Annotated in this window: 84 protein-coding genes, 2 tRNA genes, 1 pseudogene and 1 riboswitch; of the genes and pseudogenes, 41 read left to right on the forward strand and 46 right to left on the reverse strand. The window is 43.7% G+C overall.

Annotation, left to right across the window (positions count from 1 at the left end; translation table 11 throughout):
* A pseudogene (locus QL919_RS07315) lies at positions 1–133 on the forward strand (IS5/IS1182 family transposase); the annotation flags it as partial.
* A gap of 109 nt (positions 134–242) precedes the next feature.
* Here QL919_RS07315 and QL919_RS07320 read toward each other — a convergent pair.
* Entirely contained in the window at positions 243–797 is a 555-nt protein-coding gene (locus QL919_RS07320; protein WP_290188903.1) for a type IV secretion protein Rhs, read from the reverse strand.
* A gap of 262 nt (positions 798–1,059) precedes the next feature.
* Between QL919_RS07320 and QL919_RS07325 the strand changes: the two genes are divergently transcribed.
* Positions 1,060–2,349: a replication-associated recombination protein A gene (locus QL919_RS07325; protein ID WP_290188904.1), complete on the forward strand. Its 1,290-nt coding sequence runs from the start codon at positions 1,060–1,062 to the stop codon at positions 2,347–2,349.
* A 232-nt stretch (positions 2,350–2,581) separates the two neighbouring features.
* On the opposite strand, the gene tnpB is transcribed toward QL919_RS07325, so the two are convergent.
* Positions 2,582–3,733 (reverse strand): IS200/IS605 family element RNA-guided endonuclease TnpB, encoded by a 1,152-nt coding sequence (tnpB, locus tag QL919_RS07330; RefSeq protein ID WP_290188905.1) that lies wholly within the window; start codon positions 3,731–3,733, stop codon positions 2,582–2,584.
* Between the two features lie 261 nt (positions 3,734–3,994).
* Between tnpB and ribBA the strand changes: the two genes are divergently transcribed.
* Together ribBA and QL919_RS07340 are read left to right on the forward strand one after the other, a co-directional pair.
* Positions 3,995–5,116, forward strand: a complete 1,122-nt coding sequence (ribBA, locus tag QL919_RS07335; RefSeq protein WP_290188906.1) for a bifunctional 3,4-dihydroxy-2-butanone-4-phosphate synthase/GTP cyclohydrolase II — start codon at positions 3,995–3,997, stop codon at positions 5,114–5,116.
* Positions 5,117–5,278: 162 nt separating this feature from the next.
* Positions 5,279–6,474, forward strand: a protein-coding gene (locus QL919_RS07340) for an IS3 family transposase (RefSeq protein WP_290188907.1) whose coding sequence is annotated in 2 segments (ribosomal slippage) — positions 5,279–5,663 and positions 5,663–6,474 — 1,197 coding nt in all. Because the reading frame shifts where the segments join, the coding sequence is not laid out codon by codon here.
* A 205-nt stretch (positions 6,475–6,679) separates the two neighbouring features.
* Here QL919_RS07340 and QL919_RS07345 read toward each other — a convergent pair.
* The 6 genes from QL919_RS07345 to QL919_RS07370 all read right to left on the reverse strand — a co-directional run bounded on the left by QL919_RS07345 (position 6,680) and on the right by QL919_RS07370 (position 13,092).
* Entirely contained in the window at positions 6,680–7,171 is a 492-nt protein-coding gene (locus tag QL919_RS07345) for an acyl-CoA thioesterase (RefSeq protein WP_290188908.1), read from the reverse strand.
* A 145-nt stretch (positions 7,172–7,316) separates the two neighbouring features.
* Positions 7,317–8,339, reverse strand: coding sequence for a hypothetical protein (locus QL919_RS07350; RefSeq protein ID WP_290188909.1), 1,023 nt, complete (start codon positions 8,337–8,339; stop codon positions 7,317–7,319).
* Between the two features lie 79 nt (positions 8,340–8,418).
* On the reverse strand, positions 8,419–9,549 hold the full coding sequence (locus tag QL919_RS07355; protein WP_290188910.1) for a uroporphyrinogen-III synthase: 1,131 nt from the start codon (positions 9,547–9,549) through the stop codon (positions 8,419–8,421).
* Positions 9,550–9,603: 54 nt separating this feature from the next.
* Positions 9,604–10,638: a hydroxymethylbilane synthase gene (gene hemC / locus QL919_RS07360; RefSeq protein WP_290188911.1), complete on the reverse strand. Its 1,035-nt coding sequence runs from the start codon at positions 10,636–10,638 to the stop codon at positions 9,604–9,606.
* A gap of 233 nt (positions 10,639–10,871) precedes the next feature.
* On the reverse strand, positions 10,872–11,609 hold the full coding sequence (locus tag QL919_RS07365; RefSeq protein ID WP_290188912.1) for a LytTR family DNA-binding domain-containing protein: 738 nt from the start codon (positions 11,607–11,609) through the stop codon (positions 10,872–10,874).
* Between the two features lie 331 nt (positions 11,610–11,940).
* On the reverse strand, positions 11,941–13,092 hold the full coding sequence (locus tag QL919_RS07370; protein WP_290188913.1) for a sensor histidine kinase: 1,152 nt from the start codon (positions 13,090–13,092) through the stop codon (positions 11,941–11,943).
* 113 nt (positions 13,093–13,205) lie between these two features.
* Here QL919_RS07370 and argH point away from each other — a divergent pair, with 113 nt between their 5' ends.
* Positions 13,206–14,579: an argininosuccinate lyase gene (gene argH, locus QL919_RS07375; protein ID WP_290188978.1), complete on the forward strand. Its 1,374-nt coding sequence runs from the start codon at positions 13,206–13,208 to the stop codon at positions 14,577–14,579.
* Positions 14,580–14,805: 226 nt separating this feature from the next.
* Entirely contained in the window at positions 14,806–15,096 is a 291-nt protein-coding gene (locus QL919_RS07380) for an oxidative damage protection protein (RefSeq protein ID WP_290188914.1), read from the forward strand.
* A gap of 116 nt (positions 15,097–15,212) precedes the next feature.
* Here QL919_RS07380 and phoU read toward each other — a convergent pair whose 3' ends face one another.
* The 5 genes from phoU to pstS all read right to left on the reverse strand — a co-directional run bounded on the left by phoU (position 15,213) and on the right by pstS (position 20,585).
* Positions 15,213–16,007 (reverse strand): phosphate signaling complex protein PhoU, encoded by a 795-nt coding sequence (gene phoU / locus QL919_RS07385; RefSeq protein ID WP_290188915.1) that lies wholly within the window; start codon positions 16,005–16,007, stop codon positions 15,213–15,215.
* Positions 16,008–16,230: 223 nt separating this feature from the next.
* Positions 16,231–16,989, reverse strand: a complete 759-nt coding sequence (pstB, locus tag QL919_RS07390) for a phosphate ABC transporter ATP-binding protein PstB (protein WP_290188979.1) — start codon at positions 16,987–16,989, stop codon at positions 16,231–16,233.
* 251 nt (positions 16,990–17,240) lie between these two features.
* Positions 17,241–18,158, reverse strand: coding sequence for a phosphate ABC transporter permease PstA (pstA, locus tag QL919_RS07395; RefSeq protein WP_356650114.1), 918 nt, complete (start codon positions 18,156–18,158; stop codon positions 17,241–17,243).
* Positions 18,159–18,265: 107 nt separating this feature from the next.
* A complete protein-coding gene (pstC, locus tag QL919_RS07400; protein WP_290188916.1) occupies positions 18,266–19,219 on the reverse strand; it encodes a phosphate ABC transporter permease subunit PstC in 954 nt (317 codons plus the stop codon).
* A 202-nt stretch (positions 19,220–19,421) separates the two neighbouring features.
* Positions 19,422–20,585 (reverse strand): phosphate ABC transporter substrate-binding protein PstS, encoded by a 1,164-nt coding sequence (pstS, locus tag QL919_RS07405; protein ID WP_290188917.1) that lies wholly within the window; start codon positions 20,583–20,585, stop codon positions 19,422–19,424.
* A 378-nt stretch (positions 20,586–20,963) separates the two neighbouring features.
* A riboswitch (TPP riboswitch) is annotated at positions 20,964–21,108 on the forward strand.
* Between the two features lie 284 nt (positions 21,109–21,392).
* Between pstS and thiC the strand changes: the two genes are divergently transcribed.
* Entirely contained in the window at positions 21,393–23,312 is a 1,920-nt protein-coding gene (thiC, locus tag QL919_RS07410) for a phosphomethylpyrimidine synthase ThiC (RefSeq protein ID WP_290188918.1), read from the forward strand.
* A gap of 179 nt (positions 23,313–23,491) precedes the next feature.
* On the opposite strand, the gene QL919_RS07415 is transcribed toward thiC, so the two are convergent.
* From QL919_RS07415 to QL919_RS07425, 3 genes are all read right to left on the reverse strand, one after another.
* A complete protein-coding gene (locus QL919_RS07415; RefSeq protein WP_290188919.1) occupies positions 23,492–24,820 on the reverse strand; it encodes a hypothetical protein in 1,329 nt (442 codons plus the stop codon).
* Positions 24,821–25,008: 188 nt separating this feature from the next.
* A complete protein-coding gene (locus QL919_RS07420) occupies positions 25,009–25,899 on the reverse strand; it encodes a fructose bisphosphate aldolase (protein ID WP_290188920.1) in 891 nt (296 codons plus the stop codon).
* 295 nt (positions 25,900–26,194) lie between these two features.
* Positions 26,195–27,043, reverse strand: a complete 849-nt coding sequence (locus tag QL919_RS07425; protein WP_290188921.1) for an EamA/RhaT family transporter — start codon at positions 27,041–27,043, stop codon at positions 26,195–26,197.
* A gap of 385 nt (positions 27,044–27,428) precedes the next feature.
* On the opposite strand from QL919_RS07425, the gene QL919_RS07430 reads away from it, so the two are divergent.
* The 3 genes from QL919_RS07430 to QL919_RS07440 are packed head-to-tail and all read left to right on the forward strand — an operon-like array spanning position 27,429 to position 30,994.
* Complete coding sequence (locus tag QL919_RS07430) at positions 27,429–29,381, forward strand: ABC transporter ATP-binding protein (RefSeq protein ID WP_290188922.1); 1,953 nt, start codon at positions 27,429–27,431, stop codon at positions 29,379–29,381.
* A gap of 51 nt (positions 29,382–29,432) precedes the next feature.
* The gene (locus QL919_RS07435; RefSeq protein ID WP_290188923.1) at positions 29,433–30,323 is read left to right on the forward strand and encodes an alpha/beta hydrolase; all 891 of its coding nucleotides are present in this window, start codon (positions 29,433–29,435) and stop codon (positions 30,321–30,323) included.
* A gap of 53 nt (positions 30,324–30,376) precedes the next feature.
* Positions 30,377–30,994 (forward strand): alpha-ketoglutarate-dependent dioxygenase AlkB, encoded by a 618-nt coding sequence (locus tag QL919_RS07440; protein ID WP_290188924.1) that lies wholly within the window; start codon positions 30,377–30,379, stop codon positions 30,992–30,994.
* Positions 30,995–31,010: 16 nt separating this feature from the next.
* Here QL919_RS07440 and QL919_RS07445 read toward each other — a convergent pair whose 3' ends face one another.
* The 3 genes from QL919_RS07445 to QL919_RS07455 form a co-directional block, all read right to left on the reverse strand.
* Positions 31,011–32,018 (reverse strand): NADP-dependent oxidoreductase, encoded by a 1,008-nt coding sequence (locus QL919_RS07445; RefSeq protein ID WP_290188925.1) that lies wholly within the window; start codon positions 32,016–32,018, stop codon positions 31,011–31,013.
* 96 nt (positions 32,019–32,114) lie between these two features.
* Complete coding sequence (locus QL919_RS07450) at positions 32,115–32,870, reverse strand: endonuclease/exonuclease/phosphatase family protein (protein WP_290188981.1); 756 nt, start codon at positions 32,868–32,870, stop codon at positions 32,115–32,117.
* A 285-nt stretch (positions 32,871–33,155) separates the two neighbouring features.
* A complete protein-coding gene (locus QL919_RS07455; protein WP_290188926.1) occupies positions 33,156–34,268 on the reverse strand; it encodes a hypothetical protein in 1,113 nt (370 codons plus the stop codon).
* Positions 34,269–34,962: 694 nt separating this feature from the next.
* Here QL919_RS07455 and QL919_RS07460 point away from each other — a divergent pair.
* The 6 genes from QL919_RS07460 to QL919_RS07485 all read left to right on the forward strand — a co-directional run bounded on the left by QL919_RS07460 (position 34,963) and on the right by QL919_RS07485 (position 39,798).
* Entirely contained in the window at positions 34,963–37,128 is a 2,166-nt protein-coding gene (locus tag QL919_RS07460; RefSeq protein ID WP_290188927.1) for a M3 family metallopeptidase, read from the forward strand.
* Complete coding sequence (locus QL919_RS07465) at positions 37,129–37,386, forward strand: YheV family putative metal-binding protein (protein WP_290188928.1); 258 nt, start codon at positions 37,129–37,131, stop codon at positions 37,384–37,386.
* A gap of 131 nt (positions 37,387–37,517) precedes the next feature.
* Complete coding sequence (locus QL919_RS07470; RefSeq protein WP_290188929.1) at positions 37,518–38,126, forward strand: hypothetical protein; 609 nt, start codon at positions 37,518–37,520, stop codon at positions 38,124–38,126.
* A 28-nt stretch (positions 38,127–38,154) separates the two neighbouring features.
* Entirely contained in the window at positions 38,155–38,421 is a 267-nt protein-coding gene (locus QL919_RS07475) for a hypothetical protein (protein ID WP_290188930.1), read from the forward strand.
* The gene (locus QL919_RS07480; RefSeq protein WP_290188931.1) at positions 38,340–38,717 is read left to right on the forward strand and encodes a hypothetical protein; all 378 of its coding nucleotides are present in this window, start codon (positions 38,340–38,342) and stop codon (positions 38,715–38,717) included. The genes QL919_RS07475 and QL919_RS07480 overlap by 82 nt, the downstream gene beginning before the upstream one ends.
* Positions 38,718–38,871: 154 nt before the next feature.
* Positions 38,872–39,798 (forward strand): haloalkane dehalogenase, encoded by a 927-nt coding sequence (locus QL919_RS07485; RefSeq protein ID WP_290188932.1) that lies wholly within the window; start codon positions 38,872–38,874, stop codon positions 39,796–39,798.
* Between the two features lie 108 nt (positions 39,799–39,906).
* On the opposite strand, the gene pnp is transcribed toward QL919_RS07485, so the two are convergent.
* From pnp to tpiA, 14 genes are all read right to left on the reverse strand, one after another.
* Positions 39,907–42,027 (reverse strand): polyribonucleotide nucleotidyltransferase, encoded by a 2,121-nt coding sequence (pnp, locus tag QL919_RS07490; RefSeq protein WP_290188933.1) that lies wholly within the window; start codon positions 42,025–42,027, stop codon positions 39,907–39,909.
* Positions 42,028–42,884: 857 nt separating this feature from the next.
* Entirely contained in the window at positions 42,885–43,151 is a 267-nt protein-coding gene (gene rpsO / locus QL919_RS07495) for a 30S ribosomal protein S15 (RefSeq protein ID WP_147223548.1), read from the reverse strand.
* A gap of 374 nt (positions 43,152–43,525) precedes the next feature.
* A complete protein-coding gene (locus QL919_RS07500) occupies positions 43,526–43,702 on the reverse strand; it encodes a hypothetical protein (protein WP_290188934.1) in 177 nt (58 codons plus the stop codon).
* Between the two features lie 126 nt (positions 43,703–43,828).
* Positions 43,829–43,990 carry a hypothetical protein gene (locus tag QL919_RS07505; RefSeq protein ID WP_290188935.1) on the reverse strand — a complete coding sequence of 54 codons (162 nt, stop codon included), beginning with the start codon at positions 43,988–43,990 and terminating at the stop codon, positions 43,829–43,831.
* A gap of 74 nt (positions 43,991–44,064) precedes the next feature.
* Positions 44,065–44,589 carry a type 1 glutamine amidotransferase domain-containing protein gene (locus QL919_RS07510; RefSeq protein ID WP_025652582.1) on the reverse strand — a complete coding sequence of 175 codons (525 nt, stop codon included), beginning with the start codon at positions 44,587–44,589 and terminating at the stop codon, positions 44,065–44,067.
* Positions 44,590–44,974: 385 nt separating this feature from the next.
* Positions 44,975–46,039 (reverse strand): tRNA pseudouridine(55) synthase TruB, encoded by a 1,065-nt coding sequence (gene truB / locus QL919_RS07515; RefSeq protein ID WP_290188936.1) that lies wholly within the window; start codon positions 46,037–46,039, stop codon positions 44,975–44,977.
* Between the two features lie 9 nt (positions 46,040–46,048).
* Complete coding sequence (locus tag QL919_RS07520) at positions 46,049–46,438, reverse strand: ribosome-binding factor A (RefSeq protein ID WP_290188937.1); 390 nt, start codon at positions 46,436–46,438, stop codon at positions 46,049–46,051.
* Positions 46,439–46,654: 216 nt separating this feature from the next.
* Complete coding sequence (gene infB, locus QL919_RS07525) at positions 46,655–49,381, reverse strand: translation initiation factor IF-2 (protein WP_290188938.1); 2,727 nt, start codon at positions 49,379–49,381, stop codon at positions 46,655–46,657.
* Between the two features lie 168 nt (positions 49,382–49,549).
* A complete protein-coding gene (nusA, locus tag QL919_RS07530; protein ID WP_290188939.1) occupies positions 49,550–51,034 on the reverse strand; it encodes a transcription termination factor NusA in 1,485 nt (494 codons plus the stop codon).
* 199 nt (positions 51,035–51,233) lie between these two features.
* On the reverse strand, positions 51,234–51,734 hold the full coding sequence (gene rimP, locus QL919_RS07535; RefSeq protein WP_290188940.1) for a ribosome maturation factor RimP: 501 nt from the start codon (positions 51,732–51,734) through the stop codon (positions 51,234–51,236).
* A 454-nt stretch (positions 51,735–52,188) separates the two neighbouring features.
* Positions 52,189–52,265 (reverse strand) — tRNA-Met (locus QL919_RS07540).
* A gap of 123 nt (positions 52,266–52,388) precedes the next feature.
* Positions 52,389–52,473 (reverse strand) — tRNA-Leu (locus QL919_RS07545).
* Between the two features lie 184 nt (positions 52,474–52,657).
* Positions 52,658–52,966 (reverse strand): preprotein translocase subunit SecG, encoded by a 309-nt coding sequence (secG, locus tag QL919_RS07550; protein ID WP_025652589.1) that lies wholly within the window; start codon positions 52,964–52,966, stop codon positions 52,658–52,660.
* Positions 52,967–53,191: 225 nt separating this feature from the next.
* The gene (gene tpiA, locus QL919_RS07555) at positions 53,192–53,992 is read right to left on the reverse strand and encodes a triose-phosphate isomerase (protein WP_290188941.1); all 801 of its coding nucleotides are present in this window, start codon (positions 53,990–53,992) and stop codon (positions 53,192–53,194) included.
* Between the two features lie 431 nt (positions 53,993–54,423).
* Here tpiA and pilB point away from each other — a divergent pair, with 431 nt between their 5' ends.
* The 4 genes from pilB (at position 54,424) to coaE (ending at position 59,538) form a co-directional block, all read left to right on the forward strand.
* On the forward strand, positions 54,424–56,139 hold the full coding sequence (pilB, locus tag QL919_RS07560; protein WP_290188942.1) for a type IV-A pilus assembly ATPase PilB: 1,716 nt from the start codon (positions 54,424–54,426) through the stop codon (positions 56,137–56,139).
* Between the two features lie 250 nt (positions 56,140–56,389).
* Complete coding sequence (locus QL919_RS07565) at positions 56,390–57,613, forward strand: type II secretion system F family protein (RefSeq protein ID WP_290188943.1); 1,224 nt, start codon at positions 56,390–56,392, stop codon at positions 57,611–57,613.
* A 25-nt stretch (positions 57,614–57,638) separates the two neighbouring features.
* Positions 57,639–58,541 carry an A24 family peptidase gene (locus tag QL919_RS07570; protein ID WP_290188944.1) on the forward strand — a complete coding sequence of 301 codons (903 nt, stop codon included), beginning with the start codon at positions 57,639–57,641 and terminating at the stop codon, positions 58,539–58,541.
* A 310-nt stretch (positions 58,542–58,851) separates the two neighbouring features.
* Positions 58,852–59,538: a dephospho-CoA kinase gene (gene coaE / locus QL919_RS07575; protein WP_290188945.1), complete on the forward strand. Its 687-nt coding sequence runs from the start codon at positions 58,852–58,854 to the stop codon at positions 59,536–59,538.
* Here the strand turns inward: coaE and rlmB are convergent.
* The 3 genes from rlmB to QL919_RS07590 all read right to left on the reverse strand — a co-directional run bounded on the left by rlmB (position 59,501) and on the right by QL919_RS07590 (position 61,557).
* Positions 59,501–60,271, reverse strand: a complete 771-nt coding sequence (rlmB, locus tag QL919_RS07580) for a 23S rRNA (guanosine(2251)-2'-O)-methyltransferase RlmB (protein WP_290188946.1) — start codon at positions 60,269–60,271, stop codon at positions 59,501–59,503. The genes coaE and rlmB overlap by 38 nt on opposite strands.
* Positions 60,272–60,687: 416 nt before the next feature.
* Positions 60,688–61,023 carry a pyrimidine/purine nucleoside phosphorylase gene (locus tag QL919_RS07585; RefSeq protein ID WP_290188947.1) on the reverse strand — a complete coding sequence of 112 codons (336 nt, stop codon included), beginning with the start codon at positions 61,021–61,023 and terminating at the stop codon, positions 60,688–60,690.
* 381 nt (positions 61,024–61,404) lie between these two features.
* Positions 61,405–61,557 (reverse strand): hypothetical protein, encoded by a 153-nt coding sequence (locus QL919_RS07590; protein ID WP_290188948.1) that lies wholly within the window; start codon positions 61,555–61,557, stop codon positions 61,405–61,407.
* 200 nt (positions 61,558–61,757) lie between these two features.
* On the opposite strand from QL919_RS07590, the gene recN reads away from it, so the two are divergent.
* The 8 genes from recN (at position 61,758) to QL919_RS07630 (ending at position 68,373) form a co-directional block, all read left to right on the forward strand.
* On the forward strand, positions 61,758–63,437 hold the full coding sequence (recN, locus tag QL919_RS07595; RefSeq protein WP_290188949.1) for a DNA repair protein RecN: 1,680 nt from the start codon (positions 61,758–61,760) through the stop codon (positions 63,435–63,437).
* Between the two features lie 132 nt (positions 63,438–63,569).
* Positions 63,570–64,133 carry a YqgE/AlgH family protein gene (locus QL919_RS07600; protein ID WP_290188950.1) on the forward strand — a complete coding sequence of 188 codons (564 nt, stop codon included), beginning with the start codon at positions 63,570–63,572 and terminating at the stop codon, positions 64,131–64,133.
* A 95-nt stretch (positions 64,134–64,228) separates the two neighbouring features.
* On the forward strand, positions 64,229–64,777 hold the full coding sequence (gene ruvX / locus QL919_RS07605; protein ID WP_290188951.1) for a Holliday junction resolvase RuvX: 549 nt from the start codon (positions 64,229–64,231) through the stop codon (positions 64,775–64,777).
* Between the two features lie 70 nt (positions 64,778–64,847).
* Positions 64,848–65,327, forward strand: coding sequence for a hypothetical protein (locus tag QL919_RS07610; protein ID WP_290188952.1), 480 nt, complete (start codon positions 64,848–64,850; stop codon positions 65,325–65,327).
* 72 nt (positions 65,328–65,399) lie between these two features.
* Positions 65,400–65,726, forward strand: coding sequence for a sulfurtransferase TusA (gene tusA, locus QL919_RS07615; protein ID WP_290188953.1), 327 nt, complete (start codon positions 65,400–65,402; stop codon positions 65,724–65,726).
* 59 nt (positions 65,727–65,785) lie between these two features.
* Positions 65,786–67,027: a class I SAM-dependent methyltransferase gene (locus QL919_RS07620; RefSeq protein ID WP_290188954.1), complete on the forward strand. Its 1,242-nt coding sequence runs from the start codon at positions 65,786–65,788 to the stop codon at positions 67,025–67,027.
* 24 nt (positions 67,028–67,051) lie between these two features.
* A complete protein-coding gene (gene xerD, locus QL919_RS07625; RefSeq protein ID WP_290188955.1) occupies positions 67,052–67,990 on the forward strand; it encodes a site-specific tyrosine recombinase XerD in 939 nt (312 codons plus the stop codon).
* A 44-nt stretch (positions 67,991–68,034) separates the two neighbouring features.
* Positions 68,035–68,373, forward strand: coding sequence for a DUF3817 domain-containing protein (locus tag QL919_RS07630; RefSeq protein WP_290188956.1), 339 nt, complete (start codon positions 68,035–68,037; stop codon positions 68,371–68,373).
* Between the two features lie 124 nt (positions 68,374–68,497).
* On the opposite strand, the gene QL919_RS07635 is transcribed toward QL919_RS07630, so the two are convergent.
* A complete protein-coding gene (locus tag QL919_RS07635) occupies positions 68,498–68,932 on the reverse strand; it encodes a PH domain-containing protein (RefSeq protein WP_290188957.1) in 435 nt (144 codons plus the stop codon).
* 204 nt (positions 68,933–69,136) lie between these two features.
* On the opposite strand from QL919_RS07635, the gene QL919_RS07640 reads away from it, so the two are divergent.
* Positions 69,137–69,745, forward strand: coding sequence for a methyltransferase (locus QL919_RS07640; protein ID WP_290188958.1), 609 nt, complete (start codon positions 69,137–69,139; stop codon positions 69,743–69,745).
* A 176-nt stretch (positions 69,746–69,921) separates the two neighbouring features.
* On the opposite strand, the gene lptG is transcribed toward QL919_RS07640, so the two are convergent.
* Both lptG and lptF read right to left on the reverse strand, forming a co-directional pair.
* Complete coding sequence (gene lptG / locus QL919_RS07645; protein WP_290188959.1) at positions 69,922–71,127, reverse strand: LPS export ABC transporter permease LptG; 1,206 nt, start codon at positions 71,125–71,127, stop codon at positions 69,922–69,924.
* A complete protein-coding gene (gene lptF / locus QL919_RS07650) occupies positions 71,127–72,479 on the reverse strand; it encodes an LPS export ABC transporter permease LptF (RefSeq protein ID WP_290188960.1) in 1,353 nt (450 codons plus the stop codon). Before lptF ends, lptG begins: the two co-directional genes overlap by 1 nt.
* Positions 72,480–73,258: 779 nt before the next feature.
* On the opposite strand from lptF, the gene QL919_RS07655 reads away from it, so the two are divergent.
* The 3 genes from QL919_RS07655 (at position 73,259) to sstT (ending at position 76,935) form a co-directional block, all read left to right on the forward strand.
* On the forward strand, positions 73,259–74,920 hold the full coding sequence (locus QL919_RS07655; protein WP_290188961.1) for a leucyl aminopeptidase: 1,662 nt from the start codon (positions 73,259–73,261) through the stop codon (positions 74,918–74,920).
* A 7-nt stretch (positions 74,921–74,927) separates the two neighbouring features.
* The gene (locus QL919_RS07660) at positions 74,928–75,410 is read left to right on the forward strand and encodes a DNA polymerase III subunit chi (RefSeq protein ID WP_290188962.1); all 483 of its coding nucleotides are present in this window, start codon (positions 74,928–74,930) and stop codon (positions 75,408–75,410) included.
* Positions 75,411–75,732: 322 nt separating this feature from the next.
* Positions 75,733–76,935, forward strand: a complete 1,203-nt coding sequence (gene sstT / locus QL919_RS07665; protein WP_290188963.1) for a serine/threonine transporter SstT — start codon at positions 75,733–75,735, stop codon at positions 76,933–76,935.
* 102 nt (positions 76,936–77,037) lie between these two features.
* Here sstT and QL919_RS07670 read toward each other — a convergent pair whose 3' ends face one another.
* From QL919_RS07670 to QL919_RS07685, 4 genes are all read right to left on the reverse strand, one after another.
* Positions 77,038–77,361 carry a chaperone modulator CbpM gene (locus tag QL919_RS07670; protein WP_290188964.1) on the reverse strand — a complete coding sequence of 108 codons (324 nt, stop codon included), beginning with the start codon at positions 77,359–77,361 and terminating at the stop codon, positions 77,038–77,040.
* 61 nt (positions 77,362–77,422) lie between these two features.
* Complete coding sequence (locus QL919_RS07675) at positions 77,423–78,439, reverse strand: DnaJ C-terminal domain-containing protein (protein ID WP_290188965.1); 1,017 nt, start codon at positions 78,437–78,439, stop codon at positions 77,423–77,425.
* A 109-nt stretch (positions 78,440–78,548) separates the two neighbouring features.
* Entirely contained in the window at positions 78,549–80,519 is a 1,971-nt protein-coding gene (locus tag QL919_RS07680) for a DUF4105 domain-containing protein (RefSeq protein WP_290188966.1), read from the reverse strand.
* 209 nt (positions 80,520–80,728) lie between these two features.
* The gene (locus QL919_RS07685) at positions 80,729–81,220 is read right to left on the reverse strand and encodes a DUF3015 family protein (RefSeq protein ID WP_075101339.1); all 492 of its coding nucleotides are present in this window, start codon (positions 81,218–81,220) and stop codon (positions 80,729–80,731) included.
* A 605-nt stretch (positions 81,221–81,825) separates the two neighbouring features.
* Between QL919_RS07685 and QL919_RS07690 the strand changes: the two genes are divergently transcribed.
* The gene (locus tag QL919_RS07690; protein ID WP_290188967.1) at positions 81,826–82,188 is read left to right on the forward strand and encodes a septal ring lytic transglycosylase RlpA family protein; all 363 of its coding nucleotides are present in this window, start codon (positions 81,826–81,828) and stop codon (positions 82,186–82,188) included.
* Between the two features lie 120 nt (positions 82,189–82,308).
* Here the strand turns inward: QL919_RS07690 and QL919_RS07695 are convergent, their stop codons facing one another.
* Positions 82,309–84,333 carry an ATP-binding cassette domain-containing protein gene (locus QL919_RS07695; RefSeq protein ID WP_290188968.1) on the reverse strand — a complete coding sequence of 675 codons (2,025 nt, stop codon included), beginning with the start codon at positions 84,331–84,333 and terminating at the stop codon, positions 82,309–82,311.
* A 423-nt stretch (positions 84,334–84,756) separates the two neighbouring features.
* On the opposite strand from QL919_RS07695, the gene erpA reads away from it, so the two are divergent.
* The 8 genes from erpA to QL919_RS07735 all read left to right on the forward strand — a co-directional run bounded on the left by erpA (position 84,757) and on the right by QL919_RS07735 (position 93,745).
* The gene (gene erpA / locus QL919_RS07700) at positions 84,757–85,137 is read left to right on the forward strand and encodes an iron-sulfur cluster insertion protein ErpA (RefSeq protein ID WP_290188969.1); all 381 of its coding nucleotides are present in this window, start codon (positions 84,757–84,759) and stop codon (positions 85,135–85,137) included.
* A 429-nt stretch (positions 85,138–85,566) separates the two neighbouring features.
* Positions 85,567–87,141: a glutamate--cysteine ligase gene (gene gshA / locus QL919_RS07705; RefSeq protein WP_290188970.1), complete on the forward strand. Its 1,575-nt coding sequence runs from the start codon at positions 85,567–85,569 to the stop codon at positions 87,139–87,141.
* Positions 87,142–87,210: 69 nt separating this feature from the next.
* Complete coding sequence (locus QL919_RS07710) at positions 87,211–87,735, forward strand: disulfide bond formation protein B (protein WP_290188971.1); 525 nt, start codon at positions 87,211–87,213, stop codon at positions 87,733–87,735.
* Positions 87,736–88,326: 591 nt separating this feature from the next.
* Positions 88,327–88,971, forward strand: a complete 645-nt coding sequence (locus QL919_RS07715) for a copper resistance protein NlpE N-terminal domain-containing protein (protein ID WP_290188972.1) — start codon at positions 88,327–88,329, stop codon at positions 88,969–88,971.
* Positions 88,972–89,290: 319 nt separating this feature from the next.
* Positions 89,291–90,778, forward strand: coding sequence for a UDP-N-acetylmuramate:L-alanyl-gamma-D-glutamyl-meso-diaminopimelate ligase (mpl, locus tag QL919_RS07720; RefSeq protein WP_290188973.1), 1,488 nt, complete (start codon positions 89,291–89,293; stop codon positions 90,776–90,778).
* Between the two features lie 449 nt (positions 90,779–91,227).
* The gene (locus tag QL919_RS07725) at positions 91,228–91,482 is read left to right on the forward strand and encodes a GlsB/YeaQ/YmgE family stress response membrane protein (RefSeq protein WP_290188974.1); all 255 of its coding nucleotides are present in this window, start codon (positions 91,228–91,230) and stop codon (positions 91,480–91,482) included.
* A 360-nt stretch (positions 91,483–91,842) separates the two neighbouring features.
* Positions 91,843–92,397, forward strand: coding sequence for a peptide deformylase (def, locus tag QL919_RS07730; RefSeq protein WP_290188975.1), 555 nt, complete (start codon positions 91,843–91,845; stop codon positions 92,395–92,397).
* Between the two features lie 172 nt (positions 92,398–92,569).
* A complete protein-coding gene (locus QL919_RS07735; protein WP_290188982.1) occupies positions 92,570–93,745 on the forward strand; it encodes a type III PLP-dependent enzyme in 1,176 nt (391 codons plus the stop codon).
* A 215-nt stretch (positions 93,746–93,960) separates the two neighbouring features.
* Here the strand turns inward: QL919_RS07735 and QL919_RS07740 are convergent, their stop codons facing one another.
* Complete coding sequence (locus QL919_RS07740; RefSeq protein WP_290188976.1) at positions 93,961–94,896, reverse strand: hypothetical protein; 936 nt, start codon at positions 94,894–94,896, stop codon at positions 93,961–93,963.
* A gap of 55 nt (positions 94,897–94,951) precedes the next feature.
* Positions 94,952–95,222, reverse strand: a 271-nt coding sequence (locus QL919_RS07745; protein WP_290188977.1) for an IS1 family transposase, incomplete at its 5' end; no start/stop codon positions are given.

Genomic DNA, 95,222 nt, shown 5'->3' on the forward strand with positions numbered 1-95,222 from the left:
TGTGGTTGAGCACAAAATAGGCTTAATCAAGTTGTTTAAAATCGTGGCTCATAAATATCGCAACCGTCGTCAGCGCTATGATCTTAGAATGAAGCTGTTTGCTGGTATCATTAATTCCGAGCTTAAATTATGACTTTTGCAAGAGGTCTATTATTAATTAATAACATTGCTTAGCTGAGCTGCTTACTTGCTATATCTTAAGCGAGTTTTTATCATAGTGGCTATTGTTCACAATATGAAGACTAAACTGTGAACGAGCTGTCGACACTATTATTTGCGCTACTAGAATGGGGATCACTAGCCGACGCCACGGTTAAAAACGGGATACAGCTCTCAAAATCTCGGCAGTCATGACCACGATGACGACGGATAAAATAATCTTGTACCATGCGTGCCTGCTGTTCGATACCATACTTAAAAAAGGATTTTCCTGTTTTTAGCACATAATCATAACGACGATCGATAAGGGCACCGCGCACTACCTTTAGCCCTTGTTGCAATTGCCATACATGAGTCAGCTCATGTATCAGCCAACTTTGTTTACTCAATGATGATTGGCTAAAATCCGTTATCCAATCTGCTGGGTTAAAGTAGATATTGCCATTAGGACTAACGGCATAGTTTTTTAACACCCACCAAGCCGTCTTAAGCTGAACCGTATCCAAGTTAATACTGTCACCAAATACTGAGCGTCCCAGCGCTATCTCACCAGTCGTCAGCGCACGTGACTGCTGCTTAGTACGTTTAACGTCTAAGTACCGCTTAAATAAGCGCTTGAAAGTCGACTGCAACCTCATTACTGTCTTACCTTATATTCAAAAACTGAGCATTTATAGATGCTATTTGATAAGTACGATTCGTTATAGAACTATTAAGCCTTTAATAAGGGTAAAAAATTAAAAAATAAAGCCCTTAAGACATAAGCTGTACACTTAGCTGACTTTTATTAACGTAAATCTGCGTTAGCCTAGCTAGAGTATGTTTTTTTCATATCAAGCTTAAAATAAAGACTTTACCCCATAAAAATTAAAAGTTGTTTAATTGATAATAGAGACCTTTATGCCACCTAATTTTCATGCTGATACGCCACTTGCCCAGCGTATGCGTCCAACGTCACTTGATGCCATTATTGGACAAGAACATCTACTCGCAGCAGGTGCACCGCTACGGCGCTTGGTCGAGCAAGGACATTTGCCATCGATTATTTTGCATGGTGAAGCAGGTATTGGTAAAACCACCATCGCGATGTTATTGGCTGATGCGGTTGAACGACCTTTTCACGCGCTTTCTGCCTTGAATACTGGGGTCAAGCAGTTGCGCGAAGTGCTAGACACCAAGGATTCATTAAGCTTTGAGTCGCCTGTGGTGTTCATCGATGAGATTCATCGTTTTAATAAAGCCCAGCAGGATGCGTTACTGGGCGCAGTAGAGTCTGGTGATATCACGTTAATTGGGGCAACGACTGAAAACCCCTCTTTTAGCGTTAACAATGCGCTACTATCACGTTGCCAAGTATATCGTTTAGAGCCGCTGACACCTGAACAAATCAGTGCGGTATTACAGCGCGCAATCTCAGAAGACTCTGTATTGAAGCAGCTGACGATTGATCTGCAGGCACAACAGACGATTAGCCAATTGGCACATGGCGATGCGAGAAAGGCACTGAATTTATTAGAGCTTGCCATTCAAACGGCAGATACTAAGCAGTCATCGCTTGTCATTGATGATGAATTGGTTGCCCGTGTCGCTCAGACAGCTTTAGTCCGCTATGACAAAGATGGTGAGCAGCATTACGATATTATATCTGCCATGATAAAATCCGTACGCGGCTCAGACCCAGATGCGGCACTTTATTGGATGGCAAGGATGTTGGTTGGCGGTGAGCCTGCTGACTTCATTGCGCGGCGCTTGGTCATCTTGGCGAGCGAAGATATCGGAAATGCCAATCCTAATGCCCTACTCCTCGCGGATGCAGCATTACGTAGTGTGCAATCAATCGGCATGCCAGAAGCACGTATTATCTTGGGGCAAGTTGTGGTGTATCTAGCGACCAGTGCCAAAAGCAATAGCACCTATAAAGCCATCAATGCGGCGATGGCGTTGGCAGAAAAAGACGCCTCCCCTGTGCCGCTACATTTGCGTAATGGCGTGACCAAACTGATGCGCAATCAAGGCTATGGTCAAGGTTACGCTTATCCACACGATTACCCCAACCACTATTATCCGCAGCATTATTTACCAGACAATTTAATCGGTATGAGCTTTTATGAATTCGCTGACAATCAACGCGAACAACACAGCAAGCAGTTTATGGATTGGCTAAAAAGCCAAGCGGAGAGTAATGAATAACCATGCATAATATTGCTCATCCCATTGTGTAATATGCGCTTTAATGCATAAATGGTAGCAACCATTGATAATACTGATGACGATTTTCGACAGCCTGGCCCATATAGTTTTGAGATGAGTCAGCACATTGGGATGAAAAGCGATGAACTACCGACCACCTAAAGAGGTGGCGATTTCTTAGGTAGTACCCATACTTGATACGATGTTTTGTATCAGCGGTTAGGCAAATGGACTAAGCTAACCCCGTCGCACCGACGGTTTTGAGTGTTGCCAGCCTTAGTCCTTCGTTTAGGATGTTGCTACTGGCGTTGATGTCTCTATCATGCTTTTGCTGGCAACTCGGACAATTCCATGATCTCACCTGTAATGGTAGCTCAGACTTAGTCAGTAAGTGACCACAGCCTGAGCAGGTCTTAGAAGATGGATACCATCGGTCTATTTTGACAAGCGTTTTGCCGTACCATTCAGCCTTGTAGTTCAGCATGGTGGTGAAGGTTGACCATGAGCTGTCTGATATGGCTTTAGCAAGCTTTCTATTCTTAACCATGCCTTTGACGTTTAAGTCCTCAATCGCAATCACATCGTGGTTTTTGATGAGATTGAATGAGAGTTTGTGTAGAAAGTCTTTTCGGCAATTCGTGATACGCTCGTAGACTTTGGCGACTTTAACTTTTTGCTTTTGATAGTTGCGGCTCTCTGACAGCTTTCGTTGATCCGCTTTGGCCACTTCTCTACGCTTGGCCAGTATCTTTTGTTCTCGCGCAAGCTTATGTTGCAGCTTAGATAAAAAGGTAGGATTGGCAACTTTTGTACCGTCCGATAAGACGATAAAGTCAGTCAGTCCTAAATCAATGCCGATGTTAGAGTGGGTTTTTGGCAGTGTTGTAGCGATGGTTTCAACCAATAGACTGGCATAGTACTTGCCTGATGGGGTGCGGCTGATGGTGGCGCTCTTTATTAAGCCATTTACCTTGCTTGGAAATTTAGCGTTGATGTGACCTATTTTAGGCAGTTTGACAGTGCTGTCTGTGATCGCCACTGTGCCCTTTTGGTTGTTGGTCGTATAACTATCCTTAATTCCTTTTTTCTTGAATTTTGGGAAGCCTAAACCTTGCTTGAAAAACTTACTATAAGCCGTCCGAAGGTTTTGTTGTACGTTGGCTAGTGCCAGGCTATCGACTTCTTTAAGCCATTCAAATTCTTTTTTATAGTGAGCAGGAGTGTTTTTAAGCTCGGTCTTATGCTCGTTGTAATACTCAATCTTGTCACTAAGCATCCTATTCCAAATAAAGCGTGTGCAGCCAAATGATTTAGCAAAAAATATTTGCTGACCCTCATTAGGGTATAATCTTACTTTATGGGCTTTTAGGATTTGTTTTGGCATGAAGCTATTGTACCATATCAAAAGTCTGACGCATTCATCCCACTACTTTAGAAGTAGGGGAATTCTGCGCTGAAAATGTTAAAATGTCCTCATATTGATATATAAGCAATGATTCAATAGCGCCTACAGTCGATCCATTCGGTCGAGCTTACTTTGCTTAACCGCAACAGCGCTCTGTAGCGTCTACTGCTACAATAGTCAGACAACGCTTTATATTCCAAATCACACCTATCTATAAATAATAAAATATTGAGACTTACTATGAGTTTAAATACGATTCCTGAGATTATCAAAGACATTCGTGCTGGAAAAATGGTCATCTTGATGGATGATGAAGACCGCGAAAACGAAGGCGATATCATTATGGCAGCGACGCATGTGCGCCCTGAAGATATTAACTTTATGATTACCCATGCACGCGGCTTGGTGTGCTTGACCTTATCGCAAGCACGTTGCCAACAGTTGGCATTGCCACTGATGTCAGATCGTAACGAGGCAAAATTCAGTACCAACTTTACGGTGTCTATCGAAGCGGCTGAAGGTGTCACTACCGGTATCTCTGCTGCAGATCGCGCGCGTACTATTCAAGCGGCGGTATCATCGGCAGCGAAGCCAGAAGACATCGTTCAGCCTGGTCATATCTTTCCAATCATGGCACAAAATGGCGGTGTCCTACATCGTGCCGGTCATACAGAAGCGGGTTGTGATTTGGCGCGCCTAGCAGGTCTAGAGCCAGCAGCCGTCATCGTAGAAATCATCAATGCTGACGGTACGATGGCACGCCGTGATGATCTTGAGATATTTGCTAAAGAACATGGCATCAAGATGGGCACGATTGCTGACCTGATTAACTATCGCATTGCCAATGAGCAAACGGTAGAAGAAATTGAGTCGCGTCCTTTCGAAACAGAGCACGGCACCTTTACCCTACATCGTTTCCGTGAGTTTGGTGCAGATGAAACGCATATTGCCTTGGTAAAAGGTGATGTGAGCGAAGGCGTCAGCACCGTCCGTGTCCATGGTTTCCATCCGTTACGTGACTTGTTCGCGGCCAAAAACGATACCACAGGTCGTAGTGGCTGGAGTGTGCAGTCAGCGATGGAAGAGATTAGCGCTTCAGAGCGCGGTGTGTTGGTTTGGATTGGTAGCCATCAACCGATTGATTTGGGTGATGCCCTAGACAAGGCTGCAGACAATGAATCGCTATCGACGATTACCCAGCAGCCATATCGTAGCATAGGGGTGGGCGCGCAGATTTTACGTCATCTTGGCGTTCGTGATATGCGCCTGCTATCATCGCCAATGAAATTCTATGCGCTATCAGGCTTTGATTTAAATGTGGTAGATTTTGTGCATGCGCCAGCGCAAGGTCAAGACGACTAAGTGGCTTAAGTTGGGTTATTAAACTCATGATAAGCCCTTCGGAAAACTGCTCAAAACAAGTGCTGAGAAACGCACTCAAAAAAGGCACGCTAATCAGATTAGCGTGCCTTTTTATTGTTCATGTCCCGTCCTAGAATGAGTTGACACATTTTAGGCGGTATTATGTCAAACATAGAGAACAAAAGAGCTAAGCGTAGTCAAAAAGATTACACCTTAGGCTTTAAATTAAGCGTTGTAAGTAGTGTTGAAAAAGGCGACATGACCTATAAACAAGCGCAAGCTATTTATGGTATTCAGGGTCGTAGTACCGTATTGGTATGGCTACGAAAGCATGGTAAATTAGACTGGACAGGTTTTAACCAGCGGAGGCGTTGCCCTATGTCAGTCCATAACTCTAGTGTAGAAACACCCGCTCAGCGGATAAAACGCCTAGAGCGAGAGCTTGCAGATGAAAGAGATCGTAATCTTATTCTAAATACTATGATTGACGTTTACGACAAAGACTATGGAGTAAACCTGAGAAAAAAGTCTGTCACGACAGTCTCTGGCAACTCAAGCAAAACGGACAAGTGAGTTTAGCTGTACTGTCACAGTGGATTGGTTTTTATCGTCAGTTCATGCCAAAGCTTGGGGGACGTAAACTGTACTACCTGATCAAACCTAAGCTTATAGATGCGGGTATTAAACTAGGACGAGATGGCTTCTTTGATTACTTACGGACAAATGACTTACTGGTGAAACCCAAACGTAGCTATACTAAGACGACTAACAGTAAGCACTGGCTCAAGAAACATCCTAATTTGTTAAAGGATAATCAAAACCAACCTTTCATGCCAGAGCAAGTACTCGTGGCAGACATCACCTACGTAAAGTCTGGTGAGGGTACTCACTATTTATCACTGGTGACAGATGCTTATTCAAGACATATTATGGGCTATCATTTAAGTGAGGATATGAGAGCTTGCAGTGTGGTCAAAGCATTAAAGATGGTGCAGTCTAACCGCTGCTATGATCATACTGCTATTCATCATTCAGACAGAGGGCTACAGTACTGCTCCGAGCTATACCAAGAGGCGCTACAGGCCTATAAAATAGTTCCATCAATGACGGATGGCTATGATTGCTACCAAAATGCCTTGGCTGAAAGAATCAATGGCATACTAAAGTATGAGTTCCTGCTGTACGAGTGTAATACCTTTAACGAATTGAAAGTACTGATTAAAGAGTCTATTCATATCTATAATGAGAGGCGACCGCATTTGAGTTTAAATATGCTAACACCGAACCAAGTCCATAGAAATATAGGATATAACTCTCAAAGAAAAAGTCAGATACTTGCAGTATCTGACTTCTCATAAACTCTCAACCTATTCTAGGACGGGACATCAACTATTTTACCGCTTAGCTATAAATTGCAGTGACGTCAGTGATATAGTTAGTGAAAAGTAATATCGATACATTACGCACTGCTGATATCAATTTTTCTTGCTTGCTGTGCTTGCGCAGACAGAGGCTACAAAAAATTGATATCAGCAATACCGTAGCGTTTTTAGGGTTTGTTGACTATAGATTAGGCGTGTGACCGACTGTTTGTTCCAGCGCCAACAAGCGCTCACGCTCCTCGAGTGTCCATGGCAGCTTAGTTTTGCCATCACTCTCTAAGCGTACTATCACAGCTTCAGCAGTAGCAACCACAGCTTGCTGCGCAGTGCTATAGTAGCTATATTCTATAACAATACTGGTCGTGCCCAAGCGTTGGCAGCGTACGCCCAACAATAGAGTGTCAGGATATACGACTGGACGTAAATACTGACAGCTAGACTGAGCAAGGACGGTCACCATACTGCCATCAAACATACCCAAAATTTGTAAATAAGCGATGCGCGCTGATTCAGCATAACGATAGAACACCACATTATTCAAATGATTAAAGGCATCCATCTCGCCCCAATGAATGGGCTGATTGTGTATTACTGGATAGTTTGCCAACTCAGTAGGCGTCGTTTTTTCTGCTGTATTCGCTGTAGATTGAGCTGTTTTGTTAAAATCGGTCATAGTTTACCTTTATTATTCTATAGTCAATCCACTATAAAAAAGTTACATCGTTAACCTCGCTTGAAGTATTACATATACATCTGCACTCAGTTGCCTTGTACCTTTTTTAAATTGAATCACCTATATTATTTATCTAACATATCTATTAGCGCTGAGGTTTGTCCAAAATTTGCGTGGTTAATAATGGCGTTGGTTTTGGTGCGTTGGCAATCAGCTGATCCAACCAATCAATCACCTCTGGGATATCACTCGGTGCTTTCATCGTTTCCAAATTCTTGGCAAGGTCATTCTGCTTACTATTAACACTGCGACTATCACTATTAGTCTTCGTTGCCGCTGATGGCTGCTGAGTTTTGCTGACCGCTGATGTCGGTTGCAATGTTGCCAGCTGTTTGCGTGCCTGTCTCAGGTAGCGAATAAGTTGGTCATGCTCACGCATATTGCTGGCTTGGCTGGCTAAGTTTAACGTCATAATGACCTCATGAACCACTAACTGTCGGCGGGTCAAAGCAACTTCATTTTTTATGGTGCTGTTTTTTTGAGTCCCATTTTGCATACTGATAGTGCCTTTATTGGCATTGCTATTACTGGCACTACTATCAATGCGACCTGCAGTTTCATGGCTATGCAGAAACTGTTGAATATTCTGAATGGCAAGGTTTTGAATTTGCCAAGGGCTTGGTTGTGAGCTTTGTGCTTGCAAACGTTCAATGTCTTTTAGCAAGCTTTGCTTAATAACGACGGTTAGAGCAGGAGCAATCTCATTGCTGCTTTGGGAAAGCTGCCAGTGTAAACCTCGCAGCAAATCAATCGCTGCACTATCGTTGTTGTCTACCAATAACCTATCAGCGGCCTGTATTTGAATACGCAATAAATCTAGCTGATTTTGCGCTTGGCTACTGGCTGCCGTCCTAGGCTCCGGTAAAGTCTGCTGGCTCATGGCAAACAAGCGATCATCCATGTCGTTTAAACGGCTGACCACCTGCTCGTTGCTTTGCAAGCGTTCGTTGACACTGTTTTGAAAACGCTGCTGACTAATATATAACCAGAGTAATGCGGCGATAAGTAGTAAGATTACCACCCACTGCATGCGTATCAGTAACATATTTGCTTGCCGGCGCTGCTGGACAGCAGAGGGATCCTTTAAAGGCTCAGAATTCGTTGACATAGTGCAGCACCGTTAGTGATAGGTTGGAACATATTGGAAAAGGTGAAAGAAACAGCAGCATAAAGTGCCAAGCCAATTTTTAGCATGAATATTCTGTGGAATTAATAGCGGCAAGAATGGTTTCAGGCGCCAAATTTTCTACACGCCAATGGCTTAACTGCTGCTCAGCGACCATATTAGCCAAGCGCTCTCCCAGTACCACATAAACGAAGTCAGATAGCTTAAGCGACCAACGATGATTTGTCTCACTCACCAATTGAGGCTCTGATGGACGCTCTGATTTTCCTTCATCAGCCTCTCGCTCATCAGTTGCTGTTACTTCTGCAACGATACGACTCCAATGTTCAAAGGCTGTCCCACTACTGACGATAACGATGGGCTTTAGCTTGGACTCAACCTGCTCTGATAGCTCATCAGTCTGATTAAGATTATCAGCATAAAAACCTGTTAGCCATTGCTTATATTCTTCTTTAGCATTGAGAGGCATCTTACGCTCATACCACGCGATACTATCGATATGCACACCGCGCGCTTGTAGCGTATTGACCAATAATCGTCGTCCGCCAAGTCCGCGCCATACCAGTAACTTATCGCCCGCTTGTAGGCTTTCAACTTCAGGCATGGCTAGCATACCCTCGTTATTGGCCACGCCTGGCTGCAGTACTTGATAGCTTGCCGCATCAATTTTGGCATTATTCAATACTGCTGCTGTCGCATCACCAACAGCAATCAGATGACTGGGCGCTTTTAAATTTTGCAACGCTGCCTCATGGTCTTTATTGGCTTCGTTGCCACTGCCCTCATGCTCTCGGGCTTGGCGCTCAAGCACTTGCCAAACTGCTAGCCCTGACGCAGCAGCCGTTGGGCTAACAATCACCAGTGCCTGATAATCACCTGCCAGCCACTGGCGCATGAGTGCCATATCATCATCAGTCGTAGGACGCGACTGTAGTGCCAACATCGGCATCTCAACCACGCTTAGACCTGCTGACTGTAAATGCTGCGTCAACGGTGCGGCACGCTCTACAGGCCGAGTATTGATGACCACTCGCAGTTGTGATGATTGCTGATTTAGCTGCTGATTTGATTGCTTGCTTGGCGGCTCATTTGGCTGACTATTTGCTTGGTCGTTCGAATGAGGCTTGGCGTGATTGAGTGTTGATGACATAGACGTACCATGACAAAAGGCTGATGAAATGAGTGTAGTCATAGACTGATTCAAAAATGAGTAGTCTATGACTGAAGGGATGACAGTACTGATTGGTTATTGAGGATTATAAATCGCTGACAAAATATCACCAGCACCATCAGCAAGCAGCATCTCTGCCACATCGATACCGAGCTGATTGGCCTGCGCTTCTTGCTCATCTTGTGCGCCAGTTAATGTGACGCGTTTTTCTGCTTTTAACAGCTCGCTACCATCGGCTTGCCCTACTCGACCACGCAACCACAATACATTGCCATTGTCGTTATTGCCATTGTCACCGTTCGCATCATTATTGCTGCTGGTTTCATCTGCCATCTGCAACACGGCATAGGCGGCGATGGGTACTTGGCAACCGCCCTCTAGGTGACGGTTTAACGCGCGCTCAGCGATAAGGCGAATACGAGCTTTGTCATCATTTAGCGGCGCCAACAGCTTTAATACCTCATCATCACCTTCGCGGCACTCAATCGCCAATGCGCCTTGTCCAACCGCCGGTAAGCAAGCATCGATATCAAGCTCGCCGCGTATGCGCTCATCCAGCTCGATACGCTGTAGTCCACTGGTCGCTAAAATAATCGCATCGTATTCGCCAGCATCTAGCTTACCCAAACGGGTGCCAACGTTACCGCGCAGGGTTTTGATTTGTAAATCTGGGCGATAGGCTTTGATTTGACACTGACGGCGCAAACTTGACGTACCGACTACCGCGCCTTGTGGCAGCTCATCGATACTATTATAGGTATTGGACACGAAGGCATCGGTTGGTGAAGCGCGTTTGCAATAAACACCCAGCATCAACCCTTCAGGCAGCTGCATCGGCACGTCTTTTAGTGAATGCACGGCAATATCTGCTTCTTTATTATAAAGCGCTTGCTCAAGCTCTTTAACAAAGAGACCTTTACCGCCAATTTTGGCCAATGGTGTGTCCAAAATCTTGTCACCCTTTGTGACGATTTTGAGTAAGTTGATCGTCATCTGAGGATACATCTCTAATAAACGAGCGCGAATATGCTCAGCTTGCCATAGTGCTAAAGGGCTTTGGCGAGTGGCGATGTTTAAGGTGGTCAAAGCAGGTTGCTGCAGATTGCTCATAAAGGGCCTCAATAAGTTTGATACTATAATATCAGTGCTGTTCATATCAGTACTACATACTGTCAGTACATACATTCAGTCGTAATCAGTACTAGACGTTACTGATGATTTGCCACAAAGAAAGGGCGCTATAACAGATTGTTAGTGATTGCTGACGCAAAAAAATACCCCTATTTAAGCATAAATAAGGGTTTGATGATATGGGATGATTATTTCGCTGTTAAAACAGCAGGTTACATACTTTGGATTTTATCACGTAACGCTGGCAGGTGACGACGGCTAACCGCTAGTGTCTCATCAATACCTTTGAAACGTATTTGATACTGCCCTGCATCTAAGGTTTCTAGATAGTCCAAAAAGCTCAAATTGATAATGGCGTTGCGATGTACTCGAAAAAGACGATCCTCAAACTCCTGCTCAAGCTCTTTTAACGTCTCATCAATCAGCACAATACCACCTTTGTGACGAACTTTGACGTACTTTTGATCGGCCGTAAAATAATAGATGTCTTTTAGCTTAATCAGCTCCACACCGCGATGGGTACGGGCGGCGATATGCTCACGTAGTGGGCGTGCTGTAGGATCTTCAAGCTTACGAATCTCATTAAGCTGCGCGGCGTTTAAGCTTTTTGCTTTATTCAATGCTTCTAATAATTCGTCTTTGTTCGCCGGCTTTAATAAGTAGCCAATCGCATTGGCCTTTAAGGCGGCAATGGCGTAATGATCGTACGCGGTAACGAATATAATCGCTGGCGGATGTTCAAGTTTGTTGAGCTCTTGGGCACAGCGTACGCCATCCATTTCGGGCATACGTATGTCTAACAATATGATGTCTGGTTGCTCAGTCTGTACGGCAACGATGGCTTCTGCCCCTGTCGTTGCCTGAGCAACCACCTGATGACCTGACTCTTGTACGATTCTGACCAAACGCTCACGCGCTAATGGCTCATCATCGCAAACTACGATCCGCATGCAAACTCCTATTTTAGGGCATACTTAATATTTTTTTAAAAGGATTAAGACTATATTAGCATTTATTACCAAGTACTTAGAATAGAAACATTCAATTATCGAATAAAATGACCTGTAAATATATCGCTATTGAGACTCATTTTATTTTTGTGTATTTAGTAAAAATTAATCGTCTCAAGTTGAGCTTTTCCAAAGGTATATTTTGTGCAGACTTAACACAACTTCAGCACGATGGAAAAGCTATTTTTATTCATAACCATACAATAAAACTGCAATAAATATGCCACTCTAAATACTTACTAATTTTTCATAAGTAAGCTTAAGACAACCCTTATAAACCCACGTCTTGTAGCGGATAATCAATGAGCGTAATAATTTGCGTACTGGTAACGGTGCTTTTGATATCGGCACTTTGACCAAAATAAGCCCGCAAGCGCTCAGCCTGAATATAAAAATCCATATGCTGACGTAGGTCATGATTAATCATTAAGGTTTTTTTGGGCAGTCTTACACTGATAGTAATAGCGACGTGGTGCTGGTGCCAAGTGACTTCAATATTGATATAAATCGTTTCAGTGGTCATCTCAACCACATTGAGCAGCATTTTTTCCAATACACTTTGTAAGGTTAAGGCGGTAATAACCATGTCATACATGATGTCTTCGTCAGGCAGCTGCCATTTTACATCGAGCTTATCCGCTAGACGGCTGGCCTCAATCGCCAAATAATGCTCACAAAGGGCGATTTCTTCTTCGAAACTGATTTCGCGGGCACCACTAAAGCTGGCACGGAACAATGCTGAGACATGCTGTAGGAGATAGGATGCGCGTGTCGGGTTGGACTCGATAAGTGATACCAAGGTATTAATGGTATTAAAGAAAAAATGCGGGGTGATACGTGCTTTTATCACGTCATTTTGCGCACTTAGCTTATGCTCAAAAGATTGCTTAAGGGCATGCATCTCACGATAACGGCGCAAAAAGTACAACAAAAACACCAAGGTAAAACCGCCGGCAATCATAAGATCGAAGACCACTTCTAAGATGAAGTTCTGTAGGTCATATTCGTGCCAGCCCATATTAATCATAACGAGCAGCACTAAAGTCATGGAAATGGTCGAGGCAATCATGAGTATCGCTAGCACATACATGCTGACCTTGGGCACGCTCATGCTTTTAAAGATGGGACGTAGATAATCGATGATGAATAGAGAGGGAATAATACTGAGCGTATTTTGTATCACTCGGCTCATAAACTTAATCATAAAATCTGACCAAGTCGCCAAATCATGGCGGTCAATAACTGTCAAAAATAGTGACCAAAAAAAGATATAAACCAGCCACTGCCAAGGTCTCATGACCTCCATGAGCTTGGGGATAAAAAACTCTAAGCGCTCCGCTAGTAAGGCAACCTCATCATTTGCTATACTTGAGTTCTTATTCTCTTGACTTGTCTTGTACCGATATGAACGCCAACTCTTCAAATCCTAGTAATCCTGAATTAAATAAAAACGCATCTGCCTCTGATTCTAGCACAGATGACTCTATAACAAATAACGCGACGCAAAGCAGCCCTACCAGTGGTCAGGGCCAGCAAATGTGGGGCGGACGCTTTAGTGAAGCGACGGATAGCTTCGTTGCTGCATTTACCGCATCCGTGGGCTTTGACCAACGCTTTGCCCGTCACGATATTCAAGGCTCAATCGCCCATGCCACCATGCTAAAAGAATGTGACATTCTCACAGCTGACGAGGTGGCAACCATCATCGATGGTCTACAGCAGGTGCTGCGCGAGATTGAAGCGGGTGAATTTAACTGGTCTATTGCCCTTGAAGACGTACACATGAACGTTGAATCACGCCTGACTGATATCGTTGGCGCGGTGGGTAAAAAGCTGCATACGGGACGTAGCCGTAACGATCAGGTTGCCACTGATATCCGCCTATGGTTGCGTGAAGAAACGGACAATATCATTGCGCTATTGGTACGTTTGCAGAGCGGTTTACTAGATTTGGCTGAGCAGCATACTGACACGATTATGCCTGGCTTTACACATCTGCAAACGGCTCAGCCTGTGAGCTTTGGTCATCACGTCATGGCATGGTTTGAGATGTTATACCGCGATACCGAGCGTCTGGTTGATGCCCGTCGCCGTATTAATCAAATGCCGCTTGGTAGTGCTGCTCTCGCTGGTACCACCTTCCCCATCGATCGTACCATCACTGCTGAATTGCTAGGTTTTGAAGGCATTTGCCAGAACTCATTAGACGCGGTTTCAGACCGTGATTTTGCTATTGAGTTTACCTCAGCGGCCTCTATTTTAATGATGCATATGTCACGCATGAGTGAAGAGATTATCCTATGGATGTCAGCGCAATTTAACTTTGTGCAGATACCAGATCGCTTCTGTACTGGCTCCTCTATCATGCCGCAAAAGAAAAACCCTGATGTACCAGAATTGGTACGCGGTAAAGCAGCACGTGTCTTTGGTCAATTAATGACATTATTAAGCCTGATGAAGAGCCAGCCACTTGCTTATAATAAAGACAACCAAGAAGACAAAGAGCCGCTATTTGATTGCGTCGATACCTTAACTGGTTCGCTACTCGCCTTTGCTGATATGCTACCGAACATCACGCCAAATAAAGAAAATATGCGTGCAGCCACCATGAAAGGCTATGCAACGGCGACTGACCTAGCCGATTATTTGGTACGCCAAGGGGTGGCATTCCGTGATGCCCATGAAGTGGTCGGCAATGCCGTCGCTTTAGGCATTAAAGAAGGCGTTGATTTAAGTGACTTATCACTGGCACAGCTTCAGCAATTTAGCGACGCCATTGGTGATGATGTCTTTGACTTCTTAACGTTAGAAGGCTCATTAGCCGCGCGTGATCATTTGGGCGGCACTGCTCCCAATCAAGTTAAGCAGGCGGTCGTTACTGGTCGTGCACGCTTAAAAGCCTTTGCCTAAACGCTTGATTTAAACACGGCCTTAACGTTGTACATCTAACACTCGCTCCTAATATCTAATCGTTAGGGCGAGTGTTTTTATTTGTCATCACATCGCCAAAACTTGTATTAAGCAGGTTTGCTGTTACCTTCTATACACCTGATACCCTTTGCTAAATTAACCAAGACCGCTATCATAGGGTGATATCAATATTCGACTGAATAACTTACTTAATAAGGAGTATTTTATGACTGAGACTTTTAACCCGCAAGCACATACCGTGTTTTGCCGCAAATACCAGCAAGAATTGCCAAAAATGCCACATCCGCCTTTTCCTAACAAAAAAGGTCAAGAGCTGCAAGAGACTGTCTCTGAAAAGGCATGGCAGGAGTGGCTTGAGCAGCAAACCATGCTGATTAACGAAAATCATTTAAGCATGATGGACCCTGAAGCCAAGAAGTTTTTAACCGAGCAACGTGAGAAGTTTTTAGATAATGAAGATTATGAGCGTGCTCAAGGCTGGACGCCAGAAAAATAGTTGGTATAAATATATTGGAATATCTTGTTGTTCCTATGCTGTAAACAAAAACGCGCTATGTTGAAATAGCGCGTTTTTTATTGAAGATAAAATCACCGTTCAAAAAGATTCTCTTGTTATTCTTCATCAGTATCTGGCAACTCAAAGTCATTCGCTGACATGATGGCTGATGTTGTACTGACTTGGCGTGCCGCCATTCTATTATTGGCTTCTTGCACGGCTTTTTCTACCATTTTATAGTCTGAGTGGCGCACATCTTGCCCGCTAATATAGTTAATCACCAGTTCAGCGACGTTCTGTGCATGGTCGCCAACACGCTCAAGCGCGCGCAATACCCACATGATATTAATGACCTTTGAGACGTGCCGTGCGTCCTCCATGATATAAGTCATCAAAGCACGAATCGCCGATTGGTATTCATCATTGACCAAACCATCATTACGCATGACTTCAAATGCCTGCTCCGCATTGGACTGACTAAAGGCTTCTAGCGCATTATGTAGCATGATACGAACCTGATTGCTGAGATGCTGAACCTCAGCGTAACCATATGATGACTTGCCTTGTGCTGCGATTTTACTGGCCATTTGGGCGATTTTGACCGCTTCATCGCCGATGCGCTCTAAATCAACCACACCTTTGCTAATGGACATGACCAAGCGCAAATCACTGGCAGCTGGCTGGCGTTTGGCGACCAGTAATAAGATATGCTCATCGAGTTCAACTTCCATCCGATTGATATCGAAGTCCATATCGATGACTTCTTGTGCCAGTGCTTCATCTTTATCAATGAGGGCGTGGATGGCTTTGGCGACTTGGTTGGCAGCGCTATCACCCATGTATAAAAATAAGCGAATGGCTTCATCCAAATCTTGGTCAAAACTTTTAGAGATATGCTTGTCACTTTGCATGAGAGGTATTCCCTGAATATCCATATTTTAGTGTAGTCAGTTCAACATAAAAGAAGGGCACTGTTAATGGCGTGCTGCTGGGATAAATTTTCCTCGCTTGCTGTGCGCAGGCCAGACAGATGCTTCGCAAAATTCACACCAGCAGTACATGTAACTTTTAAAATCAAACAGCTATAGCGTGATATGTTTTGAGTTTACATAAATAGTTTTAATCTGCTCAACGTTAACCATAACGACCGGTAATGTAGTCTTCGGTCGCTTTTTGCGTAGGCGTGGTAAATACTTGATCCGTCTCGCCCATCTCAATCATATCGCCCAAATACATATAGACTGTATAGTCTGATACTCGCGCCGCCTGCTGCATATTATGGGTGACGATGGCAATGGTATAGTCATTTTTCAAATCTTCTATCAAATCTTCGATTGCACCCGTTGAGATAGGGTCTAGGGCTGAGGTTGGTTCATCAAGCAACAGCACTTCAGGTTTGGTAGCGACACTACGGGCGATACACAGTCGTTGCTGCTGTCCGCCTGATAAAGACAAGCCCGACGCTTTTAGCTTATCTTTCACTTCTGGCCACAATGCCGATTTTTTTAGCGCCCATTCCACGCGATTATCCAGCTCAGCTTTGCTTAGCTTTTCATAGAGACGCACACCAAAGGCGACATTGTCGTATATCGACATTGGAAACGGCGTCGGCTTCTGAAAGACCATGCCGACTTGCGCGCGTAGCAAGTTGACATCGACATCTTTACCTAAGATATTTTTGCCATCAAGATTGATATTGCCTTCTGCACGCATGCCTGGGTATAAGTCATACATACGATTGAAAGTACGTAGTAGGGTCGATTTTCCGCAACCTGATGGACCGATAAAGGCAGTCACTTTTTTATCAGGAATGTCGATATTGATGTTTTTTAGTGCCTGAAAATCCCCATAATAAAAACTCAAATCACGAATCTGCATTTTTGCTGCAGGCATGTTTTTGGGAATATCATGCAGTGTTTGCTTGGTTAAGTTTGCCGCATCTGGCTGCTGCATTTGCGCTGACGTTGACATCGGTCTGTTTAGTAGATTGCCTGTTGGCGTATCAAAGTTATTAGTATTAGTTGTTGTACGGGCTTTGCTTATGACGTCATTCATAATGTTATCCAACCTAGCTTAATGAATATAAATTTAAGTAAATGCTGTCTGTAGAGTGATTTGGCGACAGGCTTTATTGACTCTGACTGCTATTTGGTTTGACCTCGACTGCCAATGAATCTTGCCAAGACATTCAAGACCAATACCGACGTGGTAATGAGCAGTGCCGCTGCCCATGCGAGTGCATGCCAATTGTCATAAGGGCTCATAGCAAACTGATAAATGGTATTAGGCAAGTTAGCAATTGGCTGACTCATATCGGTACTAAAGTATTGATTATTCAATGCCGTAAATAGCAATGGCGCCGTCTCACCGGTGATTCTGGCAAAGGCCAACAATACGCCTGTGGTCAGCCCCGCTCGAGCTGCTTTGATAGTCACTTGCGTGACCATTTTCCACTTCGGTGTACCCAGTGCATAAGCCGCTTCACGAATACTGTTGGGCACTAAATTAAGCATGTTTTCAGTCGTACGCACAACCACAGGAATGACAATTAGTGCCAATGCCAGTGCGCCTGCCCAACCAGAAAAGCTTTGGCCTTTTACCATCAAGGCATAAATAAAGAGACCAATGACAATCGACGGTGCAGAGAGCAAAATATCGTTTAAGAAGCGCGTCACTTTGCCAAGCATGCTGCCATGAGAAAACTCAGACAAATAAATCCCTGTCATCAGGCCAATAGGAGCGCCGATAAACAATCCCGAAAATGCCAACATCACTGAGCCGACAATGGCGTTGCGTAAGCCACCTGCACTCATCGGTGGCGGGGTGTCGGCAGTAAAGATGGGCATTTGCACCATGCCTTGGAAGCCTTCAACGAAGAGCGTAAATAAAATCCAAAACAACCAAATTAGGCCAAAAATCATTGCTGACATGGCAAAGCCTAGACCAAGCTTATTGGCCCAGCGCCGTTTGTTATAAAGGCGCTTGTTATAACGATCTTCAAAGTTGCTCTTAGCAGGTAACGCTGAATTCATAGCATCAGTAGGCATAAAGCTCATTTCCATTTTTTATCAAGGTTTTTACCAAAGTCTTGTTTATCGCTGCTTGTTATCAATCACTATCTATCATGTTCTGTAGATATCTGCCGACATCTACCATGACCTCCTAAGAACTATCGATTACCTGCTTTTTGATCCATGCGCATTAGCATCAGCTTAGCGAGCGATAGCACAATGAAAGTAATGACAAATAGAATTAAGCCTAAATGTAATAACGACGCCAGATGTAGCTCACTAGAGGCTTCTGCAAATTCATTGGCAAGGGCTGAGGTAATGGTGACCCCAGAAGTAAATAGACTTGGACTGATATTAAAGGCGTTGCCGATGAGGAATGTCACAGCCATGGTCTCACCAAGGGCACGACCCAGTCCCAAGATGACACCACCAACGACGCCAGCTTTGGTATACGGTAAGATAATTTTAAACATCACTTCCCAAGTCGTCGCACCCATGCCGTAAGCCGATTCTTTTAATAAATCTGGTACCACGGAAAAGACATCGCGCATGGTGGCCGCGATAAAAGGAATAATCATAATGGCAAGTACGAGTGAAGCGGTAAACATGCCCAGTCCCATTGGCGCACCCGTAAACAGCTTACCGATGATGGGCAGTGGACCGACGTGTTCGATAAACCACGGCTGAATGTGATCGCCAAAAAAGGGCGCAAATACAAACAACCCCCACATACCGTAAATGATAGAGGGGATACCTGCCAGCAGCTCAATAGCGATACCGAGGGGCTTTTTTAAGAAATTCGGACACATCTCGGTCAGAAATATCGCAATACCAAAGCTGACTGGCACAGCGATTAAAATAGCGATAAACGAAGTGACCAGCGTGCCGTAAATAGGCGCTAGCGCACCGTACTCATTGGCAACCGTATCCCAGTTATTACTGGTATAAAAGCCGAGACCAAATGCTTGAATACTCGGCCAAGCGCCAATGATTAGAGAGACTAAAATGCCGCCCAAGGATAAGAGGACGAGGATGGCAAAAGCCTTGGTTGCATTGACGAATAAAGCGTCGTAACGTTTTTGTTTAGCCAGTTGGGACCTTAGGTCATTCATAAGTGTCTCAGCATTAAATAGGGTTAAATCAAAAGGTTCAAAAAGATTAATCAGGTCTTATCGCAGCAAACTAAATCAGTAGCGCTATCAATATGCATTATCGGCTCCACTTTTAAATTTGTTGTGATAAAACCTCTTAAACAACTACCGGAGAATAATTATTTAAGAGGGTAACTCGAGAATCACTACTGGTTTTTAGAAACTACTGAGCTGGGGTGTAGACTGGCTGACCATCGCTGCCTTTGACTTCATTCCACTGGGCTTTAAAGAGTGCAACAGCGGTATCAGAGAAAGGAACATAATCAAGGGCTAAGGCATCATCATCGCCTTGAGCGTAAGCCCAGTCGAAGAAATTCAACACGCCAGCCACTTGCTGCGGATTTTCTGGCTGCTTATGTACTAAGATAAAGGTCGCCGCTGCGATTGGCCACGCTTGTTCAGTCTCAGAGTTGGTAATGACTTTATAAAAGCCTGCTTGCTGTGACCAGTCGATATCACCTGCCGCTGCAAAGGTTTCAGCAGATGGCTGCACGAAGTTGCCAGCCGCATTTTTCAGTGCCGTATGTGACATGTTGTTTTGCTTGGCGTAAGCGTACTCAACGTAGCCGATAGAGTTTTTCATGCGATTGACGTAACTTGATACGCCCTCGTTACCTTTACCACCTGCGCCCGTGGCAGAGGTTGGCCACTTGACGGTTTTATCGACACCAACGCTGTCTTTCCAGTCAGTTGAAACTTTGGCCAGATAATCGGTGAAGTTAAAGGTCGTACCTGAACCGTCCGAACGAAATACGGTGGTAATGGCGGCATCAGGCAAGGTTAAGTCTGGGTTTAGGTTAGCAATAGCAGGATCGTTCCAGTTGCTAATTTTGCCTAAATAGATATCAGCTAAAGCCGCACCGTCCAATTTCAGCTGACCTGGCTCTACGCCATCGATGTTTACAATCGGTACGACGCCACCAATCACAGTCGGAAACTGAATAAGTCCTGCTGCATCCAGCTCTTCAGGGGTCATCGGTGCATCAGAAGCACCAAAGTCTACCGTTTTTGCTTCGATTTGTTTGATACCACCAGAAGAGCCGATTGATTGGTAGTTCACCTGACCGCCAGTCGCGGCATTGTAGTCATAAGACCATTTGGCATAAATAGGCTGCGGGAATGAAGCACCTGCACCGGTGATATTCATGGCGATGTTTTCAGCAGATTTAAAATCAGTCGCTGTAGTAGACGCTGTACTAGTGGTGGTTTCAGCCGCTGTTACGGCGCTACTGCTATCAGCAGCTGAGCTTGAAGGGTCGGTCGATTTATTACAAGCTGTGAGTACTAAGGTACAACTAACGGCGACTGCTAATAACGAATAACGCATGTAAGACTCCTAAAGTTTGACAACGATTCAAAAAAGCATTGTTTGTGACATGTGTGACATATTGACAAGTTTTTATGACAGTTTGATGACAACCACATGAATCTTTTATTCACTTTAGACGTTTTTTAAACCAGAGAAGTTTAGGACAATAATAATGACTCACCTTTTTAAACTTTATCTAGATGCTGCAACTGTCAAAAACTTCCTATCTAGCTATTTGGCACCGCTTAGCATAACTTAACCGCTCTCATTCCATTTACCTCACTAACGCTTGAACGAAAGGCATGCCTTAATCTATTAATCATTCTTTTGTTCAGATTGAGGACACGCTCTAGCCCTCATTGCAGAAGTTTGTTAGTATGAGACTGATTCACAACACTGACAGACTCGGGGTGCGGTGTATTAAAGGCTCGCTTGACCAATCTTGTTTTATTCAAGTAGTCGCCTTGATACATTCGCTGAGAGATCACCCGCCGAACCTGATGCGGTTAGTACCGACGCAGGGAAGTCTGAGCAAATGTTATTACCTAGCAAAAAGACGCGCAGAAATGCCTTGTTGTTTTTGACTGCTATTTTTAATGTTATTTGCTTGAAGCCAATAACGATAGCGACACCCAATTTAAAAAAAATTGAGTGTAGAAATAATAAGCGGCGTCTAATAGCCCTGCTCCGCCCAGTCATTGTATTTTTAATCCTATGACTGTCTCGGTATCGTAATAGTGCTAACTTTGCAGATATAACAAATGCTTACCCCGCAGCTACTGGCGGTGTTGATTTTATTCAAAAACCAACACGCTAGGACAGCATATGACTATTATACAAACCTCTTCTACCCGAACTCCTTCGAAACCGGCTGCTACTCGCTCTGACAAAAAAGTGGACCCCCTAAAAACGCCCGCCCACCGCACGTCTACCGATGCCCGTTTTGAAGAAGACGCCCGTGACTTACACCGTGTATTACCCGCTTCTAGAAAAATCTATATCGAAGGTTCAAGGCCCGATATTCAAGTACCGATGCGCGAGATTAGCTTGGCAGATACCCCGATTGGCGGTGCTGGTGCTAATGAAGGTGAACACAACCCTCCGTTTTATGTCTATGACACCTCAGGGGTTTATACTGATCCCGACGCCCAAATTGACCTAACCAAAGGTTTACCAAAACTACGCGAAGGTTGGATAGCAGAGCGCGGTGATACCGAACAGTTGGATGGTTTATCCAGCTCATATGGACAAGCACGCGCTCGTGATATCAGCACTGCTAACTTAAGATTCGCTCATATCGACAAACCGCGCCGTGCAAAAGAGGTTGATGGTAAAGTTGGCAATGTCACACAAATGTACTATGCGCGGCGTGGCATCATCACTCCTGAGATGGAATATATCGCCATTCGCGAAACGCAAAAACAGCACGAGTTGACCGATATGCGTCAGCACGATGGTGAGAGCTTCGGTGCCAATACACCAAAAATTATCACCCCTGAATTTGTCCGTGATGAAGTGGCCGCTGGACGCGCAATTATTCCCAATAACATCAATCATCCTGAATCCGAACCGATGATTATCGGCCGCAACTTCCTAGTCAAAATTAACGCCAATATCGGTAACTCAGCGCTCGGCTCATCTATCGACGAAGAAGTGTCAAAGATGACGTGGGCGACACGTTGGGGCGCGGATACTATTATGGATTTATCGACAGGTAACCATATTCATGAAACTCGTGAATGGTTGATTCGCAACTCGCCAGTGCCCATCGGTACCGTGCCGATTTATCAAGCATTAGAAAAAGTTGATGGTGTGGCAGAAGATCTCACTTGGGAGATATTTCGCGATACGCTTATTGAGCAAGCGGAACAAGGCGTTGATTATTTCACCATTCACGCAGGTGTATTACTACGCTACGTACCGCTAACCGCTGGACGCTTGACCGGTATCGTCTCACGCGGTGGTTCTATCATGGCACAGTGGTGCTTGGCTCATCATAAAGAAAGCTTTTTATACACGCATTTTGAAGATATCTGCGAAATTATGAAGCAATATGACGTGGCATTTAGCTTAGGCGATGGTCTGCGTCCCGGCTGCTTACAAGATGCCAATGACGAAGCGCAGTTTGGCGAGCTGCGCACGCTTGGTGAGTTGACACAAATCGCTTGGAAGCACGATGTGCAGGTAATGATTGAAGGTCCTGGGCACGTGGCGATGAACCGTATTAAAGAAAATATGGACTTGCAACTTGAACTGTGTGCGGATGCGCCTTTTTATACCTTAGGGCCGCTAACTACCGATATCGCACCCGGTTATGACCATATTACTAGTGCTATTGGCGCAGCAATGATTGGCTGGTTCGGCACCGCCATGCTCTGCTATGTAACACCAAAAGAGCATTTAGGCCTGCCTAATAAAAAAGACGTCAAAGACGGTATCATCACTTATAAGATTGCCGCTCATGCTGCCGATCTTGCCAAAGGCCATCCGGGTGCACAGGCACGTGATAATGCATTATCCAAAGCCCGTTTTGAGTTCCGCTGGGATGATCAGTTTAATCTAGCGCTTGATCCGGATACGGCACGTGAATATCATGACGAGACGTTGCCAAAAGATGCTCACAAATCGGCACACTTTTGCTCCATGTGTGGCCCAAAATTCTGCTCAATGAAGATCACTCAAAACGTGCGAGATTATGCGGCGGGACTGGATAAAGATGCCGCTAACCAAAAAGTTATTTCATAAATAGATGACTTAACGGATATTAATCATTTAATTAAAGTGGTAAACATAACAGCGAAGGACGTCAGTTATAGAGAGAGATGTAGGCAACCTATATAGCAGCGCATCAAAAAAGCTCGAACCTGATAATCAGGTTCGAGCTTTTTTTAAAATAACTCTTAACATTTTTAAAAATTAAATACTCAATTCAGTGGATATTTTTTCTCAATTTTTCGGATTTCATCAATACCTCCAGATTCTAGCTTGGAAACAATGTAAAACTCTTTGTCACCGCCAAAATTATCTAGGGCGTTATTGAGTCCTTTTATATACTCATAAAACTCCGCGTAAGAATAAACTTCCTCATTATAGCGAGTGTCGGGTTTATCTATATAGAGGTATACCGAACCTTCGCACTGTGTTACTTCACCTTTGATATTCGTCTCAGCCTCATAGGAGCTTGACGTCAATATTTTATTGCTGTTGTAACTCATACATACTTTCTGTCCACCTCTATTCATTGTTTCAAACTTATAACTATCCAGTTTTTGATTTAAGTTGGCCTTCAGTTCTGAAAAATCCGTCTCATCTGCTGAAACATCCAAATTACCCAAAACAACATCTACTTCTGTCAGAGAATTCAGCATAACTTTGTCGTTAGTGCCTCCCATCGCACTGAGTAAACCAATATGGTGAATACCTTTGCGAGATAGCTCATCAATAATTTGCTGTACTGAGTTCGTAGTGCCAAGGACGTCATCACTATAAGCCACGCCAATCCATGCCATTGTCTTCCCCCACGCTATTTCTTGAGTGAGATAGGGTTCAATAGTTACACCCAGAGCTTTCAAAGCATTACTTTTATCCTCAGATAAGTTGGCTGCCAGTACTGCTGTATCCTCTTTACAAAAAGGATTGTTGTTTAAATGATTGATAAAATTTGATAAATCCTGAGACTGTATTGATAGCTCTTGCTTACCAAGCGTTAACGCTCGAGAACACGTATAGCGAAGAAACTCAGCTTCACGTTTACCTTTATAGAGCTTGTAGCTACTACTACTGGTGTCTACAAGATTACCAGATAGCATGTTGAAAATATCAGGTAGACTTGGGTTTTTATCTTGTAGCAAATCTTCAAAAGAGGCCATGGTAGCAAGATTACCTTTGTTGACCGTCACATAGCTATCGCTTTCAGGGTAAAAAATCCTAGTAGTTTCAATACTGTCAGCATTATGTAGGTTTCCAAGGTGCGTTCCAGAAATTGGCAAAACCTTATACATTTTCCCAGTTTCGTTATTGAACCTAGCAGGTGCGCGAATGTACTGATCGACGTCCTCGCCCTCTTCAGCCGCCATTTCGTTAGAAAAGGTGACATCTGGTAACTGTGGTTCAATCTTATCTGGTTTAGTAGTTGGTATGACTGACGTCTCTGGCGTACCACCACTATTTTTATTACCGCCATCACTACCACCACCGCAGCCATAAAGTGCCAACATAGAAGCCAAAGCCAAACTTAGATAGCGTTTATTCATCAATACATATCCATTTAGGTTAACGGTAAATCAATATAGAAGTGAACTTAATTTCGCTAATAATAGATTGAAACTGATGCTAAATCAATACAAAAAAAACAAAAAAAATCCCAACAGATATTTTGTCTGTTGGGATTGTGGTTAGTATCAAATTATAGCTTTTAACTCTATTTGTTGAAATACAGTTGTTAAACCTTCGACGCCTCATAAATCTCTTCGATAGACGTGTTGATAGTATTAGCAAACTCTTCATCAGTTTGTTGCTTGCTCAGACCTTCTGTGAAAGCACGTGAGAAACTGGCAATCATCCCTGGGTTTTTCTTAAGCTTTTCGCAGGCATCATGACGACTATAACCACCAGACAATGCAACGACTTTTAACACTTTAGGATGATCAATCAATTCTTGATAAAATCCTTCTTCTTCTGGCAATGTTAGCTTGAGCATGACCTGATGGTCATCATTTAGACGCTCAAGATTACGTAAAATATCTGCCTTTAGTAGTAGCTCACAATCATGCTTTTTAGCGCTATCGATATTAACTTCTGGCTCAACAATTGGCATAAAGCCTTTTGAGATGATTTGCTTAGCCACATCAAATTGCTGTTGAACCACCAGCTCAATCCCATCAGCACTTGGCTCATAAATCACTGAGCGCATCTTGGTGCCAAATACTGGGTAATTTTTGGCTTTATCCAACAGTAAGTCTAGATTTGGTATAGGACGCATGACTTGCACCCCATTCATTTGTTCAGCCAAGCCTTTATCTACCTTTAGAAATGGTACGATATTTTTATCTTCCCAAAGATAGTTGGCTGTCGGCTTGCCATTGACGTCACGTTCCATGGTGTCTTCAAACAAAATCGCACCAAGGACGCGCTCATTATCAAACGAATCACAAGTCATGATACGAGCACGCATTTCGTGCACCAGATCAAACATCGCTTCATCGTTGTCATAAGCATCGCCGCTGATACCATAATTCTCTAACGCTTTTGGCGTGCTGCCACCACTTTGGTCAAGTGCTGCAATAAAACCTGAACCATTTTTTATGCGTTGTAATTGCTTTTCGTATTCCATTGAGAGTGCATCCTATTGTGATTAATAAATATTTAGCATTATTATAATAAGTCCGTCCGTTGGCTCATGATTTCACCACGTCGCGACCCATATTAGTTATGATTTATCTTATAACTTAGTGTTATTTATAACGCTGGCTGGCTTACAACTCAGCCTTGATTGCCAATAACTTTATCATAAGAAAGCCTAGGTGCCTGTGATAAAAAGTTAAATATAAAGGCAGAGGCGTGTCGATTGGTTCTTTTAAGTGAATGTTCAACAGGCCCCAGTTAACAATCGTTGGTTGTAATAAACCTTACGCTAAGAATAGCACAGCCACACAGCAAATCGCCAATACCAGACCCAACATATTGATGCGATTGAGCTGCTCCTTAAAGACGCCCACACCGATAATTGTTGCCACTGCAATGACACCGACATTCATACCCGTAAAGACAATGCTTGGTGAGTCTGACAATACTTGATGCGCACGCACATAAGCATAGATGTTGCCCATATTCAACGCGCCGAGTAGCAAGCCAGCCACGAGCGCATTACCCTGCCAGCGCACTCGTGTGATCAGCAAGTAAATAAACAACAATAAACCTGCCAAACCAAAGCTCACAAATAACGTCAGCGGAAATGCCGTACCTTGCTTAGCAACTTGCTTGAATAAGATATCAATGATGCCGTAACCTGTCCACACACCAAATAGCCAAAGTGGCGCACGCGTCACTTGTTTGCTGATAGCTGTCTGCTGTGGACGATAGACCAAAGCACCCAACGCCAAAAACCCTAATGCCAATCCAAGTACTCGGGTACCCGTCAGCACTTCACCAAACAATAAAAAGGCGGCAGCTATAGGAATAATCAATGATAAGCGCTGAGCGGCATCAGTTGCCACCATGCCAACAGACTCAATCGCGCGGCCAAGGATAACGAAGACAGCGGGTAACAATACCCCTAGCGCGATAATGATGCCCCACGCACTGCCAAGCGTATTCATCCCACTAACCTCTGGTTTTAATAAAAACCACGTGAGTAAAAAGGCCACTGGATAACCAGCAACGATGGTTTGGCAGATATCGACATCTTTTTGACGCAATACCTTTAGCAGCACTGAAACAGCGACACTACAAAGCACCGCTATTGTTAAATACATCATGAGTCTGACCCTTTTTAAACCGCATTCTTTGCGTGATTATTATTTGTATATCAACCATCAGATGCTAAGAAAAACCACCTCTGACCTATTAAACGTTCAATCATTAACGAACAAAAAGTAAAAGTTGACTGCTGAAGAAAACAAAACCATAGAATGTAACAAAATATGTTTTATACAGCAATCTATTTGTAGCAGCTATTACCAACCGCTAATAACCTTAGAGTAAAATCAGGCAGTTATTGACGGCCAACTTACAATTAGCATGCAGGTATTATGGTGAATTTTGCTAAAATAGCAGCCAACCCTAATAACAAAAGTAAAGATTCAAAATAACGAGTGCCGTCGTTGATTTTGGCGTACTGCTATTGACGTTTTATTACCGCCTATGAATGCTCTATTTCGTTTTTTCGAAAACCGCTTACCCGCCTTCCCTGATACCCCGATGCCACTGCCCTCCCCTCGTGATGGTATGCTAAAGTTCCTGTGGGCCTGTACCAACGGTCTGCGTGGCTGGCTGCTGCTGTTTATGATTTTGTCCGCAGGTATCGGGATATACGAGGCAATGCTGTTTGCTTGGATTGGCAATATCGTCGACTGGCTCGGTGTTTATACCCCGCAAAACCTATGGCTAGAAAAAGGCGACATGTTGCTCCTTATGCTGGCTGTCATGATACTGAGTCCTTTTTGGATTGCCTTGTCGTCGTTCATTCATTTCCAAACCCTGCAAGGCGTGTTCCCTATGCAAATGCGCTGGCGGTTCCATCAGCGCATGCTTGGGCAGTCGATGCAGTTTTATCAAGATGAATTTTCAGGTCGCGTCTCCGCCAAGGTCATGCAGACCGCACTAGCGGTGCGCGATACGGTCATGACAGTTACTGACATGTTTATGTATGTCACCGTCTACTTTATCACCACTGGTGTGATTCTCTTTAATTTAGACAGCCTGCTGTTGATACCTTTTATCGTTTGGTTCGTCCTAGTGGCACTGACCATGTGGTATTTCATTCCTAAGTTAAAACAAACCGCCATTGTACAAGCGGATGCTCGTGCACTGATGACTGGGCGCATTACGGATGCTTATGCCAATATCATGACTGTGAAGCTGTTTAGTCACTCGCGTCGTGAGCTGGGGTATGCCAAAAACGCCATGGGGCAGTTTTTGGGAACGGTTCATGCACAAATGCGCTGGGTCAGTTATTTAGAAGTATCAACCCATCTTATCAGTGTGATTTTGGTCAGTAGTACTGCGGGGATTGGTCTCTATCTCTGGCAACAAGGCGCTGTCGGTGTCGGCGCAATTGCCGCAGCAACGGCGATGGCTCTGCGTTTAAACGGTCTGACTCGCTGGATTATGTGGCAGACGGCCAGTCTGTTTGAGAGCATCGGTACGGTACAGGATGGTATGCGCACCTTATCAGCGCCGCAAACTATTATTGATGTGCCGAACGCCCCTGCTTTAACCGTCACTGATGGTCGTATCGTTTTTGACCATGTTGATTTCAGCTATGAAGGCGATGAAGACGGCAGTGGCTTAGATAGTATTGATTTAGACAATGATAAAAATCTAGAAGGAAAACGTCTAGACGAGGTAAATCCCACTACGATAACGTCCGATAACTCATACGCCAAATTGCTAGATAATTTTTACTTGGACATCAAACCTGGTGAAAAGATTGGTTTAGTAGGTCGTTCAGGTGCTGGTAAATCAACTTTGGTCAATCTACTACTGCGCTTTTTTGATGTCGATAAAGGTAAAATCTGCATCGATGGTCAAGCGATTGATGCCGTCACTCAAGAATCGCTGCGTCAACAGATTGGTATGGTGACTCAAGATACGTCATTGCTCCATCGCACTGTCCGCGAAAATATCGCTTATGGTCGCCCTGATGCTACTGACGAAGAGATTATTACTGCTGCCAAGCAAGCTCAGGCATGGGACTTTATCAAAGATTTGTATGATGATAAGGGTAACACTGGGCTTGATACACAAGTGGGTGAACGTGGAGTCAAACTCTCTGGTGGTCAACGTCAGCGTATCGCCATCTCACGTGTTATGCTAAAAAATGCACCCATCCTATTGTTAGATGAAGCGACGAGTGCGCTCGACTCTGAAATTGAATTTGCCATCACCGAAAGTCTCAATGACATTATGACGGGTAAGACCGTGATTGCGATTGCTCATAGATTGTCTACCATCGCCGCGCTTGATAGATTGGTAGTCATGGATAAAGGTCATATTATTGAGCAAGGCAGCCATGATGAGTTGTTGGCATTAAACGGTGTCTATGCTGGCTTGTGGCAACGTCAAAGCGGTGGATTCTTAGGTGAAGACAGCTAATCGATAGCCCTTTATTTTTACTCATACCATTCACAAGGACGTGTTTATTTCATGGAAGCTTTTACCAATCGCATTAACCTGAGCGGCAAACAAGCTCGCTACTATAATCTTAGTGAACTCAATCAATCGATAGCGTCAGATAAGGGCACACGTGCGCCAGCGCATTTTTATGGTGGTAATAGCTTTACTGTCGGAACTTATGCGCCACTGTTAAATGAGTTGGCAACTGACTTTGATTTAAGCTCGCTTGCGCTACGTGGCTACTGGTACGATAAGCCGCAGCACCGTCGTCTCACACGTGAGCAAGATGCCGATATGCTTATCGAGTTTTTAGAAAAAACTCAAGACAATCCTGTCGTCGGCATTGGTCACTCACAAGGCGCAACGTCCACTGCAATGGCTGCCGCCAAGCGTCCAGAGCTGTTCTCGCAGCTATATTTAATAGAGCCCGTGACCTTTACCAAAAAACAAGCCACGCTATACAATCTATTGCCACGCAAGTTTTTGCTTAACCGTGAGCCTTTTAAAAGCACGTTGACCAAGCAATCTACTTGGGCAAGCATTGATGATTACTACGAGAGCTTGCGCGCTCAGCGTGCCTACAGGCGTATCAGCGATGAGCACCTACGAGTATTTGCTGAGCAAAGCTTGGTAGCAAACTCTGACGGCAGCTACACGCTCATGTTTGCGCCACAGCAGGAACTCGCCAATTATTTTGGTGCCCCTCACATCGATGCATCGCTCAAAAAACTAAGCTGCCCTTACACACTTATTACGGGCAAGCCAACGTTGTTCATCAATCATAAAGTACGTAAACAGTGGCAAAAATTCGTCCCTGATGACAGCGTTATATCGCTATTAGATTATGGTCATTTATTACCGATGGAAGCACCTGAATTGTGTGCCCAAGTCATTCTTGATCATTATCAAAGCAGTAAATAAGTAAGAGCAGTCAATGTTAATAGCCAACAACCCAACAGCCAGTGCATCTCATTATGACCGATCTTTTCGCGCCTGCCCCGACAGATAACTTGTTGCCTTATGATGGTCAGGTGAATGACTTAGGGATAGTGATTGATGATGCTGACATTCTCTATAATGCTTTACTCACTGAGCTTCCTTGGCAGTCTGATATCGTAACGCTATTTGCTAAGACCCATGTCACCACTCGCCAAATTGTGTGGATGGGAGACAAAGGTATCAGCTATCAATATTCTGGTCATGCACGTCAAGCCATTGCATGGACAGATTCAGTGTTTCATGTGAAACGTCATATTGAGCAGCAACTGTTAAAAATCGGTATCAATATTGATTTTAACTCCTGCCTGCTCAATTATTATCCATCTGGCTCTGATGGCATGGGCTATCATGCTGATGATGAAAAAGAGCTTGGCCATCAGCCAGTTATCGCTTCCCTCTCACTGGGTGCCACGCGTAAGTTTGTTTTTAAGCATAAAAAAACTCAAGATAAAGTCGAGCTTTATCTTGAGTCTGGTCAGCTTATCGTCATGCATGGTGAGACGCAACGTTTTTGGAAACACTCTATTACGAAAACCAAAACGGTAGAAGCGGGACGTATCAGCCTAACCTTTCGGCACATGCTATCGGTTTGATTGGATTTGTTTGAGCTTAACCTACTTTTAAAACGATTTTGCCAAAGGTATCGCCTTTTTGTAGCTCATGGTGCGCTGCCACCACATCAGATAACGGAAAGCTTTGCTGAATCTGCAAGATCAGCTTGCCATCTGCTATAAGCTGCAAAACCTTTGCCATACTGTCACCATTTGGCTGCACGGCATACCCTTCTACGCTTAGATTCTTATCAGCACCTACCTCTTTAAGCTTATCAACCCAAATCGTCGGCAACACCTTAACACGAGCGTCAGACTTGAGCACGCTCAGCGCGCGTACGCCAGCATCATCACCGACCAAGTCGAGCAGTACATCAGCTTGCAGGTCAGGAAACGCTTCATCTTTGGTATAGTCAATCCAGCCTGCCAGTTTTTGCTTGTTTATCAAAGTATCAAGCTTGTCATACTTTTCAGGTGAGCAAATAACAGTGACTTTTATATTATCTTTATCGACTTTGTCCATCAACAGCTGAATCGCCAAATGACCAACGCCGCCCGCTGGCGCATTGATAACCACATGCTCGCCTTCTTTGATATTGGCAAACTCTACAAACTGTAGCGCGGTTTGTCCGATACATGGCAATGCACCTGCTTGCTCTACAGTGACGTTCTCAGGGATTTTAGCCAGCAATGCGGCGTCCACTGCTACATACTCAGCATAGCAGCTACCGTCGAAGCTCAGAGCAGCGACATTATCACCGATAGCAAATTTATCACTATTACTCTCGACTACTACACCCGCGACATCGAATCCTAAAATCGCAGCATCATCTTTATCAAATTTGTTTTTTTGAATTGCATCCGCGCCCCAGCCTTTACCTTGACGCGTCTTATAATCGACAGGGTTAATACCTGCATAAGCGACCTTTATTAATACCTGACTGTCCGTTAATTCAGGCATATCAACGCCGTCTTGATACTTCATGACTTCAGGCTCACCGAACGCCTGTATCAGCACTGCATGTTGTGTTGTCGGTAATTGCTGTTTGTTCGTAGAATTAGACATCGTATATATCCTTATAGTTATCTATTACTGGTTCTCTTAACTTTTATCCTTTACTTTTCATTTACTCGTGGGTCTTTCACTATCTAATAAAGCTGACTATAACGACAGCTCCGCACTAAGCGGCAAATGATCTGATAATGTTGACCATGGTTTACCCGTATGTACCCATGCGTCTTTCACTCTTAAGTTGCGCACATAGATACGGTCTAGGCTAAGCACCGGCAGCTTCGCTGGAAAGGTCGGCAACAACTTACCATGACAATGCTTGAAAGCCTCAGTCATGCCCAAGCTGGCAGCCAACTTATCACAGGACATTTTTTTCCAATCATTAAAATCTCCCGCCAAAATTAGTGGCTGATCGCGATCGATTTCATTACGGACATAGTTAGCAATGGCTTCATATTGTTTGATACGATCACGTTCAAACAAATTTAAGTGCGCGCATAACACCACCACAGGTCTCTCCCAGCCTAGTGGTTGCACCTCACAGTGCAATACACCACGCTGCTCGAGCTTATTCACCGTGATATTGACGTTATGCTTTGGGTCTAGTGGAAAACGGCTCAATACGGCATTGCCATGATGACCGTTCTCGTACTCTGAGTTTTTGCCATAGCTATTTTGCAACTGCAGATACTCACCGAACCATTCATGTTGGGATTGGTCAGGGTACTCGTTATATTGCATGTTGCGCTTGAGATTTTGACCCTGTACTTCTTGTAGGCACAGCACATCGGAGCCTATGATATCGAGCGCTTGGGCGATACCTTGTATTTTGACCTGCCGATTCATCGGCGACATGCCTTTGTGAATGTTATAGCTGGTCAAAACAAAAGAAGTCGTGGTTGTCATCATTTTATTAGTCATAAACTCAGTATTTGTAGAGTAAAGGTGGATAGCGCTTTATCAGAATTTATCGCAACGCCGTGTCATGTAGCAAGGCTCTGCACATTGGTAATTAATTAATTGTTTGTTTGTTGATGCAATTGTTGATGTAATGCTTAACCATAACAGGTTGTGCATGCATTAACGTAAAAAGGGCATTGATTCTTATCGAAGCAATGCCCTCATATTATACCTATATTCTATCAATGGCTAATCTGTAGATAAACCTCATTAATAGATGGCATCAGTGCGTTAATAACGCGTTACCAGAGCAATTGGTTGATCTTCACCCATAATATCTTGCGGCATAAATACGGCTTTACCACCATTATGAATAACGTGTTCGATGATTTCACCAATCGCATCATCCGTGACACCTTCTGCCGTCGCATCATTTGCTGGGCTTAGCGTTTGCGCTTTTTCATCGATTTTAGCAGATTGCATATAGCCACGACGGACATAAAGTGTCTCACCTGCCCCTTGGAAGGCACTGCGATAGACTTCTTGCAGGTCAGTCTGTAGCATACTGGCACCGCGTGCTTTATCAATCTCACCTAAGGCTTCTTGATGTAGCGACGAGCGATATCCTTCGACGGCTTCTTGCACACTATCAACGATATGTTGAGCACTGCCATCTTCTAGGTTGGTGGCGTTTGATACTGTGGCAATGATATTGTCAGGACGGTCACACACTTCTTTATAGTAGCCTATATTCTTAGCATCACCCACGATGACGAGTGGCATTTTATGCTCACCCCATAGCTCTTGCACGCTCTTATCAACTTGGTTAAAGAACTCTTTTAAGTAGCTGCTTTCGTTATTTGATGAACGGTCTGAGCCACCATCACCTGTGGTATATGGGCCATTATTTTCCACTGGAAACGGAATATTTTCCATATTTTTTTGAGCATCATCATCTTTGTGAAACTCTCTGATAACGCGGTCGTTCGATGCTTCGATTAAACGGGCGCTATCACGGGTCAATACGACCGTATAATAATGAACGGCGCTTGCCATATCTCGGACTAAATCACGAGTCGCAAAGCGGTCTGAGATGACAACACGTTCTTTGGTATCAATAGGCATACGGATAACTTGCACATCATCTGTACTGGCAAATATCGCTAAGGTATCAAGGTTATAATTATGATTAAGCTCATTGGTCTTAGCTTGAATGTTGTCCAAAATAGTGGTCGCCGTACGTTTATCGTACTCATTGGTTAGGCGTTCTTCGGCAACTTTTAATTGGTTTTTTAGGGCAATAGGATCTTGGTCGTTGGCAGGATGCTCGCGATGAGTTTTGACAAAGATACTGACCGCAGGGTTGGCTTTGGTTTCACGTAAGCTTTTGAGAGTCGCTTTCATATATTGCTCCTTGTTTTATTATCATTTAACTGCTTTTATTATATTAATTCTTAAAACCGATAAATCACTGGCTTGTCTTTAAAAGCACTTTTATTAAGACTCGTGTGACATTATCCGTTTATCTCAATCAATAGTTTTTTATCAATATATTAAATTGATGCTTGCAATCCATTACCTTGATGCTAACAGTTAAACCTCACTCTCTGTAGGGTTAATTTGCAAGCAAATGATAATGCTTTGTAAGCAGAGCAATCTATGGTGTGATAAAAGACAGAGTGGCTATGAAAAGTAAACGCTCGGTCTTTATTACGTGATACAGCTACCTTATCAGCACATTACTCACTATGGTTAATACACTTTAAAAATGACACAGTGCTACTGGGGTGAATTTGCGCAGCCTCTGGGAACGCAGCACGCAAGTAAAATTTATACCAGTAGCGCGTCTACCTCTATAACAGTTTCATTTTTAATTGACGTTATATCGAGTGCTTTACTTCTTATATCGTCCGTGGATTAGGTTGCATTTTTACCAAACGAACCCATCTTTTATACAGGGTCTATGGATACAACCAATTAACAAAGCATTCTAAGACTTGTACGCTCTATACATTGCGCCAAGCAAATTACTTATACCAAATAATACCCAACCAATAATAATTCACTCATTTTCTACCATCAGATATCGGATACCTTTATGACAGCCCTTTCTCCAGCATTACGACTTGTCGATTTTGACAATGTTTCACCGACTACTCTACAAAAACAAGTCATCGGCGCTATCGATGATGCCAATGCGTTTTTAGATAACATGAGCGCAGCGACTGATGATATTACTGCTCAGAACGCCTTGACGGAGGTAATGACCTTTGACCATATCAACCTGGCGTTAGATCGCAGTTGGGGAGTTTTGTCGCACCTCAATAGCGTTATGAGCAATGACGAAATCCGTCATGTCCATCATGAGCTGTTACCTAAGCTGTCTGCATATGGCACGCGGGTCGGACAGCATCAGCCGCTCTTTAGTCACTATCAGGCTATCGTCAATGACACTGAGTTTTTTGCTGACCTAGAGCCAGCACGAGCACGTGCCATCGAGCTTGCGCTGCGTAGCTTTGAGCTGTCAGGTGTCGCACTGCCGAAAGCTGAACAGGAAAAATTCGCTACTATCCAAAGTGAGCTCTCAACCTTATCTGCAACATTCTCAGACCACATATTGGACGCGACACAAGCGTATGCCCTGCCACTTACTGAAGAACAATTGGCAGGTGTAACCGAAAGCGGACAGGCGCTCTTAGCTGATGCTGGTGAACAATACAAAGCGCGTGAGCTTGCCAGCGGCGCCCTCACGCAAGCAGATATTGACGCATTGCCGACGCCTTATTATGTAGCAAGCTTAAATATCCCTGTTTATTTGGCTGTTATGACTCATGCAGATGACCGCAGCTTACGTGAAACGCTTTACCGCGCTTATGTTACCCGTGCCTCTGAATTTGATCAGCACACCAATGCCAAAGGTGAGTCTCTCAATAACGCTGATATCATGGGTCAAATCCTAAAATTACGGGAGAAGAAGGCCAAACTATTAGGCTTTGATAATTATGCAGACGTCTCACTATCGACCAAAATGGCAGATAGTGTGGAAGAAGTTGAAACTTTCTTACGAGATTTGGCCAAGCAAGCGACCCCAGCCGCTAAGCAAGATTTAGCACAGCTGCAAAAGTGTGCGCAGGATTATGGCATTATCGACTTACAGCCGTGGGACAGTGCTTATATCGCTGAAAAAGTAAAACAAAGCGAGTTCAGTTTATCGCAAGAAGAAATCCGCCCGTACTTCCCACTGCCAAAAGTGATTAGCGGATTGTTTGCTATCGTAGAGCGTCTCTACGGTATCAAAGTACAAGAGCACAGTGAATCTGTGTCACGTTGGCATGATGATGTGCGTTTTTATCAGTTATTTGATGCTGATGACCACCTGCTTGGCGGCTTTTACTTTGATTTATTTGCCCGTAATGGTAAGCGCGGCGGTGCCTGGATGAGTGGTTTTCAGTCTCGTTATACTTATGACGAACAAGACCATGAGCAGCTGCCCGTCTGCTTTATGGTGGGCAACTTTACCCCTGCTCTCGATGGCAAACCAAGCTTATTGACCCATGATGAAGTCTTGACCTTGTTCCATGAGTTCGGTCATGGACTACATCACCTGTTGACTCAAGTAACGGTTGGTGATGTCGCTGGCGTAAATGGCGTGGAATGGGACGCAGTAGAGCTGCCCAGTCAGTTTATGGAAAACTGGGCATGGGATGCAGAAGGTATTGCGCTGATTAGTAGTCATGTTGAGAGTGGTGAACCGTTACCGCAAGACAAACTTGCTGCCCTGCTAGCGGTAAAAAACTTCCAAAGCGGCATGCAAACCCTACGTCAAATCGAATTCGCGCTGTTTGACTTATTGATTCATGCGCACACGCCAGCGCTTGATTATGATGGTATCTTGGCAACATTAAATACGGTTCGAGATGATATTGCTATCATGCAAACGCCTGACTACAACCGTTTTGCCAATGGCTTTAGTCATATCTTTGCCGGTGGCTATGCGGCAGGCTATTACTCGTATAAGTGGGCGGAGCTGTTGTCTGCCGATGCGTTTAGTAAGTTTGAAGAAGAGGGTATCTTCAACCCGATCACAGGTAAAGCGTTTCGTGAGACTGTCTTATCAGTGGGCGGAAGTTTTCCTGCTAAAACAAACTTTGAAAACTTCCGTGGCCGCAGCGCCAGCATTGATGCGTTATTACGTCACAGTGGTTTTGCAAATACTAAAGGTGTCGAGGCTGCCAATGCTCAAACGACGCGCGAGGTTATCTAAATGCGCTATCAATCATCAACGCCAAAGCGCCGGTTTTTAGCAGGCGTTCGCTGTCCCAAATGTCAGGCGCTGGATGCGGTGGTGCAAGTAAACATCGTCACACCTGCGCCAGATGAATATATAGAATGTACGCAGTGCGGACATACAGAGCATCGCCCCGACCCTGATGCCATCAGCGCAAAAAACCATGCTGAAGACCAGCTCGCTCGTGATGCAATGAATACAGGCACCAGCGGTACAGTGAAATTCAAACTATAAACCAATGGTTTCTTTGAGCACGCTCTGTATAATTTAACGGTATTTTAAGCCTGTCTATCAATAGATAGGCTTTTTATTTTGAGTTTGCTATAGTATGGCTACTTATATTTTTGACATAAATCGACTGTAGTATGAAAAACAAAAAAAACCATCCTTTATTAGACAAACGCTTAAAAGGAAAAGCCGCAAATTCGAGCCGTAAAATTTGGATTGCGATTATATTGGCTTTACTGTTCATTGCAGTTGCCTATGGGTTCTGGCAACAATCTGAGCCCAAAACCAGCGAACCTATTAGTCAGTCATCAACGTCAGTGCCATCAATGGACGAACAAACCGAGGTAGCACAAGCTGCGGCATCGACAGCGACAGAGGCATCACAAAGTGCTGAGGCTGCTATGTCTCATGACACCTCAACTGATGATACGACTATTGATGAAGGTAATAATCTTGTTGAAGATAGCGAAGCCAACGCTGCTACATCTCCCACACCCAAAATTCAGGTACCAAGCCCCACTGCCATCCTAAATGCACCGCTACCAAAGAATGATAGCCTAGCCAAAGAAGAGATTGATCGTTTGGAAGATGAACGCAAGCGCTTAGCAGAACAAGAGAAACTGGCCGCTGAGCAGTTGGCAATGAACAAGCAGCTCACTGATATGAAAGCTGAACAAATTGCACTTCTCGAACAGCAAATAGCTCAATTAGAAGCGAATAATCCTGCCGAGACTGCGGTAGAATAAAAGTATCATTCTAATAAAGGGGCTGATGATGGCAAACATACAATTAACCCATGCCCCTATCTTAAATAGTAGCGCACAGCTGCTTATCCTACCGGTTAATAGCGCAGGCATACTGCTAGACCCTATCCTCACCCGAACTAAGACACTATTCCCTGATAATTACCAACGCTATCATCGTGCTTGCCGTGATGGTAGCTTGTGCTTGGTCGCTGTTTGCTACATAAGCACCAACGTGAACAAGCTGGGCTTGGTGCCAGTCATAATGGCAATCAGCCCAGTTATATCGCCAACCTAGTCATCTTTGATCATCCTTACCACCCAACACGGTCGCGTTGGCTAACGGCGGCCTTGAGCGATTTGGCTGAGCAGCTTATGCCGCTGATACGTTATCAAGGCATCCGTCGGGTTGCCCTACTCGCACGTCCATTTATCTATGACACTCGCCGAGACGATTCGAACCATGCCATTCATTCAGCAAGTGTAGCCCCTTTAGACTGGAAGACTGAGACTTTGCCATTATTGACTCAGCAGCTACAAGGCTTACCTAAGCTAATTGTCGATGTGCATATTCCTAAAAGTATTAAGATTTAAAGAACCCAAAATCCCCGCTAGGCAATAGAAAAAACCGGAGTCTCTCAAACATTATCCTGATAAGGTATCCATTTTTATGCTAACTTTACTCTAGCAATTGCATCTCTGCTACCTAAAGCGGCACGACTATATATCACAAGGATAAGGACACTCCATGGATACGCTTAGAACCCCTGACTCATACTTTGAAAACCTGCCCGATTACAACTTTGCAGCGCATTATTTAATGGTCGACGATAGCGAGGGTGGCGAGCTACGTGTACATTATCTCGATGAAAGTGCTGATGCTGATACAGAACATACTGACACTATATTGCTGCTTCATGGAGAGCCTTCATGGTGTTATCTCTATCGCAAAATGATACCAATTTTAATAGCAGCGGGTTATCGCGTTATTGCTCCAGACCTGCCTGGCTTTGGGCGCTCAGACAAGCCTGTTGCTCGTACCGATTATACTTATCAGCGCCATGTTGACTGGATGCAATCAGTGCTTGAGCAGTTAGATTTGACCAACATCACGTTGTTTTGTCAGGACTGGGGTGGCCTAATCGGTCTGCGTCTAGTTGCAGACAATCCAGACAGATTTTCTCGGGTAGCAGCAGGCAACACGATGCTGCCGACAGGCGATCATGACCCTGGAGAGAGCTTTCGTCAGTGGCAACAATTCTCACAGGATACGCCACATTTTCATGTCGGTCGCATCATTAATAGTGGTACCACGACTGAGCTGTCGCAAGACGTCATCGATGCTTACAACGCCCCATTCCCTGATGAATCTTACAAAGAAGGCGCTAGACAGTTTCCGATACTGGTACCGACCACACCCGATGATCCCGCCTCTGAAAACAATCGTGCAGCTTGGGACACACTAAGCAAATGGAACAAACCTTTCATTACTTTTTTTAGTGACTCTGATCCTGTGACGGCTGGTGGTGACCGGATTATACAAAAGCTGATACCTGGAACGAAAGGTCAGGCACATACGACTATTACCAACGCGGGTCATTTTTTGCAAGAAGACCAGGGCGAAAAAGTGGCTGAGCTACTGGTTAAGTTTATTGCTGAAAATCCTACCGTCTAAAATAGACAGCAACGTATCTAGATTGATAAATAACACCCATAAAAAAACCGCTTTGAGTGTTATTAACTAACAGCTCAAAGCGGTCTTTTATGTCAAGCAATAAACTATTTATTCAGCAGTTATCGTTGTACCCTGCTCAATACCTTTCATAGTCAGCTTGATGCGACCACGGTTATCAACGTCTTGAACGAATACCTTAACTACCTGACCTTCTTTTAGGTAGTCTGATACATTCTCTACGCGCTCTTCTGCGATTTGTGAGATATGGACTAGGCCATCCGTGTTTGGTAAGACGTTAACGAACGCACCGAAGTCAACGATACGTGCAACCGTACCTTCATACGTTTTGCCCACTTCAACTTCAGCCGTTAGCGCTTCGATTTTACCAATAGCAGCTTTAGTCGCGGCTTTGTTTTCACCAAAGATACGAATCGTGCCACCATCATCGATATCAATAACCGCGCCAGTCTCTTCGGTTAGCTGACGAATCATCGCGCCGCCTTTACCGATGACGTCACGAATCTTGTCAGGGTTGATTTCGATAACCGCATAATTAGGGGCATGAGCGTTAATTTCAGTACGGCTCTCAGGCAATACCTTGTTCATCGCATCAAGGATATGAATACGACCAGCATGGGCTTGCTTTAACGCTTGCTCCATGATGTCTGGTGTAATACCTTCGATTTTGATATCCATTTGCAGAGCAGTAATACCGTCTTTAGAACCAGCGACTTTAAAGTCCATATCGCCAAGATGATCTTCATCACCTAGGATGTCTGACAGTACCGCAAAACGCTCGCCTTCTTTAACCAGACCCATCGCAATACCAGCAACTGGTGCTTTAATTGGTACGCCTGCGTCCATCAATGCCAAGCTTGCGCCGCAAACAGAGGCCATAGAAGATGAACCGTTTGACTCAGTGATTTCCGATACTACGCGGATGACGTATGGGAAGCGTTCGCTGTCTGGCAGCATCGCTTGTACACCGCGGCGTGCTAGACGACCATGACCGATTTCGCGACGTTTTGGAATACCTTCGCGGCCTGTCTCACCCACTGAGAAATGTGGGAAGTTATAGTGCAGCATGAAATGGTCACGGATAGTGCCACCTAGTGAGTCAATCATGTTAACGTCACGGCTGTTGCCTAAAGTAGTGGTCACCAATGCCTGCGTTTCACCGCGAGTAAATAGTGCTGAACCATGAGTATATGGCAATACACCTACTTGTACGTCAAGGGCACGAACCGTTTCAAGATCACGACCATCGATACGCGGCTTACCTGACAAGATGTTGTCACGAACGGTGCGGTATTTAAGGTCGTTATAAATTTCTTTTAGCTCAGATACCGTATCAGCATACGTTTCTGACTCAGCATCACCAGCAAGCGTATCAATGATTGATTGCTTAATCTCATCAAGCTTGGTGTAACGCGCTTGCTTATCAGTAATGGTATAAGCGTCAGCAACTTGCTCGCCGAACTGCTCTTTCATGCTGCTCTCTAACGCCGCGTCACGCTCAGGGGCAGCATACTGCTGCTTAGCAGTACCGATCTCTTCTGCCATTGAAGCAATGTTATCAATAACGATTTGCTGTTGCTGATGACCGTATAATACCGCGCCTAACATCTGATCTTCTGACAGCTCTGCTGCTTCAGATTCAACCATCAATACGGCAGATTTGGTACCAGCCACAACTAAGTCAAGATCGCTTTCTTTAAGCTGCTCAAGCGTTGGGTTTAGTACGTATTCACCACCGATAAAGCCAACACGGGCTGCAGCAACAGGACCATTAAATGGCGCATCAGAGATGGCCAATGCTGCTGAAGCACCGATTAGCGCAGCGATGTCTGCTGATTGGGTCTTATCTGATGACACAACCGTTGCAGTAATTTGAATTTCGTTCACATAACCTTCAGGGAATAGCGGACGAATCGGACGGTCAATCAAGCGTGAGGTTAGTGTTTCAAACTCGCTCGCGCGGCCTTCACGTTTGCCGTATGCGCCTGGAATTTTACCCGCAGCATACATTTTTTCTTGATAGTTCACCGTTAGCGGAAAGAAGTTTTGACCTTCTTTTGCTTCTGATTTCACAACCGCTGCGACAAGTACAGTCACGCCGCCCATGTGAACCAAAATAGAGTTTGCCTGACGTGCTACGCGACCAGTTTCGATAACAACCTGCTGGTTGCCGTACTGGAATTCACGCTTAATGGTATTAAACATTGTCATATAATCTTCCTAATGTTGACTGACAAGAGTAATATCAGCATTATCTAAAGCTGATATTTGTCATTAAAATTCTTTGTATATAATCATTAATTAATAGGCTTTGTATTTAAATGCCATTAACGATGATTTATATTTTTACCCAGTTATCTCTTAGTATGTCTACGATAGACATCTTACTTTTAAGTATGTTTGGCTGTTCAAATTTGGACTTACGATAAAAACAATGTATAAAAGCGTTTATAGTAAATCCGCACTGACATGGTGCTCTTCAACCTTACCTTTTAGCGTACTTACTTTGGTTGCAACCACCTTATCAGTAATCGCATTACCAGTATTAATCATACGGCCTTACTGTTAATCACTACCTAAGTAGCCAATCTATTGAGCTATTCCGCTCACAATGCATTATTTTACAGTGATTTATAGCCATTGACCAATTAATTACAAAACCAAGCGTAAGTTGGTGACTGGCACATTGCTTATATTCATAGAATACTCTTCTCTATCATAAGCTATCTATCAATTACTACTTATTGGCGCTATTAATATCGTGCGCCTTTCAACTTATTATCTTTAAATCATTATGTAGTCAATTCACTATAAAAGAGTGACATCGTTAACCTCGCTTGACGTATGACATATAGGTCTGCACTCCGTTATCTTGTACCTTTTTTAAATTCAATTAACGATAGTAATAAGCATAAAAAAACGGCGTGAAACTATTCCACACCGTTTTTAGAAAAATCTATTTTATCGAATTCAGCAAGCAAGTTCTAAGTGGTCTGGCCAATATTTCAAAACAATACCACAGGATGGCAATGTTTATCTTAGCAACCACTCGTACTATCGTCGCTGTATTAACGACGTAGACCTAACTGGCTAATAAGAGTGGTATAGCGACCAAGATCTTTACCTTTTAGGTAATCAAGCAATTTACGACGTGTGTTAACCATACGGATAAGACCGCGACGGCTATGATGGTCAGCTTTATGTGCTTTAAAATGGCTCTGCAAATCGTTGATACGAGCACTCAACAAAGCTACCTGAACTTCTGGTGAACCAGTGTCGTTTTCGCCGCGCTGGTATTGTGCAATGATTTGTTCGCGATCAGTATTAGTTAGCATAAATATCTCCGGCAATGCTAAAAGCTCCAAGATGCACTCGAATTTGAGCCATCTTTTGAAGCCATAGAATAGTAAATAAAGTAACTTGTACGCCATTCAGGACAACCCTGCATTACTAGAGTTGACCTAGTGTACGACAAGCTCGGTTAAAGATAACAACCATTTAACACGTTTGAACGTATGCATTATATGAGTCAAAGCCAATACCTAGTTAAGGTGTCGATCTAACCAACATACATTATTCAAAACCTGATTTAAATGTGAGGGCAATTATAACAAAAAACTGCTGAACTAGCAGCAGTTTTTCATAATACTTGTAAATTTGGCTTTGACCTTAATAGGAAGGCAATTCATCAACAGATCACTAGATTTGCTTATTTGTTGACATCGTCTTGTGTCGCGTTACCACCTAGCTCGTCATCGTCAAGTGGCGACGCTGTGGTGACTTCTGCCAAACTATCAGGAGTAGCATCCTCACTAGGATCAATGTCTTCTGATAATTGCTGAATTTCTTTTTCTTGCGCGTCCATATTATCTGTTGAGTTATTCATGTTAGCTCCTACATTATTATTTTTCGAAATAGCTACTTTACAGTTACCAATACTAAGATAATTATTGCTACTAAGCTAAAGCCAAATGCAGTTGTGCCATTCTAGATTGAATGACACACAAAGATACTATTTGTCTTCTTTAGCATCTTCTACATTACTAGCAATGCGGTCTGCTGCTGCTTCGCTGTTTTCAGTATGGTTGTCTTCAGTTTGGCTCTTAAGAGCGGCGGTTGCCGATTCAGCACGTTGTTGCTCAAGTTCAGCATCATTTGGGTTAGAGTTAGACATAATATTTTCCTTAATTGTAATTATAAATAGTTGAGAATTTTTAATTTTTCATCTTTCAATAAATGAAGCAAAATTTAAGACAATGCTTTATCGATAGCATCGACAAAGTTACTGATATCGTCTGGATTACGCGAAGTAATTAAATTGCCATCGACTTGTACAGTCTTGTCGACGTACGTCGCACCAGCATTTTCTAAATCGGTTTGCAGCGTATGATAGGCTGTTAGTGTTTTGCCTTTAGCAATGCCCGTGTTGATAAGTGCCCAAGGAGCGTGGCATATCACAGCTAATGGTTTACCTGCATCATTGATAGCATTGATAATGTCATGGGCTTCTTTATTACCGCGAATGGTATCCGCATTGACCGTACCACCTGGTAGTACCAATGCATCATAATCGGAAACATTTGCATCTTTTACGAAGATATCAGCAGTAAAGGTATCACCTTTATTTACATCTTGCTGCATAGCTTGCACTTCTTTATCTTCATTAGTAGTGATCAGAAGGGTCTTGTAACCTTTGTCTTTCAGCTGGTTATTAACGTCTTCGTATTCTGCTTGCTCAAAATTATTGTGTAGTAAAAAAGCGATCGTTTTCATAATATTTCCTTTTCTGTCTATACTTGTTTCTGTTTATTTACATTCGAGTTTTTACAATCGAACTTATTATTGCGCGATAATTTTTGTTGTTTATTATGATTTGATAAATGATTTTTGCATTAATAATAGTCATCCTCTGACATATTTTTTCTTATTAAAGAATGTCCTTTCTGCATGCTTTTTATTCTAATTTTTTATTGTTATATTATTTTTCCAGTTTATTTTTCATCCAGTCTTCCCTAGCTGGTGTATCTACTGTACAAAAAAAACAGGTTTCACCATAGGTGAAACCTGCAATAAAATGTGACGGTATGTGATTAGTGTAAACTATTAGTAAATTGAATAGGCCTCAGTTAACAGACTAGCTATAGCAATCACTCTATTATCAGCGCTGAATCAACTTTTTAGGCTGCAACCGCCCATTGAGACTCACAGCACCCAAGCCAAGAAATTGACCCTGCTCGTTTATCAAACGTATATCTACTGGGATTTCATGTACTAACGCCTGTGTACTAACGGCCTGATTGCCATTATTTGCATCAGAAACGGTCTCTTGCTGACCCTCCTCTGTATTATTCAGTGCCTGATTATCAATGTCCTTAGTGATATAGCTTCTGATATCATCTGTCAATTGTTCAAAGACATTTAGGCGTTGACCCATATGGATACGCTTACACTGCTCATCCGTTAATATCATCTCAGCTGCAATATCGATACAGGCATCCACTGGCAATAGGTATTCTTGACGGCTATCCAACGTCAGTGCTTCTAGTGCTGACAAGGTGATGGCTTTATCAATAGTGAAGTCACCAACTTGCGTACGTCGCAACGCTGTCAGATGCCCTAGCGTACCGATTGCCTTGGCAATATCTTCACCAAGCACACGTACATAAGTACCTTTGGTACAGGTCACGGTTAATTGAATCTGCTCATGATCAAGCGCTTTTAAATCAATGGCTTTGATGACAATATCTCTTGGCGCACGCTCTACTTCAATGCCAGCACGAGCATATTCGTAGAGTTTTTTACCATCTTTTTTTAGTGCGGAATACATGGGTGGTATCTGCTGCTGAGCACCTGAAAACTGCTTGGTAATGTCATCTAATAAATCTTTATCAAACAGTGGAACAGGTGCTTGCTCGACCACTTTACCATCGGCATCACCTGTATCTGTCTGGCTACCAAGTAAAATTGTGGCTTGGTAAGATTTATCTGCATCAAGTTGATAATGGCTAAACTTTGTCGCCTCACCTAGGCAAATAGGTAATAAACCCGTTGCCATTGGGTCAAGGGTACCGGTATGACCTGCTTTTTTGCTGTCATGTATAGGCGACTTAAACAGATACTTCACCTTTGACACCACTTGCTGTGAGGTCATACCATTAGGCTTATCTACTAAGATAACCCCTGAGACTTTTATTTTATCAGCTTGTTGAGAGGGTATAGACATAATGTTGGCTTACTCGTCATTCTCATTCTTTTCAGTTTTAGTGACGGCTTGACTGATCAAGTCCATCATATAGTTACCACGGGCAGTCACCTCATCATAATGAAAACGCAGACGCGGCGTGGTACGTGTCTTTAGACTGTGGCTCAGCTCAGTACGCAAAAAACCTGCTGCTTTATTAAGCACTTTGATACTTTCTTCGTGGTTGGTTTTAGTCATGGCATCGTTGAGCTCTGGCTCCATGATAGTCACATAGACATCGGCATATCCCAAATCCGGGCTAACTTTGACGCTAGAAATAGTGACAAAACCAGTCAAACGAGGGTCATTGACTTCATCTCTGATCAGAACAGCAAGCTCGCGCTGGATTTGATCGGCTAAGCGTTGTAAACGTTGGTTCATGTTATTACCTTACTTTAATATGGCTCATTTTTATTTATTAATCTGCTTAATGTTAGGGTGTTTTCAACACAACCCTATCCACTTCAGGACTGATATATGGTAAAAAAGGCCTAGCAGGATGTACCTGTTAGGCCTAAGTAGCGCTTGATATTAGAAAGATTTGCTCAGCTCATTGAGCGTATTGCATCGTACGATATCTTCCTATGAAGCGTAACTTTAGATAGTACGTGCGAACTCTTGGATTTCAAAGACTTCGATTTTATCACCCGCTTCAACATCGTAACCACGAACCGCAAGGCCACATTCCATACCAGTACGTACTTCATTGACGTCTTCTTTGTAGCGACGTAGTGACTGCAATTGACCCGTAAAGATAACTTGGTCATCACGCAGTACACGGATAGGCTTGTTGCGATAGATTGTACCTTCAACCACCATACAACCAGCAGCCGCACCAAACTTACTAGAGCGGAATACTTCACGAACGTCTGCAACACCAAGGATTTTCTCACGATGTTCAGGCGCAAGCATACCGCTCATCGCTGCTTTTACATCATCAATCAAACCATAGATAACGCTGTAGTAGCGGATATCCATATTTGCAGCGTCTGCTTTACGGCGTGCGGTAGCATCTGCGCGAACGTTGAAGCCCAATAGTACCGCTTCGCTAGATTCAGCAAGCGTCACATCTGATTCAGAAATAGGGCCAACGCCTGAACTGATTACTCTGACTTTTACTTCGTCAGTTGATAATTCGTTCAATGCCGCTAGCAATGCTTCAAGCGAACCACGAACATCAGTTTTCAGTACGATATTCAAGAATGACACATCGCCTTGTTCCATCTGATCAAACATGCTTTCTAAACGCATGGCATTTTGACGCTCAAGTTGACGCTCACGCTCACGGTTGGTTCTAAAATCTGCTACTTCGCGCGCTTTTTTCTCATCAGTGACTACTAAGAATTCACTACCAGCGGCAGGTGTTTCAGGTAAACCTAAAATCTCTACAGGAATAGAAGGACCAGCTGATTTGATACGCTGACCAGTTTCATCTGTCATGGCACGGACTTTACCGTAGTGCTCACCCGCTAAGACCAAGTCGCCTTGTTTCAGAGTACCTTTTTTAACCAAGACGCTAACAACCGGACCGCGACCTTTTTCTAGTCTTGATTCGATAACCACACCTTGAGCAGCACCATCTAACGGCGCTTCTAGCTCCATCAGTTCAGCTTGTAGGCTAATAAGCTCTAACAGCTCATCAATACCATCGCCTGTTTTGGCTGAGATACGAGCCATTGGGGTGTCGCCGCCCCACTCTTCTGAAACCACTTCTTTAGCCGTTAATTCATTAAGGACGCGATCAGGATCGGCACTTGGCTTATCCATCTTGTTGATAGCAACAATAATAGGAGTACCAGCAGCGCGCGCATGATCGATCGCTTCTGCCGTTTGTGGCATCATGCCATCATCAGCAGCGACCACAATGACAACGATATCCGTTGCTTGTGCACCGCGTGAACGCATGGCACTAAAGGCTGCGTGACCCGGGGTATCAAGGAAGGTAATCACACCGCGATCAGTCTTAACATGATAGGCACCGATATGCTGGGTAATACCACCGGCTTCGCCAGTTGCAACCTTAGTTTCACGGATTTTATCAAGTAATGATGTTTTACCATGGTCAACGTGACCCATGATAGTCACAACTGGTGGACGCGTTTGTACGTTACTGCTGCGCTCATCAACCGCATCTTGTAGGTCATCTTCAACTTTCGTATCACTAACCGGCACTGGGTTGTGGCCCATCTCTTCAACGATCAGACTGGCTGTTGCTTGGTCAATCGTATCTGCTTCACGAGCAATCTCACCCATTTTCATGAGTATTTTGGTTACTTCGCGAGCTTTAACTGCCATACGCTGAGCAAGATCTGCGACTGTAATTTGTTCACTAATCTCAACATCATAAACAATCTTTTCGACAGGTTTTTCAAACTTATGTTGGCCAGACTGGCTTGAACGCAAACCGTTTTTACGGTTTTTGAATTCACGCTCATCTTGGTTTTTACGACGGCGACCACGAGCTCCAGTGCTACTTGCACCGCGCTTGATTTCACGACGTTCTTTTTCAAATGACTCTTCTAATGCGTCACCGACCAAACCTTCTGCAAGCGGCTCATCTTTACGAACTTCTGCCACTGGCTCACGGTCTGTATATTTACCAGCCATTTTGCGCATTTGCTCAAGGGTACGCTTTTGCGCTTCTTCAGCTTGGACGCGGCGCGTTTCTAATTCGATTTCACGTAAGCGTGCTTCTTCTTTCTCACGTGCTTCACGAGCTTTACGCTCAGCGGCGGTTTCGATTTTTGGCTTAGTAGCAGCAACCTTCTTCTTAGGTTGCTCTTTTTGCTTAACTTCTACAGTCGCCTTACCACCTTTCTTCACGACAACTGATGTAGAAACATCGTCATTCTTGTCGTCAGACTTTTTGCTAGAGCCTAAGCTTGCACGCATCGCAGCTAAGGTAGCCGCTTGACGTTCTTCAGATTTTTTCTTGGTAGCGGCACGTTCTTCAGCGTCTTTAGCAGCACGCTCTTGTGCTTCAATCATCGCTTGCTCACGAGCAGCCAATTCTTCAGCCATTTTCTCTGGGTCAGGCTTTTCGAATACTTTCTTTTTACGCACTTCCACATTGACGCTCTTAGATTTACCTGAAGAGCCGGTCACACGCGCGGTGCTAGTCGTCTTAGATTTAAGACTAATACGACGCTTTTCTTGCTGACCATGACTTTGCTTTAAATACGTCACCAACTTCTCTTGCTCAAGCTCGGTGACTAGGTCATCCTCTGCGCGAGCAGGCAGTCCGGCATCTACCAGTTGCTGTTTTACAGCACTTGCGGTTTTGCCTACCATTTCTGCCAGTTCTTTGACGGTCTTATCTGCCATTTATTATCACCTACTGTCTATTATTTGCTATATGTTCAATTCAGTTGTTGGCTACAAATGATTGGGGTAAGGCTGGTATCTGTACTGAATATTACTGCATCGATACGTCATACCAGCGCTTTATTCTCAATAGCATATCACCAAAAGACAGCGATATGCAGTTACCGCTTATTCATCGAACCAAGATTCCCGAGCTTTCATGATGAGTTTTCCTGCAGTTTCAGAATCTAATCCTTCGATATCTTCTAAATCGAAGACTGCTTGTTCTGCCAAATCGTCAACGGTAATAATGTCTTTTTGTGCCATTTTATAGGCCCAACTGACGGTCATACCTTCAAGCTCTTGTAGCTCTTGACTTGGCTCTTTCATGTTTTGTTGTTTGACCAGTTCATCAGCGATAACGACTTCTTTAGCACGCTCTTGAATCATATCGATTGCTTCATCGTCTAGACCTTCGATATCATAGAAGGTTTCAACGGGTACGTAAGCGACTTCTTCAATACTGGTAAAACCAATATCAACAAGTGCTTGTGCTAAGTCTTTATCAACTTCTAAACGCTCATAGAATAATTCGATAAAGGCTTTTGATTCGTTTTCTTGACGCTGTTGATACTCTTCTTCTAGCATCATGTTTAGCTTATAGCCGGTTAATTCAGAGGCTAATCGAACGTTTTGACCCTGTGAGCCAATGGCGCGTGCTAATTGGTCATTGGTGCTAAAAATAATATCTGCTGTTTGCATGTCTTCATCTAAAATGATACTACTCACGTCAGCTGGCTCTAAAGCGCTGATGATGAACTGGGCTGGATCATCTGACCAAACCACAACATCAATACGCTCGCCATCTAATTCTTGCTGTACGGCTTGAATACGCGTACCACGCATACCGATACACGCACCAACAGGGTCGATACGATGATCGTTGGTCTTAACCGCTATTTTAGCACGAGTGCCCGGCAAGCGAGCGACGTTACGAATTTCAATAATTTGTTCTGCGATCTCAGGCACTTCTTTTTGCATTAAAGCCGAGAGCATTTCTGGATGCGTACGTGACAACAGTAGCTGTGCGCCACGATTTTCACGATTCACATGATAAAGAATAGCGTTGATACGCGATTTTGCGCGTAATTGCTCGCGTGGCAGCATCTGATCACGTGATAAATAGCCTTCAGCGTTGTCACCTAAATCGATGATATAACCATCGCGAGTCTGCTTTTTGACTTCGCCATACATCATCTCGCCAACACGTGGCTCAAAAGCATCTGCTACTAGCGCACGCTCCGCTTCACGAATCTTTTGGATAATGACTTGCTTGGCTTGAGTCGCAGCAATACGGCCAAACTCAATCGACTCAATCTGCTCTTCTTTAACGTCACCAATTGACCATTCGTCTTGATCAAGGTCAGTAATCGCTAGCTGGCAAGCAGGCATCTCGTGATCTTCGTCGGCAACCACTGTCCAATAACGATAAGTATCATAATCGCCAGTTGCACGGTCGATAGCTACCCGCACGGCCACTTCTGGCTGTTCGGTATATACTTTTTTCTTGGTCGATACCACCAAAGCATCTTCTATCGCTTCAAAGATATCTTCAGGATTTAAGCCCTTTTCATTACTGACAGTTTCTACTACCGTTAAGATTTCACGACTCATGCTATACCTGTCCTATCATTTTTTAATTGACTTAAATTTTATCATTGATGTATTAACGTTATTTTTCACCATAAGCCATATAAGCTGTTTGGAGAGTAAAGTGGCATTTAATTACTTGCTACTTTTATTTATTGGTATTCAGTATGCGATTCTAAAGGAAAAGAATCATTTTTTATAAACACTTAGCATTTATAAAATATTAAGCATCTTCATAAATTAAATTGGCTTTATCAATATTGCTCAGTGCAATGTCGAACTGCTCACCATCAGCAGCCGTCAGCTGTAATGACGTATCATTGATACTGTCTAAAGTACCCGTTGCTTTACGACGTTTTTTATCGCCTTCACCAATGGCTTGTATCAAACGTAAGCTCACTGTCTGACCGACATAAGCATGCATCTGCTCATCTGAGAAGAACGCGCGGTCAAAACCTGGTGACGACACTTCTAAAATAAACTCGCCAGCAATAGGGTCATGCACTTCTAAGATACCACTTACTTGGTGGTTCACCGCGGCACAATCTTCAATGGTGACGTGTTTATCTTGAGCCTGCTCTTCTGGTAGTGCCTCAATATAAATACGTAACAATGAGCGGTTGCCTTGTGGTGCAAACTCGATACCCCACAGTGCCACATCGCAAGCAGCGACGGCAGGGGCGATAATATTGGTCAGTTCTGTAACCTTGGTCGAAAGCTTCATAATCTATTTATGTTTTCCTGTTCGCTCATCTATCTTACTAAGAAACCGTATTGAATGTTATCTATTACTCATGATAAACATTTATTCATATCAGTGACGGTTAATATTTTGTAAACCACAGACAGAGCATTATATGTAATATGTGTTTTGTTTTTATATAAGGATGAGCATAGAAAACATCAAGCTCAGCCAAACAATGCTTTTATTACTTATAAAGCAGTACTATCGATAAAGGAGTAAGGGATAAAAGATAGTATGCTTGTAAAGCAATCGTGCCAGTAGTGGCAGGTGACAATCAATAACGAATAATATCGTACTCTATAGGCCTAGAGCTTAGCATAAGTAGGATAGATACCGTGATAACACAGACCTTCAGATACAAAAAAACCCACAAGCATAATGGTGGGCTAATCGTTACTGACAAATTTAGTGTACAAAACATCAGTATAAAAAGTGGTAGCGGGGGCTGGATTTGAACCAACGACCTTCGGGTTATGAGCCCGACGAGCTACCAGACTGCTCCACCCCGCATCAATCTAGAACGCATATTATAGGGAGGTTTTATAGAACTGTCAATGATTATTTTAAATAAAGTTCAAATGAATCATTAACAACCAACAAATCCAACCTGACGCCATGCTGCGTCATAAAACTTGGTGCGATTGGGGGGACTTGAACCCCCACAGCTTGCGCCACCACCCCCTCAAGATGGCGTGTCTACCAATTCCACCACAATCGCATTTTTCACTGATTTACTTTTGATGTCTACTCTATCGTAATAGATGCTTTAAGGTAGGCATCGATAAAGTCAGACGGGTAAAACAGAAAGGCATTGTAAATCTAACGTCTTAAAATAGCAAGCACTGCCTGCATTAAAAGACAACCGCTAACTTTATCTGTCAAAAAAATTAATGCAACTACAGCTACTGAGGATTTTGCGTTAAAGGACGCGGTGTTTGCGGTGCTGACACTGGCGCATCTAAACGAAATTGATCTTCGGCTTGCTTACGTGCATGAACCGCAAGCGTCATACTGGTGATAAAAAATATCACTGTCAATACGGCTGTCGCACGCGTCAAAAAGTTTGCCGTCCCCGCCGCACCAAATACGGTGCCTGATGAACCAGCGCCAAAAGAAGCTCCAGCGTCTGCCCCTTTGCCATGCTGTATCAAAATCAAGCCAATCATGGCAATCGCCACGATAATGTGCAGGGCTAATATAAACGTAAACATGGTGGCCTCTTTTGCCGCGTAATGACGACTGATAACGGAAATTAAATCGTAGGGTTAATAGGGGTGTCTTTTGGCGTGTAATGACGTCAAATCGATTATATAAATAAGGCGCATTGTACACGATTGCAAGGGCACTGTTAAACCCACTTTTGCCAACTGATAAATACATTTTGTCAGCGAATCAACCATTTAATACTTACTAAGCAGTTGCTCTGCCAACTTCAGCTAAGAGGTAGCACGGCGAAAAGCATCAGCAATTGCCAAAAAGCTCTCTGCTTTTAGTGAGGCCCCACCGACCAATGCACCATCAATCATGGGGTCGGCCGCAAAACTATCGGCATTATCAGCGTTAACGCTACCACCATATAAGACAGTCATACTATCTAATGAATCAGCAAAACCTGCAACCGTTTGCTTAATATGCTGATGCGTGGCACTGACCTCTTGCACTGTTGGTACTTTGCCAGTGCCAATCGCCCATACAGGTTCATAGGCAATAATCAAACGCTCTGATAAGTTTGCGGTCAGCTCCGACTGCTGCGCAAGCAAATCCTTAACCACTGCTAACTGAGCATCAATGACATCAAGCGTCTCCTCCGCATCATACTGCGCTTGGGTTTCGCCGATACAGAATATCACCCCTAAGCCTTGCGTTAGTGCGTGAGTCATTTTTTGCAATAAGCAGTCATGGGACTCTTGATGGTACTGACGGCGTTCAGAGTGACCAAGTATCGTCCACGTTGCGCCAGCGTCTGCCACTTGCTGCGCTGAGCAGTCACCGGTATAGGCACCAGTATTTGCACTATGCGCACTGATGTCTTGTGCCGCACACAATACTGGACTGTCTTTTAGACGGGCGCTGACACTGGCCAAATGGATACAGCTTGGTGCTACCATTAACTGACAGCCAGTTGCATTGGCTTGCTCTTGTGTATCAACCGCAGTGAGTAAGTCATCCAATAACGCATTGACGTCGTGGCTCGTTGCTGGATTCTGTTTCCAATTACCAATTACCCAAGCTTGCATATCCCTCTATCCTGTCTCATGTATTCATGCCAATTCGGCCAATGTGCGCGCCAGTATAACAAATAATTCTCTAGTGCTATAGTATAGTGCTGCGCAATTTATGCTGTCCCTTATCACTCATACATTACCTGTATTTACAGACATATTTGAACAATAGTATTAAGCAATGTGCCTAATTTGTCTTTGAAATGGTTTAATAGTCTAAATAAGTTCTTTAAACTAAAGTAAAGTTCTATATTATTACATGAATGACAGCCACATAAATGATAGCTGGCTGAATAAGAGCAAAAGACACATCGCTCGCTGCCTTAATCAGGCAATCGTATACTTGTTAAGTCATCGTACTGCTTATTAAGCAGCCACTACAATCATAAGTCGCCTATAAGTTTCAGATCACTGCGCAACATATTTGTTATTGAGGAGAAGTCGGAATGTCTATTACAGCCAGTAAGTATGGTAGTCTAGCGCAGCAGCTAATTAGCGAAGGTATCGTTAGTGAAGCGAATATGAAAACTGCGCAGACCGAGTCACAGCAACAGCAAATAGGGCTCGTGCCTTATTTGGTCGACAACAAACTGGCCGACTCTTATCACCTCGCTCAGATGCTGTCACAAGCCTTCGGCGACCCTCTATTTGATTTAGATGCGCTCAGCCTTGACGTTATTCCCAAAGATTTGGTTGATGAAAAAATCGTGCGCAAGTTTAATGCCTTGCCACTATTCAAACGTGGACAGCGTTTATTCGTCGCGTTGAGTGATCCAACACGTATAGATGCGATTGACGCGATTGCCTTTAACTCACGCCTCTCTATCGAAACCGTCGTCGTCGAAGAAGACAAGTTAAAGAAACGTATCGAAAGTCTATATGCAGACACCATGCAAAGCTTCGGTAGTTTTTCTGATAGTGACTTAAATGTAGATTTTGATGACGGTGACGAAGATAATGAAGATGGCGAAACCAAGCTCAATGATGGCATCGATGAAGCGCCTGTTGTAAAGTTCGTCAATAAGATGTTGGTAGACGCGATTCGGATGGGGGCATCAGATCTGCATTTTGAACCATACGAAAAGTCATTCCGCGTCCGTTTCCGTGTCGATGGTGTCATGCAAAAAATGGCCAATCCGCCAGTGCAGCTTGCCAGTAAAATAGCCGCTCGTCTAAAAGTCATGTCACAAATGGACATCTCTGAGCGCCGAGTACCGCAAGATGGTCGCATAAAACTCAAGCTTTCTAAAAATAAGGCCATTGATTTCCGGGTAAACTCACTGCCGACCCTATTTGGTGAAAAGCTTGTATTGCGTATCTTAGACCCCTCCTCAGCCATGCTCGGTATTGATGCTTTAGGCTATGAGCCTGATCAAAAAGAGATGTTTATGGAGGCACTGAATAAGCCCCAAGGCATGCTACTGATTACTGGCCCTACTGGTTCTGGTAAAACGGTTTCGCTATATACCGGTATCAATATCTTAAATACGGGGCTCACAAATATCTCAACCGCGGAAGACCCTGTTGAGATTAACTTAGAAGGTGTTAATCAGGTCAACGTCAATACTAAAGTGGGTTTGACCTTTGCTAATGCCCTTAAGTCTTTTTTACGTCAGGATCCTGATATCGTGATGGTTGGTGAGATTCGTGACCTTGAAACTGCTGAGATTGCGATTAAAGCGGCACAAACGGGCCACATGGTGCTGTCAACCTTGCATACCAACTCTGCACCTGAAACCTTAACGCGTTTACGCAACATGGGTGTTGCTTCTTTTAATATTGCAACGTCAGTAAACCTAGTGATTGCTCAACGCCTAGCACGACGCTTATGTAAGAACTGCAAAAAACCGATTAATATTCCACGTCAAAGCCTGCTTGAACTTGGCTTTACGGATGCCGATTTAGACAACCCAGACAACGTCATCTATGAGCCGGTAGGCTGTAACGAATGTCGTGAAGGCTATAAAGGGCGTGTGGGTATTTATGAAGTCATGAAGGTCAGCCCTGATATCTCACGAATTATCATGGAAGATGGCAATGCGATAGACATTAAAGATGCTGCGCTAAAAAACGGTTTTCGAGATTTGCGACGCTCTGGCATTTTAAAAGTATTACAAGGTGTGACCAGTATTCAAGAAATGATGCGTGTTACCTCTGAATAATGTTGTAATATTAGACTGAGTTTATAAAGCAGCAATAATACCTACCAGATGTGCTTAAAAATAAAACAGATGGGCACTGGTTTTTTGCGCTAAAATAAAGTACAGCTGTTTTGATATCGATTCAACATTAGTATAATGAAGATAGCGATTTAAGAGTCGACGTCGAAGCAATCGCTAACGCCAAATGGACTGGCTAAGCACAGTGTATACATTTGCAATATCTAATTAGGCAATTTTTGAGGGTAGTGACATGGCAAAAGCTAAGACCGACATGCTGTTGGACTTTGTCTACGATGGAGTGAATCGACGTGGACAAAAAGTAAAGGGTGAAACCACCAGTCGCAGTTTGGAGCTGGCAAAGGCAACGTTACGCAAGCAGGGTATTACTGTCAAAGGTATTAAGAAAAAGCCGAAGCCGCTCTATACCTTCAAAAAAGCCATCAAGCCCATTGATATCGCTATTTTTGCTCGTCAGTTGGCCACCATGATGAAAGCAGGTGTGCCCTTGACTCAATCTTTTGAAATTGTCGCTGACTCGCTAGATAACCCGAGTATGAAAGACTTGGTCTTGCAAATAAAGGCCGATATTGAAGCAGGTGGCACTTTCGCCTCAGCGCTGCGCAAACATCCACGCTACTTTGATGACCTGTTCTGCTCACTCGTTGAGTCAGGTGAGCAGTCGGGTGCGCTTGAGACTATGTTAGAGCGCGTTGCGACTTACAAAGAAAAGAGCGAGCTATTAAAAGCCAAAATCAAGAAAGCCATTAAATACCCTATCGCGGTTATTGTGGTCGCTATCATCGTGACGATGATTTTGCTGATTAAAGTTGTACCAGTATTCTCAGATCTTTTTGAGTCGTTTGGTGCAGAGCTACCAGCCTTTACACAGATGGTGGTTGGTATGTCTGAATGGATGCAATCATGGTGGTTCATTTTAATTGTGCTGATTGGTGGCGCGATTATTGGCTTTTCAGAAGCCAAAAAACGCTCTAAAAAATTCCGTGACTTTTTAGACCGCGCTGTTTTAAAAGTGCCTGTATTCGGCAATATTGCTTATCAGGCAATTATCGCCCGCTTCGCTCGCACTTTGTCGACAACCTTTGCCGCTGGTGTACCGCTGATTGACGCACTAGATTCTACAGCTGGCGCGACCAATAACGTGGTGTTTTATAATGCCACCCAGCAAATTAAAAACGATGTATCCACTGGTCAACAGCTACAGTTTTCGATACGCTCTACCAACTTATTTCCAAGTATGGCGATTCAAATGGTTGGTATTGGTGAAGAATCTGGTAGCTTAGAAGAGATGCTTGATAAAGTAGCGGTATATTATGAAAACGAAGTCGATAATGCTGTTGACGGTCTAACCAGTTTGATGGAGCCGATGATTATGGCGGTGCTCGGTGTGTTAGTGGGTGGCTTAGTCATTGCCATGTACTTACCAATCTTCCAGATGGGCTCAGTGGTAGGCTAAAGATTAACCAAAGGACTGCTACTTAATGCAATTTATACAGTTATTACAAGACAATACGACCATCGCTTTGGTCGTTTTTGGTATTTTAGGTCTTTGTGTCGGCAGTTTTTTAAATGTGGTCATTCATCGTATTCCGTTGATGATGGTTTTTAGCTGGCGACGAGAATGCAGCCAGTTTATGTCTGAACAAGCAGATATGCCACGCGAACATACAACACCACTAGCGAACATTGTTGCCAATGATGCGCCCATTACATTGAGCAAGCCTGCCTCACGTTGCCCCCACTGCGCTCACAAAATAAAATGGTATGAGAATATACCGTTAGTCAGTTGGTTAACCTTGCGCGGACGCTGCTCAAACTGCAAAGCAGCCATCGGCTTACGCTATCCTTTGGTCGAGCTGGTTACTGCCCTACTATCGGTACTGGTGATTTATCAGTTCGGGGTCAGTGTCTCTGGCTTATCCGCCTTAATCTTAGTCTGGACACTGATTGCGCTGACAGGGATTGATTTTGATACACAGCTACTCCCCGATCGCTTAACCTTTCCTTTAGCAGGTTTGGGATTAGCGGTGAACTCACAAGGTTGGTTTGTGTCCCCCACTCAGTCTATCTGGGGCTTGCTACTAGGGTTTTTATCGTTATGGATAGTCGTAAAAGTGTTTTATCTCATCACTAAAAAACATGGGATGGGACAAGGAGACTTTAAACTCCTAGCGGTATTAGGTGCTTGGCTTGGTCCCATGATGCTGCCCTTGATTATTTTACTGTCATCCTTACTCGGCTCAATTGTGGGTATTATTTTGATGAAAAAACAGGGTGAGAGCAGACCGTTTGCGTTTGGACCTTATATTGCTATTGCAGGTATTATCGCCTTGTTGTACGGTACAGATATCGTCAATTGGTATCTAGGCATGTATACTTACTAAATGGCCTATAATCAATCCACGATAAAATAAATACAGTGTTACTGGATAAATTTTGCGCAGCCTCTATCAGCGTAGACACAGCAAGCAAGTAAAATTTATACGAGTGACACGTTATAATGTTTGTACTCTTTTTTATTTAAGATTAACTATATAAGGTCTTTGGTAGCTGATTTTAAATTCGTTACAAGCCTATCTATCAGACCTTGGTTATTGAGTTATTAAAACCCACTTACCATGAAAGTCAGCCATCGACATACTTTCTCAGTTTATAACTGTCACTGTCATTCTATCGAGCAGATAAGTCATTATTATGTCAAAACACACAGCCTCAACTTACTCTCATGAGCCACAAATTCCACAAAAAACAAGCAAGACGCTGGTAGTCGGATTAACGGGTGGTATCGGTAGTGGCAAATCTGCTGCTAGCGACTGGTTCGCTGAGCAAGGGATTGATATTATTGATGCAGATGTGATTGCTCACGAAGTGGTTGCTAAAGGCAGCTCAACGTTGCGAAGAATCCAGAGAAAGTTTGGCGATTGGGTACTAAATTCTGATGGAACGATGGATCGCTCAGCGGTCAGAACGCACGTATTTACTCACCCAGAAGCACTGATTGAATTAGAAGCCATCACGCATCCAGCGATACGTGATGCGGCAAAAGCGCAGTTGGCAGCCAGTACTTCGCCTTACGTGGTATTGTCAGCGCCTTTACTCATTGAGGCCGCTGAGGCAGGGCTTGCCAATTTGTGCCAACGCGTCCTGGTCATAGATGCAGCAGAAGACACGCAACTTGAGCGTGCCAGCCAGCGTGATGAGCAAAGCGTACAAAAAATTAAGGCAATCATGGTGAATCAGCTGAGCCGTGAAGAGCGCAACCGTCATGCTGATGATGTCATACTAAACGATAGCGACCTTGCTGCGCTCTATTTACAGCTAGAGCCTTTACACCAAGATTATCTTACGCTTGCCCAGCAGCTAAAGTACGCTGTCGATTAACTTCATAGAGCGCCATACCAGTGGCAACACTCACATTCAAGCTCTGTAGGTTGCCATGCTCGTTTCCTGACATTGGAATATACACCAGCTCATCGCAGCTCTCCATTGTCAGACGACGCATTCCTTCTCCTTCTGACCCCATAATAATGGCGGTCTTACCCGTCAAATCAGCGTCATGTATCGGCTTAGCCTCATCACTCAAGGCAGTACCAAATACAAACACCCCTGCATTTTTAATTTGCGTCAGCGTACGCGCCAGATTGGTCACACTAATGATAGGCATCATCTCAGCAGCACCAACAGATACCTTTGCTACGGTTGGCGTCAAGCTAGCGGCATGATGTTTTGGACAAACGACTGCATCCACGCCCATTGCGACTGCCGTACGCAAGCATGCACCAAAGTTATGCGCGTCAGTGATTTGGTCTAAAACCAATAGTAAACACTGATCACGTCCGATAATGGTATCTAACAGACTCTCATCAGCGAAAGCAAGCGGACGAGCGTTAAGCACCACACCTTGGTGTTGCGGACTGCCGCACAGTTGCGCCAGCTTATCTTTTTGTGTGGGTTGGATGCTGATGCCATTGGCTTCGGCCTCTGCCATAATGGCTTGTACGTGGCTATCAGTCTCACGCCCTTGCTGCACAAATAAGCTAAGCCCATCGAGAGGACGGTGTTCGAGTAAAGCATCAATCGCATGAATGCCATAGAAATAAATTGGTTTTGCCATAGTAGGCCTACTAATTATAAAAGTGGCTATCGCGCGGGGCGATAGATAGAGTAAAAAACAGATAAAGTAAAATAGGATATAGCTATCATTGTAGCTATTTATGGTCGACTAGGGCGTGTCCTCATTTTAAAAATGGTGATAAAAATGAGATAAATTGCAGTCAAACAAGGAAAATAGCGCAGGTAATATCGAGATATTAGTCAGCTATTTGACGCTGTTTGGCAAGATTTAGCTATTTTTTAACCCATTTAGATTATTATCGATTGAATTGAGGACACGCCCTAGACTGCAGCAAAAATTAAAAAAAGAAACAAACAATACCCATTTGATACTGTTTATTTCTTTTGAGTGATAGGTATTTATAGGGTTAAGCCATTCAATGATGGCTTAACATTTATTATCCTGCTAATTTTTAACTAACCTTCTAAGTGACAAACGTACTGGACAATCTCTTCTGTCCGCAGATTAAAACCACTATTGCCTTCAACGACAAATGACTGTCCAGCCCGATAATAGCTGAACTCCTCATCACCATTTATTTTCACTTCACACTCACCGCTGGTGATTTCGATACGCTCGGAGGTATTGGTGCTGAAGTGGTAATGCTCAACCAAATTATCACAAGGTAAAATAATACCTAAGGTCTTATGGCGACCATCCTCAAACATAATGGTATGGCTTGAGCAGCGACCATCATAAGAGACTGTCGCTTGGGCATTGACTGTTACATTAGTAAATTGCGCCGCTGTCATAGTGGCTTCCTTATCAAATAATTATTGCAAAACTAAAAAATAAGTAACTTATGGAATCCTAGCGAGAGTATGCCTTTTAGATAAGCGCTTTACTCTATTTGCTATGGTTCTATACAACTGTATTGTTATCATAGATGCCTGCATGCGAATGGCAAGTGCAAAAATGGTGGCTGCAGATTCTACAAGAACGTTCTGACATAATGACGAAGTTGGTTTTAGGCCACACTTTGCATGCGACCCAGTAGCAAGAGTTTATCATTATGTGAGATTATGCTACCACATTATATCTATAAAGTTTGTTACAGCGGCTAGGAAAGTTTTGCTTGTAGATACGCACGGATACTCCCTGACTACCAGCTTTTCTAAGTGGCTGGATTATCATTATGATAGACGCTTATTGAGCATTCTATAAGTAATACGTATGACTTTAAAAATAGCACCTTGACCATTTAACGTGATTTTATCATCCGTATCAATGGTATAGAGAGTGTGTCTGACAGTCCATTTTTTATCCAATAAAGATAATAGGTTCATAACCGTTTACGTTATCAGTCAGCTTTAGGATTTGTATTTAATAGCATTTACCACCATACTATTTATCACTACTATGTGGCTTATTTCCGCTATTAACTTTCCACTGTTAACAAAGTAATCTTATTTCTTTATTTACCCTATTTTGGACATGGCTTTAGATGAATTTATCTAACCGTTATGGTCTATCATGAGAGGCGTTGATGCTTGTATCATTAACTTTACATCAGTTTGCATTAATCGCTCAGCATGAGCTGAGTATGGCTGAAGGCTTCAATGTCATCACTGGTGAAACGGGTGCTGGCAAGTCGTTATTACTCGATGCGCTGTCCTTATGTGCAGGCGAGCGCGCAGACAGTGCAATGGTCAGACATGGCGCGGCGCATGCGGATATCTATGCGCAGTTTGATGTGGAAAATAATCAGGTCGTTGCGGAATGGTTTGCCAAACATGAGCGTCCATTAGAAGAGCCTGACGTTCTCATTCGTCGTCAGCTCAGTAATACAGGTCGCTCAAAAGCGTGGTTAAATGGCACGCCTGTCAGCTTGGCTGAGCTCAAAAGTCTCGGCTCATTACTGGTTAATATCCATAGTCAACACGCTCAGCAAGCATTGCTGAAGCCGCAGTTTGTGGTGCAATGGCTAGATGAGATGGCACAAATCACGCCACTTGCTGCGCAAACGGCCAGCAGTTATCAAGCGTATCAGCAACTCAAACGCCGTGCTGATGATATCGCGAGCCGAGAAGCTCAGCGCCAAGACCGTATCCAGTTGTTGCAAAGTCAATTGGCAGACGTAGCGCCGTTATTAGCGGTAGACTATGCGGAAGTCGAAGCAGAACACGAAGAGCTGTCTAATATCGAAGCACTCATGCAAGAGGCCAGTCATGGCTTGCACCTGCTCGATAATGATACCGATGAGCCAGACGTCATGACCTTGCTCGGGCAAGCGATTAAGCTCTGTGATAACCAAATGAGTGTCAGCCAAACCTTTGAGCAGGCTTCCGAACAGCTACATTTGGCCCAGCAACAAATCACAGAGGTCATAGGCTTACTATCGGATTATGCTGAGCAACAGCTGCCTGACCCTGAGCGTTTGCAAACCCTAGATAACTTAATCAGTCTTGGTCACCGTCTGTCTCGCAAGCATAGCCTGCCTGCGACTGACTTAATCGATGAAGCAAAAGGGTGGGAGTCGCAACTAGAGCAGTTAGAAAATGAGCCGAGCAGCGATGCGATGGCGGCGCAAATCGAGCAAGCGTGGCAAACGTATCTCGACCTAGCCACTCAGTTAAACAAAGAGCGCTCAAAAGCGGCACCGATTGTCAGCAAACAATTAATTAAACAATTACAACCCCTTGCCCTCCCCAATGCGCGCTGCGAGTTTGTTTTTACCAAAAAAGCCGATGTCAGCCAATATGGTGCGCAAGGTAGCTATGACATTGATTTACTATTTAGTGCCAACGTCGGTATGCCGATGCAGCCGCTACATAAAATTGCCTCAGGTGGTGAGCTGTCGCGTATGGCACTGGTGATGCAGGTATTACAAGCGACCAATGACGATAATAATGCCGCCAAGCCAATGCTGGTATTTGATGAGGTAGATGTCGGTATCAGTGGTGGCACCGCGCAAGTGGTCGGCGAGCTATTACGCGAGCTTGGACAGACGCAGCAACTATTAGCCATTACCCACCAAGCGCAGGTAGCTGCGCAAGCACATCAGCATATCTTGGTGCAAAAACATCATCAAGAGCAGACTGAAAGTGAGCTGTTGATATTGACCGACGATGCGCAGGTAGATGAGCTGGCACGCATGTCTGGTGGTGTGACCATCACTGACGTTACCCGTGACCATGCCCGCAGTTTATTAACCGATGTTAAATAAAGAGTTAAGGTCGACCACTATCATCGAATAACTGCTAAATATTTGCTTTGGTTGATTTTTTGCTTATTAGCGCCATATAGTGGTGTGTCATCTCTGTTATTTTACCTTTAATATTAGGTTGCATTTGTGTCTATGTCTAAAGCCAATTTGACTCATCATTTCTTAATTGCGGCACCCGAGCTGTCAGACCCAAGGTTTGAGCAGGCGCTGATTTATATCTGTCGTCATGACAAGCACGGTGCACTCGGTCTGATGGTCAATCGCCCATTAGAGCAGTCGCGGGTGGGCAAACTGCTAGAAGATCTGAGTATTGAAGTGACTGACCCACAAGTGATGGAAGATGTGGCATTAGAAGGCGGTCCGATGTATCCGCAAGTGGGCTTTGTATTACATACTGGTCAACCAGAATGGGCGTCTTCTTTTGCGATATCAGAAAATGTCTGTATCACCACTAGCCAAGACATCCTTAAACGTATCGCCGCAGGTCAAGGGGTTGGTCACTATCAGTTGTGCTTAGGTCATGCCAGTTGGGGCAAAAAACAGCTCGACCAAGAGCTTAATAACGGCGACTGGCTGGTCTGTCCTGCTGATTTGAACTTATTATTTGATACGCCATTTGAAGAACGCTGGCAGATTGCTGCTGACAAAATTGGCGTTAATTTTGATTATCTCAGTAGTGATATCGGTCATGCCTAAATAGTAAGCTACACTTGAACAAGACCTTTAATAAGCAAGCAGCCCTAGGATTATAAAAACAGGAAACACCTCTCACTATGGTACATAGCACCCTTATGACAGACAGCACAGTCGCTATTAATGACAATATCGATATTGAAGCGAATATCACGACTGACGCTAGCATCGCTGAACCAAGCGTCAAGCCGCATCTCATCTTAGCCTTGGATTATGGTGTCAAAAAGATGGGTATGGCATTAGGCAACACCCTTACTGAGACTGCACGGGCTTTTGATATTTTGGCGATGAATAATGGTCAGCCTGATTGGGACAATTTGCTAGGTATTATCAAGGTCTGGGGGGTGGCAAAGGTGGTGGTTGGGCTACCACTTAATATGGATGGTAGTAGCTCGATGCTGTCAAAGCGCGCGCATAAATTTGCCCGTCGTCTCGCGCATAGAATCATGGAACAGCATCTACCAGTGGTCGTGACTCTCTGTGATGAGCGTCTGACCTCAGTCGCAGCGCGCGACATCGCTTGGGAAAATGGCTGGATTCAAAACGAACGTGATCCCATTGATGATATCTCTGCTTGTATTCTGATGTCGACCTATTTTGCTGACCCCAATAGCAGTATCGCCATCGATGCCATCAAAGCAGATTAAGCCAACGGTAATCCTGCCCTTCAAATACCAGCAATTTTTGCTATACCATCTACATAAATGACTGATTATTATGACCACTGCTTCAGACCAATCCCTGAAAAATAAGTCTCAACATGGCTTTGTTCCACTTGCCATTGCTCGTATCAAAGGCGCACAGCGTGCCAATCAAATAGCGATTTACCTTATTTATGCCGCCATCATCTCTTTCATGGTCTTTGGCACCATTGCTAGTATCAAGGCATTCCATGACAATCAGCTGCTCTATCAACTGTTTTATAATCTGCCATATGCTTTGATTGCGTTATCTATTCCGATTATCATCTATGATGCGTTGGTCATTTATCGCTATCGCTTAAATCAGCCATCAATGATTGCATTAAGCATCGGGGTTTCCACCATCGTGCTGATTGCTGGCCTATTATTTGCCGATACCGCATGGTTGGGACTGGCTTGTTGGGTGGGTGTGGCATTCTTGTTCAAGGTGAGCTTTAAACGCTTTTTTAACTTTTTGGAAGCCGAAGCAGAAGCTGATATTGTTGAAGACAGTTAACACAGCTATATACTATATCCCCTTTAGAAATAGTAAAAAACACACCTGACTATATCGATTCAAACTGAGACTATGACAACTTCAATATCTGACACCTCGATTCAACATCATCTAGATACCAAAGGGCTTATCTGCCCAGAACCGGTCATGATGCTGCATCGAACCATTCGCAAAGCCGATGCCGGCGAGGTGATTGAAATACTCGCCACCGACCCTGCGACCACTCGCGATATTCCTAATTTTTGCCGTCATTTGGGACACACCCTTGTTCACCAAGAGACACTTGCGGAAAATATCAGTTTAGAAGTTGATCCTGATGAAATAACAGTTGATAGTGATGATAGCGCGCCAATCAATGCCACACTTTATCGTTATTTGGTAAAGAAAAAGAGCGCTTAATCAGATAGCCAAGACTCCGTACGTTAGAGGCAATATATTTTTTATAAGAGGTAAGCTACGTGTTACAAACAGAGAAGCAATATGTGCAGTGGCGCGAAAATAAAAACGGCAATGAAAGCTTACATAAAGCCCGCTGGTTATCTGCAAGCAGTCATGCGCCGCCTGCACGTATTGTCGTAGTCGATGATAAGACGACTGCTGATGAGGCTTATCGCTTAGCATGCGAAGGCACATCACTACTGTGGCGCGGTGACTTTCATAATGCGCGGCAATTGCTTCAAGCACTCAAACGGCGTATCGAGCGTACCAATGAGCGCTCTGAGCAACGCAAAATAAAAAAAGCGGCTAATAAGTCTGCTAAGTCTGCTAAGTCTAATAAAACTGCATTTGAATCCTCAGAGACGCCCAAAGACATACCCAACCTATTTCATCAACAGCGCCAAATCCAAGCCCAGCGCTCGCGCATATTGAGCCGTTTGCTACTAGAGCTAGATAGTGATTATGCCAGCCACTTACGTCGTTCTCCTGATGTCAGTGCCGCTTGTACAGCAGCTTTTGGCCAGTTAGATAAAGCGGCTGATGAATCATGTGTACTATCATTTCGTGACCTGCAAGGGGCGCTTGGTGCAGCGCAGTGGCGCGAAAAAGGCGTGCCAGTTGAAAGCTTAGGGCTTTCGATTTACCCGCATTATGGTGTCTTTGCACCACCCCGCCATGAGTATGTACAGCTATTACTTGATGCGCCGCTGCCGACTGTACATGATGTCGCTTATGACATAGGTACTGGCACTGGTCTGCTAGCCATAATTTTAGCGCAGCGCGGTGTGAAACAGGTGATTGCCACGGACTTAAATCCGCGTGCGTTAGCCTGCGCAAATGAGAACTTTACGCGCCAAGGGCTAGCTAACGTGCAGTTACAGCAAGCAGACCTGTATCCGACTGATGCGCCATTCGCTAACTTAATTGTCTGTAATCCACCTTGGTTGCCTGCTAAGCCCAGCTCGCCTTTAGAGTACGCCGTTTATGATGCCAATAGTGCAATGCTGCGTGGGTTGTTGCAGGGCGCGAAATCTCACTTAGCCAAGCAAGGAGAAGTCTGGTTAATATTGTCCGATTTGGCTGAACATTTGCAGCTGCGCACTCGTGACGAATTATTAGGCTGGTTTGCCAATGCTGGATTAGCAGTAACATACCGTCTAGATACCAAGCCTAAGCATGGTCGCAGCCAAGATGAGACTGATCCGCTATTTGCAGCGCGAAGTGCGGAAGTCACCTCGTTATGGTGCTTGCAGCGTGTTTAATATTCAATCATTGAGTATCGTCTTATGAGCCGCGACCGTGCCGTACAACAGCGCCAACCAAAAGCGCTAGCTGTTGATGATGAACCCGCTTATATCACTGAGTTTCGTCAAGCGATGTTGGCGCGCGGTCTGGCAACGCGGACGCGTAACGCTTATGTCCGCGACCTGCGTTCTTGCGAGCTCATCAGTCCTATTGCCCTGACGAAATGGCAGCCTGATGACGTGCTGCACTGTTTATCCACCCTTACTCAAGATGGCAAAACCCCACGAACCCAAGCACGCATGCTCTCAAGCTTGCGGCAGTTCTACCTTTGGATGATTGCCAGTAATCTGCGTGAGGACAATCCGTGCGAGCGTATCAAAAGCCCCAAATTAGGCCGTCCACTGCCTAAAGATTTAAGTGAGGCAGATGTCGATAATCTACTTGCCTCACCTGACACTAGCACAGCGCTTGGCCTGCGTGATAAAGCCATGTTAGAGGTGCTCTACGCCTGTGGTCTGCGTGTTAGCGAGTTGATTAATCTGTCGCTTGAGCAAGTGAATTTAAACTCTGGTTGGCTACAAATCACCGGTAAAGGTAATAAAACCCGACTGGTGCCATTAGGTGAATATGCTGCAGATGCGCTGGAAGATTATCTAACGCATGCTCGTGGTGATTTGATTGCGCATTTAAAATCGGGCAATTGCCAAGCGGTGTTCTTGACCGCGCAAGGCGGCTATATGACAAGGCAGAACTTTTGGTATCTATTAAAGAAATACGCCAAAATCGCCAGTATTGATAAAGAGTTATCACCGCATACCCTGCGTCACGCCTTTGCTACGCATTTATTAAATCATGGCGCAGACTTGCGTAGCGTGCAGTTATTACTGGGGCATAGTGATTTATCAACGACGCAGATTTATACCCATGTGGCGACGGCGAGATTGCAGAAGTTGCATGCCGAGCATCATCCGCGCGGTTAAAATTGAAATTGACTATTTATTGATGATTGTAAAAGGAATAAAACGTGTTGCAAGCTCAGCCCTCTACTCTACCTACCCTAACAAAAGGGCAAAATTCCGCCCTCAAAAACCTGACCATCATGGGTTATCTAGAAGGCACGTCTTTTTTATTATTACTTGGTATCGCCATGCCACTAAAATATATGATGGGTATTCCTGAGGCAGTGAAATATATCGGTATGGCGCATGGGGCATTGTTTATCGCCTATATTTTGATGCTGTTGATTGCAACCAGCAAAATCAAAATGCCGCTATGGGCAATGCCTGCAGGTGTGCTTGGCTCGTTTTTGCCATTTGGTCCGTTTATATTTGATCATTTATTAAAGAAGCGTTTGAGAAAGTAGGATTAAAAGCTTTTCGGTATCGGTTGCGCTTAGACTTTTGAGGATAGTGATTTATTAACGACGACAAGATTATAGAAGCTGCATGCGGTGCATTATCTAAGAGGTTAGACTAAATACGTGTACTCTACTTCACTATCACTATATTAGGATTACGCGCTCGTATTTCTTGGTAAAATAGCAGTTTGTCTTTTGGTGATATCAATACCTTTTTATTTTTATAGTCTATCTCAAGTCTATCTAACGATAGGGCTGGTGCAGAAATCATATTTCGAGTTGGAGCAATATAAGTAATGTCTGTAAGCTTAATACGCTGCGTAGAAAAACCATTATCTATAAGAATTTGATCGTCTGATAACGTATATTTCGTACCAAAAAACGGCATAAGCATTAAGGCTATAAGAGGTAGGAAAATAAATGCCAAAAAAATACTGTTAGCTAACGAACCGTTTTCGCTTTTTTTCCATTGCCAAAATGGAACGGCAATCATCAGAAAGCTACCACCCCAGAGCATAAATGCAATCCAAAAATCAATTTTAGATGTAAATACAATGTCTGCCATAGAATATTTTATAGTTGGCTAAATCGGATTTAAGTTTAGCAAGAATGATCAATCTTATCTTTAACTATGATAAGTTTTAAATGAATCCCTAGCTGCAAACCTGCCCTTTTCTCGTTACAATAGCCTCAATAAAATGCATCATGATATGCACGCTGTCCAATTGAGCAGCGCACCCCTTTTACTTATCCAATATCTGAGAATCCCATGAGCCATAGACCCCCTGCTGACCTATTAAAAAACGCTGAACACTGGCGTGAAGATATTAACTTTCGCCAAGACGTATTGGGCAAGCCGTTTGATTTTGCGACCACGTGGGGTATTTTTTCGCCGCAAAAGCTCGATGATGGTAGCTTAATGTTGCTTGACTATGTGGATTTTCAAGCGGACGATGATTCGATAGACTTGGGCTGTGGCTATGGCGTGCTCGGTATGACAGCGGCGCGTGAATGTCCGAACGGTCAGCATACCTTGATTGATAAAGACTTTATGGCGGTAGAATATGCGCGTCTGAATTGTGAAAAAAACGGTCTGAAAAATGTCGATGTGCGTTTATCAAATGGCTTCAACCACGTGGCAAAAGACAAAGACTTTAGCCTTGTGATGTCGAACTTGCCAGCCAAAGTAGGCAAAGAGCAGCATTATCTGTATTTCCTCGATGCCTATGCGCGCATGCGTCAAGGTGGGCGTTTTTATGTGGTGACAATTAATGGTTTACGCCAGTTTATGAAGCGTTCATTTACCGAGGTGTTTGGCAATAGCGAAAAGGTCAAACAAGGTAAGACTTATACCATTACGATGGCAACCAAAGACTAGTAGTCAAATCGCTATAAGCGCGCTACCGCGTCGACCTCTTTTGACATACTAGGGTATAGTCTGCAATCGATTTCCTTGTATCGCCACTATCTAGATTTGACTATCCCTTATCAAGCATAAAAAAACACGCTAAAGTTATCGGCTTTAGCGTGTTTTTTATGTCTGAAAGCTTTTGGTTACATTTGCCGTTTTATCAGATAAAAGCCCAACGCGGCACTCCCAAGTATCGGTAATAGCACCATCAACATGGGTGAGAACCCAGTCGCTAATGAGACAAAACCAACCAAGTCTTGTACGTAACTAAACAACAAGCCAAATAGCAAAGCGACGACGATTCGTAAGCCCAGACTATGCGTACGCAGTGAGCCAAAGACGAATGAGCAAGCAACAATCACTAGCGATAAAATCGATAGCGGTGAGAGTAGCTTTTGCCAAAATGCCAGCTCATGCTCTAAAGAGCGCTTGCCTTGCCCACGCATAAACTGACGATGCTCGTAAAGCTGCGTAAGCGATAAATCCTCTGCTTTGCGCGTGAGTAAGTACACCGATTCAGGCGCAAACGGCAGGCTGAGCGTATCTGATGGTGAGATGTCTTGGCTGCTCTCAAAACCTTGATTGATGTTGAGTTTGGTCATGTTGTTTAGCTGCCACTCGTAACGATATTGCTCGCTCGGTTTGCCATCGGTAGTCGCTAGAGATTTACGACCGATATATTGCCCACCCTCGGCATGTATAGCACTTTGCAAGTTACCATTACTATCTAAGTGCCAGCGCTTAACCTCGCCGATATTGCCTCGTACATCTGCATAATCGATATACAAAATATCGCTGCCATCTGACTTCGTATTACCACTCTCTAGACTCTCAAAGCGTGGTTGCATCGTCCAATAGCCGCGTACAGAAGTGACCAACGAGCTGCTGTCTTCGTCATTAATATCTTTTGCCAATTGATTCGAATACGGCAGCACAAACTGATTGATTGCCAGTGCGAGCAGCACAAAAATCAGAGCCGGTTGCAGCACCCAACCAACGATACGATAGATACTGACGCCAGCGGCGCGCATGACCACCAGCTCGCTTTTATTGGCCAGCAGACCCAAACCCACCACTGCGCCAAGTAGCGCTCCTGTCGGAATAAACTGCTCTAAGAAATAGGGCGAACGGTAAAAGATATACTTAATCGCCTCACTCATCGTATAACTGTCATCTAGCGAATCAAGCTCTGATAAATAGGAGAATATAAGCTGTAATGCCCACAAACCGATGACCGCGCCAATAATAGCCAGCAAGGCATTGCGTTTAACATAACGCCCCAGTACTTTGAGACTGCCTGGCTTTTTTGCCAAGGGTTCAGCAGCAGAGTTTGTAAATAAGGAGCGCATTACGACTGCCCTCCTTTTGTGCCATCATTTGGATTGGAGATGCCATTGGTTGCAGTAGTCGCCAAGGCATGTTGTTGTTTGCGAAAGCGCAAGCGATGCTGCACACGGCTACCCCAATTCATATAAAGTGCCAACGCCATAAACCCTAAAATCAGCCACGCATACGCCCACACGCTAACACTGCCTTTGCTCACAGCATTTTTTAGCGAAATAATACCCAGCGCACAGCTAACAAACAATAAAATCGCTGGAAACAAACGCAGCCATCGACCTTGCCGTGGACGCACTTGTGCAAGCGGTACGGCGAGCATCGGCGCAATAATCATTAACCACGGTAGTGCCAAGCGGTAGCCAAGCTCGCTTTGTGCCGCTCGCAGCGCATTGGTATTGATCACTTGCGCGCTACCACTACCCGTACTCGTCGCCGCTTGCCACAACGGACCAATCGCTTGCGTTTCGATATTGTCTTCAGTGATAACTTCTTTAGATGATTCGGTCAAGGTGATACGGTAGCGATCGAAGCCTACTTGATTATACTTTAGGCTGCCCGCTCCGACTTCATAACGACGTCCTTGGAATAAATCCAGTTGAGTGACGCCGCTACCGCCTGTATCGACTTGCTCAGCGCGCTTGGCTAACGTAATAGTATCTTTGCTAATATTGCTACTTACCAGTGCTTTGGGTAACTCTGGAATATTTAATTGCTCAGCAGTGTCAGCATCAATAGTATTTTGGACATCGACCGCATTGTTTTTATCGAGCTCACTTTTATCCATCTCACTTTTAGCAACATCATTCGCAGCAGCATTTTTCGCCTTGCTGCCTTTTTCTTGCTTTTCTGATTGAATAAGCACCACGTCTTGCAGCTGCTTTTTATCATCGCTGAGACTGCCTACATACAGATGATAATTGCCACTGCTGATAAACTCATTGGGACGAATCAAGTCAAAGGCGCTGTTCAATGCTTGCTGCTGCCAAACCGCCTCGGATGAGCGCACACCCCAAGGCTTACCCACTATAGATAACGCCGCTTCACCAACAAACAATGCCAAAATTAATGGAGTCATCAATCTTGCAAGCTTACCGCGCGACACACCGCTGGCATTAATGACTGCCATCTCTTGATCGACGTATAAGCGACCGAACACCAGCATCAAGGCGATAAAAAACGCCAATGGCAGGATAAGCTCTAAGAAATACGGCAGATTATAACCAATGATGGTAAACAATAAGCTGATGTCTAGATTGCCTTCCGCTGCAATACCAAAGTAGCGAATCAGGCGACCGCCAAGCATCATTACCACTAAAAACCCCAATACCAAAGCGGTGGTTGAGGCAACTTGTTGGGTCATGTAGCGGCGTAATATCACAATAGGTACTCTTAAACAGTTGGTATGCGCGCGGTTGGTTGCAGGATAAGTTGTCAGAATTATAGTCAATAGTGCTGCATCACAGCTATAGCGATCGATCAGCTACTTAGTAATCTACTCATTAATAACCAGATACCTAACTAAATAGATAGCGACATCTCTGAGCGACTGATTCGTAATGACACACAAACACAAGGCAATAGATATAACCGTTAATGCTAGCATGTTTTGCTAAATAATGGCTGTGAAAAATGTGCTAAAACATTACCTAACCCTTGCTAACTGCGCATTAGTAGTCGATTATAAGGCTCTCTATTGGCTTGCGTATATATTGATAAAAGTAATAAGAAATATTGACTTTTTGAGCGATATATTTGTAGATTTATGAAGGTTTTGATTTTTCTAGGATATTTATCACCCATACTTAAAACTGGCAATCATACTTGGTAAGATTACGCAGCAAATGTATACGAAAACATTACCTAACCCTTGCCGACAGCACGCCGATTACCTGATATGCTACACTACAACGATAGCCCAATACGTTAATAACTCTAAATTCTAATACGTTGGGCATTATAGCTTCATGGCTTTGTTATTCTATTCTATGTCAATCACTTTGGGTGAATGGTACACCAATATAGAATGAGTGATACTCAGTCATGCGTGCAATATCTGCTTTAGCTATATATCTCATTGCTACTATCAACTAAATATCTGATTTACGATTTTAATCTCACCATTCTAATAAGGATAACTATATGAATATTAAATTATCTCAACACCTACCAAAAACTCATACACAAAAAATACTTAAAAAAGAAGCCAAGAGTAAAGATGAGGCTTGCCTGGTTGTTTTAGTGGATGACAAGAAAAACATCCTTGCCGAATCTGCGTTAGCTGACTACAGCGCACGTATTGAGCAATTGATTGAGGTGTCGCATTTTAAGGGCAAAGCTTGCGAAACCGTTGCTGATTACGCCCTAGCAGGTGATAAAAAAACCACCAAGCAAAACCCTGTTCAGCTACTTTTAGTCGGTGTTGGCGATACTGACAAACTGAGCAATACTGTATTGCAAAAAATTGCTAAGACCATTTATAGCAGCACACAAAAGCGTGTGGCATCTATCACTGTTGCGTTGGGTGATGCGTTAGAAGAAAATCAATTTGGTCAATTCGCTCTTAATTTGTTGGCAGCGAGCTATCGTTTTGATAAGTATAAGTCTGAGCAGACCACGCCGGTACTTAACGATATCTATCTGGTCGCTGATGAGTCACTACAGCCGGCGCTAGAGTTTGCACAGGCGGTATTTACTGGTCAAAGCTTGACCCGTGACGTGGCCAATGAGCCAGGCAACATCTGCTTTCCAGCATATATGGCAGAACAAGCTGAAGCGCTTGCAAAGACCTATCCTGACCTATTGAAAGTGACAGTGCTTGGTGAAGACCAGATGTCAGCGCTAGGCATGAATTGCTTCTTATCGGTGGCGCAAGGCTCTACCAAAGAAGGCAAGTTGGTACTGATGGAGTATCGCGGCAAATCCAATTTCAGTGCAGATGCTAGCAAACAAGCAACCAGCAGTGCAAAAGTCGCTGGCGGTTTAAAAGCATTGGCTGATAAACTACCGACCAAACTGCCTACTAAGAAATCGGCTAAAAATGCTGACGAAAGCAATGACAATGCGCAAGCTGACCATGATGACGCCCCTATCGTATTGGTCGGTAAAGGGGTAACCTTTGACTCAGGTGGTATCTCAATCAAGCCAGGTGCGGCGATGGATGAGATGAAGTTTGATATGGGTGGTTCAGCAGCAGTACTCGGTACGATGAAAGCGCTTTGTGAAGCGCGCCTACCAATCAACGTTGTTGGCGCTCTCGCTTGCGCAGAAAACATGCCATCAGGTGATGCAACTCGCCCTGGTGATATCGTTAAAGCCATGAACGGCAAGTCAGTTGAAATTTTAAACACTGATGCCGAAGGTCGTTTAGTATTGGCCGACACTTTATGCTACGTACAACGCTATAATCCAAAAGCCATCATCGATGTGGCGACATTGACTGGTGCTTGCGTGGTTGCATTAGGTCACGTACGTTCAGCTGTGTTTAGTAATGACGAAGACGTGTTATTCGACTTAGAGAACGCCAGTAACCTATCGGGTGATCTCGTTTGGCATATGCCGTTAGATGATGAGTATCAACAACAGCTCGACTCACCTATCGCTGATATGCAAAACATCGGTGGCAAAGGTGGCGGTGCAGTGACTGCTGCATGCTTCTTGTCGCGCTTCGTTGAAGAAGGTCAAGCATGGGCGCACTTAGACATTGCTGGCACGGCGTGGAATTCAGGTAAAGATAAAGCGGCAACTGGTCGCCCTGTGCCATTATTTATGCAATACTTAAAAAACAGCGCAAACATGGCTTAATCGATTTATGAAAATCAGTTTTTATGTTTTAAGTGAGAGTAAAGCCCAAGATTTCTTGGGCTTTATTTGTCAGTTGACCCAAACGGCGCTTAATAAAAGCACGCAGTCGTTGCTGATTCTTATTGAAGATGAGGCGTTACTGTCGACGCTTGATGAGGCGCTATGGGCACAAGTTGCCACCAGTTTCATACCGCATCAATGCCTATCCAACAATGATACTGATATTAAAGATGCTGATATTGCTACAGATGCCATTAACAATCCTTTAGCACCAGTATTGCTTAGCACCTATATGCCAGCAGGTTTTAACGGTATCGTCCTTAATACCACCATACATCCGGTCAATGACTTTATGGCAGCGACCAGCAATGCTCACCCTACTCGCGTCCTTGAGCTGATAAAACCTGATGCTACTAGCGTTCAAGAAGGCCGTAATAAATACAAGCACTACCAGCAGTTAGGCTATGAGTTAACCCACTTTAAAGTATAGTTTTCTTCTTTTGCCTAAAAACTTTGATGTTTTGCTGCTTTCATCCTCTTTAATCCTTCTTTTTTCTCACCTCTTCATCTACTAGACCTTATAGATAGGCCAGTTTTTACACACTTGCCATTGCCTATACTTGTCTGCGAATTTCATACTCATTGTTATATTGTCACCTTTTCCTCTGTTTTCATTTGCTCTCTTTTACTTTGATATCTACCCGCTCCAGTATGACTGGTATGCGAATATCTGAAAAAATGCTACCATCCTCCGATTGGTTTTCTACTTTTATCATTAATTTACTTCTGACTGACTACTCGAGGGTGTACAAATGCGTTCATTGATTGCGATGTACCAGCGTATAGGGCTGGTGCCGCTCATTATTATTGGTTTAATATTAGGGGTGCTGATTGGCTGGCTGGCACCAAATGTCGGTATTGCTTTAGGACTATTGGGTACGCTATTTGTAGGTGCGCTAAAAGCCGTTGCTCCGATATTGGTATTTATTTTAGTCATGGCAGCGATTAGCCAACATCGCAGTGGTAATGAAGTCTACGTTAAGCCTGTGCTTATCATGTATATGTTCGGCACTTTTTTGGCCGCACTGACGGCAGTGGGCGCCAGCTTTTTATTCCCGACCGAATTGGTCTTAATAAATGCCAATATTGAGCAAGTTCCACCTGCCAACCTCAAAGAAGTATTGACCAATCTACTCATGAATCTGGTTGCAAACCCTGTCAACGCTATCGCTGAAGCCAACTATATCGGTATCTTAGCCTGGGCAATTATCATCGGCTTTGCCTTGCGTCAAGCCAGCGACACTGCCCGTACCGTTGTTGGCGATTTTGCTGATGCCATCTCGCAAGTCGTGAAGTGGGTCATTGCTCTCGCACCATTTGGTATCTTAGGTTTGGTTGCCAACACGGTCGCTGCGACGGGATTTGCTTCTTTAGCAGGATATGCGCGTATCCTAATGGTGCTAGTCGGTTGTATGCTATTTATCGCTTTAGTCGCCAACCCTATTATCGTCCTTGTTAAAACTGGCAAAAACCCTTATCCACTGGTGTTTACTTGCCTGCGTGAGTCAGGGATTACAGCATTCTTTACTCGTAGTTCGGCCGCTAACATTCCTGTGAACATGAACCTTGCCCGTAAATTGGGTCTGCATGAAGATACTTATTCAGTGACTATCCCACTGGGTGCGACCATTAACATGGCAGGCGCGGCGATTACCATCAACGTCTTAACGCTAGCAGCTGCTCATACTCTAGGTATCGAAGTAACTTTTGCTTCAGCACTGCTACTAAGTCTCGTTGCAACAATCAGTGCTTGCGGCGCATCTGGTGTCGCTGGTGGCTCTTTACTATTGATTCCATTGGCTGCTAGTTTATTTAGTATTCCAAATGACATTGCCATGCAAGTGGTTGCGATTGGCTTTATCATTGGTGTCATTCAAGACTCTGCAGAAACAGCACTAAACTCTTCAACTGACGTACTATTTACCGCAGCAGCTGATCCTAAATATTCGCGTTAATTGATAGATATTCAGATTTATAAACTAAGATTCACAAACAAAAAAGGGCCCAATTCATCATTGAGGCCCTTTTTGTATGTCTACTTTTTAATATCAAACTGACTATTTTAAATGTTCAATATCCACTTCAATCACCGGTGCTTGCAGGTCTAATTGACGTTTTAACTGGCGTAATTGCTCCACCTCATCTAGCAGCTCAAGTATCAAACCAATCGCCGGCACACTGGCTTCAAAGTCACGACTCAGACGTGAGGCGCGGCGTACCGTTGTCAGCTGATAGCCGGTAAATTGCTGATGCTCTGGTACATCATACTCAATGATGTTTTCTTCAATCAATGCCAGTACCCATTGATGGTCTTGACCACAGGCAGACACTAGCTCATCTAAGCTCAATACAATATCGTTTAATTCGGGCGAGTGTTTCATAATTATCATCCTCGTTATCTCTTTATTTTCATCGTCTTCAATTGAGCATCCTATCTCTCTATCAACGGCTGATTGAGGTACCGGCAAACGCTTGCTTTAATTGCTCATAAGCTTGGGTTGCAGTCTCGCTACTAATATCAGGGTTGACGATATTTAAGGTTAAATACAAATCACCCGCTTGCTTAGCAGGGATACCCTTACCTTTTAGGCGCAAGTTGCTACCAGATCTGCTGTTCTTAGGAATTGTCACACCAAGTGTACCTGCTGGCGTACTGACGTTGATTTTTTCACCCAATGCCGCTTCCCACGGTGCTATATTGACCGTTTGATAAACATCTGCCCCTTCGATACGGATATTAGATGCGTGACTGATTTTCACCTTTAAAAATAAATCGCCATTTTTACCGCTACCACCACCAGCAGCACCTTGCCCTGCTAGGCGAATTTGCTTGCCATCAGTGATACCTTTTGGAATTTTAATCTTAAGGGTTTTATTCTCATAATCTACGCTACCATTAGGCTGACGGACAGGAACGTTTAATTTAATACTATAGTCGTCACCGCTATATACCGACGCCAAATCGACAGTAATCTCGGCATGTTGATCTTGACCTTTACTATCTTGTGCGCCAAAACCACCACCGAACTGGTCAAATCCGCCCTGCGCCCCGCTTGATTGCCCACCAGCCGAGCCACGAGCGCCACGACCAAACGCCGAAAATATATCATCGAAACGAAACCCACCACCGCCAAATGCTTCACCATCACCAAACTGATCTTTAATATCTTCCCAGCGGAAACCACCCTGCCCAGCGCCAGCAGACTGTCCACCAAAACCACCAGCACCACTTTGTCCAGCGAATGGATTATTTAGCATGGCATCATATTCGGCACGCTTGTCTTTATCTCTAAGCGTTTCATAGGCGTTATTAATCTCAGCAATCTTGTTGTCAGCGTCCGGATCGTCACTCACATCAGGATGAAATTGACGAACGAGTTTACGGTACTTTTTCTTGATATCAGCGTCTGAGGCGTCTTTTTTGACCCCTAAAATGTCATAGTAATTTTTCTCTGCCATGTTGTTTTCCTTCTTATAGTATTTATTACTTATCATTTACTTAACGCATAATATGGGGATACTGAGTCAGTATTTCATTTTCTCGCCTGCGAACACAACTATTAACGTTTTACCAGTAATGATGCCAAGCGACACTAGCATTTGTATTATCTGAATCGCTTAAAGCATCATTATTAGCGTGCGTCACTATGATTCTGGCATCATTGTTCTTTGACAACTGTTGCCGTAATGTCAATTTGGTGAGGCCAATGGATGCACGTCCTTCTCGTTTAGAAGCAATATAAGACAACTCAGCACTTTGTTTGTCACGCTTAGCGCGCAAACCAAATTCAACCCCTATATCTGCATGTCGATCTTGATCGTGGACTGTCACGTTTAACATACCATAGCCAAGCATGTACTTGCCAAATTTTGCGCCTGCTCCCATGCCAGCTTGCGCATAAGGACTGTGGTTGCTACCAGTAAACAAGTCTGTGCGCGCGCCTGTTTTTAGTTGCCAAGACAATTTGGGTTCGCCTGATAACGGTTGTCTCAAGTTTTCGATCTGCTGCATGTCTAAAAAGACAAAGTCTGTCAGCGTCCATTTGCTATCATCAAAATCATAACCTAAAGAGGCTTGTACTGCTTCAAACCGTTTATCAATATCAGTGTAAGCGTTGAGAGGATCTTTCACAAATAGTGATAGCCCCACCTGCGCACGCTCATGAGATAAAATTACTTTGGTTTGCGTGGTTTTGTTACTCAATGCGGGTGACGCTTTATTAGGTACAGCCAGCTTAGCCAAACCATTACTGGCTGGTAGCCCAAAACGTTGACTCAATAATTCATTTTTAAACGCTAGCTGCTCTGGAGTATTGTCTTTTGATATTTTATAAGTGCGATGTAAGATTAGAAAATCAAGCGCAAGTGCTCTGTCATCGGTATTCAGCATGGCAAGCGGTGCGGTAATTTCTGTACGAATGACTTCATTAACAATATTTTGTATTGGCTTTGATAGTTGTACAAACTTCTCTCGCAACTGCGTTTGCTCAGAAGGTAGGTAACGTACCGAGGCTACTAACGATTCTGTGCCACTATCATGCTCTAATAACTGATCAAATATATAATCTGGCGCGTACCAAGGGCCTATGCGCTCAGTCGTTTTTATATCGCTTATCAGCTCTAGTATCTCTCCTGAACGATAACCACAGTTTTGTTTGATGAAGTAATAATCAAATCGAGCGGATTTTGCTTCGTATAAATGGTAGTTCAGTAATTGCGTTTCAAATGCTTCAAGATTTAGCACATATTCCCACATATCTCGTTGCTCGTTTTTGGAGTACACGGCATCTTGTTTAAAAAATTCCGTCTCCGAAAATCCAGCATCGTAGAGTCCAAAGAGCCCTTTAATAGCGTACATTGCTCCGTTCTCATTGGCTGGAATACGCGCGCCAAAATTATATGAGTTATTAAGCAAATCCTCGCTTGAAAGCGCTTTGACTTCTTTGTTCGTACTGTCTTCAGCGTCTACAGTCATACTGGTCTTTACCAATACGTGACCGAACGAAGAGGCTGGATTTTTTAAGTAATTGCTGACTAAGATTAGGCTTATCTCTTGATTGGGATCTGGCAGCTGTGGGCAATCTTTTAGATTAATATTTAATTGAGGTAAATGGTGACTGAGCCATAAATATCTGGCTGGATACTTACAAACGACGCTCTCATTACTTGCCTGCTCTATCGTTGCCATCAGTTCTGCATAAGAATCAAAATTGCGTTTTGAACGTGGTTTTGGATTGGTTAAATAAAAATCTGGTGAAATAACTTCAGCTTTGCCATTTTTGTAAAATAGTAAATGTTGCCATTGAGAGTGCTTAGATAATGCTTTTAGCTTGGCAGAAGTGGTAGCTGTGTCTTTACTGGATTTTCGTTTTTTTTCAATGATAGTTTTATCACTAGGCAGTTGCATGCCTTGCTCTTTCGCTAATGAAATATCCCGTCCGTTAGCAAGCACGCGTGGTTCAAAAGTCTCATTATTATCAACATTCCCATCGTGAGTAGGAACACTATTGTCTTTTCCTTCAACTACTATTGAATCCATTACCGAATTCATTACGTAGGGTTCAGCAGCACAGACAGTAGATACAGCAAAACAAGCTACGCACAAAAGTATTTTTTGCATTTTTTATTAGCACCATAAACACATAAGCAATAAAAAACACGTAAGCACTAGGTTTACGTGTTTTTATCATTAAACAGTCAAAAGCTTAATAATTAAACCGATGACTCAAAACTTAAAACTGACAAGCTTTAGATAGCACAGCTTGTTTTAACGATGCTGAATAGCGCTTCTGCATTTTGATCTTGGGTTGCAGTGCGATATGCAGAAGTCTGTGCATATTGACCATACTGTGCACGTACACTAGCGGCTGAATCACAGTTAGCAACGCTTTGTAATGCTGATAAATGAGCACCTTGGCCTGAAGCTAGATCTTTTTCAACACTTGGGAAGGCTTCTTTAATCAAAACCGCAGCTCTAACGTTACCACCTTGGCAAGTTTCAGGAGACATAGAGTCAGAAGTAGCAGCCGTAGTACCTAAATCCCAAGTCACGTTAGAGATAATAGCTAAGATAGGGCTAGAATTACCAAACAAAGCGCCACCAATACCACACTGCTTATAAATCTGCTCGATAGTGCGACCAGTTTCTGCCGTTTTAAATTTAGAACCAAGATCGGCATTAGCTGCGCTAAATGGAATCATAGCAGCAACAACTGAAGCAATCGCAATTTTTTTCAACATAAAACTTCCTCAAAGGGTTATAAAAGATAAATTATCAAAACTTCTAATCAAAATCATTCTGAATATCCATTCAAATATTCTGAAATAATGTTTGACCTTGCACATCTTACAAAATTGTAAGAATATAGCAAGATTTTTTTACATTAATTCAAAAATTACTTTAATTTACTTTTTTTAATATTAAAATTATTAAATATATAGCGTTAACCCTTTCAATGTATGGGCTGCCTTCTATTACCTAATAGATAGAGAACCAATTTCTATATTTAACCAAGCACTCCTACTAACCATCTTTGACTTGATGACTGTATCCTACTTCTAAGACAATTCATCTATTCATTTAACCTAATAAAGAAGTTTCACAGCCCTCGCCATATATATCAATGTCTACAGCATTGGCCATGAAAACCATCATTTTATTTTTAATTATTCAAATAATTCCTATCGTGTAGAAACCGTGATTTGAACTCATGCGTTTTTTACAGAACCGTAAGGACGAAGTAAGCTCTTTATTGTAAAATACCCATATTATTCAAGCTCATAGGGAGCATGGATAACATAGGCAAGAGTATCTGTCTATCTTATAAATTACATATAGGTATTAAATGTCTTATTTGATCAAGTCTCTAGTTGTCACGTTATCACTACTGCTGACTACCACCGTTTTTGCTGGCAATACCAGCTACTATGGTAGTAAGTTTCACGGCAAACGCACCGCTAGTGGTAGCATTTTTAATATGAATGCTATGACCGCTGCACATAAAACGTTACCGTTTGGTTCTGAAGTAGAGGTGACTAACAAAAAGACAAAGCAGAGTGTAATCGTGAAAATCACGGATAGAGGACCTTTTATAAAAGGCCGTATTCTTGATTTATCTAAAGGCGCTGCTGGTAAAATAAACTGTCAACTTTGTACCACGACCATGAAAGTACTTTCTTATGGCGATGGTAAATACCGTAGACAATAATGTAATGAAAAAGGGAGAGCCAATGCTCTCCTTTTTTTATACTTGCTACTTGAAGTAAATAACAGATTTGATTCAACCATAGCTTTAATTGAAAAACCGCATCACATTCGCTAAAGCCATCTATTGAAAACTGCCTTCCACTTCTTCTAGCGTCGTCATCGCTAGCAACAGCTTTTCTTCATTGTCGCTATGCTGCTGTTGCAGCGCACTTTGCTCATCTAACAATTTTAATAAATCAGCTTTACGGCTCTCTTCATAAAGAGTGGTGTCGGCGAGTTTTTCTTCTAACGTAATTAACTGCTCATCAATCTTAGCCAGTGCTTTTTCTGTATTTTCAATATCACGGCGAATCGGTGCTGTTAGCTTGCGTTGTTCAGCAGCCATTTTGCGCTGCTCTTCTTTACTAAGCGCAGGCTGAGCAGCTTTGTTGTTTGATGGCGCAGTAGAGGCTTTATTGCTATTAACTTGGCTGTCCTTTGTTTCACGTGAAACAAACTTCTTACTTTCTTTTTTACTTTTTTTCTTACCAGTATTCTTATCTGGCGCATTCTCTTGTTTGCGCTTTTCCGCCAGCCACTTACCATAGTCGCCGATATCACCATCGAACTCATCGATTTGACCATCATGCACCAGATACAGCTCATCACAGACGTTGGCAATCAGCTCGCGATCATGCGAGACCAGCACCACTGCCCCTTGAAACCCTTGCAAGGCGATGGTCAACGCTTGGCGCATCTGTAAGTCTAAATGGTTGGTTGGCTCATCAAGCACAAGAACATTCGGACGTTGCCAGACAATCAAAGCCAACGTCAAACGCGCGCGCTCACCACCAGAGAACAACTCACTTGGGGTGTCAATACGGTCACCGCGGAAGTCAAAGCTGCCAAGAAATGAGCGCAATTCTGCGTCAGAGGTCTTGCCTGCTAATCGACGTAACATCTCCAAAGGCGTTGCAGCAGCATCCAATGCATCCATCTGATGCTGGTTAAAATAGCCGAGTTTTAAGGTGTCAGAAACACGGTAGCTGCCTGTCAAAATACCAAGCTCGCCGACCAATGCTTTAATAAGTGTTGATTTACCCGCGCCATTCATACCTAGTAAACCCAGACGCGTATCAGGGGTCACTTGCACGTTAGCGTTATATAGTAGAGGTGTATCGGTATAGCCAATATCTGCTTTGGTCAGCTCAATCAACGGTGAGCTCATGTTTGCTGGCTCATAAAAGCGGAACGAAAAAGGATTGTCCGCCATCATCGGCGATAGCTCCGCCATACGTTCAAGCTGCTTAATACGGCTCTGCGCCTGCTTGGCTTTACTTGCCTTAGCACGGAAGCGGCGAATAAAGTCGTCCAAGTGCGCCTTGGTCGCTTCCTGCTTCTCAAATGCTTGCTGCTGCTGCGCCATACGTTCATGACGAGTACGAATAAACTGTTGATAATTACCCGTATAAAGGGTGATTTTTTGTTGCTCCACATGCAAGATATGACCGACGGTCGCATCTAAAAATGCCTGATCATGCGAGATGACAATCACTAGACCAGTAAAAGCATTAATCCAAGTTTCAAGCCAAAGAATAGCATCCAAATCCAAATGGTTGGTTGGCTCATCAAGTAGCATTAAATCCGCACGGCTCATCAAGGTCTTGGCAAGGTTTAAACGCATACGCCAACCACCGGAGAACCCTTCTACGGGCAGTTCATGTTGATTGGTATTAAAGCCCAATCCCGCCATAATTTGTGCCGCTTTAGTCGGCGTACGATAGCCATCGATTTCATCAAACTGCTGATGCAAGACACCAATCTGCTCATCACTGACGCTACTTAAATCATTTAACGCCGCATTAATCTCATACCACTGCTCATCACCACTCAATACATAATCAATTGCCGTCTGCGTACTGGCACCCACTTCCTGCGCCATATGGGCGACTTGCCAGCTATCAGGGATGCTCACCTCCCCTTTATCAAGCGTGACTTCGGTATCGCCTTTGCCCATTTGCGTGAGTAATAAGGCAAACAAGGTAGATTTGCCTGTGCCGTTGTTGCCCGTCAAGCCAACTTTATGGCCCGGATGTAGCTGAAAGCTTGCCCCTGCAAACAATTCACGACCATCACGGCGAACACCAACGTCTTTAAATTCGATCATATAATTTCTTCATCTCAACAGTAATATAAAATATAAGGCAATAATAAACACACATCTGGCATGTTAGCTGGCGGCTATTATTTCAAACGCCTAGCCGATAGGCAAACGATTAAATAACTATTTTAAAACCAAGCATTTATTATACGAATTGGCTTGGGGTTTGATTGGCAATATAGAGTCACTCTTGACAAACTAAACGCTACCCCCATTATGATATACTGCGATAACATAAGTGCCAGTAGTCAACCAAATAATTTTGACGGCACCCCTATACTATTTATAATGCTACATTAGCCACATCAATAGCATCGCCATAATGACAGCATCCCATTGAATCAAACGCCGTGCGTATCTTTATTTGCAACTATTTAACTGCAAACCTAAACAGGACGACAGCATTTGATCCTAGCAACTGAGGTAGATATGAACGATTCAGCCAACCAATTTAGCCCCAGCTCAAGCCAGCCAGTAGATCCAACGGCCTTAAGCTTAACTGACAGTGCCGCACAAAAAGTACGTCGCCTACGTAAAGAAGAAGGTGACAATGAGCTTATGCTACGTGTCTATGTGACTGGTGGCGGCTGCTCAGGGTTTTCTTACGGATTTAGATTTGACAGCGACTTAAACGAAGACGATGCCAACTTTGATAATGGTGATGTCACTTTGGTCATTGACTCACTCAGCTATCAGTACTTACAAGGCTCTACCGTTGATTATATCGAAGGGTTAGAAGGCGCGCGTTTTGTGGTGGAAAACCCTAACGCCACCACTTCTTGTGGCTGTGGCTCATCGTTTTCTATCTAAACGACTTCTTTCTAAACGACTGTATTGATATTGACTGTTTAGCTTAACTTTTTTTAAATGGCTTTTTACCAAGGCACCTATCTTATCGTTAGGTGCTTTTTATTCTAAAACTTTATCTTCAGTGTCTCGGTATGATTGAGTTGGATAAAGTATCGAATGATGCACCGCCTATTCAATGAGAAAAGACAGACAAACAAGTATAAATAGCGGCAATTTTTTTAGATTTTACCTGCTATTTTCTAGCCACTTTTACCGTCAAATTTGGTAAAACCAGCCTTATGTAAAGCTTATCGTATTTGTAATTGTCCGTGGTTTTCATGGCAGCTTTGAGCTAAACTGACGGCATTCTTAATCTAATATTTACCTCTTTTATGGTCAAACGCCAGTTGCGTTTTGATCTGCCATAATAAATAACAATAGATGACTATTATGAGTAATTCTGTGAGCAGCTTTGTAAACTTTGAAATCCCAAATTGGTTTGACAGTCAGCTTTTAGCGGGTATGCTTCGCGGTATCGAAAAAGAAGGACTGCGCGTTAAGCCTGATGGTTTTTTGGCACAAACACCGCACCCAACCAAACTTGGTTCAAAGCTCACCCATCCATTTATCACCACGGATTATTCAGAAAGCCTGCTTGAGCTCATCACTGATCCCAAAACCTCTCCGAAAGAAACGTTAAACATGCTGCGCCAGCTACACTTGCTGGTCTATCAAGGCATGCCTGAAGGTGAGTTGATGTGGCCGTTATCGATGCCATGTATGCTGTCTTCTAAAGATGAAGATATCCCGTTGGCTGATTATGGCAGCTCCAATACCGGTAAACTAAAAACCTTATACCGTAGTGGTCTTGGTATTCGTTATGGTCGCCGTATGCAGACCATTGCTGGCTTGCATTACAACCTATCATTCGGTGACAACTTATTTGAAGCGTGGCAGGCAGAGACGCCAACTGCGCAAAGCCAAACGCTGACAGAATTTAAGAACGAAAAATATCTGGGTCTTATCCGTAACTTTAAGCGCTTGACCAGCTTGGTACTTTATCTATTGGGTGCCAGCCCAAGTGTTTGTCCCTGCTTTGTAGCAGGTCGTGAGCATGATTTAGAGCTGCTAAACGACTCAACTTACTATAGACCTGCCGCCACCAGCCTACGTATGGGCAAGCTTGGCTATACTAACAGTGTGCAAGAGCAACTCGATATCCGTTATAACAACCTACCTGAATACATCAAGGGTTTACGCCGTGCGATTCAAACACCGCACGAAAGCTTTGAGAGGCTTGGCTTAGATGATGCTGATGGCAACCCTATTCAGATTAACAATCATATCCTACAAATAGAAAACGAATACTACAGCCCTATTCGTCCAAAACAAATCGCCATGAGCGGTGAGACGCCAACGGAAGCGCTTGAGCGTCGCGGTATCGCCTATGTTGAGTTCCGTGCCATCGACCTTGACCCTTATAGTGATGTCGGTATTCGACTTTCTAGCGCCTGTTTCTTAGAGGTCATGGCGCTGTATTGTCTGTTAAGTGAATCACCTGACTTGCTCCCTGAGGAAGAGGACGCGCTGGCTATCAATCTAGAGCGCGTGGTAAACGAAGGTCGCCGTGAGGGCTTGCACATCATCAACAATGGCGAAGAGCAATCGCTCGAGAGCTGGATGCTGGTGCACTTAGATCGTATGCAGCCCCTTGCAGCATTACTCGATGCTCATTATGGTGGCAATGACTACCGTGCAGCGGTCGCCTTGATGCAAGGTAAGGCTGGACACTCTGAGTCAACCATTTCAGCACAAGTAAACTCTGATAGTAAACGACTGGGTAGCTTATGGCAGCTTGGCTTTACCTTGGCGCAGCAGCATCGCGAATCGCTATTACAGCAGACGCTGAATCCAAATACCCAAGCGAAGTATGAAGTGTTGGCGGAAAAATCCATCTTGCAACAAGCCGAGATTGAAGAAGCTGAGACAGAAGACTTTATGGAATTTTTGCAGCAATATCGCTAAGTTTTGATGACTAAACTTTGACTACCACTTAACATATATAGATGACTATTCTATAAGAGTAACTGCCCGATGCTACAGTTCACCACTTACCGCAATCTACAAGTATTTTTAGTCATAATGGCCGTAATTGGCATGAGTTTTGCGTTATTCTTTTTACAGCGCCATATGGGCTTTACACCTTGCCCTCTCTGTATCTTTCAACGTATTGGCTTGATGATAATGGGCGCATTTGCACTGGTAGCCGCCTTGTTCCACCCAAAATCAGTCGGTGTACGATTGATATTATGGCTCGGTAGCTTGGCAGGTATCGGCTGGGCGACAGCGGTAGCAGCGCGTCATGTTTGGCTACAGCATTTGCCTGCCGATCAAGTGCCGTCATGTGGTCCAGGTCTAGACTATTGGTTGGATACCTTACCTATTTTACAAGTATTCAAAGAAGTCTTTTCAGGCTCTGGCGAGTGTGCCTCTATCGATTGGACATTTATGGGACTCAGCATCCCTGAGCAGTCCTTGATTCTCTTTAGCATATTATTGGTCGTTCATGGACTAATTTTATGGCGTATTGTGCGTCCCACTACTAAGCGCTTAGCTTAATCAGAGTGCGACTTTTAATAAAGGCGCGCTACCCACGCTTTGTAATAGATAAATTTTACGTGTTCATATGACCTGCTTTCGCTTAAAAAGACATTGATAAATAATCAACTGGCTATTTATCGGTGTCTTTTTAGATTACGGTCGCCCTATAGCAATACTATCAAGCTTTATGAGCGATTACCTTTCTCACTCCCCCCTCTAAATCACCTTCTATTAAAACCAGCTATCAACGCAAGATTCACGTTTCGTCATTAGAACTATTATTAATGCCATTAGTCATCACATTGACCAGTGATAATGACTATCGATAACAAAAAGCCCACAGAGATATTCCTAACCTTTGATATCTTGAACTATCTTATTGCTTTTTTAATAAGCAAACCTGCTTTAGATATTTGGCATTTACATGCCACAAGCTGCTCAGCACAAATCTTTACTTTCAGTCCTAAAATACAAAAATGACACTCTAATCATAATTTTTACGATCGCTTGTGCCGTTTTTCAATTACCTTTCGATGTCGATAGCATCAAGTTGCCGATAACAGAGGTAATCTTTAGCAATACTATTTAAATACTGTTTTTGGTGTGACCATGATATATCTTGCGCCTCTTAGCTCTAGTACCCTCCATGCCGTCAGACGCTTTATTCGTCCTGCATTAGCGATACCACTTTGTGTACTGCTGGTTGGTTGTGACAGCGCCTCCTCTAATACCAACAAAGACATCAGTACTAAAGTGACCCCTGTCGATAGTGTCGAACATGCTGAGTTACAAGCCAGTCCAGATGGCTCACAAGATGGTATGGACAGTCGGTCAAGCGCCGATGATGAACTAGAAGTACCAGAAGGTCAGTCGCTCATCGCAGCGGCTCAATCAAGCAATGATGGGCATACCCATCAATTACCTGTCAGCTCAGAGTCGAACAATATCAGTTCGATGCAGGCCACTTTGATGGGTGATTATGGCGGTATGGTGCCTTGTGTCTCTTGTGACAGTATTGATGTCACCTTAAACCTATTTGCAGATGGCTCAGTGCTAAAAACCAGTATTTATAACAAACCTGAACGGCCACAAGAGCCGCTGCTAGAATCTGGTGTTTATCGTCAGGACAACAATACGATTACGATAGTCTACGAAAAAAAGCACATTGAGTCATATCATATTCAGGACAATCACCTTATCTTGATGGATGATGACAAGAAGCCTGATCACGACTACACCCTTTCGCGTAAATAAGCACTTTTTTCTTTTAGAGAGTATTAGCTTTTAAAGGTTTAGCCATCCTTATAGAAACAGTTATTGCTGATTAATAAGAAACCCTGTAGTAAAAATAACGCCTGCTTGCTAGGCGTTTTTTATTGGTCATCGAACGGCGTTTACTTTACAATGAGCGCTTGTCTGCCGCACTGATTGTTGACTAAGACTGTCTAATGTTATATAAAACCTAGCGCATAAAATATAGCCTGTAGCACACAGCGATATCTACAATGGTAGTAAATCGTGTCCGCGGATATCACACCCTAACCCCTTTTTTTCAAGCTCGTACGGAACGTCTATGCATATTCATATTCTTGGTATTTGTGGTACTTTTATGGGCTCGCTGGCGCTGCTTGCTCGGGCACTTGGGCATACAGTCACTGGCTCAGATGCCAATGTTTACCCGCCGATGTCTACCCAACTTGAAAATGCTGGCGTCACGATTGAAGAAGGCTATCTGGTAGAGCATTTGCAGCCAGCGCCAGATTTGGTCGTCGTTGGTAATGCGATGAAACGTGGCATGGATGTCATCGAATACATGCTAGATACAGGTCTGCGCTATACCTCAGGCCCACAATTTTTGTCTGAGCAAGTATTGCAGTCGCGTCATGTTATCGCGGTGGCTGGTACTCACGGGAAGACCACCACCACCACGATGCTCGCTTGGATATTGCATTACGCTGGTATTGATGCTGGGTTTTTAATCGGTGGTGTACCATTGGTGGACACCACTGACGAACATTTGCAGCACGTTTTTGCTCATAGCAGTTACTTGGGGGCAGAGCAGAGTAGTGATGACAAACAAACCGGTTACTTCGTCATTGAAGCCGATGAATACGATTCTGCATTTTTTGACAAGCGTTCAAAGTTTGTACATTATCGCCCGCGCACTGCTATTTTGAACAACCTTGAATTTGATCATGCCGATATTTTTGCTGACCTCAACGCCATTCAGACGCAGTTCCATCATATGGTGCGCATGATTCCAAGTACCGGCAAAATCATCATGCCAGCCGCGACCATCAGTTTAGAAGATACCTTAGCAAAGGGCGTGTGGACGCCTATCTGGCGTACAGCGGTTCTCGACTCTGCTGTGAACGGTGTCAATGCAGAAGACAGCAGCCTAAGAAGCAGCAGCGATTGGCAAGCTGAGCTCATCAGTGCAGATGGTAGTCAGTTTAAAGTTGTGTTTGCCCACGATAAAGAAGATACGACAGCGGTGGTAGACTGGTCGATGAGTGGCATTCATAACGTTAATAATGCCTTGGTTGCTGTGGCTGCTGCTTACGATGTCGGCGTCAGTATCTCCACTGCCTGTGCAGCATTATCAGCTTTTGCTGGTATTAAGCGTCGTATGGAGCTTATCGGCGATGTGAATGACATTTTAGTTTTTGATGACTTCGCTCACCACCCCACTGCCATTACCACCACCTTGGATGGTGCCAAAAAGAAACTGTCTGACAGGCGCATTTGGGCGATTATCGAACCACGTAGCAACACCATGAAAATGGGCATTCACCAAGATAGCCTCGCTCAGTCTGCAGCACTGGCTGACTATACGCTATGGTATGAACCTACTGGGCTAGAATGGGGGCTAAAAGAAGTCATTGATCAGGCCAAGGCGACAGATGACACTATCGGCAACCAACAAGTACTCTCTAGCATTGAGGCGATTATTGAGCATATCAGTGCCAATTCACAATCTGGCGATGCCATTATCATCATGTCCAATGGTGGTTTTGAAGGTATCCATCAGCGCCTACTGACTGCTTTGAACGACAAATAGTATGGCGATATAGATTCGAATATCAGGTAAAACAGAGTTTTCAACAAATTCTAGTAAAAAGCGTAGTATCGTTATCGATGGCTACGCTTTTTTTATATCCATAAATTCATGTTCAACCATTTATGCTGAGCTATTCATGACCTACTTTTAATAGTCAGCTTTCGAACATTCCTTTTTAAGATATGATTTTAAAGTGCTTGTCTAAGCTAGATTTTTAAGACGATTCTAAAAGATAACCAATCGCTGTTAATCGAGCTTGTTAGCGACTTTGCTACCTTTGTAACCTTTCGTTTACCTATCTCCTCTGTGTAATAGCAATTGGCTGTTTTTTCTAACATAGCCCCTACACTAGTAACATTTTGTGCTTACTTTTAAGTTTGCGGAATGTTTACAATGGCTTTATCAAAATTCGTAACACATTATAAATGATAATAAATTAGGAGAACAAAATGAGCTTTATTTGGATGATTATCGTAGGTTTGGTCGCAGGTCTATTGGCACGTGCTATTAAGCCAGGCAGTGACCCTATGGGTTGGATTATGACCATCGTACTTGGTATTGTTGGTGCATTGCTAGGCGGATTTCTCGCAGGCTTAATTGGCATTGACGCTGATGGCGGCTTTACTGGTCTGATTTTCTCAGTAATTGGTGCGATTATCTTACTGTTCTTATATGAGATGATCGTCAATAAGCGTCGCGTGTAAGACAGCTTATAATATAAGTTAAATGACGTATCATATTAGAGAGTTTGGAAAGGCCTTGCGATAAGTGAGGCCTTTTTTTGTGCGGTAATATATAACCTGTTTTAACCAATCTATGAGAGAGTAGAAATATTCAGTGAAAAATAATATCGATACATCAGGCGCCGCTGATATCAATTTTCCTTGCTTGCTGTGCCTGCGCAGACAGAGGCTACAAAAAATTGATATCAGCAATACCCTAGCGTTTTTAGGATATTTTGACTATATGTGATAATTTTGGGAAAGTATTGATAAGCATTACTTTTGTCCCCATTTATCTTATAATACCAACCCTATTTTATCCTTATCATTGAGGTGAGCTTTATGGCATTACTCCCTATCTTAAACTACCCAGACCCGCGCTTGCGTACCATCGCCAAGCCTGTCAAGGAAGTGACTGCTGAAATCAAAACCTTAATCGCTGATATGATTGAGACAATGTATGATGCCCAAGGTATTGGGCTTGCAGCCAGCCAAGTAGACCGTCATATTCAGCTTATTGTTATGGATTTATCGGAAGATAAGAATGCGCCGAGGGTATTTATTAATCCCAAAGTGACGCCACTGGTAGAAGAAAAACAACCATATGAAGAAGGTTGCCTATCAGTCCCTGATGTTTATGACAAGGTTGAGCGTCCGACCAAAGTACGTATCGAGGCTTTGGATGAGAACGGTGATAAGATTGATGAAGAAGTAGAAGGCCTGCTCGCTGTCTGTATCCAGCACGAAATGGATCATTTAAATGGGGTGATATTCGTTGATTACCTGTCTCGCCTCAAACAAACGCGTGCACGTGATAAAGTCAAAAAAGTGCTAAAGATACGCGAAAAACAAGGTGACCAATCTGCTGAAAAACAACCGCAGACCACCAACGCTTAATTTTACCTCAGACAATCATTGTGTCGTTAATATGCTTTTAAAGCACTTAAGCATGCTCTTAAAATATTTAACGACAACACGATTGTTGTAGTCTACCTACTCTGCCCTCACCCAAAGACGGCTCCTCTCCCTTAGCAAATACTATGTTTATCAAAGGTTTCTTAATATGACGATGATCAAAATTGACCAATATTTTGACCCTGCCGCTTGGCAGAAATTCACCAAAGCTGCAGAAGGTCGTGAAACACCATTTTTGGTGGTCGATCTGAGTCGTATTGAAACGAAATACCATGAGATGGTAAGCCTGTTTCCAAATGCAAAGTTGCATTATGCAATGAAGGCTAGCCCTGCTGTTGAAGTCATTAACTTATTGGCCAATCTTGGCTCAAACTTTGACTGTGCTTCAATCTATGAACTTGATCGCGTATTGGATTGTGGCGTTGAGCCATCGCGTATCTCTTATGGCAACACCATCAAAAAAGCAGAGCATGTGAAATATGCTTTTGAAAAAGGTATCGACTTGTATGCAACCGACTCAGAAGCTGACCTAAAAAATATCGCCAAACATGCCCCTGGCTCTAAGGTATTCGTTCGTATTTTGGTACAAGGCTCGGAAACCGCTGAATGGCCACTATCACGTAAATTTGGTTGCCATCCTAATATGGCGATTGACCTGTTGATTCAAGCACGTGATTTGGGTTTGGTGCCTTATGGCATCTCATTCCATGTAGGCAGTCAGCAAAAGGATGTCGCAGCTTGGGATGATGCACTGGCCAAGGTCAAATATATGTTTGACTGGATGAAAAATGAAGAAGGTATTAAGCTACAAATGATTAATCTGGGTGGCGGTTTCCCAACCAATTATATCAGTGAGGTCAATCCGATTAAGGTCTATGCTGAAGAGATTGCCCGTTATCTGACCGATGATTACAATGAAGATGAGATGCCTGAAATTATTCTTGAGCCTGGTCGTTCATTGGTTGGTGGCTCCGGTGTATTGGTCAGTGACGTGGTGCTCATCTCCCGAAAATCACACACTGATTTGACACGTTGGGTCTATACTGATGTGGGCTTGTTCCAAGGCTTAATTGAAACCTTGGGTGAAGCAATTAAATATCCTGTTTATACGCCGAAAATGGAAATATCGAAAAGTGAAGGCACGGTGGTGTTGGCAGGTCCGACTTGTGATTCAACTGATATCATGTATGAAGAAGCCGGTTACCAGTTACCAGAAGAGCTAGAGATTGGCGATAAAATCTATTGGTTAACCACGGGCGCGTATACCAACTCGTATTCATCGGTCGAGTTCAATGGTTTTCCACCGTTAGAAGTGGTTTATATTGATTAATTCCTGATAGATTATCATCAATGAGAAAGCGCGGTACTGTGATAAGCAGTGTCGCGCTTTTTTATGTCTATAGTCAAGGAATTTGAAAATCGCTACAAGGCGACCGACCGCAGATAGTACACTAAGTACGTCTAGGGCGGATAACACCGTAGCGGTTTAAAAGTGCTCTGACTATATTTCAATATACCCAACAAGGTAGGGATAATAAGGACTGCCTACTGTACCCGTATTGAAATAGGGACACTATTGCTGCTAGTAATAATACGATTACTGCCGTAACCTGACTGTTGGGTTTGCTTATTCTGCGAGAGTTGTCCAATATCGACCCACTGCCCGCGTGGCACGACAACGGTGCTATTTAATCTTTGTCCTTGCACGCTATTATTTTGGTTATAACCATAGCGATTATTAGAAGGATTAGCGCGCAAGAGCTGCTCTTCTACTTGGCTTAATGTTACTTCTATTTGCCCATTTGGCAATAGCCTTGGCGTGACAGCAATACCTTGAGTCGTTGGCAGCAATACTTGCTGTTGGATAACAATCTGTCCCGACGGGCGATTATAATTTGGATAGCGATTAGCAACATGAGCCTGATTCAGTGAATACAGCGTTCCAGTGCTAATGCTCGCGGCACTGCCAGACAGCGTTTGTACCTGATATAAATTACTGCCTTGCTGTTGGCTATTACGCTGGTTGATGATACCTGTGCCCTGAATACCGCGATTGGTGATAATGATCTGACCTTGCTGGATATCATCTTGAGACTGACGACTATTACCCACACGCACAGCAATGGTCAATGCCTGAGGCTGACGATCAATCTGGCCCAGTAGTTGTTGCACGGCTTGATAATTAGCAGCAGTGGTATGTACTACTAATTTATCCTGATAAGTTGAGACCGTGCCGCCATCGCGACTGGCATTTAACTGCTGACGAACGGCCGGTAATAACGCCTCACCGCCATACGTATGAATCACATAGGTTTGATAAGCAGCGGCTTGTACAACTACCGGCACCGCGATCAAACTTAGCGCAAATGCTATCTGGCGTGTACAACTTATGGTTTTGGCAGTTTTTATATTTTTAACCATGTTAAGTATAGCCACTGCCCGACCAAAACGCGCTATTAGATTTTCGCTACCCTTATTCATCGTTGACCTCTAGCAGATTAAACACTATGGTGGTGTTCTAAAAAGTATGCTGGCATCAGACGTAGCCATAATTGACATAAAAGAACACCAGATCGAATACTTTAAAGTGATTATCAAGCTTTTTTGAGAAGCAACAAGTCTTTCTAACCGCCCGACGCAATCGGTGTCTAAGACGGCAGTTATTGCCTTCAATCCCTATCGTATGCTGTTTGCCAATTCGTTTGTTATCACTTTTAAAGGCGGTTATAAAACTGTCCCAGTTGTCCATGCTAATCGAGCCATAGCTGACTGTAAGCTGCTTTAAACGTGCTCTTAACTTCTTAGCC

The sequence above is a fragment of the Psychrobacter sp. APC 3426 genome, from assembly GCF_030408035.1.
Taxonomy (GTDB): domain Bacteria; phylum Pseudomonadota; class Gammaproteobacteria; order Pseudomonadales; family Moraxellaceae; genus Psychrobacter.

What these genes read in the sequence shown, in the direction of transcription:
- QL919_RS07320 (WP_290188903.1), bottom strand. Translation starts at nt 797, where the DNA reads ATGAGGTTGCAGTCGACTTTCAAGCGCTTATTTAAGCGGTACTTAGAC.
- QL919_RS07325 (WP_290188904.1), top strand. Translation starts at nt 1,060, where the DNA reads ATGCCACCTAATTTTCATGCTGATACGCCACTTGCCCAGCGTATGCGT.
- tnpB (WP_290188905.1), bottom strand. Translation starts at nt 3,733, where the DNA reads ATGCCAAAACAAATCCTAAAAGCCCATAAAGTAAGATTATACCCTAAT.
- ribBA (WP_290188906.1), top strand. Translation starts at nt 3,995, where the DNA reads ATGAGTTTAAATACGATTCCTGAGATTATCAAAGACATTCGTGCTGGA.
- QL919_RS07345 (WP_290188908.1), bottom strand. Translation starts at nt 7,171, where the DNA reads ATGACCGATTTTAACAAAACAGCTCAATCTACAGCGAATACAGCAGAA.
- QL919_RS07350 (WP_290188909.1), bottom strand. Translation starts at nt 8,339, where the DNA reads ATGTCAACGAATTCTGAGCCTTTAAAGGATCCCTCTGCTGTCCAGCAG.
- QL919_RS07355 (WP_290188910.1), bottom strand. Translation starts at nt 9,549, where the DNA reads ATGACTACACTCATTTCATCAGCCTTTTGTCATGGTACGTCTATGTCA.
- hemC (WP_290188911.1), bottom strand. Translation starts at nt 10,638, where the DNA reads ATGAGCAATCTGCAGCAACCTGCTTTGACCACCTTAAACATCGCCACT.
- QL919_RS07365 (WP_290188912.1), bottom strand. Translation starts at nt 11,609, where the DNA reads ATGCGGATCGTAGTTTGCGATGATGAGCCATTAGCGCGTGAGCGTTTG.
- argH (WP_290188978.1), top strand. Translation starts at nt 13,206, where the DNA reads ATGTGGGGCGGACGCTTTAGTGAAGCGACGGATAGCTTCGTTGCTGCA.
- QL919_RS07380 (WP_290188914.1), top strand. Translation starts at nt 14,806, where the DNA reads ATGACTGAGACTTTTAACCCGCAAGCACATACCGTGTTTTGCCGCAAA.
- phoU (WP_290188915.1), bottom strand. Translation starts at nt 16,007, where the DNA reads ATGCAAAGTGACAAGCATATCTCTAAAAGTTTTGACCAAGATTTGGAT.
- pstB (WP_290188979.1), bottom strand. Translation starts at nt 16,989, where the DNA reads ATGCCTGCAGCAAAAATGCAGATTCGTGATTTGAGTTTTTATTATGGG.
- pstA (WP_356650114.1), bottom strand. Translation starts at nt 18,158, where the DNA reads ATGGAAATGAGCTTTATGCCTACTGATGCTATGAATTCAGCGTTACCT.
- pstC (WP_290188916.1), bottom strand. Translation starts at nt 19,219, where the DNA reads ATGAATGACCTAAGGTCCCAACTGGCTAAACAAAAACGTTACGACGCT.
- pstS (WP_290188917.1), bottom strand. Translation starts at nt 20,585, where the DNA reads ATGCGTTATTCGTTATTAGCAGTCGCCGTTAGTTGTACCTTAGTACTC.
- thiC (WP_290188918.1), top strand. Translation starts at nt 21,393, where the DNA reads ATGACTATTATACAAACCTCTTCTACCCGAACTCCTTCGAAACCGGCT.
- QL919_RS07415 (WP_290188919.1), bottom strand. Translation starts at nt 24,820, where the DNA reads ATGAATAAACGCTATCTAAGTTTGGCTTTGGCTTCTATGTTGGCACTT.
- QL919_RS07420 (WP_290188920.1), bottom strand. Translation starts at nt 25,899, where the DNA reads ATGGAATACGAAAAGCAATTACAACGCATAAAAAATGGTTCAGGTTTT.
- QL919_RS07425 (WP_290188921.1), bottom strand. Translation starts at nt 27,043, where the DNA reads ATGATGTATTTAACAATAGCGGTGCTTTGTAGTGTCGCTGTTTCAGTG.
- QL919_RS07430 (WP_290188922.1), top strand. Translation starts at nt 27,429, where the DNA reads ATGAATGCTCTATTTCGTTTTTTCGAAAACCGCTTACCCGCCTTCCCT.
- QL919_RS07435 (WP_290188923.1), top strand. Translation starts at nt 29,433, where the DNA reads ATGGAAGCTTTTACCAATCGCATTAACCTGAGCGGCAAACAAGCTCGC.
- QL919_RS07440 (WP_290188924.1), top strand. Translation starts at nt 30,377, where the DNA reads ATGACCGATCTTTTCGCGCCTGCCCCGACAGATAACTTGTTGCCTTAT.
- QL919_RS07445 (WP_290188925.1), bottom strand. Translation starts at nt 32,018, where the DNA reads ATGTCTAATTCTACGAACAAACAGCAATTACCGACAACACAACATGCA.
- QL919_RS07450 (WP_290188981.1), bottom strand. Translation starts at nt 32,870, where the DNA reads ATGACAACCACGACTTCTTTTGTTTTGACCAGCTATAACATTCACAAA.
- QL919_RS07455 (WP_290188926.1), bottom strand. Translation starts at nt 34,268, where the DNA reads ATGAAAGCGACTCTCAAAAGCTTACGTGAAACCAAAGCCAACCCTGCG.
- QL919_RS07460 (WP_290188927.1), top strand. Translation starts at nt 34,963, where the DNA reads ATGACAGCCCTTTCTCCAGCATTACGACTTGTCGATTTTGACAATGTT.
- QL919_RS07465 (WP_290188928.1), top strand. Translation starts at nt 37,129, where the DNA reads ATGCGCTATCAATCATCAACGCCAAAGCGCCGGTTTTTAGCAGGCGTT.
- QL919_RS07470 (WP_290188929.1), top strand. Translation starts at nt 37,518, where the DNA reads ATGAAAAACAAAAAAAACCATCCTTTATTAGACAAACGCTTAAAAGGA.
- QL919_RS07475 (WP_290188930.1), top strand. Translation starts at nt 38,155, where the DNA reads ATGGCAAACATACAATTAACCCATGCCCCTATCTTAAATAGTAGCGCA.
- QL919_RS07485 (WP_290188932.1), top strand. Translation starts at nt 38,872, where the DNA reads ATGGATACGCTTAGAACCCCTGACTCATACTTTGAAAACCTGCCCGAT.
- pnp (WP_290188933.1), bottom strand. Translation starts at nt 42,027, where the DNA reads ATGACAATGTTTAATACCATTAAGCGTGAATTCCAGTACGGCAACCAG.
- rpsO (WP_147223548.1), bottom strand. Translation starts at nt 43,151, where the DNA reads ATGCTAACTAATACTGATCGCGAACAAATCATTGCACAATACCAGCGC.
- QL919_RS07500 (WP_290188934.1), bottom strand. Translation starts at nt 43,702, where the DNA reads ATGAATAACTCAACAGATAATATGGACGCGCAAGAAAAAGAAATTCAG.
- QL919_RS07505 (WP_290188935.1), bottom strand. Translation starts at nt 43,990, where the DNA reads ATGTCTAACTCTAACCCAAATGATGCTGAACTTGAGCAACAACGTGCT.
- QL919_RS07510 (WP_025652582.1), bottom strand. Translation starts at nt 44,589, where the DNA reads ATGAAAACGATCGCTTTTTTACTACACAATAATTTTGAGCAAGCAGAA.
- truB (WP_290188936.1), bottom strand. Translation starts at nt 46,039, where the DNA reads ATGTCTATACCCTCTCAACAAGCTGATAAAATAAAAGTCTCAGGGGTT.
- QL919_RS07520 (WP_290188937.1), bottom strand. Translation starts at nt 46,438, where the DNA reads ATGAACCAACGTTTACAACGCTTAGCCGATCAAATCCAGCGCGAGCTT.
- infB (WP_290188938.1), bottom strand. Translation starts at nt 49,381, where the DNA reads ATGGCAGATAAGACCGTCAAAGAACTGGCAGAAATGGTAGGCAAAACC.
- nusA (WP_290188939.1), bottom strand. Translation starts at nt 51,034, where the DNA reads ATGAGTCGTGAAATCTTAACGGTAGTAGAAACTGTCAGTAATGAAAAG.
- rimP (WP_290188940.1), bottom strand. Translation starts at nt 51,734, where the DNA reads ATGAAGCTTTCGACCAAGGTTACAGAACTGACCAATATTATCGCCCCT.
- secG (WP_025652589.1), bottom strand. Translation starts at nt 52,966, where the DNA reads ATGTTTACGTTTATATTAGCCCTGCACATTATCGTGGCGATTGCCATG.
- tpiA (WP_290188941.1), bottom strand. Translation starts at nt 53,992, where the DNA reads ATGCAAGCTTGGGTAATTGGTAATTGGAAACAGAATCCAGCAACGAGC.
- pilB (WP_290188942.1), top strand. Translation starts at nt 54,424, where the DNA reads ATGTCTATTACAGCCAGTAAGTATGGTAGTCTAGCGCAGCAGCTAATT.
- QL919_RS07565 (WP_290188943.1), top strand. Translation starts at nt 56,390, where the DNA reads ATGGCAAAAGCTAAGACCGACATGCTGTTGGACTTTGTCTACGATGGA.
- QL919_RS07570 (WP_290188944.1), top strand. Translation starts at nt 57,639, where the DNA reads ATGCAATTTATACAGTTATTACAAGACAATACGACCATCGCTTTGGTC.
- coaE (WP_290188945.1), top strand. Translation starts at nt 58,852, where the DNA reads ATGTCAAAACACACAGCCTCAACTTACTCTCATGAGCCACAAATTCCA.
- rlmB (WP_290188946.1), bottom strand. Translation starts at nt 60,271, where the DNA reads ATGGCAAAACCAATTTATTTCTATGGCATTCATGCGATTGATGCTTTA.
- QL919_RS07585 (WP_290188947.1), bottom strand. Translation starts at nt 61,023, where the DNA reads ATGACAGCGGCGCAATTTACTAATGTAACAGTCAATGCCCAAGCGACA.
- QL919_RS07590 (WP_290188948.1), bottom strand. Translation starts at nt 61,557, where the DNA reads ATGAACCTATTATCTTTATTGGATAAAAAATGGACTGTCAGACACACT.
- recN (WP_290188949.1), top strand. Translation starts at nt 61,758, where the DNA reads ATGCTTGTATCATTAACTTTACATCAGTTTGCATTAATCGCTCAGCAT.
- QL919_RS07600 (WP_290188950.1), top strand. Translation starts at nt 63,570, where the DNA reads ATGTCTAAAGCCAATTTGACTCATCATTTCTTAATTGCGGCACCCGAG.
- ruvX (WP_290188951.1), top strand. Translation starts at nt 64,229, where the DNA reads ATGACAGACAGCACAGTCGCTATTAATGACAATATCGATATTGAAGCG.
- QL919_RS07610 (WP_290188952.1), top strand. Translation starts at nt 64,848, where the DNA reads ATGACCACTGCTTCAGACCAATCCCTGAAAAATAAGTCTCAACATGGC.
- tusA (WP_290188953.1), top strand. Translation starts at nt 65,400, where the DNA reads ATGACAACTTCAATATCTGACACCTCGATTCAACATCATCTAGATACC.
- xerD (WP_290188955.1), top strand. Translation starts at nt 67,052, where the DNA reads ATGAGCCGCGACCGTGCCGTACAACAGCGCCAACCAAAAGCGCTAGCT.
- QL919_RS07635 (WP_290188957.1), bottom strand. Translation starts at nt 68,932, where the DNA reads ATGGCAGACATTGTATTTACATCTAAAATTGATTTTTGGATTGCATTT.
- QL919_RS07640 (WP_290188958.1), top strand. Translation starts at nt 69,137, where the DNA reads ATGAGCCATAGACCCCCTGCTGACCTATTAAAAAACGCTGAACACTGG.
- lptG (WP_290188959.1), bottom strand. Translation starts at nt 71,127, where the DNA reads ATGCGCTCCTTATTTACAAACTCTGCTGCTGAACCCTTGGCAAAAAAG.
- lptF (WP_290188960.1), bottom strand. Translation starts at nt 72,479, where the DNA reads ATGACCCAACAAGTTGCCTCAACCACCGCTTTGGTATTGGGGTTTTTA.
- QL919_RS07655 (WP_290188961.1), top strand. Translation starts at nt 73,259, where the DNA reads ATGAATATTAAATTATCTCAACACCTACCAAAAACTCATACACAAAAA.
- QL919_RS07660 (WP_290188962.1), top strand. Translation starts at nt 74,928, where the DNA reads ATGAAAATCAGTTTTTATGTTTTAAGTGAGAGTAAAGCCCAAGATTTC.
- sstT (WP_290188963.1), top strand. Translation starts at nt 75,733, where the DNA reads ATGCGTTCATTGATTGCGATGTACCAGCGTATAGGGCTGGTGCCGCTC.
- QL919_RS07670 (WP_290188964.1), bottom strand. Translation starts at nt 77,361, where the DNA reads ATGAAACACTCGCCCGAATTAAACGATATTGTATTGAGCTTAGATGAG.
- QL919_RS07675 (WP_290188965.1), bottom strand. Translation starts at nt 78,439, where the DNA reads ATGGCAGAGAAAAATTACTATGACATTTTAGGGGTCAAAAAAGACGCC.
- QL919_RS07680 (WP_290188966.1), bottom strand. Translation starts at nt 80,519, where the DNA reads ATGGATTCAATAGTAGTTGAAGGAAAAGACAATAGTGTTCCTACTCAC.
- QL919_RS07685 (WP_075101339.1), bottom strand. Translation starts at nt 81,220, where the DNA reads ATGTTGAAAAAAATTGCGATTGCTTCAGTTGTTGCTGCTATGATTCCA.
- QL919_RS07690 (WP_290188967.1), top strand. Translation starts at nt 81,826, where the DNA reads ATGTCTTATTTGATCAAGTCTCTAGTTGTCACGTTATCACTACTGCTG.
- QL919_RS07695 (WP_290188968.1), bottom strand. Translation starts at nt 84,333, where the DNA reads ATGATCGAATTTAAAGACGTTGGTGTTCGCCGTGATGGTCGTGAATTG.
- erpA (WP_290188969.1), top strand. Translation starts at nt 84,757, where the DNA reads ATGAACGATTCAGCCAACCAATTTAGCCCCAGCTCAAGCCAGCCAGTA.
- gshA (WP_290188970.1), top strand. Translation starts at nt 85,567, where the DNA reads ATGAGTAATTCTGTGAGCAGCTTTGTAAACTTTGAAATCCCAAATTGG.
- QL919_RS07710 (WP_290188971.1), top strand. Translation starts at nt 87,211, where the DNA reads ATGCTACAGTTCACCACTTACCGCAATCTACAAGTATTTTTAGTCATA.
- QL919_RS07715 (WP_290188972.1), top strand. Translation starts at nt 88,327, where the DNA reads ATGATATATCTTGCGCCTCTTAGCTCTAGTACCCTCCATGCCGTCAGA.
- mpl (WP_290188973.1), top strand. Translation starts at nt 89,291, where the DNA reads ATGCATATTCATATTCTTGGTATTTGTGGTACTTTTATGGGCTCGCTG.
- QL919_RS07725 (WP_290188974.1), top strand. Translation starts at nt 91,228, where the DNA reads ATGAGCTTTATTTGGATGATTATCGTAGGTTTGGTCGCAGGTCTATTG.
- def (WP_290188975.1), top strand. Translation starts at nt 91,843, where the DNA reads ATGGCATTACTCCCTATCTTAAACTACCCAGACCCGCGCTTGCGTACC.
- QL919_RS07735 (WP_290188982.1), top strand. Translation starts at nt 92,570, where the DNA reads ATGATCAAAATTGACCAATATTTTGACCCTGCCGCTTGGCAGAAATTC.
- QL919_RS07740 (WP_290188976.1), bottom strand. Translation starts at nt 94,896, where the DNA reads ATGAATAAGGGTAGCGAAAATCTAATAGCGCGTTTTGGTCGGGCAGTG.